The sequence below is a fragment of the Ruminococcoides bili genome (genome assembly GCF_040093295.1).
GTDB classification, from domain to species: Bacteria; Bacillota; Clostridia; order Oscillospirales; family Acutalibacteraceae; genus Ruminococcoides; species Ruminococcoides intestinale_A.
In genome coordinates, this window is the sequence record NZ_JBBNJY010000006.1 from 1 (window position 1) to 102,668 (window position 102,668).

General features: G+C 40.0%; 97 protein-coding genes, 1 tRNA gene and 1 pseudogene. 71 read left to right on the forward strand and 28 right to left on the reverse strand.

Annotated elements, in window-relative coordinates; all coding sequences use genetic code 11:
- Both AAAY30_RS03060 and AAAY30_RS03065 read left to right on the forward strand, forming a co-directional pair.
- Positions 1 to 223 (forward strand): hypothetical protein (locus AAAY30_RS03060; protein WP_499222343.1); only part of this gene is annotated, 223 nt, incomplete at its 5' end.
- Positions 224 to 279: 56 nt separating this feature from the next.
- Positions 280 to 1,035 carry a carboxymuconolactone decarboxylase family protein gene (locus AAAY30_RS03065; RefSeq protein ID WP_337565979.1) on the forward strand — a complete coding sequence of 252 codons (756 nt, stop codon included), beginning with the start codon at positions 280 to 282 and terminating at the stop codon, positions 1,033 to 1,035.
- 131 nt (positions 1,036 to 1,166) lie between these two features.
- Here AAAY30_RS03065 and AAAY30_RS03070 read toward each other — a convergent pair whose 3' ends face one another.
- Entirely contained in the window at positions 1,167 to 1,616 is a 450-nt protein-coding gene (locus AAAY30_RS03070) for a nucleoside deaminase (RefSeq protein ID WP_249376802.1), read from the reverse strand.
- Entirely contained in the window at positions 1,613 to 2,686 is a 1,074-nt protein-coding gene (locus AAAY30_RS03075) for a CPBP family intramembrane glutamic endopeptidase (RefSeq protein ID WP_499215623.1), read from the reverse strand. Before AAAY30_RS03075 ends, AAAY30_RS03070 begins: the two co-directional genes overlap by 4 nt.
- Positions 2,687 to 2,962: 276 nt before the next feature.
- Here AAAY30_RS03075 and infC point away from each other — a divergent pair, with 276 nt between their 5' ends.
- The 52 genes from infC to lysA all read left to right on the forward strand — a co-directional run bounded on the left by infC (position 2,963) and on the right by lysA (position 56,281).
- Positions 2,963 to 3,481 carry a translation initiation factor IF-3 gene (gene infC, locus AAAY30_RS03080; protein WP_295025939.1) on the forward strand — a complete coding sequence of 173 codons (519 nt, stop codon included), beginning with the start codon at positions 2,963 to 2,965 and terminating at the stop codon, positions 3,479 to 3,481.
- A 24-nt stretch (positions 3,482 to 3,505) separates the two neighbouring features.
- Positions 3,506 to 3,703, forward strand: a complete 198-nt coding sequence (gene rpmI / locus AAAY30_RS03085; RefSeq protein WP_022234890.1) for a 50S ribosomal protein L35 — start codon at positions 3,506 to 3,508, stop codon at positions 3,701 to 3,703.
- Positions 3,704 to 3,754: 51 nt separating this feature from the next.
- On the forward strand, positions 3,755 to 4,105 hold the full coding sequence (rplT, locus tag AAAY30_RS03090; protein ID WP_022234891.1) for a 50S ribosomal protein L20: 351 nt from the start codon (positions 3,755 to 3,757) through the stop codon (positions 4,103 to 4,105).
- Positions 4,106 to 4,165: 60 nt separating this feature from the next.
- A complete protein-coding gene (locus tag AAAY30_RS03095; protein WP_022234892.1) occupies positions 4,166 to 4,948 on the forward strand; it encodes a TrmH family RNA methyltransferase in 783 nt (260 codons plus the stop codon).
- The gene (dprA, locus tag AAAY30_RS03100) at positions 4,945 to 6,294 is read left to right on the forward strand and encodes a DNA-processing protein DprA (RefSeq protein WP_295025905.1); all 1,350 of its coding nucleotides are present in this window, start codon (positions 4,945 to 4,947) and stop codon (positions 6,292 to 6,294) included. Before AAAY30_RS03095 ends, dprA begins: the two co-directional genes overlap by 4 nt.
- A 13-nt stretch (positions 6,295 to 6,307) precedes the next feature.
- Positions 6,308 to 8,401, forward strand: a complete 2,094-nt coding sequence (gene topA, locus AAAY30_RS03105) for a type I DNA topoisomerase (protein WP_022234894.1) — start codon at positions 6,308 to 6,310, stop codon at positions 8,399 to 8,401.
- A 31-nt stretch (positions 8,402 to 8,432) separates the two neighbouring features.
- Complete coding sequence (gene trmFO, locus AAAY30_RS03110) at positions 8,433 to 9,761, forward strand: methylenetetrahydrofolate--tRNA-(uracil(54)-C(5))-methyltransferase (FADH(2)-oxidizing) TrmFO (protein ID WP_295025906.1); 1,329 nt, start codon at positions 8,433 to 8,435, stop codon at positions 9,759 to 9,761.
- 2 nt (positions 9,762 to 9,763) lie between these two features.
- Complete coding sequence (gene plsX, locus AAAY30_RS03115) at positions 9,764 to 10,759, forward strand: phosphate acyltransferase PlsX (RefSeq protein WP_022234896.1); 996 nt, start codon at positions 9,764 to 9,766, stop codon at positions 10,757 to 10,759.
- A 5-nt stretch (positions 10,760 to 10,764) separates the two neighbouring features.
- Complete coding sequence (rnc, locus tag AAAY30_RS03120; protein ID WP_186934809.1) at positions 10,765 to 11,442, forward strand: ribonuclease III; 678 nt, start codon at positions 10,765 to 10,767, stop codon at positions 11,440 to 11,442.
- Positions 11,443 to 11,452: 10 nt separating this feature from the next.
- The gene (locus tag AAAY30_RS03125) at positions 11,453 to 12,439 is read left to right on the forward strand and encodes an elongator complex protein 3 (RefSeq protein WP_499215624.1); all 987 of its coding nucleotides are present in this window, start codon (positions 11,453 to 11,455) and stop codon (positions 12,437 to 12,439) included.
- 3 nt (positions 12,440 to 12,442) lie between these two features.
- A complete protein-coding gene (gene smc / locus AAAY30_RS03130) occupies positions 12,443 to 16,018 on the forward strand; it encodes a chromosome segregation protein SMC (RefSeq protein ID WP_499215625.1) in 3,576 nt (1,191 codons plus the stop codon).
- 15 nt (positions 16,019 to 16,033) lie between these two features.
- Complete coding sequence (gene ftsY / locus AAAY30_RS03135) at positions 16,034 to 16,945, forward strand: signal recognition particle-docking protein FtsY (RefSeq protein WP_295053994.1); 912 nt, start codon at positions 16,034 to 16,036, stop codon at positions 16,943 to 16,945.
- Positions 16,946 to 16,955: 10 nt separating this feature from the next.
- Positions 16,956 to 17,549 (forward strand): RdgB/HAM1 family non-canonical purine NTP pyrophosphatase, encoded by a 594-nt coding sequence (gene rdgB, locus AAAY30_RS03140; protein WP_186934805.1) that lies wholly within the window; start codon positions 16,956 to 16,958, stop codon positions 17,547 to 17,549.
- Positions 17,550 to 17,579: 30 nt separating this feature from the next.
- The gene (gene yhbY / locus AAAY30_RS03145; protein WP_022234902.1) at positions 17,580 to 17,885 is read left to right on the forward strand and encodes a ribosome assembly RNA-binding protein YhbY; all 306 of its coding nucleotides are present in this window, start codon (positions 17,580 to 17,582) and stop codon (positions 17,883 to 17,885) included.
- Complete coding sequence (gene nadD, locus AAAY30_RS03150; RefSeq protein WP_295053988.1) at positions 17,882 to 18,487, forward strand: nicotinate (nicotinamide) nucleotide adenylyltransferase; 606 nt, start codon at positions 17,882 to 17,884, stop codon at positions 18,485 to 18,487. Before yhbY ends, nadD begins: the two co-directional genes overlap by 4 nt.
- A gap of 4 nt (positions 18,488 to 18,491) precedes the next feature.
- The gene (gene yqeK, locus AAAY30_RS03155; protein ID WP_186934803.1) at positions 18,492 to 19,076 is read left to right on the forward strand and encodes a bis(5'-nucleosyl)-tetraphosphatase (symmetrical) YqeK; all 585 of its coding nucleotides are present in this window, start codon (positions 18,492 to 18,494) and stop codon (positions 19,074 to 19,076) included.
- Positions 19,073 to 19,426, forward strand: coding sequence for a ribosome silencing factor (rsfS, locus tag AAAY30_RS03160; protein WP_022234905.1), 354 nt, complete (start codon positions 19,073 to 19,075; stop codon positions 19,424 to 19,426). The genes yqeK and rsfS overlap by 4 nt, the downstream gene beginning before the upstream one ends.
- Before the next feature lie 23 nt (positions 19,427 to 19,449).
- Positions 19,450 to 21,861 carry a leucine--tRNA ligase gene (gene leuS, locus AAAY30_RS03165; protein ID WP_486968137.1) on the forward strand — a complete coding sequence of 804 codons (2,412 nt, stop codon included), beginning with the start codon at positions 19,450 to 19,452 and terminating at the stop codon, positions 21,859 to 21,861.
- Positions 21,862 to 22,000: 139 nt separating this feature from the next.
- A complete protein-coding gene (rpsU, locus tag AAAY30_RS03170; protein ID WP_022234907.1) occupies positions 22,001 to 22,177 on the forward strand; it encodes a 30S ribosomal protein S21 in 177 nt (58 codons plus the stop codon).
- Between the two features lie 67 nt (positions 22,178 to 22,244).
- The gene (gene aroQ, locus AAAY30_RS03175) at positions 22,245 to 22,679 is read left to right on the forward strand and encodes a type II 3-dehydroquinate dehydratase (protein ID WP_252559723.1); all 435 of its coding nucleotides are present in this window, start codon (positions 22,245 to 22,247) and stop codon (positions 22,677 to 22,679) included.
- The gene (locus AAAY30_RS03180) at positions 22,679 to 23,758 is read left to right on the forward strand and encodes an aminopeptidase P family protein (RefSeq protein WP_296153365.1); all 1,080 of its coding nucleotides are present in this window, start codon (positions 22,679 to 22,681) and stop codon (positions 23,756 to 23,758) included. The genes aroQ and AAAY30_RS03180 overlap by 1 nt, the downstream gene beginning before the upstream one ends.
- A 100-nt stretch (positions 23,759 to 23,858) precedes the next feature.
- A complete protein-coding gene (gene efp, locus AAAY30_RS03185) occupies positions 23,859 to 24,416 on the forward strand; it encodes an elongation factor P (RefSeq protein WP_117704547.1) in 558 nt (185 codons plus the stop codon).
- Between the two features lie 21 nt (positions 24,417 to 24,437).
- On the forward strand, positions 24,438 to 24,911 hold the full coding sequence (locus AAAY30_RS03190) for a CD1247 N-terminal domain-containing protein (RefSeq protein WP_294657734.1): 474 nt from the start codon (positions 24,438 to 24,440) through the stop codon (positions 24,909 to 24,911).
- A 48-nt stretch (positions 24,912 to 24,959) separates the two neighbouring features.
- A complete protein-coding gene (yunB, locus tag AAAY30_RS03195; RefSeq protein WP_022234912.1) occupies positions 24,960 to 25,607 on the forward strand; it encodes a sporulation protein YunB in 648 nt (215 codons plus the stop codon).
- Positions 25,608 to 25,706: 99 nt separating this feature from the next.
- Positions 25,707 to 27,131, forward strand: a complete 1,425-nt coding sequence (gene miaB / locus AAAY30_RS03200) for a tRNA (N6-isopentenyl adenosine(37)-C2)-methylthiotransferase MiaB (RefSeq protein ID WP_022234913.1) — start codon at positions 25,707 to 25,709, stop codon at positions 27,129 to 27,131.
- A 15-nt stretch (positions 27,132 to 27,146) separates the two neighbouring features.
- Positions 27,147 to 27,554, forward strand: coding sequence for a YlbF/YmcA family competence regulator (locus AAAY30_RS03205; protein WP_022234914.1), 408 nt, complete (start codon positions 27,147 to 27,149; stop codon positions 27,552 to 27,554).
- Positions 27,555 to 27,583: 29 nt separating this feature from the next.
- Positions 27,584 to 30,166, forward strand: coding sequence for a DNA mismatch repair protein MutS (gene mutS / locus AAAY30_RS03210; protein WP_499215626.1), 2,583 nt, complete (start codon positions 27,584 to 27,586; stop codon positions 30,164 to 30,166).
- Positions 30,167 to 30,196: 30 nt separating this feature from the next.
- Entirely contained in the window at positions 30,197 to 32,308 is a 2,112-nt protein-coding gene (gene mutL, locus AAAY30_RS03215) for a DNA mismatch repair endonuclease MutL (protein ID WP_499215627.1), read from the forward strand.
- A gap of 4 nt (positions 32,309 to 32,312) precedes the next feature.
- Positions 32,313 to 33,254: a tRNA (adenosine(37)-N6)-dimethylallyltransferase MiaA gene (miaA, locus tag AAAY30_RS03220; protein WP_337781743.1), complete on the forward strand. Its 942-nt coding sequence runs from the start codon at positions 32,313 to 32,315 to the stop codon at positions 33,252 to 33,254.
- A 3-nt stretch (positions 33,255 to 33,257) separates the two neighbouring features.
- Positions 33,258 to 34,541 carry a biotin/lipoyl attachment domain-containing protein gene (locus tag AAAY30_RS03225; RefSeq protein ID WP_249376824.1) on the forward strand — a complete coding sequence of 428 codons (1,284 nt, stop codon included), beginning with the start codon at positions 33,258 to 33,260 and terminating at the stop codon, positions 34,539 to 34,541.
- The gene (locus AAAY30_RS03230) at positions 34,519 to 35,235 is read left to right on the forward strand and encodes a YggS family pyridoxal phosphate-dependent enzyme (RefSeq protein ID WP_186934792.1); all 717 of its coding nucleotides are present in this window, start codon (positions 34,519 to 34,521) and stop codon (positions 35,233 to 35,235) included. The genes AAAY30_RS03225 and AAAY30_RS03230 overlap by 23 nt, the downstream gene beginning before the upstream one ends.
- A 20-nt stretch (positions 35,236 to 35,255) precedes the next feature.
- Positions 35,256 to 35,723, forward strand: coding sequence for a cell division protein SepF (locus tag AAAY30_RS03235; protein WP_022234920.1), 468 nt, complete (start codon positions 35,256 to 35,258; stop codon positions 35,721 to 35,723).
- Positions 35,710 to 36,459 carry a YlmH family RNA-binding protein gene (locus tag AAAY30_RS03240; RefSeq protein WP_294657749.1) on the forward strand — a complete coding sequence of 250 codons (750 nt, stop codon included), beginning with the start codon at positions 35,710 to 35,712 and terminating at the stop codon, positions 36,457 to 36,459. Before AAAY30_RS03235 ends, AAAY30_RS03240 begins: the two co-directional genes overlap by 14 nt.
- A gap of 11 nt (positions 36,460 to 36,470) precedes the next feature.
- Entirely contained in the window at positions 36,471 to 37,190 is a 720-nt protein-coding gene (locus AAAY30_RS03245; RefSeq protein WP_301965148.1) for a DivIVA domain-containing protein, read from the forward strand.
- A gap of 56 nt (positions 37,191 to 37,246) precedes the next feature.
- The gene (ileS, locus tag AAAY30_RS03250) at positions 37,247 to 40,012 is read left to right on the forward strand and encodes an isoleucine--tRNA ligase (RefSeq protein ID WP_412122238.1); all 2,766 of its coding nucleotides are present in this window, start codon (positions 37,247 to 37,249) and stop codon (positions 40,010 to 40,012) included.
- Positions 40,013 to 40,081: 69 nt separating this feature from the next.
- On the forward strand, positions 40,082 to 40,558 hold the full coding sequence (lspA, locus tag AAAY30_RS03255; RefSeq protein ID WP_294666032.1) for a signal peptidase II: 477 nt from the start codon (positions 40,082 to 40,084) through the stop codon (positions 40,556 to 40,558).
- On the forward strand, positions 40,545 to 41,462 hold the full coding sequence (locus tag AAAY30_RS03260; protein ID WP_186934787.1) for an RluA family pseudouridine synthase: 918 nt from the start codon (positions 40,545 to 40,547) through the stop codon (positions 41,460 to 41,462). The genes lspA and AAAY30_RS03260 overlap by 14 nt, the downstream gene beginning before the upstream one ends.
- Before the next feature lie 176 nt (positions 41,463 to 41,638).
- Positions 41,639 to 41,986: a 50S ribosomal protein L19 gene (gene rplS / locus AAAY30_RS03265; RefSeq protein WP_022234926.1), complete on the forward strand. Its 348-nt coding sequence runs from the start codon at positions 41,639 to 41,641 to the stop codon at positions 41,984 to 41,986.
- A 69-nt stretch (positions 41,987 to 42,055) separates the two neighbouring features.
- Positions 42,056 to 42,757 carry a signal peptidase I gene (gene lepB, locus AAAY30_RS03270; RefSeq protein WP_195410238.1) on the forward strand — a complete coding sequence of 234 codons (702 nt, stop codon included), beginning with the start codon at positions 42,056 to 42,058 and terminating at the stop codon, positions 42,755 to 42,757.
- A 77-nt stretch (positions 42,758 to 42,834) separates the two neighbouring features.
- Positions 42,835 to 43,410: a signal peptidase I gene (gene lepB, locus AAAY30_RS03275; protein WP_337785868.1), complete on the forward strand. Its 576-nt coding sequence runs from the start codon at positions 42,835 to 42,837 to the stop codon at positions 43,408 to 43,410.
- A 33-nt stretch (positions 43,411 to 43,443) separates the two neighbouring features.
- Complete coding sequence (gene ylqF, locus AAAY30_RS03280) at positions 43,444 to 44,313, forward strand: ribosome biogenesis GTPase YlqF (protein WP_022234929.1); 870 nt, start codon at positions 43,444 to 43,446, stop codon at positions 44,311 to 44,313.
- Positions 44,314 to 44,324: 11 nt separating this feature from the next.
- Positions 44,325 to 44,924 carry a ribonuclease HII gene (gene rnhB / locus AAAY30_RS03285; protein WP_022234930.1) on the forward strand — a complete coding sequence of 200 codons (600 nt, stop codon included), beginning with the start codon at positions 44,325 to 44,327 and terminating at the stop codon, positions 44,922 to 44,924.
- A 2-nt stretch (positions 44,925 to 44,926) separates the two neighbouring features.
- Positions 44,927 to 45,316, forward strand: coding sequence for a YraN family protein (locus AAAY30_RS03290; protein ID WP_499215628.1), 390 nt, complete (start codon positions 44,927 to 44,929; stop codon positions 45,314 to 45,316).
- A complete protein-coding gene (locus tag AAAY30_RS03295) occupies positions 45,303 to 46,220 on the forward strand; it encodes a dipeptidase (protein WP_195410236.1) in 918 nt (305 codons plus the stop codon). Before AAAY30_RS03290 ends, AAAY30_RS03295 begins: the two co-directional genes overlap by 14 nt.
- A 55-nt stretch (positions 46,221 to 46,275) precedes the next feature.
- On the forward strand, positions 46,276 to 47,784 hold the full coding sequence (thrC, locus tag AAAY30_RS03300; protein WP_195410235.1) for a threonine synthase: 1,509 nt from the start codon (positions 46,276 to 46,278) through the stop codon (positions 47,782 to 47,784).
- Complete coding sequence (locus AAAY30_RS03305; RefSeq protein ID WP_022234934.1) at positions 47,784 to 48,473, forward strand: metallophosphoesterase; 690 nt, start codon at positions 47,784 to 47,786, stop codon at positions 48,471 to 48,473. Before thrC ends, AAAY30_RS03305 begins: the two co-directional genes overlap by 1 nt.
- A gap of 107 nt (positions 48,474 to 48,580) precedes the next feature.
- Entirely contained in the window at positions 48,581 to 49,858 is a 1,278-nt protein-coding gene (tig, locus tag AAAY30_RS03310) for a trigger factor (protein WP_186934779.1), read from the forward strand.
- 60 nt (positions 49,859 to 49,918) lie between these two features.
- Positions 49,919 to 50,500: an ATP-dependent Clp endopeptidase proteolytic subunit ClpP gene (gene clpP / locus AAAY30_RS03315; RefSeq protein WP_022234936.1), complete on the forward strand. Its 582-nt coding sequence runs from the start codon at positions 49,919 to 49,921 to the stop codon at positions 50,498 to 50,500.
- A gap of 15 nt (positions 50,501 to 50,515) precedes the next feature.
- Positions 50,516 to 51,844, forward strand: coding sequence for an ATP-dependent Clp protease ATP-binding subunit ClpX (gene clpX / locus AAAY30_RS03320; protein WP_186934778.1), 1,329 nt, complete (start codon positions 50,516 to 50,518; stop codon positions 51,842 to 51,844).
- Positions 51,845 to 51,941: 97 nt separating this feature from the next.
- Positions 51,942 to 54,344, forward strand: coding sequence for an endopeptidase La (lon, locus tag AAAY30_RS03325; protein ID WP_499215629.1), 2,403 nt, complete (start codon positions 51,942 to 51,944; stop codon positions 54,342 to 54,344).
- A gap of 11 nt (positions 54,345 to 54,355) precedes the next feature.
- Positions 54,356 to 54,946 (forward strand): ribosome biogenesis GTP-binding protein YihA/YsxC, encoded by a 591-nt coding sequence (gene yihA, locus AAAY30_RS03330; RefSeq protein WP_195410232.1) that lies wholly within the window; start codon positions 54,356 to 54,358, stop codon positions 54,944 to 54,946.
- Positions 54,947 to 54,982: 36 nt separating this feature from the next.
- Entirely contained in the window at positions 54,983 to 56,281 is a 1,299-nt protein-coding gene (gene lysA, locus AAAY30_RS03335) for a diaminopimelate decarboxylase (RefSeq protein ID WP_302196465.1), read from the forward strand.
- 191 nt (positions 56,282 to 56,472) lie between these two features.
- Here lysA and AAAY30_RS03340 read toward each other — a convergent pair whose 3' ends face one another.
- The gene (locus AAAY30_RS03340) at positions 56,473 to 56,682 is read right to left on the reverse strand and encodes a helix-turn-helix domain-containing protein (RefSeq protein WP_302484216.1); all 210 of its coding nucleotides are present in this window, start codon (positions 56,680 to 56,682) and stop codon (positions 56,473 to 56,475) included.
- A gap of 344 nt (positions 56,683 to 57,026) precedes the next feature.
- Between AAAY30_RS03340 and gdhA the strand changes: the two genes are divergently transcribed.
- Both gdhA and AAAY30_RS03350 read left to right on the forward strand, forming a co-directional pair.
- Positions 57,027 to 58,358 carry an NADP-specific glutamate dehydrogenase gene (gene gdhA / locus AAAY30_RS03345; RefSeq protein WP_252559744.1) on the forward strand — a complete coding sequence of 444 codons (1,332 nt, stop codon included), beginning with the start codon at positions 57,027 to 57,029 and terminating at the stop codon, positions 58,356 to 58,358.
- Between the two features lie 145 nt (positions 58,359 to 58,503).
- Positions 58,504 to 58,776 carry a hypothetical protein gene (locus AAAY30_RS03350; RefSeq protein WP_195410229.1) on the forward strand — a complete coding sequence of 91 codons (273 nt, stop codon included), beginning with the start codon at positions 58,504 to 58,506 and terminating at the stop codon, positions 58,774 to 58,776.
- A gap of 53 nt (positions 58,777 to 58,829) precedes the next feature.
- Here AAAY30_RS03350 and recQ read toward each other — a convergent pair whose 3' ends face one another.
- Complete coding sequence (gene recQ / locus AAAY30_RS03355; protein ID WP_337782080.1) at positions 58,830 to 60,641, reverse strand: DNA helicase RecQ; 1,812 nt, start codon at positions 60,639 to 60,641, stop codon at positions 58,830 to 58,832.
- A 112-nt stretch (positions 60,642 to 60,753) separates the two neighbouring features.
- Here recQ and AAAY30_RS03360 point away from each other — a divergent pair, with 112 nt between their 5' ends.
- From AAAY30_RS03360 to AAAY30_RS03370, 3 genes are read left to right on the forward strand one after another with little or no spacing between them, the layout of a single operon-like run.
- Positions 60,754 to 61,104 (forward strand): arsenate reductase family protein, encoded by a 351-nt coding sequence (locus tag AAAY30_RS03360; protein ID WP_366509310.1) that lies wholly within the window; start codon positions 60,754 to 60,756, stop codon positions 61,102 to 61,104.
- 9 nt (positions 61,105 to 61,113) lie between these two features.
- Positions 61,114 to 61,869, forward strand: coding sequence for an exodeoxyribonuclease III (locus AAAY30_RS03365; protein WP_499215630.1), 756 nt, complete (start codon positions 61,114 to 61,116; stop codon positions 61,867 to 61,869).
- A gap of 12 nt (positions 61,870 to 61,881) precedes the next feature.
- Complete coding sequence (locus AAAY30_RS03370; RefSeq protein ID WP_302484214.1) at positions 61,882 to 62,301, forward strand: bis(5'-nucleosyl)-tetraphosphatase; 420 nt, start codon at positions 61,882 to 61,884, stop codon at positions 62,299 to 62,301.
- A gap of 71 nt (positions 62,302 to 62,372) precedes the next feature.
- On the opposite strand, the gene AAAY30_RS03375 is transcribed toward AAAY30_RS03370, so the two are convergent.
- The 3 genes from AAAY30_RS03375 to AAAY30_RS03385 all read right to left on the reverse strand — a co-directional run bounded on the left by AAAY30_RS03375 (position 62,373) and on the right by AAAY30_RS03385 (position 65,288).
- Positions 62,373 to 62,744, reverse strand: coding sequence for a RidA family protein (locus AAAY30_RS03375; RefSeq protein ID WP_022234259.1), 372 nt, complete (start codon positions 62,742 to 62,744; stop codon positions 62,373 to 62,375).
- Between the two features lie 18 nt (positions 62,745 to 62,762).
- Complete coding sequence (ilvA, locus tag AAAY30_RS03380; protein WP_186934770.1) at positions 62,763 to 63,956, reverse strand: threonine ammonia-lyase; 1,194 nt, start codon at positions 63,954 to 63,956, stop codon at positions 62,763 to 62,765.
- A 186-nt stretch (positions 63,957 to 64,142) separates the two neighbouring features.
- Positions 64,143 to 65,288 (reverse strand): lysylphosphatidylglycerol synthase transmembrane domain-containing protein, encoded by a 1,146-nt coding sequence (locus AAAY30_RS03385; protein WP_301965133.1) that lies wholly within the window; start codon positions 65,286 to 65,288, stop codon positions 64,143 to 64,145.
- Between the two features lie 211 nt (positions 65,289 to 65,499).
- On the opposite strand from AAAY30_RS03385, the gene AAAY30_RS03390 reads away from it, so the two are divergent.
- Entirely contained in the window at positions 65,500 to 65,937 is a 438-nt protein-coding gene (locus AAAY30_RS03390; RefSeq protein ID WP_301965132.1) for a hypothetical protein, read from the forward strand.
- Positions 65,938 to 65,951: 14 nt separating this feature from the next.
- Complete coding sequence (locus tag AAAY30_RS03395; RefSeq protein ID WP_022234263.1) at positions 65,952 to 66,356, forward strand: CBS domain-containing protein; 405 nt, start codon at positions 65,952 to 65,954, stop codon at positions 66,354 to 66,356.
- Positions 66,357 to 66,544: 188 nt separating this feature from the next.
- Here the strand turns inward: AAAY30_RS03395 and AAAY30_RS03400 are convergent, their stop codons facing one another.
- The 3 genes from AAAY30_RS03400 to fabF are packed head-to-tail and all read right to left on the reverse strand — an operon-like array spanning position 66,545 to position 69,884.
- Positions 66,545 to 66,958 (reverse strand): acyl-CoA thioesterase, encoded by a 414-nt coding sequence (locus AAAY30_RS03400; protein ID WP_252559749.1) that lies wholly within the window; start codon positions 66,956 to 66,958, stop codon positions 66,545 to 66,547.
- An 11-nt stretch (positions 66,959 to 66,969) separates the two neighbouring features.
- A complete protein-coding gene (locus tag AAAY30_RS03405; RefSeq protein ID WP_301965131.1) occupies positions 66,970 to 68,631 on the reverse strand; it encodes a class I adenylate-forming enzyme family protein in 1,662 nt (553 codons plus the stop codon).
- Between the two features lie 26 nt (positions 68,632 to 68,657).
- The gene (fabF, locus tag AAAY30_RS03410) at positions 68,658 to 69,884 is read right to left on the reverse strand and encodes a beta-ketoacyl-ACP synthase II (RefSeq protein ID WP_499215631.1); all 1,227 of its coding nucleotides are present in this window, start codon (positions 69,882 to 69,884) and stop codon (positions 68,658 to 68,660) included.
- A gap of 195 nt (positions 69,885 to 70,079) precedes the next feature.
- On the opposite strand from fabF, the gene AAAY30_RS03415 reads away from it, so the two are divergent.
- Positions 70,080 to 70,988 carry a LysR family transcriptional regulator gene (locus AAAY30_RS03415; protein WP_186934763.1) on the forward strand — a complete coding sequence of 303 codons (909 nt, stop codon included), beginning with the start codon at positions 70,080 to 70,082 and terminating at the stop codon, positions 70,986 to 70,988.
- A gap of 168 nt (positions 70,989 to 71,156) precedes the next feature.
- Entirely contained in the window at positions 71,157 to 72,368 is a 1,212-nt protein-coding gene (locus tag AAAY30_RS03420) for an iron-containing alcohol dehydrogenase (RefSeq protein WP_418331421.1), read from the forward strand.
- 168 nt (positions 72,369 to 72,536) lie between these two features.
- Here the strand turns inward: AAAY30_RS03420 and feoB are convergent, their stop codons facing one another.
- Together feoB and AAAY30_RS03430 are read right to left on the reverse strand one after the other, a co-directional pair.
- The gene (feoB, locus tag AAAY30_RS03425) at positions 72,537 to 74,447 is read right to left on the reverse strand and encodes a ferrous iron transporter B (protein ID WP_337782082.1); all 1,911 of its coding nucleotides are present in this window, start codon (positions 74,445 to 74,447) and stop codon (positions 72,537 to 72,539) included.
- Between the two features lie 27 nt (positions 74,448 to 74,474).
- Positions 74,475 to 74,720, reverse strand: coding sequence for a FeoA family protein (locus tag AAAY30_RS03430; protein ID WP_249377373.1), 246 nt, complete (start codon positions 74,718 to 74,720; stop codon positions 74,475 to 74,477).
- A gap of 192 nt (positions 74,721 to 74,912) precedes the next feature.
- Here AAAY30_RS03430 and AAAY30_RS03435 point away from each other — a divergent pair, with 192 nt between their 5' ends.
- The 3 genes from AAAY30_RS03435 to AAAY30_RS03445 are packed head-to-tail and all read left to right on the forward strand — an operon-like array spanning position 74,913 to position 77,689.
- Positions 74,913 to 75,617: an N-acetylmuramoyl-L-alanine amidase gene (locus AAAY30_RS03435; protein WP_337782083.1), complete on the forward strand. Its 705-nt coding sequence runs from the start codon at positions 74,913 to 74,915 to the stop codon at positions 75,615 to 75,617.
- A gap of 12 nt (positions 75,618 to 75,629) precedes the next feature.
- Positions 75,630 to 76,994 carry a DNA repair protein RadA gene (gene radA, locus AAAY30_RS03440; RefSeq protein ID WP_337782084.1) on the forward strand — a complete coding sequence of 455 codons (1,365 nt, stop codon included), beginning with the start codon at positions 75,630 to 75,632 and terminating at the stop codon, positions 76,992 to 76,994.
- Positions 76,991 to 77,689 (forward strand): DUF6873 family GME fold protein, encoded by a 699-nt coding sequence (locus AAAY30_RS03445; RefSeq protein WP_337782085.1) that lies wholly within the window; start codon positions 76,991 to 76,993, stop codon positions 77,687 to 77,689. The genes radA and AAAY30_RS03445 overlap by 4 nt, the downstream gene beginning before the upstream one ends.
- Positions 77,690 to 77,825: 136 nt before the next feature.
- Here the strand turns inward: AAAY30_RS03445 and AAAY30_RS03450 are convergent, their stop codons facing one another.
- Positions 77,826 to 78,824: a tyrosine recombinase XerC gene (locus AAAY30_RS03450; RefSeq protein WP_499215632.1), complete on the reverse strand. Its 999-nt coding sequence runs from the start codon at positions 78,822 to 78,824 to the stop codon at positions 77,826 to 77,828.
- 558 nt (positions 78,825 to 79,382) lie between these two features.
- On the opposite strand from AAAY30_RS03450, the pseudogene AAAY30_RS03455 reads away from it, so the two are divergent.
- The 4 genes and pseudogenes from AAAY30_RS03455 to AAAY30_RS03470 form a co-directional block, all read left to right on the forward strand.
- Positions 79,383 to 80,425: pseudogene (locus AAAY30_RS03455) on the forward strand (ABC transporter ATP-binding protein); the annotation flags it as partial.
- A 374-nt stretch (positions 80,426 to 80,799) separates the two neighbouring features.
- Positions 80,800 to 81,591 (forward strand): ABC transporter permease, encoded by a 792-nt coding sequence (locus AAAY30_RS03460; protein WP_022234276.1) that lies wholly within the window; start codon positions 80,800 to 80,802, stop codon positions 81,589 to 81,591.
- Positions 81,591 to 82,385, forward strand: a complete 795-nt coding sequence (locus AAAY30_RS03465) for an ABC transporter permease (RefSeq protein WP_022234277.1) — start codon at positions 81,591 to 81,593, stop codon at positions 82,383 to 82,385. Before AAAY30_RS03460 ends, AAAY30_RS03465 begins: the two co-directional genes overlap by 1 nt.
- A 21-nt stretch (positions 82,386 to 82,406) precedes the next feature.
- Complete coding sequence (locus AAAY30_RS03470) at positions 82,407 to 83,480, forward strand: ABC transporter substrate-binding protein (protein WP_337781945.1); 1,074 nt, start codon at positions 82,407 to 82,409, stop codon at positions 83,478 to 83,480.
- A gap of 144 nt (positions 83,481 to 83,624) precedes the next feature.
- Here AAAY30_RS03470 and aguB read toward each other — a convergent pair whose 3' ends face one another.
- From aguB to AAAY30_RS03525, 11 genes are all read right to left on the reverse strand, one after another.
- On the reverse strand, positions 83,625 to 84,503 hold the full coding sequence (gene aguB / locus AAAY30_RS03475; RefSeq protein WP_337781946.1) for an N-carbamoylputrescine amidase: 879 nt from the start codon (positions 84,501 to 84,503) through the stop codon (positions 83,625 to 83,627).
- Positions 84,500 to 85,639, reverse strand: coding sequence for an agmatine deiminase (aguA, locus tag AAAY30_RS03480; protein WP_337781947.1), 1,140 nt, complete (start codon positions 85,637 to 85,639; stop codon positions 84,500 to 84,502). Before aguA ends, aguB begins: the two co-directional genes overlap by 4 nt.
- On the reverse strand, positions 85,640 to 86,767 hold the full coding sequence (gene nspC / locus AAAY30_RS03485; protein WP_195410204.1) for a carboxynorspermidine decarboxylase: 1,128 nt from the start codon (positions 86,765 to 86,767) through the stop codon (positions 85,640 to 85,642).
- Positions 86,768 to 86,771: 4 nt separating this feature from the next.
- On the reverse strand, positions 86,772 to 88,031 hold the full coding sequence (locus AAAY30_RS03490; protein WP_022234282.1) for a saccharopine dehydrogenase family protein: 1,260 nt from the start codon (positions 88,029 to 88,031) through the stop codon (positions 86,772 to 86,774).
- 24 nt (positions 88,032 to 88,055) lie between these two features.
- Complete coding sequence (speE, locus tag AAAY30_RS03495) at positions 88,056 to 88,910, reverse strand: polyamine aminopropyltransferase (RefSeq protein ID WP_022234283.1); 855 nt, start codon at positions 88,908 to 88,910, stop codon at positions 88,056 to 88,058.
- A gap of 57 nt (positions 88,911 to 88,967) precedes the next feature.
- Positions 88,968 to 90,416, reverse strand: a complete 1,449-nt coding sequence (locus tag AAAY30_RS03500) for an aminotransferase class I/II-fold pyridoxal phosphate-dependent enzyme (RefSeq protein WP_329961376.1) — start codon at positions 90,414 to 90,416, stop codon at positions 88,968 to 88,970.
- A 452-nt stretch (positions 90,417 to 90,868) separates the two neighbouring features.
- A complete protein-coding gene (locus AAAY30_RS03505) occupies positions 90,869 to 92,650 on the reverse strand; it encodes a bifunctional homocysteine S-methyltransferase/methylenetetrahydrofolate reductase (protein WP_499215633.1) in 1,782 nt (593 codons plus the stop codon).
- Positions 92,651 to 92,669: 19 nt separating this feature from the next.
- Positions 92,670 to 93,428 (reverse strand): HesA/MoeB/ThiF family protein, encoded by a 759-nt coding sequence (locus AAAY30_RS03510; RefSeq protein WP_022234286.1) that lies wholly within the window; start codon positions 93,426 to 93,428, stop codon positions 92,670 to 92,672.
- Between the two features lie 82 nt (positions 93,429 to 93,510).
- Entirely contained in the window at positions 93,511 to 95,265 is a 1,755-nt protein-coding gene (locus AAAY30_RS03515; RefSeq protein WP_337781950.1) for a 1-deoxy-D-xylulose-5-phosphate synthase, read from the reverse strand.
- 126 nt (positions 95,266 to 95,391) lie between these two features.
- The gene (locus tag AAAY30_RS03520) at positions 95,392 to 97,893 is read right to left on the reverse strand and encodes a heavy metal translocating P-type ATPase (protein ID WP_337781951.1); all 2,502 of its coding nucleotides are present in this window, start codon (positions 97,891 to 97,893) and stop codon (positions 95,392 to 95,394) included.
- Positions 97,894 to 97,902: 9 nt separating this feature from the next.
- Complete coding sequence (locus tag AAAY30_RS03525) at positions 97,903 to 98,205, reverse strand: metal-sensing transcriptional repressor (protein WP_022234289.1); 303 nt, start codon at positions 98,203 to 98,205, stop codon at positions 97,903 to 97,905.
- Positions 98,206 to 98,501: 296 nt separating this feature from the next.
- Here AAAY30_RS03525 and AAAY30_RS03530 point away from each other — a divergent pair.
- Positions 98,502 to 98,586: transfer RNA gene (locus tag AAAY30_RS03530), tRNA-Leu, on the forward strand.
- 391 nt (positions 98,587 to 98,977) lie between these two features.
- Here AAAY30_RS03530 and AAAY30_RS03535 read toward each other — a convergent pair.
- From AAAY30_RS03535 to AAAY30_RS03550, 4 genes are all read right to left on the reverse strand, one after another.
- The gene (locus AAAY30_RS03535; protein WP_337781952.1) at positions 98,978 to 99,460 is read right to left on the reverse strand and encodes a hypothetical protein; all 483 of its coding nucleotides are present in this window, start codon (positions 99,458 to 99,460) and stop codon (positions 98,978 to 98,980) included.
- Between the two features lie 236 nt (positions 99,461 to 99,696).
- Positions 99,697 to 100,080, reverse strand: coding sequence for a hypothetical protein (locus tag AAAY30_RS03540; RefSeq protein WP_117704938.1), 384 nt, complete (start codon positions 100,078 to 100,080; stop codon positions 99,697 to 99,699).
- A gap of 74 nt (positions 100,081 to 100,154) precedes the next feature.
- Positions 100,155 to 100,622, reverse strand: coding sequence for a hypothetical protein (locus AAAY30_RS03545; protein ID WP_022234295.1), 468 nt, complete (start codon positions 100,620 to 100,622; stop codon positions 100,155 to 100,157).
- Positions 100,623 to 100,635: 13 nt separating this feature from the next.
- Positions 100,636 to 102,668: RHS repeat domain-containing protein (locus tag AAAY30_RS03550; RefSeq protein WP_499215634.1), on the reverse strand; the 2,033-nt coding region annotated here is incomplete at its 5' end.

A 102,668-nucleotide genomic window follows, 5' to 3' on the forward strand; every position in this document is an offset into this window, starting at 1 on the left:
ATCGGAAGATTTTTATGGGCGCTGCCCAAACCCGCAATTTTTGAAAAAATTGAGTAAACTTTTTTGCTTTTGGGAGGATAATTTAGCGTTAGCAAAATTTCAATCTCCGACCGACACTCCGCTAAACCATAATTTTCCAATATTAAAAAACAGAACCAAAAATTTTTATTTTTTTCTTGACTTAAAGTCAGCTTTAAGTATTATAATACTGATAAAGAAGTGATAATTTTATATCACTGTAAAATAATACTTTTTATTTTAAACTTGGAGGTATTGATTATGGCTGTAAAACAAACCGCAGGCAGAGATTCGCTCGGAGAATTTGCACCTAAATTTGCAGAACTTAATGACGATGTACTTTTTGGTGAAGTATGGTCAAGAGAAGATAAACTTTCACTTCGTGACCGCTCACTCGTAACAGTAACCGCACTTATGGCACAGGGACTTACCGACTCATCCTTTAAATATCACCTTATGTCAGCAAAAAAGAACGGTATTACAAAAACGGAAATTGCTGAAATTCTCACACACGCCGCATTCTATGCCGGCTGGCCAAAGGCTTGGGCAGCATTCAGAATGGCTACCGAAGTATGGGCTGATGATGCGGAAGATTTGAGCGAAAAGGAAAAATATCAGCAGTCAATTCTTTTCCCGATTGGCGCACCTAATGACGCATTTGCAAAATATTTTATCGGTCAGAGCTATCTTGCACCGTTGTCTACAGCACAGGTCGGTATTTATAATGTAACTTTCGAGCCGAAGTGCCGTAATAATTGGCATATTCATAATGCTGAAAATGGCGGCGGACAGATACTTGTTTGCGTAGGCGGCAGAGGATATTATCAGGAATGGGGCAAAGAGGCTGTTGAGTTAAACCCGGGTGATGTAATAAATATTCCTACAGGCATTAAGCATTGGCACGGTGCGGCGCCCGACAGTTGGTTCTCACACCTTGCAGTAGAAGTTCCGGGTACAAATACATCAAACGAATGGCTTGAACCTGTAAGTGATGAAGATTATTCTAAATTAAAATAATTATTATTGAATTCTGGTTTAGCAAACTGCTTTATAAAGTAATTAAAACCGTTTTACTAAGAATCTAAAAAACCGATAAGCTGAAAATCGCTTATCGGTTTTGCTTTTGTTATTATATTTTCCAAATAAAATTATCTTAACCGCTTGAAAAAACTTTTGAGAAGTTCGGCGCACTCTTCCTGCATAATACCGCCTTTATAATTCGGTTTGAAATTATACGGCATTTCAAAAAGATTTGTTATAGTGCCGCAAGAACCGTTTTTGAAATCGTAAGCACCGAAATACACATTCGGAATATGAGCGTTTATAATTGCGCCTGCGCACATCGGACAAGGCTCAAGGGTTACATATATATCGCAGTTCCAAAGCCGCCAACCGCCGAGCACCTTGCAGGCATTGTTAATTGCGTCGGTTTCTGCGTGTAAAAGTGCGTTCTTTTCTTTTTCTCGTCTGTTCCTGCCTGTAGCAACTATTTCGCCATTATGCACAATCACCGCACCGACAGGCACTTCGTCATCCTGAAAAGCCTCTCTTGCAAGCTCAAGCGCCTTTTCCATATACTTTATATTAAATTCACTCATAGCGCTACAGAAGCAATGATAGTTTCAAGAATTAAGATAACAACTATTGTAGCTGTACCTGCACTTGTAAAGAAACATTTTATCTTTTCTTTAAGCGAGAGAGAAACAACATTCGAGGTATCGCTTATGCTAAGGAAATTTTTATCCTTTTTCATTATATAAAGGAAAGCCAAAACGCCAAACACAAGCATTGCGGTAAATATTGAATAGTATATTATATAGAAAGAACGGGTGGTAACAATGTTCTGACTTTGCAAAATATCCATAATTACCGAGTAGAAGTTATTTATAAAGTGAATAATTATTGACGGAATAATTGAGTTTGCCTTGCAGTCAATATAAGCAAAAATAAGTCCGAGTATAAACGCAAACGGAATCTGAATAATATTTCCGTGCATTGCGCCGAACATAACGGCAGATACAATTATTGCAAATGAATTTCCGTATTTTCTAAGCGAACCCATTAAAATACCTCGAAAAGCAAATTCCTCGGCAAATGCAGGGGTAACGGCTATGGCAACAACATATAAAATATTTTCAAATACAGACCTTGATGACATATCCATATTCAGACTGTATTCAATGCCGATTAACGAAAAGTTGGAACTTACAAGGTCGGCGGCAACATTTGAAACCATTGAAACGCCCATACCCATAAGTACGAGGGCGATAAGCATAACGGGTTTTACGGATTTAACCGACAGGCAGTCTGAAATATGCGTTTTGCTTAGTTTTAAATATATCAGTCCGGTGATTGTCGCCGAGGCGGCAGCTGCGAAAATCTGCATATAATAAAAAACAGGGCCGGAAGTCAATTTACTCATTATATACTGCGTTAAAGTTTCGGTATCAAAATTAGAAATATCCGTATTCAGAATCGTAGACACGGTTAATAAAAATGTTATACCGACTACAATGATATTCATTGATAAAAAATAGGTAAGAATATAAAAGCCCAATCCGCTTGATTTTTTTTGCAAAGTCTTTAAATCGTGCGCTTTTTTGATTTCCTGCGGACTTTGCATATGATTTTGATAATAAGGATAGGGCTGATAATTTGCGTATTGCATTTTCATCACTCCAATGGTATAATTTTAGCATAGTAACACATATATTTCAAGAAATATTTTCCGATAATGAAAAAATAATGAAAAATCCCTTGACTTTTCAGGTAATCGGTTATATAATGTGTAAGTACAATAAAGCAAAGCAGAAATGCTTTCACCTGTGGGGTGTCGTCTGCACGGGTCAATACCTTAAACATAATAGTTTATTTGTATTGCAATGCGGACGGTGTATTTCTGTCCGCATTATTTTTTGAAAAGGTACTTTGGAGGTGCTTAACCATCAGCAAGAAAGATATTCAGATTAACGAGGAAATCCGTGATAAAGAGCTTAGAGTAATCAGCTCGGACGGAAAGCAGCTCGGTATTATGTCATCAAAGGAAGCTCTCGCACTTGCAGAACAAAAAAATCTTGACCTTGTTAAGATTGCTCCGCAGAGCGTTCCGCCTGTATGTAAAATTATGGACTACGGCAAATACCGTTTTGAGCAGGCTAAAAGGGAAAAGGAAGCAAGAAAAAATCAGCATGTTGTTGATATTAAGGAAGTTAGACTCTCTTTAAACATTGATACACACGACTTCAACACCAAACTTAACAACGCTATTAAGTTTATTAAGCACGGCGATAAAGTTAAGGTATCTATCCGTTTTAGAGGAAGAGAAATGGGACATCCTGAAATCGGTCTTGAAACTATGAACCGCTTTGCTGAAGCTTGTGCAGAGTTTGCCTCGGTAGAAAAGCCTGCAAAGCTTGAAGGTCGCAATATGCTTATGTTTCTTGCACCAAAGTCCAATAAGTAATCACAGCTAAGGAGGATATTTATTATGCCTAAAATTAAAACTCACAGTGGTGCTAAAAAGCGTTTTAAACTTTCTAAGAACGGTAATGTAATCCGTGCACACGCAAACAAGAGCCACATTCTTAACAAGAAAACAACAAAGCGTAAGAGAGGTTTACGCCAGACTGCTGTTACAGATAAGACAAATGTAGCTCAGATCAAGCGTTTAATTCCTTATAAATAATTTATCGCTTGTACTGCTTTTTATTTAAATAATAATCGGAGGTAATATATAATGGCACGTGTAAAGGGTGCGATGATGACTCGCAAAAGAAGAAAAAAGGTATTAAAGCTTGCCAAGGGCTACTGGGGTTCTAAATCAAGACATTTCAAAATGGCTAAACAGGCTGTTATGAAGTCCGGCAACTATGCATATATCGGCCGTAAGCAGAGAAAGAGAGATTTCCGTCGTCTTTGGATTACTCGTATTTCTGCAGCTTGCAAGGCAAACGGCACAAACTATTCAACATTTATGAATGGTCTTAAAAAGGCCGGCATTACATTGAACCGTAAGATGCTTTCAGAGATTGCTATTGCTGATCCTAAGGCTTTTACAGCTCTTGTTGAGCAGGCTAAAAACGCTTAATTTAAACTGTAATTGCGTTTGGGTAACACCAAACGCAATTGGCATTTTAGGAGAAAAAAGATGCTGTTTGTTACAAGCAAAGACAATTCTAATGTAAAAAAAGCCGTAAAACTCAAGTCAAGCGCAAAAGAACGCCGCAAGAGCGGTCTTTTTTTAGCGGAGGGGCTAAGAATCTGTATGGACGCAGTTTTCAGCGGTGCGGAAATTCAGACATTATTTGTAACCGAAAAAGCTATGCAAAAGCACGGTGAGGACTTTGCTTTACTTGAAGAAAAAGCAAAGAATGTAATCTGTGTAAATGAAAACATTTTTGCCCTTATGAGTGATACTCAATCGCCACAGGGCTTTCTTTCGGTTATAAAAACACTTGACAAAACCAATGAGTTTGATACAATAAAGGGTGACAGTAAATATTTGGCGCTTGATAATGTGCAGGATCCAAGCAATCTCGGCACTGTTTTGCGCTCGGCAGAGGCATTTAATGTCAGCGGAGTTATACTTTCCTGTGACTGTTGCGATATTTACAATCCAAAGGTTGTAAGAGGCAGTATGGGCGCTGTGTTCAGAATACCTTTTATAATCAAAAGTTCAATTAAGGATTTCCTTAACGAAAATCCGCAGATTAATTCGTATGCTGCCGTTGTAAACAGCGACGCTGTCAGTCTTACGGATGTAAAATTTCAAACTCCGTGCGCAATCGTTGTAGGCAACGAGGGCAACGGAATAAAAGCAGAAACAGAAAAAGCTTGCCAAAACAAAATCACCATACATATGGAGGGCAAGGCTGAATCACTCAACGCATCTGTGGCTGCTGCAATACTGATGTGGGAAATGATGAAATGATTTCTGAAAATGCTCGTTACTGGATATGGATTTCAAAAGCACTCGGTTATAACAATATAAAGGTAAAGAGAATTTTTAAACTTTACAATGACATTGCCGAGTTTGTTCACGGCGGAGAAAAAGAGTGGAAACACTGCGGTATCTTTACGCCGAACGAAATGCGAAAACTTAACAACACTAAGGTTTCGGTTGCGGATGAGATATTAAGCAAATGCAACGAACTGAAATATTCGGTAATTGCGATTGACGACGAGCATTACCCGCAAAAATTAATTAATATTGATACTCCGCCTGCCGTTCTTTATGTAAACGGACAACTTCCGGAGCTTGACAACCGCCTAAGCGTTTCAATTGTTGGCACAAGGCGGGCAACAAGATACGGTACGGATAATTCATACAAATTTGCATATGCTCTTGCTAAGTACAGCGTTGTTATTATAAGCGGAGGTGCGCTCGGTGTTGACTGTGCGTCGCACCGAGGAGCACTTTCTGCAAACGGAATTACCGTATGCGTGCTTGGCTGCGGTATCAACTATAAATATCTTACCGAAAACGAGGGTATGAGAAATGCAATTGCGCAAAACGGTGCGGTTATATCCGAATATCCGCCCGATGAACCGCCGCTAAGATATAATTTTCCCGCTCGCAACAGAATCATATCCGCTCTTTCGGACGGTCTTGTTGTAATGGAGGCGGGAATAAAAAGCGGTTCGCTGATTACCGCAAGAATGGCAATCGACCAGGGCAAAGAAGTTTTTGCTCTGCTCGGAAACAACAGTCCGCAGAACGAGGGCTCGAATACTCTTATAAAAAACGGGCTTGCCTGCCCTGTAACTGATTTTATGGATGTTTTGAGCGAGTTTAACTCAAACAGAGGGTTATATGTTGAGGACGAAAAACTTGATTTTGATAATATAAGCTTTACCGACCTTGAGGCAGTGCCTGTAAAAGGCAAAAAGGCTGTAAAATCAAAAAACAGCACAAATAAAAAAGATAAGGCAAAGCCTGAAAAGATTAATGCAAATGTATCTTCCGATAAAACATTAAAGCCCGAAAAGGCTGTAAAAGAAACTAAAAATGTCGCAAGCAAAAGCAGCAGCGTTTCCGCTGGTGTTAATAATAAAGAAAACGCAGATGGGCGGAAAAGTATTTCAGATTTGAAAGCATTGGGTTTGTCCGATGCAGCCGTAACAGTTTACGGTACTATCGGCAACAAGCCTGTTCATATAGATAAAATAGTAAGCGAACTCGGTATCCCTGTATTTAAAGTGCTTACGGCCCTTACTCAACTTGAAATGAAAGGTTTGGTAACGGCAATGCAGGGCAGAATGTATGTATTAAAATAAACGGAGGCAGTAAATGTCAGATTTAGTAATTGTTGAGTCACCTGCTAAGGCTAAAACAATCAAAAAATACCTCGGCGGAAATTACGAAGTAATTGCGTCTATGGGACATGTAAGAGATTTGCCTAAAGCCAGACTCAGCGTTGATATAAAGAAAAAATTTGCACCAAAATACGAAATCATCAAAGGTAAAGAAAAACTTGTAGAAGAACTTAAAGAGCTCGCAGAAAAAAGCGACAAGATTTACCTCGCAACCGACCCTGATAGAGAGGGAGAGGCAATTTCTTGGCACCTTGCGTATATTCTCGGCTTGCCGCTTGATGACAACAACAGAGTTGAATTTAACGAGATTACCAAAAACGGCGTAACAAACGGTATGGCTCATCCACGTTCTATAAATATCGACCTTGTAAACGCTCAACAGGCAAGGCGTATTCTCGACAGACTTGTAGGTTATAAGTTAAGTCCTTTCATTTCTCAAAAAATCAGAAGAGGACTATCAGCCGGCAGAGTACAGTCTGTTGCGGTAAGAATTATTGTTGACAGAGAAGAAGAAATCAGAAAATTCAAGCCCGAAGAATATTGGACTATTGACGCTAAGTTTATTCCTAAGGGCAGCAGAAAGTCGTTTTCGGCTTCTCTTTATTCCGATGCCAACGGCAAGATAAAAATAGAAAATCAAGAACAGGCAGAAAAGATTGAACAGGATCTTGCAGATGCCGAATATATGATTACAAAAGTAAAGCACGGCACAAGAAGAAAAACCCCCGCACCGCCTTTCATCACATCAACATTGCAGCAGGAGGCGTCAAGAAAACTCGGCTTCCAGTCAAGAAGAACAATGAAAGTTGCCCAGGAGCTGTACGAAGGTGTTGACATTGAGGGAATGGGTGCAACGGGTCTTATCACATATATGAGAACCGACTCTTTAAGAATTTCAGATGTGGCAAAGGAAGAGGCGGCACAGTATATTTTAAACAGATTCGGTGAAAAATTCCTGCCGGCAAAACCGAGAGTATTTAAAACCAAGAGCAATGCACAGGACGGACACGAGGCTATAAGACCTTCAATGCCGAGCCTTTCACCGGAAGATGTAAAGGCAAGCCTTACATCTGACCAGTTTAAGCTGTACAATCTTATTTGGAACAGATTTATGGCGTCACAGATGTCTGATTGTATTCAGAAAACCACGCAGGCTGAAATTTCGGCTAAAGAATACATTTTCAAGGCATCGGGATACTATGTTGACTTTGAGGGCTTTACAACCTTGTATGTAGAAAGCAAAGATACGGAAGAAGAAAAATCCACACAGCTCCCACCGCTTGAAAAAGATATGCCTGTAAAGTGCAAGGAGCTTAAAAAGAATCAGCACTTCACACAGCCGCCCGCAAGATACACCGAGGCATCGTTAATTAAGGCGCTTGAGGAATACGGTATCGGCAGACCGTCAACTTATGCGGCAACAATTACAACAATTACAAGCCGTGAGTATGTAAAGCGTGAGGCAAAAACTTTGTATCCGACAGAGCTCGGCGAGGTTATGACAAACCTTTTAAAAGAGCGCTTTCCGAAGATTGTAAACTATAAATTCACCGCACAAATGGAAGAAAAGCTTGACGAGGTTGAGCACGGTCAGGAAGAATGGGTGGAATTGCTTGACGAATTCTACTCCGATTTTGATAAAACTCTCAAGAAAGCCAAAGAAGAGATGGAGGGTGTGAAACTCCAGCTTAAAGAAGATCAGACAGACATTATCTGCGACAAATGCGGCAGACAGATGGTTGTTAAGGTTGGCAGATACGGCAAATTTATTGCCTGCCCGGGTTACCCCGAATGTAAGAATGTTCTTAAGTTTGTTGAAAAGACAGGCGTTAAATGCCCTAAATGCAACGGAGATGTTATTGTTAAGCACACAAAGAAAAAGCGTGTGTTCTACGGCTGTTCAAATTATCCGGAATGTGATTTTGTAAGCTGGAACGAACCCGTAAACGAAAGATGTCCGCAGTGCGGCGGCATACTCTTTAAGAAAAAGGGTAAAAAGCCGAAACTTTATTGTGCAACAGAGGGCTGCGGATTTGAAAAAGAATTCGTTGAGAAAGACGGAGAATAATTAATACGACTGAAAAGGAAAGGTGAACTTTTTGGAAAAAGGTTATATCAATGTAATAGGTGCGGGTCTTGCAGGCTGTGAAGCCGCTAAACAGATCTCATCTCACGGAATAAAGGTTCACCTTTATGAAATGAAACCGAAGAAAAAAACGCCTGCTCATCATTCCGATTTATTCGGCGAACTTGTGTGTTCAAATTCATTAAAGGCAATGCGAACAGAAAGCGCCGCAGGACTTTTAAAGGAAGAAATGCGCAGACTTGATTCTTTTCTTATGAAATGCACAGACAAATGCCAAGTGCCTGCCGGCGGTGCTCTTGCGGTTGACAGAGATATTTTTTCAAGACTTGTAACCGACGGAATAAGAGCCGATGAAAACATAACCGTTTTTGAAGAGGAAATCACAGAAATTCCCGATGATGCAATTACAATTATTGCTACGGGTCCGCTTACTTCGGACGCTCTTGCCGAAAAAATAATAGAGCGATTCGGTACTTCGCTTTCTTTCTTTGATGCCGCCGCTCCGATTGTGAGTGCCGAAAGCATTGATATGGATTATGCTTTCTATGCATCAAGATACGATAAAGGCAGTGGCGACGATTATATAAATTGCCCGATGAATAAAGAAGAGTACGAAACTTTTTATCAGGCACTTGTAACCGCCGAAAGAGCACCTTTGCACAGCTTTGATGTAAACAATCCTAAAGTGTACGAGGGCTGTATGCCTGTTGAAGTTATGGCACAGCGTGGTGAAAACACCTTGCGATTCGGACCGATGAAACCTGTCGGTCTTGTAAATCCAAAAACGGGACACAGACCGTGGGCTGTACTGCAGTTAAGGAAAGAAAATTGCGGGGGCACAATGTATAACCTCGTAGGATTTCAGACAAATCTAAAATTTGGTGAACAGAAAAGGGTATTTTCACTGATTCCTGCATTGCACAAAGCGGAATTTTACCGCTACGGAGTAATGCACAGGAACACATTTATTAATTCACCTAAACTGCTCAATGCCGACTTTTCTTTGAGAGAAAATGAAAACTTGTTCTTTGCAGGTCAGCTTACAGGTGTTGAGGGCTATATGGAATCGGCGGCTTCGGGAATACTTGCTGGCATAAACGCAGTGCGAAGATTAAACAGTCAAGAACCTGTGATTTTACCGACTGACACAATGCTCGGCGCTCTTGCGGGCTATATATCCGACAAATATGTGGAGAAATTCCAGCCTATGGGCGCAAATTTCGGTGTACTTCCTGCTCTCGAAAATCGTCCCCGTGACAAGCAGGAGCGAGGAAAAGCATATTCGGACAGAGCGCTTAAAAGCCTTGAGGCTTATCTTACACATATGAATTTAGAGGTGTAAAAATGAAAATTATAGTAGATGCCTTCGGCGGAGATAACGCACCGCTTGAAATAATCAAGGGTTGTGCGGAGGCTGTTGCGGAATTTGACGATTTATCAATTATTCTCACAGGCGACGAGGGTAAAATTCTTAAGGTTGCACATGACAATAATATATCTCTTGACAGAATAGAAATTCATCACTGCACAGAAGTTATTACTATGGACGACCATGCCGATGCGGTTCTTAAATCAAAGAAAGACAGCTCAATGGCTGTAGGATTTAATTTGCTTAAAAACGGCGAGGGTGACGCTTTTGTCTCCGCAGGCAACAGCGGTGCTCTTTGTATGGGTGCAACTCTTGCGGTTAAGAGAATTAAAGGAATTAAACGACCTGCATTCTCTCCCGTTATGCCGTCCGCAAACGGTTTCTTTATGCTTGTTGACGGCGGTGCAAATGTAGACTGTCGCCCCGAAATGCTTGTTCAGTTTGCTGTTATGGGCTCAATTTATATGAACAGAGTTATGAAGATTGATAACCCAAGGGTAGGCCTTGCAAATGTCGGCACCGAAGATCACAAGGGAACAGAGCTTTATCAAACTACATATCAGCTTTTGAAAGAAAGCAACTTAAACTTTGTCGGCAATGTTGAGGGCAGAGATATTCCGCAGGGAATTTGCGATGTTGTGGTATGCGACGGCTTTACAGGCAATCTTATTTTAAAAACCTATGAGGGTGTTGCAATGGTTGTTATGAACGAGATCAAGAGCTTGTTTACAGGCAGTCTTAAAGGCAAACTTTCGGCTTCGCTCGTGCTCGGCGATATAAAAAAACTTAAGAAAAAACTTGACCACAACACATACGGCGGTGCGCCTGTTTTGGGTGCATCAAAACCTGTGTTCAAGGCGCACGGCAGTGCAAAAGCCGTCACCGTTAAAAACGCAATCAGACTTTCAAGAGATTATGTGCTTGCTGATGCGATCGGTGAAATTTCAAAGGTTATTAATTCGGAGGACTGATTTAAGTGCAGGAACTTGAAAATAAAATCGGCTATAAATTTAAAGATATAAGTTTGCTCGAAGAGGCACTCACACATTCTTCTTATGCAAACGAACACAAATCAAAACATATCAAATATAACGAAAGACTTGAATTCTTAGGTGATGCGGTTCTTTCAATTGTAGTTTCTGACTACATTTTCAAAAACTGCCCCGAGCTTCCGGAGGGCGAGCTTACAAAACTAAGAGCCTCGCTGGTATGTGAAAAGAGCCTTTTCGTATTTGCAAAACAACTCGGACTGGGTAAGTATCTTATTTTGAGCAAAGGCGAGCGCCACAACGGCGGCGCAGAACGCCCGTCAATACTTTCGGATGCATTTGAGGCGCTGATTGCGGCTATTTATATTGACGGCGGAATCGAGCCTGCCTCTAAGCATATTCTTAACTTTGTAATCCCTGCGATTAAGGCATCAAAGAAAAGACCCGTAAACGATTACAAAACCACTTTGCAGGAGATTATTCAGAAAAATCCCGGGGAATTGCTCGAATATGTACTCGTTGACGAATCGGGCCCCGACCACAACAAGCACTTTGTCGTAGAGGTTCACCTTAACAGCAATGTTATAGGCAAAGGCGGCGGAAAAAGCAAAAAAGAGGCTGAACAGCAGGCGGCAAGAGAAGCACTGGAGTTGATGGGTTATTAAACATTCTAATGTGGCGCTTTTTATACCGCACAACGGATGCCCTCACAAATGCACTTTCTGTAATCAAAGAAACATTGTGGGGCAAGCGTATCAGCCAAATGCCGATGATGTGACAAATGCCGTAAAAATCGCCGTAGATTCTTTAAAAGAAAATACCAAAGAGGCTGAGATTGCATTTTTCGGCGGTAGTTTTACAGCAATTGACAGAGAATATATGCTCGAACTTTTAGATGCGACCAAGCCGTTTATCAACAGCTTTAAAGGTATTCGGTTATCTACCCGTCCCGACTGCATTGACGATGAAATTGTAAGTCTTTTGAAAAGCTATAAAGTAACTTCAATTGAACTCGGCGCTCAATCTATGGATGATGAAGTGCTTAAACTCAATGAAAGAGGACATACGGCGGATGATGTAAGAAATGCCTGCCGCATTATAAAAAATTACGACATATCACTCGGACTGCAGATGATGACGGGACTGTACGGTTCTGATTTTTATAAAGACATTTATACTGCCGATGAATTTATAAAGCTCAGACCGGATACTGTAAGGATATATCCGACTGTTATTATGCAGGATACCGAACTTGCAAATCTTTATAACAGTAAAAAGTTTATTCCTTACACACTTGAGCAATCGGTTGAACTTTGCTCAAAGCTCATTTTAAAATTTAAAAGCGAAAACATCCGTATTATAAGGCTCGGACTTCATTATTCCGAAAGTCTTGAAAATAACAGCCTCGGCAATAATTATCACCCTGCATTTAAAGAACTTTGCGAAAACAAAATCTTTTTTGATAAAATAACTAAACTGATTAAAAATTATCCCGACAAAGAGGTTGACTTTTTTGAGGCATATGTAAATCCTCATTCGGTTTCAAAACTTGCGGGACAGAATAAATCAAACATAATCAGACTTAACAATATGGGTTACAAGCTGAAAATCAAGACAGACCAAAGTCTTGAAGAATACGAAATCTACATAAAACAGAGGTAATAAATGCGATTAAAATCACTTGAAATTCAAGGCTTTAAAACCTTTCCTGATAAAACTAAATTATCTTTTGAGCAGGGCATTACCGCTGTTGTAGGTCCGAACGGCTCAGGCAAAAGCAACATCAGTGACGCTATCCGTTGGGTGCTCGGCGAACAATCTCCAAAGAGTTTGCGCTGTTCAAAGATGGAAGATGTTGTTTTTAACGGAACCGACAAAAGAAAAAAACTCGGCTATGCCGAAGTTTCGCTTAACATAGAAAACAAAGACAGAGTGCTGGCATACGACGGCGACGAAATTTCAATTACTCGCCGTTATTATCGAAGTGGTGAGAGCGAATATCTCATTAACAAAGCACAGGTAAGACTAAAAGACATTAACGAGCTTTTTATGGATACAGGTCTTGGCCGTGACGGTTACTCTATGATAGGACAGGGTAAAATCGACAGCATTGTATCTTCAAAAGGCGAGGACAGACGAGAAATTTTTGAAGAGGCGGCAGGTATTTCACGCTATCGCTACAGAAAAACAGATGCGGAGCGAAAACTGAAAAGCACGGAGGAAAACCTTTTAAGACTGCGTGACATCGTGACAGAACTCGAAGAGCGTGTCGGTCCTCTTAAAAGGCAATCGGAAAAAGCACAGGAATTTTTAAAATACTCCGAAGAAAAGCGTGGACTTGAAATAGCGCTTTGGTTGCTTACCCTTGACAAAAGTCAGGCGGCGCTTAAAACACAGGACGAAAAAATCGCCATTGCTCACGCACAATATGATGATGCCGAAAAAATGCTCGAGCAGATTCAAAAAGAGTCGGAAGAAATATATCTGAAAAACGGACAGATTGCCGTAAAATCCGACGAAGTAAGACATCTTATTTCAGAACTTGATGCACTCATTTCCGATATGCGTTCACAGCTTTCGGTTTCAAAGAACGATATTCTTCATAACGAAGAAAACATAAAGCGTGTTGAAAACGAAATCCAAAACGCACAGCAAAATTCACAGCTTATTTCTACTCAAATTGCGGAAAAGAACGAGAAAATCGCTGAACTTGACACAAAAATAATTGAAAAGCAGAAAGAATATACCGCACTTTCCGAAAAGCTGAATGTTATCAACCTTGATACGGGCAAGAGCGGCGACAAACTGCAACAGCTTACTTCCGAACTTTCTACGCTTACAACGAAGTCTGCCGATGCAAGGGTAATTGATATGACGGCGGAGAGCTCGATTTCCGACCTTGAAGAAAGAATCGAAAGCCTTACAACCGCAAACAAAGACGGAATTGCAAGAGTACACGAGCTTGAAGAAATTTCCGAAGAATACACAACAAATCTTACAAATCTGCGGGAAGAAATTACATCAATTACAAATTCAATTCAGGGACTTGAACTTAAATTGCAGTCAAAAGCACACAAGCGTGACAGCTACAAGGCTGAAAGCGACAGACTTTTGCTTGACAGCAAGGAACATATAAGAAAAATCAACTTCCTTGAAAATCTCGAACGCAACCTCGAAGGCTTTTCAAAAAGCGTTAAAGTTGTGGTAAACGCATCTAAAAGCGGAAGATTAAAAGGTGTGTGCGGCCCTGTTTCCCGAGTAATTTCCGTACCGCAAAAGTACGGCGTTGCAATTGAAACCGCACTCGGAGCGGCAATGCAAAACATTGTTACGGAAACCGAAAGCGATGCTAAATCGGCTATTGCTTATCTTAAATCATCGGACGGCGGACGAGCAACTTTTCTGCCTCTTAATACAATCAAGGCAAGAGAACTTAGAGAAAACGGACTTGAAGCAAACTATGGCTTTATCGGTGTTGCAAGCGACCTTTGCAGCTGCGATAACAAATTCAAAAATATTTTATCATCTTTGCTCGGCAAAATTGTAATTGCAGACAATCTTAATTCCGCAGTCGAGATTGCCAAAAAATATTCGTACCGTTTTAAAATCGTTACACTTGACGGACAGGTTGTAAATGCGGGCGGTTCGCTCACAGGCGGTTCGCTCAACAGAAATACAGGTTTGCTAAGCCGTGCAAGTGAAATTAAAGATTTGAAAGAACAGACAAAAGCCATTGAAGAAAAGTCTGCGCAGGCACAGAGATTGTGCAGTGAGGCGGCGCAGGATTATGCCGCCGTTGAGGCTGAATTACTCGGTACAAGAGCAGACCTTTCAAACAAGAAACAAAGCCTTGCAAGAATGGAGGCAGAAAGCAAAGCGTGTGAAAACGAGCTTTCAAACTCAAAACTTGCTTTAAAGAATTTTGATAAACAGATTGAAGAATATACAAATAAAATAAATGTTCTTACTGAAGATAGAAAAATTGCAGGTGACCAGCTTGCACAGCTTAACCGCAGAATTTCCGAGGCAGAAGAAAAGGTAAACAGCATTACGGGCAGTCGTGCCAAAATGATTGAGGAGCGAGAAGAAATTGCATCTCAATTACAGAATGTGCGACTTGAAATTGTAACCGCTCAAAAGGATATTGACGCACTCAATTCCGAAATCCTTTTTGCGGAAAATTCATCAAATAACTTTGGAGAAAAACAGAGAGAACTCAATGCACAAATTGAGGACTATAAAAGCAAAAATGCTTTGATTCAGAAAAACATCGACGAACTTGAGGCTCAAATAAAAGACAAGTCAGAGAGAATTGCAGAGCACAACGCAAGGATTTCAAGTATTAATTGTAAAAAAGATACTTACGAAATGAGAAGTGTTGAATTAAGAACGCTTGAGCGTGACAAAACCTCCGAAAGAGAAGTGTCGGGCAGAGAGCTTTCAAGACTTGAGGAAAGAAAAATCAACTTGCAAAATCAGTACGATAATATAATTTCCAAGCTTTGGGAAGAATATGAGTTGACCAAGCGTGAAGCGGAAGAACAGGCGATAGAAATTCCCGATTCAAATGCGGCTCAAAAACGACTTAACGAGCTAAAGCAAAAAATTAAAAATCTCGGAAATGTAAATGTATCCGCAATTGAAGAATACAAAGAGGTTTCCGAACGCTTTGAATTTATGAGCACACAGGTAAACGATGTGGAAAAGTCAAAACGAGAAATTGAGCGACTTATCACCGACCTTACCAAACAGATGAAAGAAGTGTTTGTAGAGAGTTTTGAAGAAATCAATAAAAACTTCACTTTCACATTCAAAGAACTGTTCGGCGGCGGTACCGCATCGCTTTCGCTTTCAGAGCCGGAGGATATTCTCAACAGCGGCATCGACATTATTGTACATCCGCCCGGAAAAATCGTTGTTCATCTTGACGCACTGTCGGGCGGTGAAAAAGCACTTGTAGCCATAGCGCTTTACTTTGCAATTATGAAAGTCAGACCCGCACCTTTCTGCGTTATGGACGAAATTGAGGCGGCGCTTGATGATGTAAATGTTGACCGCTTTGCAAACTATATGAGAAATTTAACCCATACAACGCAGTTTATCTGTATTACTCACAGACGAGGCACAATGGAAGAAGCAGATGTACTGTACGGTGTTACTATGCAGGACGAGGGTGTATCCAAACTGCTTGAACTGCGTTCTACCGAGATTGCCGAAAAACTCGGCATTAAGGCTAACTAATGAAGGGATGATTTTATGGGCTTTTTTAATAAAATTAAAGAAGGTTTAAAAAAGACAAGAGATGCGGTTATCGGTCAGATTGACTCAATGCTCAAATCTTTTACCAAGATTGACGATGAACTTTTTGAAGAACTCGAAGAGTTGCTTGTAATGGGCGATGTAGGCGTACCGACTGCCGAAAAAATATGTGAAGAGCTTAAAAAGAGAGTTAAAAAAGAGGGTATTAAAAATCCTAATGAAATTCACAGACTTCTTGAAGAAACGGTTTCCGATATGTTGAGAGGCGGAGAAGAACTCGACCTTTCAACTACACCGTCTATTATCCTTGTCATAGGTGTAAACGGTGTAGGTAAAACAACCACAATCGGAAAACTTGCAAATCACCTTACAAAACAGGGCAAAAAAGTTATCCTTGCCGCAGGCGATACATTCAGAGCCGCAGCTATCGAGCAGCTTGAAATTTGGGCAGACAGAAGTCACTGTGAAATAATAAAGCAGAACGAGGGCAGCGACCCTGCCGCTGTAATTTATGACGCCATTTCAGCCGCTAAGGCAAGACACGCAGATGTTATTATCTGCGATACGGCGGGCAGACTTCACAATAAAAAACCCCTTATGGACGAGCTTGCAAAAATCAACAGAATTATAGACAGAGAACTGCCGGACGCATCGAAAGAAAAGTTACTTGTACTTGATGCAACCACAGGACAGAATGCCGTTAATCAGGCTGAGCAGTTCAGCCTTGCAACAGGCATTACGGGTATTGTTCTTACAAAACTTGACGGTACAGCCAAGGGCGGCGTTGTACTTGCAATCAAAGAGGGACTCGGTATTCCTGTTAAATACATCGGCGTAGGTGAGCAGATAGACGATTTACAGCCGTTTGATGCAGAGGACTTTGCAAAGGCTCTCTTTGCGCAGAATTAAGAGGTGCGGTATGAAATTTATCATTGCAACCAATAACGCAAAAAAATTAAAAGAACTTGAAAGAATTTTAAAGCCCCTCGGCATAGATGCGGTTTCCGCAAAAGAGGCAGGTGTAAACCTCGGCGAAGTTGAAGAAACAGGTACAACCTTTGCCGAAAACGCTTTTATAAAAGCAAATGCCGCATTTAAAGCAACGGGTATGCCTGCCATTGCAGATGATTCAGGGTTATCGGTTGACGCACTTGACGGCAGACCGGGTGTGTATTCCGCAAGATACTGCGGAGAAAATGCCACTGACGAAGAAAAGTACACTAAATTGTTAGAAGAAATGCAGGGTGTACCCGATGAAAAGAGAACAGCGCATTTTACATCAGCAATCTGCTGTATTTTATCCGACAAAGAAAAAATTGAAGTTGACGGCATATGCAACGGTACAATTTCTCATACTCCGAACGGCAACGGCGGTTTTGGATATGACCCGATTTTTGACTGCAACGGAAAAAGCTTTGCCGAACTTACAGCCGAAGAAAAAGACAAAATCAGCCACAGAGGAATTGCTTTACGCAAGTTACAGGCTGAACTGAAAAACAGATTTGACAAATAATTTATATAAATTTCAGAAAGGAGCAGTTAAATGCTCACAAGTAAACAGCGTGCATACCTTCGTGGTCTTGCAAATCCTATTGAAACTATCCTAATGATCGGTAAGGGTGAAATCACAGATAACATTGTAAAGCAGGCAGACGACGCACTCAAGGCAAGAGAGCTTATAAAGGGCAAAGTGCTTGAGAACAGCGGTTATTCTTCAAGAGAAGCTGCCGAACTTATCGCCGAAAAATGCGGTGCGGAAGTTGTACAGGTTATCGGTTCAAAATTTGTTCTATATAAAAAGAATGAGGACGAACCTAAAATTGTTCTCCCTAAGAACAGAAGAAAATGAGCAGAATAGGAATACTCGGCGGTACTTTTAACCCAATACACAACGGTCATATTCAAATGGCGAAGTACAGCCACGATGCCGCAAAACTCGATAAGGTTATTCTTATGCCTACTTTTGTGCCGCCGCATAAAGAAAGCGCAAACCTTGTTTCGTGCGAGCACAGATTTAATATGTGCCGCCTTGCAAGTGCCGAACTTCCGTATGTGGAAGTATCCGATTTTGAAATAAAATTAGAGGGCAAAAGTTACACTTACCGTACATTGCAGCTTTTAAAAAGTCAAAACGAAAACGATGATTTTTATTTTATCGTCGGCGCAGATATGTTTTTATCTATGCAAAATTGGAAAAATCCTGAAATAATTTTCAGGCTTGCTACCGTAATCGCCATTCCGAGAGATGACGACAGCGTATCCGAACTTAAAGAACATTACGATAATGTTCTCAAAAAAATGGGTGCAAAGGCGATTATACTTAATCACTCGGTTTTAACGGTTTCGTCAACCTATGTGCGTAACAACATCGACAACGGCGCGGCATTGGAAAATCTGATTGACAGCAGGGTTTTTAATTATATTAAGGAAAATAATTTATACAGGGTGTGATTTTATGAATTCAGACGAATATAAGAAACTTATAAAATCAAGAATGAGCGATTACCGCTATACGCACAGCGTAAATGTTTCTAAAGAGGCTGTAAGACTTGCCAAAAAATACGGTGCGGATACCGAAAAAGCAGCCGTTGCAGGCATACTGCACGACATTACCAAAGAAACACCTAAAGAAGAACAGTTGCAAATTATGACAGATGGTGGTATAATTTTAGATAATGTGCAGGAAAAATCGACAAAGCTGTGGCACGGTATAAGCGGAAGTGTGTATATTCGTGATATTCTTAAAATTACAGACGAAGATATTTTAAACGCAGTAAGATACCACACCACAGGCAGAGCAGGTATGTCTTTGCTTGAAAAGATAATTTTTATAGCGGATTTTACTTCTGCCGAAAGAGATTATAACGGCATAAAAACAATGCGCAAAAAGGCAGGCAAATCTCTTGAAAACGCAATGCTGTACGGATTGCAGTTCACTTTAAAAGACTTGTCTAAAAGGGCAATGATAATTCACCCCGACGCCCTTGCCTGTTACAACGAAATTGTAATAAATAATTCAACGAAAGGAACAGCCAAATGAATTCTTACGAGCAATCAATTCTGACAGCTAAGGCTATAAGCAGCAAAAAAGGTCTTAACATCAAGTTAATCGAAATTGGCGATATTTCTTCGCTTGCAGACTATATGGTAATTGCGACAGGTACAAGCTCAACCCATGTAAAAGCTATTGCGGACGAGGTTGAGTATCAGCTTGACGAGGCAGGCATTTCTGTAAGTCATATCGAGGGCTACCGTTCAAATTCATGGATATTGCTTGACTATGTCGATGTTATCGTTCATATTTTTTCAGACGAGGCAAGAGAGTTTTACGACCTTGAAAGACTCTGGCAGGACGGTAAGGAAATTGACATTTCCGATATTGTTGACTAATAAATCTTGAGGAGGACTCAATTTTGAAATATAATCATAAGCCCATTGAGGGCAAATGGCAAAAAATTTGGGAAGATAAGGGCGTTTTCCACGCAGAGGACAACTCTGAAAAAGAAAAATTCTATGCTCTTATTGAGTTTCCTTATCCGTCGGGACAGGGACTTCATGTAGGTCATCCAAGACCTTATACGGCACTTGACACCGTAGCAAGAAAGCGCAGACTTCAGGGCTACAATGTACTTTATCCGATCGGCTGGGACGCATTCGGTCTTCCTACCGAAAACTACGCAATCAAAAACCATATTCATCCCGAAATCGTTACAAAGCAAAATATTGCCCGCTTTAAAAAGCAGATTCAATCACTCGGTATCTCTTTTGACTGGAGCCGTGAGATTAACACAACCGACCCTGACTATTACAAGTGGACACAGTGGATTTTCATTCAGCTTTTCAAGCATGGTCTTGCATACAAAAAGGAAATGAATGTAAACTGGTGTACTTCGTGTAAGTGCGTTCTTGCAAACGAAGAGGTTGTAAACGGCGTTTGCGAGCGCTGCGGCAGTGAGGTTGTTCATAAAGTAAAGTCACAGTGGATGCTTAAGATTACAGCTTACGCAGACAGACTTATCAATGACCTTGACCTTGTAAATTATCCTGAACGAGTTAAGGCACAGCAGAAAAACTGGATTGGCAGAAGTACGGGCGCAGAGGTTGATTTCAAGACAACCACAGGCGACACGCTTACAATTTACACCACAAGAGCAGATACTCTTTACGGTGCAACATATATGGTAATTTCTCCGGAACACCCTCTCATTGAAAAGTGGGCAGACAAGCTATCTAATATTGACGCTATCCGTGAATATCAGGCAGCTGCGGCAAGAAAGTCCGACTTTGAAAGAACAGAGGTTGCCAAGGACAAAACAGGTGTTCTTGTTGAGGGCGTTAAAGCTATTAACCCTGTAAACAACAAGGAAATTCCTATCTTTATTTCCGACTATGTACTTGTATCTTACGGTACGGGCGCTATTATGGCTGTTCCTGCTCACGATACCCGTGACTGGGAATTTGCAAAGAAATTCGACCTTCCTATCATTGAGGTTGTTAAGGGCGGCAATGTGCAGGAAGAGGCTTATACAGACTGTGCAACAGGTATTATGGTTAATTCGGGTATGCTTGACGGTCTTACTGTTGACGAGGCTAAGAAAAAGATTATCTCTTGGCTTGAGTCGGAGGGTAAAGGTCACTCAAAGGTAAACTATAAACTCCGTGACTGGGTATTCTCCCGTCAGCGTTATTGGGGCGAGCCTATTCCGATTGTTCACTGCGACAAGTGTGGATATGTTCCGATTGACGAAAGTGAACTCCCGCTCAAACTTCCGATGGTAGAGTCTTATGAGCCTACAGACAACGGCGAATCACCTCTTGCTAAGATGACAGACTGGCTTGAAACAACTTGCCCGTGTTGCGGCGGCAAGGCAATGCGTGAAACCGATACAATGCCACAGTGGGCAGGTTCGTCATGGTATTTCTTAAGATATATGGACCCGCACAATGACAAAGCACTTGCGTCAAAAGAGGCTATCAAGTATTGGTCACCTGTTGACTGGTACAACGGCGGTATGGAGCACACTACACTCCACTTGCTTTACAGCCGTTTCTGGCATAAATTTCTCTACGACATCGGCGTTGTAAATACTCCCGAGCCATACGCAAAGAGAACATCACACGGTATGATTCTCGGCGAAAACGGCGAGAAGATGAGTAAGTCAAGAGGCAATGTAGTAAATCCTGACGAAATCGTAGACGAATACGGTGCAGATACACTCCGTCTATACGAAATGTTTATCGGCGACTTTGAAAAGGCCGCTCCTTGGAGCCAGTCAAGCATCAGAGGTTGCCGCAGATTTATTGAGCGTTATTACAACCTCCAGACAATTCTTAACAATGCAGACGGCATCCGTCCGGAACTTGAATCATCATTCCACAAGGCTATCAAAAAAGTCGGCGATGACATTGAGAACATTAAGTTCAACACCGCAATCGCAACACTTATGGCACTTATCAATGATATTACTGCTACAGGCGCAATCACTAAGGAAGAACTTAGAATCTTCACAATTCTCCTTAACCCGTTTGCACCGCATGTTACAGAAGAAGTATTTGAAATGTGCAAACTCGGCGACGGTATAGTAGCAGAGCAGAAATGGCCTGAGTACGATGAGGCTAAGTGCAAAGACGAAACAATAGAAATCGTTGTACAGGTAAACGGTAAAATTAAGACAAAGCTTAACATTCCTGTTGAGTCAGAAAAGAACGCAGTTCTTGATATGGCAAAGGCAGACGCAAATGTGGCTAAAGCTATAGAGAATATGAATATCATCAAAGAAATTTATGTTCCTAATAAGCTTGTAAACCTTGTAGTTAAGCCATAATTTTTATTTTATTTATAAATTTACTTAATTTTCCCTAAATTTCTACATTTCTATTGACAATAAGAATTGTTTATTGTATAATATCAAATGCAACATATGCAAATTACCCATGCCAAATGGCAGATGGGAGGGAAGATAGATGGCAGAAATCAGACTTAAGGATAACGAATCTCTTGAGAGTGCTTTAAGAAGATTCAAAAAGCAGTGTGCAAGAGCTGGCGTTATTGCTGAGGTGCGCAAGAGAGAAGCTTATGAAAAGCCTTCTGTAAAGCGTAAAAAGAAGTCCGAAGCAGCTCGTAAGAGAAAATTCAGGTAATCAAAATAAGCGGACAGTAAAAACTGTCCGCTTTTTGTCATTTTATCAGGAAATTTGGTGAATAAAGATGAAAAAAATTCTTGTTATTTTAGGGCCTAACCTTAATATGGTAGGAGTAAGAGAAAAAGGCATTTACGGAGAGGAAACCGCTCAAAGCATTTCCGAGCAGATTAAGGCATTTGCAAATGAGCAGGGCTTTTCTGTTGAGATTTATCAGTCAAATCACGAGGGTGACCTTATTGATAAAATTCATGCCGCAAGAGAAAACTTTGACGGTGCGGTAATAAATGCGGGCGCTCTTACACATTATAGCTATGCATTAAGAGATGCTATTGCTTGTGTAAAGATTCCGTTTGTCGAGGTGCATATGTCAAATATCCACGCAAGGGAAGAATTCAGACACACATCTGTAATTGCACCTGTATGCGCAGGTCAGATTGCAGGCTTTGGCAAAAACAGCTACTTCCTTGCAATTACAGCTTTAAAGGACTTGATGAAGTAATGAACAGCTTGAGAACAGAAAAGTTAAGAGCTTTTATAAAATCCCCTGACACCGCAGTTTTAATAAAAAATGAAATCAATGTCGGATATTTCAGCGGCTTTCATCACAGCGAGGGTGTATTTTTACTGACAAGCGACAAAGCATATTTGCTTGTGGATTTCAGATACTTTGAGGCGGCACAGAAATTCGCAGTCGGCTGTGAAGTAATCTGCTTTAAAAAGCTGATTGCGGATATAAGCGAAATTCTTAAAAAAGAATGTGTCACAAAAATTGTTGCAGAGGCAGATACATTTACCGTTGCGGAAAATGATTTGTACAAAGAGCATTTTGCCGAAAAGGGAATTGAATTTTACTGTGACAGTGCGCTTGATAAGGCTGTTTCAAACATCAGAATTATTAAAGATAAATCGGAGTTTGACAAAATTTTAAAGGCTCAACAGATTGCCGAAAAGGCATATAATGAAGTTTTAAATTACATCAAACCCGGCGTCAGCGAGCGAAAAATCGCAGTTGAATTTGAATATCTGATGAAGCAGTACGGTGCGGAAAGAGTTTCTTTTGATTTAATAACAATCACAGGCAGTAAAACTTCGTTGCCACACGGCGTACCGAGTGACGATGTTGTTAAATCGGGAGATTTGTTTACTATGGATTTCGGGGCTGTATATGACGGCTATCACTCCGACACGACAAGAACCGTTGCGGTTAATTTTGCTACAGATGAGCAAAGAGAGATTTACAATATTGTATTAAAGGCTCAACTTGCCGTGTTAGATGAAGTAAAGGCAGGCAAAACTTGCTCTGAAATTGATAAAATTGCAAGAGATATTATAACAGAGGCAGGCTACGGAGAGTGTTTCGGTCATTCAACGGGTCACGGCGTAGGACTTGAAATTCACGAGCTGCCAAATGTTTCTCCGAGGGGAGAAATAATCCTTGAAGAGGGTATGGTAATTACCGACGAACCCGGAATTTACCTGCCAAAGAAGTTCGGCGTAAGAATTGAAGATATGCTTTATGTCACCGAAAAAGGATATAATAACTTTGTATCTTTGCCAAAAGAACTAATAATTCTTTAAAATGCTTGCAATTTGTTTATTTTTTATGTATAATAGCATATGACACATAATGGCAAGGATTATTTTGCTGTAATTATGTATATTTTAGGAGGTATTACTTATGATATCAGCAGGTGATTTCAGAAACGGCGTTACATTTGAAATGGATGGTCAGGTTGTATCAATCATCGAATTCCAGCATGTAAAGCCAGGTAAGGGTGCCGCTTTCGTAAGAACAAAAATCAGAAATGTTATTACAGGTGCGGTTGTTGAAAAGACTTTTAACCCTAACGATAAATATCCTACTGCATTTATTGACAGAAAGGATATGGAGTACAGCTATTCAGACGGTGATCTTTATTACTTTATGGATACAGAAACATGGGAGCAGATCCCGATTAACAAGAGCGTTCTCGGCGACAACTTCAAGTTCGTTAAAGAGAATATGGTTTGTAAGGTTCTTTCTTACAAGGGCAGCGTATTCGGTGTAGAGCCGCCTAACTTTGTAGAGCTTAAGGTTACAAAGACCGATCCCGGCTTTAAGGGTGATACAGCTACCAACGCTACAAAGCCTGCTACTCTTGAAACAGGTGCTGAGATTAAGGTTCCTCTCTTTATTGACGAGGGCGAAACAATCCAGATCGATACAAGAACCGGTGAGTATATGGGCAGAGCTTAATCGCTTTGCGGAGGAATTATTATGAATTTAACAGAAAAAATTGCTTATATTCGTGGACTTTGCGAAGGTTTAAACCTTGATGAATCAAAACCGGAAGTTAAGGTTATGAACGCAATTATCGATCTTCTTGACGATATGTCATATTCTGTAACAGATATGGAAGACCTCTATGATGAGCTTTCGGCTCAGGTTGATGAGATTGACCAGGATCTTGCAGAGGCTGAAACTGAGCTTTACGGCGAAGATGATGACTTTGACTATGATGACGATGAAGATGACGAAGAAAACGAAGACGATGTTTTTTATGAAGTGACTTGCGATTCATGCGGTCAAAAGCTTAATGTATCCGAGGATGTTCTCCTTGAGGGCGAAATTGAGTGCCCTAACTGCGGTGAGCTTCTTGAGTTTGACTTCTCTGACATCTTTGACGGCGAAGAGTGTGACCCGGCTGACTGCGAGGGTTGCGGCAGCAATTGTAATTCTTCGGAAGAATAATATTAACAAAATTTACACCTCTCGTATAGAATATCGAGGGGTGTTTTTTTGCTTTTTTACAAGAGAAAGAAGATAAAATTTAAAAGGCTTAAATGTGTTCTTTTGTCGATAGTTTTAGTGTTCGTTTTAATTATAGTTTTCTGTGAACAACAGCTTGCGGAATTTAAATGCGAATACATCAGAATACAGGCGGAAATTATCTCCGTAAACTCTGTTTGCGAGGCTGTAAACAGCAGTATAAGAAGTTTTAATTATAACTATGACGATTTAGCAAAAATACAATATTCCAAAGACGGCAAAGTACAGGCAATAACAACCGATTCGTTTAAAATCAATGAGCTTAAGGCGGATATAATGCTAAGCGTACAGCAGGAAATTGCAAAAATATACGATGTAGATATCGACATACCGCTCGGTTCTTTCACTGATATTACCGTGCTTTCAAACTACGGGCCGATGGTAAATGTATCGTTTAACCTTACGGGGAGTTTTTCCTCTGAAATCGTAAGCACCTTTGAATCGGCGGGAATTAATCAGACAATTCACCATATCCGTCTTATTCTTACATCAAAAATTATGACAACATCTCTTGACTACTCGGGCAATATGACATTTTCCACCGATTTTGAAATAGCACAAAACATAATCGTCGGCACCACTCCCGAATACAACGGCAATTGGTACAAATCTGTATAATACTTGTATAAATATTAAAAACTTAAGAAAAATATTGAAAATTGCCGTAATTTGTGATACAATATTTTAGTTAATAAAATGGATTAGGAGTGCATTGTTTTGCCTGAAAACACAATACTTGGTAATGTTACCTCTGATGTTATTTCAGACCAACAGTTTGAATATATGAGATTGATTTCTCAGATTATGCAGGATAGAAAGCGTGGCGATAAGCCTGTGGCTTATATACGCACCTACGGCTGTCAGCAGAATGTTGCTGACAGTGAGAGAATTAAAGGTATGCTTGAAATAGCGGGCTTTGAATTTTCCGAAACCGTGGACGACGCCGATTTTATTCTTTTTAATACCTGCGCAATCAGAGAACACGCCGAGGACAGAGTTTTTGGAAATGTCGGTGCGTTAAAGTCTTTAAAGAGAAAACATCCGCAGATTGTCATTGCTTTGTGCGGCTGTATGATGGAGCAGGAGCATATCGCAAACAAGATGTATAAGAGCTTTCCGTTTGTAAGTCTTGTTTTCGGTACTCATTCTCTGCACCGTTTTCCACAGCTTTTGTATCATACACTTGCAGACGGCAAGCGTGTATATGAGCGTGACAATGATGACAAAAAGGTTTACGAGGGAATACCTGTCAAGCGTGACGGCACTTTCAAGGGCTGGCTTTCAATTATGTACGGCTGCAACAATTTCTGCACATACTGCATTGTGCCTTATGTAAGAGGCAGAGAACGCAGTCGTGAAAAGTCGCTTATCCTTGATGAAGCAAGGCAGATGATTTCAGCAGGCTACAAAGATATTACTTTGCTTGGTCAGAATGTAAACTCTTACGGCAAAACTCTTGCCGATAAGCCTACTTTCGCTCAGCTTTTGCACGAAATTGATTCTATTGACGGCGACTATTGGCTTAGATTTATGACATCGCATCCAAAGGATTGTTCAAAAGAACTTATTGATACAATTGCTAACGGCACACATATCAGTAAACATCTGCATTTGCCTTTCCAGAGCGGTTCGGACAGAATTTTAAAAGCGATGAACAGGCATTATGACAGAAAAAAATACCTTGATATTGTAAATTATGCCAAAGAAAAAATTGACGGAGTATCGCTCACAAGCGATATTATAGTAGGTTTCCCGGGTGAAACCTATGAGGATTTCAAAGAAACACTTTCACTTATTCGTGAAGTGGAATTTACATCTTTGTTCACTTTCATTTATTCACCGAGAGTGGGCACACCTGCCGCTAAGATGGATGACCCGATTTCCGCAGAGGAAAAATCAAAATGGTTCAGAGAACTGCTTGATGTTCAGGAAGAAATCGCAGCAAAAAGATGTGCGTCTATGGTTAATAACACCGAAAAGGTACTTATTGAATCGGAAACAGGCAAAAACGGTGAATTAAACGGCAGAACAAGTGGCAATATAATAGTGGAGCTTAAAGGCGATAAGAGCCTTATAGGCACATTTCAGAATGTTAAGATTACACAGGCGAGAAATTGGATACTCAAAGGCGAACTTGTGTAAGGAAAGGATAAAATTATGGATATTATTGAAAAGGCAAGAGAGCTTGGCAAACTTATTCAGCAGGAAGAGTCGTATATTGCTCTTCAAAAAGCACAGGCAGACGCTGACGCAGATATGGATCTTCAGAACCTTATCGGCGATTTTAATATGAAGAGAATGTCTATCAACAACGAGGCATCTAAAAAAGATAAAGACAGCGACAAGCTCGCACTCCTTAACAGCCAGATGAGAGAGGACTACTCTAAGATTATGTCAAACAAGAATATGATTGCTTACAACGAGGCAAAAGACGCTTTTGATATGGTTGCAAACAGAGTTCTTGCCATTGTTCAGCAGTCGGCAGAGGGCGCAGACCCTGAAACAGCCGATTACTCGACATCATCATGCTCCGGAAGCTGCAGCACTTGCGGCGGTTGCGGCTGATAGATTTTCCTTGAAAGGGTGTGAAAACATTGGCAGAGTTATCTCCTATGATGAAACAGTATTTTAAAATTAAAGAGCAGAATAAAGACAGTATTCTTTTCTTCCGTCTGGGAGATTTCTACGAGATGTTTTACGATGACGCCAAAATTGCGTCAAAGGAGCTTGAGCTTACACTCACAGGCAGAGATTGCGGCCAGGCTGAACGGGCACCGATGTGCGGTGTACCCTTTCATAGCTGTGAGGGATATATTGCAAGACTTGTCGCCAAAGGCTACAAGGTTGCAATCTGTGAACAGACCGAAGACCCTGCCACGGCAAAAGGACTTGTAAAGCGTGATATTATAAGAGTTATCACACCCGGTACTGTAATGGAGTCGAGTATGCTTGACGAGGGCAGAAACAACTACATTTGCTGTATGTTTTCTGACAGCAAAAAAATCGGACTCTGCTTTTGCGATATTTCAACAGGCGAGCTTTACGCAACCGAAATATCGGGCAGTGATTCGGTAAATTCTCTTACAAGTCAGCTTGCAAGCTATAATCCGAGAGAAATTTTAATAGGCGGAGATATTGTTAAAATCAAGTCTTTGCCTGCATTTATAAAATCGAAACTTTCAGCCGGAGTTGAAATGCTCCGGGATGAGAGTTTTGACAATAAACTTTGCACCGATACGGTAAATATGCAGTTTAGGGAAGAAATGCAGTGTATTGCCGATTCGCAGGTGCTTATAAACGCTATCGGCGCACTTATAAATTATTTGAAAGAAACCCAGAAAAACGGACTTGAACGCATAAATAAAATTGAGCTTTACAGCGACAAGCAGTATATGAACCTTGATTACAACACACAGCGTAATCTTGAGCTTACCGCAACAATGCTCAATAAAGAAAAGCGAGGTTCGCTTTTGTGGGTGCTTGACAAAACCAAAACCGCAATGGGAAAGCGACTTATTCGTTCGTGGCTTGAGCATCCTCTGCTCAATGTATCGGCTATCAACAATCGACAGTCGGCGGTTGAAGAACTTGTAAACAACAATATGCTAAGGCTTGATATTATGGACGCATTGAGCGGTATTTTTGATATTGAGCGACTTATGACAAGAATTGTTTACGGCTCGGCAAACGGCAGGGAGCTCCGTTCGCTTGCGGCAGCTCTGCAAAAATTACCGCAGCTTTCGGAATTGATTGCTGACTGCAGTGCCAAATATCTTAAAAAGGTATATAAAGAAATTGACCTGCTTGAAGATATTTATAATCTGATAGATTCCGCCATAGTCGAAGAACCGCCATTCTCTGTGCGTGAGGGCGGAATGATTAAAAAAGGATACAACCCCGACCTTGATATTTTGCTTACCGATATGAACGATTCTAAAGGCATACTTGCAAGAATTGAAGCGGAGCAAAGGGAAAAGACAGGTATTCCGAAATTAAGGGTCGGCTACAATAAAGTGTTCGGTTACTATATTGAGGTAACCAATTCATACAAAGACCTTGTACCCGAAACCTACATAAGAAAGCAGACTTTAACAAATTGCGAACGCTATATCACACAGGATTTAAAGGATATTGAGGGCAGAATTTTAGGCGCAAAAGACCGTTCTGTTGCTATGGAATATACCTTGTTTGACGAAGTAAGAAAAACGGTTGCAAATAACCTTGAGAGAATACAGAGAACGGCTAAGGCAATTGCAGTGCTTGATGTGCTTGTTTCTCTCGCAAATGTTGCGGCAGACAATAGGTATGTGCGACCTGATGTGAACCTTTCAACCGTTATCAGATTAAAAGACAGCCGACATCCTGTTGTAGAGGCTCTGCTTAATGACACTCCGTTTGTTCCTAATGATGTTTACCTTGACAGTGCAGGCGAGAGAGTGGCAATAATTACAGGCCCAAATATGGCAGGTAAATCTACCTATATGCGACAGGTTGCACTCATTGTTCTTATGGCGCAAATGGGCAGTTTTGTGCCTGCGTCAAGCGCAACAATCGGTGTAGTTGACAGTATTTTCACAAGAGTAGGCGCTTCCGATGACCTTGCTTCGGGTCAATCAACTTTTATGGTTGAGATGAGCGAAGTAGCCAACATTGTTAAATCAGCAACTTCAAAGAGTTTGTTAATTCTTGATGAAATCGGCAGAGGCACATCAACCTTTGACGGTATGAGCATTGCAAGAGCAGTGCTCGAATACTGTGCCGACCGCAAAAAACTCGGTGCAAAAACATTGTTCGCCACTCACTATCACGAACTTACGGTAATGCAGGATTTGCTTGACGGTGTAAAAAACTACAGCATTGCCGTTAAAAAGCGTGGTGACGATATTACATTTTTACGCAGAATTATACCGGGCGGCGCAGATGACAGCTTCGGTATTGAAGTTGCAAAACTTGCGGGTCTTCCAAACTCAATTATTAATCGTGCGAAAGAGATTTTAAAAGAGCTTGAGTCAGGCTCAAATGCGCCGACGGTAATTAAAGAGAAAAGTGAAGATATGCAGATGTCGCTTATATCAAATGATAATGCCGTTGTAGAGCGACTTTCGGAAGTTGATTTAAATACCTTAACTCCTATAGAAGCTATTAATCTGCTTTACGAACTCAAAGGTATGATATAATGGTATAAAGACATAAAGGCAGGTGAGAAAATGGGTGTAATTAATGTACTTGACAAACATATAGCGGAACTTATTGCGGCAGGCGAAGTAGTTGAAAGACCGTCGTCCGTTATAAAAGAACTTGTAGAAAATTCCATTGACGCAGGTGCGAAGAACATAACCGTAGAAATCAAAAACGGCGGTACAACCTTTATGCGTGTTGCCGACGACGGATGCGGAATTTACAGAGATGACATTAAAAAAGCGTTTCTGCGCCATGCAACAAGTAAGGTGAAAACAGCAAATGACCTTGATACGATTTCTACCCTCGGTTTCAGAGGAGAGGCGCTTGCATCTATCAGCGCAGTTTCGAGGTTACAGGTTATTACCAAGAACGAGAATGAAGAAATCGGCAGCTGCTATGAGATAGAGGGCGGAGATGAAATCTCGCTTGAGGAAGCGGGTTGCCCAACAGGCACAACCTTTGTAATCAGAGATTTGTTCTACAACATTCCCGCACGCTCAAAGTTCCTTAAAAAAGATGTTGCGGAGGGCAATGCGGTTTCTGCTCTTATGGATAAAATCGTACTCTCGCACCCCGAAGTTGCCTTTACTTTTATCAGGGACGGCAAGCAGGTTTTGCGCACTTTCGGCGACGGCAAACTTTTGTCGGCAATCTATTCCGTATTCGGCAAAGACTTTGCAAAGGGACTTATTCCCGTAGATTACACACTCGATTCCGTTACCGTAAAGGGTTATATTTCAAAGCCGATTAATTCAAGACCGAACCGAAATATGCAGAACTTCTTTATAAACGGAAGATTTGTAAAAACACGAACAGGTATGGCGGCACTTGAAGAGGCTTACAAAGGTTCGATAATGGTCGGTAAATTTCCGTCCGCTGTATTACAGCTTACCGTACCGTATGAAATTATAGATGTCAATGTTCATCCTGCAAAAATCGAAGTCCGTTTTATAAACGAAAGACCTGTTTTTGATGCAATTTACCATGCGGTAAAAACAGCCTTACAGCAAGGCGATGAAAGAAAACAGGTTCATTTTAAAGAAAACACCGCTTTTAATGAAATTAAAAAGGTAAATCCGTTTAACAATGCGCAGGCAGTTTTTGCAAAAGCCGAAAATACACCTGCGGAAAAGCCCATAAAACCGATTGAACGGATTGAGCCTGTATTAAAAAATTCCGAACCTAAACCGTACAATCCGTTTGACGAACTTGATTTAAAAGACGAAAAACCAAAGTCTGTATCTATTGACAACTTAAAAATGTCCGATTCGTCAAACCCGTTTGATATTTATTCAAAGCAGGCAATTAAAAGAATTTCAGAACTTGAAAACAAGAAAGCTGAATTTTCCAAGCAAAAACTTGAAAAAGCCGAGCAGTTAATTTTAAAAGCAACTCAACAGGAAGAAAGTTTAACGAAACAAGAAATCACTGTTGACGATTTAACTGCCGAAAGCACGGAAACTCCTATAGAAACAGAAGTTTCAAAAGAAGAAGTTAAGCCTTTAAAAGAAATTTCTGAAAATAAAACAGATAATAACGATGCACTTACCGAACTGCCAAAGGAGCAGACAAAACTCAGATTTTTGGGTGAGGCATTTAATACATATATAATCGTTGAAAAGAACGATAACGAAGTTTTAATAATCGACAAACATGCGGCGCACGAAAGAATAATTTATGAAAAGTTGAAAGCGGATTCGGGTTCAGCAAATGTTCAATATCTGCTCACACCGATTACAGTTACGCTTGATAAAATCGACTATGATGCGGCTGTAAGCAATCTTGATATGTTTGCAAAGTGTTCATTTGATGTAGAGGACTTCGGCAACGGCACACTGCTTGTGCGTTCTGCTCCGCAGTACCTTGCTGCAACCGAAATTGCCGACTGCATAACAGAAATGAGCGGATACATTGCAAGCGGAAAGAAAGATATTTACACCGAAAAAATGGATTGGTTCTATCACAATGTTTCGTGTCGTTCCGCAATAAAAGCAGGCAATAAAAGTACAGTTCAGGAGCTGATGGATATTGCCTGGACTTTAGAAAAAAATCCGCAGATAAAGTATTGCCCGCATGGCAGACCGATCTGCATAGTTATGACAAAGTACGAAATTGAAAAACAATTTGGCAGGTTGTGATTTTTTGAATTATCCTATCAAACTTATTTCTGTTGTAGGCCCTACGGCATCAGGCAAAACGGCGCTTGCGGTTGAGCTTGCAAAGAAATATAACGGAGAGATTATTTCCGCCGATTCAATGCAGATATACAAAGGAATGAACATAGCTACCGCTAAGCCCGATGAACAGGAAAAGCAGGGCATACCGCATTGGTTAACAGACTTTCTTCCAAGCGACAAAACTTATTCCGTTGCCGATTTTGTAAGTGAAGCAGCTTCTTGTATAGAAGATATTGTGTCACGGGGGAAAATGCCGATTATAGCAGGCGGAACGGGACTTTATGTTGACTCGCTTTTAAACGGTATTTCTTTTGAAAAGCAGGAAAGGAACGAAGAAATTTCTAACGAGCTTTTAGCTCTTTACGAGCAAAACGGAGTTGATTATCTGCTTGATATGCTTGCTGAATTTGACAGTGAATCAGCAGAAAATCTCAAAGAACAGCGCAATGTAAAGCGAATTATAAGAGCGATTGAGTTCTATAAAACCTCCGGCATAACAATCAGCGAGCACAACAGAAATTCAAAACTGAAAGGCTCACCGTACAATCCGATAAAAATCGGTCTTAAATTTGAGGACAGGCAAAAACTTTACGACAGAATCAATCTAAGAGTTGACATAATGCTTGAAAAAGGTCTTGTCGACGAAGCAAAGCAGGTGCTCTCAAACGATTTAAGCTCCACTTCAAAAATGGCAATAGGATATAAAGAGCTTATTCCGTATTTTTCGGGTGAACGCTCACTTGACGAATGTACGGAAATTTTAAAAAGAGAAACAAGACGATACGCCAAGCGTCAACTTACTTGGTTTAATCGTGATAAAGATATAAATTGGATATTGGTTGATAAATTCAACGGATTTGAAGATATTTTAAAATATGCCGAAACAATAATTGACAAAGGACTGTGATATATGGACAAGCTGTTGTTCAGAAGAATTTTGGTTGCAGGTCTTACCGCACTTGCAATTATTTATGTTGTTTACCTCTTACTGAGTGCTAATTTCAATGTAGTTCCTACCGAAAACGCAGAGCAGGTAACGGTAACAGACAAAATTTATTCAAACGGTTACATTATTCGTGATGAAACCTACGTCAAAAACACTTCGGGCGGAGTTGTTTCTTACAATGTAGATGACGGCGACGAGGTTAAAAAGGGCGGCAGTGTAGCAAGCGTTTTTTCTTCGGAAGAAGACGCAGTTGCCCGCACAAAAGCCGCATCTCTCGAAGACAGTATGAAGGCGCTTACAAAACTTGAGCAGACAAGACGCTCAAATACAGAGGGAATTGAAACCGTAAACAATGACATCACAACAAATATCGAAACATTTTTGTATAACATAAATAATGCAAACATCGGCAAACTTGATTCAAATATCAATTCAATAATCAATTCTGTAAATCACTACCAGTCATTTACAGGAAAGACCTCAAGTTTTAAACCCGAAATTGCATCTTTGCAGTCACAAATAAATGAACTCAAAAAATCATCGGGTGACAGCATTGCGGACATTAAAGCTCCGAAAGCGGGTTATTTTGTTGCTAACTGCGACGGCTATGAAAACTGCTTTGATTATTCTAAAATCGGTAATCTCACACTTGACAATCTTAAAAATATGAAAAAATCAAGTGTGCCTGATAATACAATCGGCAAGGTTATCAGCAGTCTTAACTGGTACATTGCTTGCGAAATTACCGCTGACGAGGCAACAGACCTTACATTGTGGGGTGACGATGTTACGGTGGATTTTTCCGACGCATCATCAAATACGGTACCTGCCTCGATTTATAAAATTGTTCAGTACAATAACTCAGATAAAGCACTTGTGATTTTACAGTGTACATATATGGACACTACACTTTCCGAAATCCGTCAGGAGCCTGTGGAAATCGGTATGGGAAGTTACTCGGGACTTCGTGTCAGCAAGAAAGCAATTCACGATGACTATGTAGAAAAGACCACATACGACGATAAAGGCAATGAACATAAAGAAAGCAAAAAGGTTCAGGGTGTTTATGTTCTTTACGGCAGTGAAGTGCAATTTAAAGAAATTTCTATCGTTTATGCGGGTAACGATTACGTTTTATGCGATTCGTCACCTACAGACGGTACATTGTTCAGCGGCGAAACCATTTCGCTGTATGATCAGATTATAACGGAAGGGGACGATTTGTATGACGGAAAGGTCATTAAGTGATGTAGAATACAACTACAAACTTATTAACGAAAGAATTGCCGAGGCAGCTGAAAAATCGGGCAGAAAAAGAGAAGACATTACTTTTCTTGCGGCAACAAAAACAGTTGACGCCGATGTAATCAATTATGCAATCTCTTTGGGACTTGACCACATCGGTGAAAACAAGGTTCAGGAATTGCTTTCAAAATACGAAAAGTATGACCTTGCACACGCATCCCTGCAGTTTATAGGTCATTTACAGACAAACAAGGTGCGTCAGATTGTTGACAAAGTAGATTTGATACAGTCGGTTGATTCTTTAAAGCTTGCGTCGGAAATTTCCAAACAGTCTTTAAAAATCGGCAAAAAAACAGACGTTCTTGTTGAAGTAAATATAGGCAGAGAAGAAAATAAATCGGGTGTTGTTCCCGAACAGCTTGATGAATTGTTGTGTCAGATAGCTGATTTGGAGGGAATTTCGGTCAAAGGACTTATGTCTATACCGCCAATTTGTGATAATACACATAAAATTTCAAAATATTTTGATAATATGCGTAATATCTTTATTGACATATCGTCAAAAAAATTAGATAATATAAGTATGACTATACTGTCAATGGGTATGTCTGCTGATTATTATGAGGCAATACTCGAAGGTGCGACTATGGTAAGAGTAGGTTCGTCACTTTTCGGTGCCAGAGATTACAGTAAATAATTCAAGGAGGAAATAATATAATGGCAGGTTTTGTGGATAAATTCAAGCGTATGTGGGATGCTCCGGATGACGAGTATCAGCAGGAGTATGACGAGTACGGTTATGCCGACGAAAACGAGGAAGAAGAGGTTGAGGAACAGCAGCCTGTAAGAGAGAGAGCAGCAGCTCCTACTTCAAAAAATAAAGTTGTTAATATTAACGCTAAGGCTAAGATTCAGGTCGGTATTTATAAGCCTGAAAGATTTGGCGAGGAAACACGCACAATCGCTGACGACCTTATCAAATCACACACAGTTGTGCTTAACCTTGAGGACACCAACAAGGATATGGCAAGAAGAATTCTTGACTTCTTAAGCGGTGTTGCTTATGCAAACGACGGTAAGATTAAGAAGGTTGCTTCAAATACATACATTATCATTCCTAATAATGTAGACCTTACCGGCGACGATTTACTTGACGAATTAGAAAACAGCGGTGTTTACTTCTGATAACGATGAGCTTTTCTGCTCCAAAATCGAGGATATGACTTCGCTTTGCTTTACCCGTCAAAAACCTGTTTTCTCACAGTTTTTAACCGAGAGTCAGCAGGCACTTGCACAAAAGGTATTGCAGAGTATATACTTTGAAAATTATGTATTCTTCGGCGGCAGTGAGAGCAGTGAAAGAAAGGTGCTCGGGGTGTTTTACGATGAACCCGAGCGGTCAGCCTTTCCTGTTTCTGCAATAGAATTCAAATACCGACCTTGCGATAAACTTACACACAGAGATTTTCTCGGCACGCTTATGTCGCTCGGCATTGAGCGTGACACGGTAGGAGATATTCTGGTAGATAACGGAAGAACCGTTGTATTTGTAAAAAGCGAGCTTAAAGATTACATCGAATCGCAGATTTTTAAAGTAGGCGGAGCAGGAGTAAAAATTGTCCAACCAAATCTTAATTCTCTTCCGCAAGGAAGAGGCACAGAGGAAATGAGTCTTACGGTTTCATCTCTCCGATACGACAACATTGTCGCCGCAGTGAGCGGACTTTCGAGGGATAAAACGGCAAAACTGATTTTATCGGGAGAAACAACTCTTAACTTTGCGGTAACTCAAAATGTAAGCTGTACGGTTAAAGAGGGAGATACCTTTACAATACGGGGTAAAGGGAAATTTAAGTTAGATAAAATTTTGGGTGTAACCAAAAAAGGGCGCCATAAAATTTCAGTAATACATTTCAGATAGGAGTGCTTTAAATGATTACTATTGATGAAATTAAGAATGTTAGTTTCAGAAAAGCCGGCCGCCAGGGCTATATGGCAGAAGATGTTGATGCATTTATTGATGAAGTCATTGTAGCTTTTGAACAGTTAAAGAAAGAGAAAACTAACCTTGTACATAAAATTGATGTTCTCGCAACAAGAGTAGAACAGTATCGTGCAGATGAAGAAACAGTCAGAAACGCTCTTCTCGCATCACAGAAAGTATCTGACGCTTGCATCAGAGAGGCTAAAGAAAAGGCTTCTAAGATTGTAAGAGAGGCTGAAACAAAGGCACAGCAGCTTTTGGTTGATACAAACAGAATGACTGCAACAGAGAAGGAAAACTACCTTCTTCTTCAGTCAGACGCTGTAAAACTTAAGGGTGAGCTTATTGAGCTTTACAAAAAGCACATTCAGATGATTAACGACCTTCCTACAACTGCCGAATTAGAGGCAGCTAAGCAGGAACTCAACGAAAAGTATCCGACAGCACCTGTTATAGAGGAAAAGCCGCAGGAAACAGTACAGCCTGCTAAGCCGGCTGCAGTTGAAGTAAAAAAGGCTGATGCCGAAACCGCTGCCGTTTCTGACAAAACTGTAGACGAAATTCTTTCTTCGACAAACGCTGCTGCAAACGAAAAAAATACAGAAAAAAAAGCACCAAAGTTCGGTCACTTAAAGTTTGGCGACAACTATGATGTTTCTGCCGAATAATTTTATAATCGGAAATTAATCGGAAATCGAAATTTAAATTATGGAGAGTGTAACCAATGTCTCAGGATTATAATTCTACACTTAATCTTCCAAAAACCGACTTTCCTATGAGAGCTGGTCTTCCTAAGAGCGAGCCTGTAACTCTTAAGGCATGGGAAGATAATAAGGTATATGAAAAGCTTATGGAGGTAAACGAGGGCAAACCGTTATTTGTACTCCACGACGGTCCTCCATATGCAAACGGCGATATTCACCTCGGCCACGCATTAAACAAAATCTTAAAGGACTTTATCGTTCGCTATAAAAATATGGCAGGCTTTAAAGCTCCTTATGTTCCGGGTTGGGATACTCACGGTCTTCCGACAGAGCTTAAAGCAAGAAAAAAAGCAGGTATCGGTAACTCTGCGGAAATTTCTATCGTTGAGCTCCGTAAAATGTGCGAAGAATTTGTTACAGGATACATTAACGATCAGCGTACACAGTTCAAAAGACTCGGTGTAATCGGTGAGTGGGACAACCCTTATATCACACTTAAGCACGAATTTGAGGCAGAGCAGATCAGAGTGTTTGCAAAAATGGCTACAAAGGGTTATATTTACAAGGGATTAAAGCCTGTTTATTGGTGCCCTGAATGTAAAACAGCTCTTGCCGAGGCTGAAATTGAGTATGCGGAAGATCCGTGCCATTCAATTTATGTAAAATTTACAGTAACAGATGACAAGGGTGTGTTCTCAAATCTCGGTCTTGACCCGTCAAAAGTTAAGTTCGTAATTTGGACAACAACAACTTGGACATTGCCTGCGAATGTAGCTATCTGCGTTGGCCCGAGATATGAGTATTCAATCATCAAAACAGGTGACGAATACCTTGTTATGGCTACAGAGCTTTATAAATCAGCTTTTGAGGCTGCCGAAATTACAGATTACGAAGTAGTTGCCACAGTTAAAGGCAGCGACCTTGAGTATATCAAGACAGCACATCCGTTCCTTGACAGAGAGTCACTTGTTATTGTCGGTGATCATGTAACACTCGAAAGCGGTACAGGCTGCGTTCACACAGCTCCCGGTCACGGTGTTGACGACTTTAATGTTTGCCAGAATTATCCTGAAATTCCTACTATCTGCCCTGTTGACTCAAACGGCGTACTTACCGAAGAGGCAGGTCAGTTTGCGGGTCTTACAACTGATGAGGCAAACAAAAAGATTGCCGTTTATCTTGATGAAAACGGTTACCTCTTTGCATTAAAGAAGATTATTCACCAGTATCCGCACTGTTGGAGATGTAAAACTCCTATCCTTTTCAGAGCTACCGACCAGTGGTTCTGTTCTGTTGAGGACTTCAAAGATAAAGCTTGCGAGGCAATCGACAGCGTTAAGTGGATTCCTGCTTGGGGTCATGACAGAATTACAAATATGGTTAAGGAAAGAAAAGACTGGTGTATTTCCCGTCAGAGAAAATGGGGCGTACCTATTCCGATTTTCTTCTGTAAAGAATGCGGCGAGGCTCATATAGACAATGACGCAATGATGGCTGTTGCCGATTTGTTTGAAAAAGAGGGCTCAAACGCATGGTACAGCCATACAGCTGCAGAAATTTTACCTGAGGGCACAAAGTGTAAAAAGTGCGGCTGCACAGAGTTTGAAAAAGAAAAGGATATTATGGATGTTTGGTTTGACAGCGGTTCTTCACACGCAGCCATTGTAAGCAAGCGTGATAACCTCCGGTTCCCTGCTGACCTTTACCTTGAGGGTAACGACCAGTACAGAGGTTGGTTCCAGTCATCACTCCTTACATCAGTTGCTACAGAGGGTGTAGCTCCGTATAAGGCAGTTCTTACTCACGGTATGATTCTTGACGAAGAGAAGAGAAAGATGAGTAAGTCACTCGGCAACGGTATCAGTCCACAGGATGTTACCGAAAAATACGGTGCTGATGTGTTAAGACTTTGGGTTTCATCAACCGACTATCAGTCAGATGTTCATATTTCTAACGAAATTTTAAAGCAGATTTCAGAGTCATACAGAAAAATCAGAAATACTGCCCGTTATATTCTCGGTAATGTTTATGACTTTAACCCTGATACAGATTCTGTTCCTGTAAATGAGCTTATGCCTATGGATAAGTGGGCAATCGTAAAACTTAACGAGCTTATTGCAAAGGTTAAGCAGGCTTATGATAACTACGAATTCCACCAGGTATATCATTCAATCAGAAACTTCTGCGTAATTGATATGTCTAACTTCTATCTTGATGTACTCAAGGACAGATTATATACAGAAAAAAGCGACAGCAAGTCAAGAAAGGCTGCACAGACTGCAATCTATATCATTCTTAACGCTATGACAAGAATGATCAGCCCGATTCTTGCATATACATCTGATGAAATTTGGAAATATATGCCTCATTCATCAAATGAGAATGCCGAAAATGTTATTTTCAATGAGATGCCAAATCAGGTTGAAATCGAAACCGATGCCGACTTTATGTCATTCTGGGACGAAATTCATCAGCTTCGTGACGATGTAAAGAAGTCACTTGAAGTTCTTATTAAAGATAAAACTATCAAGAGCTCACTTGAGGCTAAGGTTACTCTTAAGGCAAGCGGCGAAAAGCTTGAATTCCTTAAGAAAGCAGAACCCGAACTTGCGGCTGCATTCATCGTATCTGCCGTAGAAATCGCAGAAAATGACGGTGAGCTTGAGATTGCCGTTGATAAAGCAATAGGCGAAAAGTGCGAGCGTTGTTGGATTATCAGCGAAACTGTAGGTACAGACAGCGAACATCCGCATCTTTGCAAGCGTTGCTGCAGCATTTTAAAATAATCAATTAAATTTAATACTAAATCGGTGTAACAGTATTGCTGCACCGATTTAGCTTTATGGGGGAATTTTATGCCTTATATAGCCGTTGCGGTCGGAATAGTTTTGGCAATAGCAGACCAAATTATAAAGTTCTTTGTCAGCACAAATCTCAAAGAAACAGGAAGTGTGTCTGTTATTGACAATCTGCTTTCTTTTACCTATGTGGAAAACAACGGTGTGGCTTTCGGCAGTTTTGCAGGCAACAGATGGATTTTTGTAGTGCTTACAACTGCACTTATTGCCGCAATCTTAATTTATATGTTTAAAAAGAAACCAAAGAGCAAACTTTTTTATGCCTCTGTTGCGCTTGTTGTCGGCGGCGGAATAGGCAATCTTATAGACAGAATTTTTTACGGCTATGTTATTGACTACATCAGTCTTTCATTCTTTCCGCCCGTATGCAATTTTGCGGATTACTGCATAACGGTCGGTACGGTCTTGCTTATGGTTTATGTACTCTTTTTTTCAGAAGTCGGTAAAAAGGAATTGAAAAATGACAAAACTTGAATTTGTTGCCGAAAACGGCAACATAAGAATAGACAAATACATTGCCGACAATGAACCGTCACTCACAAGAACTGCGGCTGCCAAACTTATTGAGCAGGGCAAAGTTTTTGTAAATGAAAATTCTGTCGGTAAAAACTATAAGCTCAAAGGCGGCGACAGAATTACTCTCGAAATTCCCGATCCCGTACCTTATGAGGCAAAACCCGAGAACATTCCTTTGGAAATTATTTACGAGGATAACGATTTGCTTGTTGTAAACAAGCCGAAAGGAATGGTCGTTCATCCGGCGGCAGGCAATTATGACGGCACACTTGTAAACGCATTGCTTTATCATTGCGGAGATTCGTTATCAGGCATAAACGGTGTTATGCGTCCCGGAATTGTCCACAGAATAGATAAAGATACAAGCGGACTTCTGATAGTTGCAAAAAATGATTTTGCACATTTTTCGCTTGCCGAGCAGATTAAGGAACATTCTTTTACAAGGGAATACGAGGCAATTGTTTACGGCAATTTAAAAGACGATGAGGGCACGGTGAATGCTCCGATAGGAAGAAGTCAGTATGACCGTAAAAAAATGTGCGTTACCGAAAAAAACAGCAAACACGCTGTCACACATTACCGTGTGATTGCAAGATACAAGGGCTACACTCATATAAAATGTATTCTTGAAACGGGACGAACACATCAGATAAGAGTGCATATGGCGTACATCGGTCACCCTGTATCGGGAGATTTGGTTTACGGAGTTAAAAACGAAAAAGTTGATTTTACAGGTCAGTGCCTGCACGCAAGAAAAATCGGCTTTGTTCATCCAAGGAGCGGCGAATACCTTGAATTTACATCGCAGCTGCCCGAATATTTCAGAAATTATCTTGAAAAGCTCGATAAAATAACAAAATAATTTGCGATAAACGGAAAAAAGTCTTGCAATTTATTTTCTTTTGTGGTAATATATATAAGCATTTGAAACCGTCATACCTATGACGAGGTTCAGATGGCGGTAAAACCGTTATTTTGAAGCAGACATTCCTCTGCACTAAAAAGGTACGAATGTCAGAAAAAACAGGAGGAATTATAATGGACGCATTAAAAGCTATTGCTGCCGGTTCAGTTAAGGAAACCACACCAAAGTTTAATGTTGGTGACACAGTTAAGGTTTCTGTAAACATCCGTGAGGGCGAAAGAGAAAGAATTCAGATGTTTGAGGGCACAGTTATTGCTAAAAAGGGCAGTGGCGTTGCTGAAACATTTACTGTAAGACGCGTTGCTTACGGCGTAGGTGTTGAGAGAGTGTTCCCGCTCCATTCACCGAACGTTAAGGACGTGCAGGTAATTCGTTATGGTAAAGTTCGCAGAAGCAAGCTCTACTATCTCCGTGACAGAGTTGGTAAGGCTGCTAAGGTTAAAGAGCAGATCCGTAAGTAATTTCAAATGTAAGGAAAGGGACTTTTACAGTCCCTTTTTTACTTTACTTATTGTTAGCAGGTGGATAAATTGAGCGAAAATAAAACAAATACTAACGAAACAGAAAACAATGTTGTAGAAAACACAACAGCCGAAACACAGAATCAGAATATCGAGGTCGAGGACAGCGGAGATTACATTGCTTTCAGCAATCCCGAAAAAGACAAGCAGAAGAGCAACAAATTTGTTGCGGCAAAGGCAGACGGCGGCGCATCAAACTTTTACGATTGGGTAAAATCAATTGTATTTGCGCTTGTAATAGTTATTTTCTGTCTTAACTTCTTTTTCAGGTTGGTTGATGTAAAAGGTACATCAATGGTAGAAACCCTGCAAAACGGTGATAAATTGATTGTAACCAACTTTAATTACACTCCAAAGCCGAATGACATCATAGTAATTTCTCACGGTAAGGAGTACGCCGAACCGATTGTAAAGCGTGTTATTGCTACCGCAGGTCAGACTCTTAAGCTTGATTATGAAAACGACAGAATCCTTGTTGACGGTGTTGTAATTGACGAACCGTATCTTGATGTGTCAACATTCTGTAATGTTGAGGCAGATTACGAAATCCCCGAGGTTATTCCGGACGGTATGATTTTTGTAATGGGCGACAACAGAGGAGTTTCTATGGACAGCCGTGACTCAAGAATCGGTCTTATCAGCGTAGACAATGTTATAGGAAAAGCTCAATTTGTAGTTTATCCGTTTTCAGACTTTAAATATCTTTACTAAAAATTTTATTTGACCTATTGATAAAAGCTTATTTCTGTTTTATAATTGAAATAAGCTTTTATTTTTTTGGAGGATATATGAAATCTGAAAACAAAACCTCGAAAACAAAAATACAGATAAACAAAGAAAAATTACCTAACTGTATATTTGATATTTTCAAAACGGTTATTTTCCTTTTTGCAATTATAAGCGTTGTATTTACATTTTTTATAAAAGATGTCACAATCGACGGCGAATCTATGAAAGACACGCTTTTTGACGGCGACAGGGCGATACTTACAAACTTTCTTTACTCACCGCAGGTGGGAGATATTGTGGCTGTTGACGCAGACCAGCAAATCGGAAAAATCATTATAAAACGAGTTATCGCAACCGAAGGACAGACAATAAAAATTGACTATGACAATAATAAAGTTATAGTTGACGGAATTGTACTTGACGAAGAATATGTTGCCTCCGATACAATAAGACCGACTGTCGGTTGGAATATTCCCGACACCATACCCGAAGGCTATGTGTTCGTAATGGGTGATAACCGTTCCGTATCACTCGACAGCAGAAGCGGCAGTATTCAGCTTATTCCAAAATCGATGATACTCGGCAAGGCACAATTTGTGATTTATCCGTTTGACCATTTCAAATATCTTTACTGATTTATAAACAACTATAAGGATTGATAAAATAAAATGAGCGAAATGCAAAATATACAGTGGTTTCCGGGTCATATGACCAAAACCAAAAGACAGATTCAGGCAAGTTTAAAACTTGTAGACGCAGTGGCAGAAATTCTTGACGCAAGAATACCCTTAAGCAGTAAAAATCCGGATTTACAAAAGCTTATTCAGAACAAACCAAAGGTTGTGCTTTTGAATAAATGCGATATGGCTAATCAGACCGCAACAAGCAGATGGATAGACTACTATGCATCACAGGGAATTACAGCGATTGCGGTTGACTGCAAAAGCGGTAAGGGACTTAATAAATTTGCCCCTGCTGTAAACAATGTGCTATCCGAACGCAGAGAAAGACTTAAGGCAAAGGGTATGGTAAACCCGATGCTTAGAATTATGATTGTAGGTATCCCGAATGTCGGTAAATCTTCATTCATTAACAGAGTAGCAAAGCAGAATCGAGCAAAGGTAGAGGACAGACCGGGTGTTACAAGAGGCAATCAGTGGTATTCAATCGCTAAAAATATAGAAATGCTCGATACTCCGGGTGTACTTTGGCCTAAATTTGACGATAAGATTGTCGGCGAAAGACTTGCTTTTACAGGTGCTGTAAAAGACCAAATTCTCGATACGGAGCTTCTCGCCGTAAGACTTCTTGACTTTTTGCGCAGCTTGAAACCCGCTGATTTTATTGCAAGATTTAAACTTGAGGATATTGACCTTGACGCAATCGATTCATACGAATTGCTTAATGTAATCGGCAAAAAAAGAGGTATGCTCATTTCAGGAGGAGAAATAGATACAGAGAGAGCCGCAATTATGCTTCTTGATGAATTCAGAAGCGGAAAACTCGGCAGAATCACTCTTGAAATGCCCGAAAGATAAAAGGTGAAACAATGGATTGGCTTGAATTTGAAAAAGAGGCGCTTGCAAAAGGTTATAAATCGGTTTGCGGAGTTGATGAGGCAGGCAGAGGCCCTCTCGCAGGTCCCGTCTGCGCCGCCGCCGTTATATTGCCCGAGGGCGTAATTATTGACGGTGTAAACGACTCAAAAAAATTAAGCGAGAAAAAGCGTGAGTCCTTGTTTGATGTTATAAGAGAACAGGCGCTGTCATACTCAATAGCTTACGCTACGGTTGACGAAATCGAAGAAATCAATATACTGAATGCAACAATGCTTGCGATGCGCAGAGCAATTGACGGTCTTGACATAAAGGCAGACTACGCAATGATTGACGGAAATAAAATTCCGCCGATTGACATTGACGCCGAGTGCATTGTAAAAGGTGATGCAAAATCTATGTCGATTGCTTGTGCATCTATCCTTGCAAAAGTGTCAAGGGACAGACTTTTATATAAGTATGCCGAAGAATATCCCATGTACGGTTTTGATAAACACAAAGGATACGGAACCAAGGTACACAGAGAGGCTATTCTTAAATACGGTCCGTGCCCGTACCACCGCAAAAGTTTTCTTAAAAAGCTGTATAAATAATTATGAAGTTATTTACGACAAAACAGAAAGGCGACATCGGCGAAAAATTTACCGAGCGTTACCTAAAGAAAAACGGTTATAAAATTCTTGAACGCAATTACAGACAAAAATGCGGTGAGATTGATATAATTGCTCAAAAAGGCGAATATATTATATTTACGGAAGTAAAAACAAGGGCGGCAAATTTTATTGCCCGTCCGTATGAGGCTGTTGACCGCAGGAAAATTTCAAGAATAAGAAAAACCGCCGCAATGTATATTGCCGAAAAACAGCTTGACGCTTATTTCCGCTTTGATGTCAGCGAAGTATTTACCGATCCTGAAAGCGGCAAAGTAATTGACATCAACTATATTGAAAATGCTTTTGAAGGAGCTTCTTATGAAAGTATTTGATTTACATTGTGATACACTTTACAAAGCCGTGACTATGAGCCACGGCTTTTCCTGTTCCGACTATGAAGTTCAGACAGATGTGGATTTTGAAAAATATTTGCAGTGCTTTGCGGTATGGATTCCCGATGATTTAAGCATAAAACAGGGCAGAGCACTGTTTGAAAAAGCCAAAATTACACTTCCGAAAGAATGTAAAATCAACAATATAAATCTTGTTGATTCTTTTAAAGAAATTAATAATTCAACAAAAAACAAACTTGCAATGTTTACACTTGAAAACTGCAAAATAATCGACAATGATATTTCATATATAAAATACCTTGCCGACAGCAACATAAAAACAGCAACCCTTACTTGGAACGATACAAACTGTATCGGCGACGGCGCAATGGCAGAGCACCCGACAGGCATAACGGAGTTTGGCAAAAAAGCGGTATGTGAACTTGAAAATCAAGGGATTGTCATTGATGTATCACACGCAAGCGATAAACTTTTTTATGATGTATGTGAAATTGCTGCAAAGCCGTTTATAGCCACCCATTCAAACGCAAGAGCGGTTACTGCGCACAAAAGAAATCTTACAGACGAACAGGCAAAAATCATATTTAAAAACGGCGGAATTATAGGACTTAATTTTCATAATGCGTTTCTCAATAACGAACCCGAAAAAGCCTGCATTGATGATATTCTAAAGCACACAGAGCATTTTTTGTCGCTCGGCGGAGAAGATTATGTATGCCTCGGAAGTGATTTTGACGGCGGAATCTTGCCGTATGACATCAGAAATAACAGAAATCTATATGAAATTTATAATCTTTTTCTGCAAAAAAACTATCAAGAAGCCATAATTGATAAAATTTTTTATGAAAATGCAGTTAATTTCTTTGAAAACTTTGACATTTGATAAATTATGTAGTAAAATGTACTTTGTGTAAAGCAACTCTGAAAGGAAGATTTATATGTTGTATAACAGTACTCAAAATGCAGCCGAAGTTGTATCGGCCGCTCAGGCAATTGCCCAGGGTATTTCTAAGGATGGCGGACTTTTTGTGCCACAGGAATTTCCTAAATATTCCGCAGAAACATTTAATGAGCTTTTAAAGCTTGATTACAAGGGCAGAGCAAAAAAAGTTTTCGCTGATTTTCTTTCTGATTTTACAGAAGAAGAAATCAACGATTGTGTTGAAAATGCCTACACAAAAGAGAAGTTCGGCAGTGACAATCCTGCTCCCTTGGCTTACGCAAAGCTCAACGGCAAGGAACTTAATATTCTTGAACTTTGGCACGGTCCGACTTGTGCTTTTAAGGATATGGCACTCCAGATTCTTCCTCATTTTCTTACAAAATCACTTAAAAAGACATACGACGGCAAAGATGCAGTAATTCTTGTTGCCACATCGGGCGACACAGGTAAGGCTGCTCTTGAAGGCTTTAAAGATGTTGACCATACAAAAATTATCGTTTTCTATCCTGTTGACGGTGTAAGTCCAATGCAGAAGCACCAGATGAACACACAGGAAGGAAACAATGTTACCGTTTGCGCTATCAAGGGCAACTTTGATGATGCACAGACAGGTGTAAAGAAAATCTTTACTACTCCTGAAATTTCCGCAAAGCTTGAGGCTAACAATATGCTTTTCAGCTCTGCAAACTCAATTAACTGGGGCAGACTTCTTCCACAGATTGTTTACTATATTTCTGCTTACTGCGACCTCGTAAATGCAGGCAAAATCGCTATGGGTGACAAGATTAATGTTGTAGTTCCGACAGGTAACTTCGGCAATATTCTTGCATCATACTACGCAAGCATTATGGGACTTCCAATCAACAAGTTCATCTGTGCGTCAAACTCAAACAATGTTCTTTCTGACTTCATTAAGACAGGTGTTTATGACAAAAACAGACATTTCTATACAACAATTTCACCTTCAATGGACATTCTCGTATCAAGCAACCTCGAAAGACTTCTTTATAAGCTTTCGGGCAACAATGCCGATACTACAAAAGAGCTTATGACTGCTCTCAAGACTGTAGGCAAGTACGAGGTTTCCGACGAAATCAAGGCTGGAATCAAGTCAAAATTCTTCGGCGGTTTCTGCGATGATGAGCAGACAAAGGCTACAATCAAAGCTTTGTTTGATACAGATAACTACCTTTGCGATACTCATACAGCAGTTGCTGTTAATGTATATGAGCAGTATGTTGAGCAGACAGGCGACACAACTCCGTCTGTTATCGCATCGACAGCAAGCCCATACAAGTTCTCTAAGGCTGTTCTTGAGGCTGTTTCAGACGGCACAGACCTTCCTGAAAATGAATTTGATATGGTAGAAAAGCTATTCGAGGTTTCAAATGCTCCTGTGCCTGCACCTCTTGCAGCACTTAAGGACAAAAAGGCTCGTTTCTCAGATGTTACAGAGGTTAATTCTATGCCTCAGTATGTTCTTGATGCACTTAACATCAAATAATGAGTTTATTTGCGATAGCTGACCTTCATTTGTCACTCGGCGAAGATAAGCCGATGGATATTTTTGCGGGCTGGGACAACTATGTCGAAAGGCTTACAAAAAATTGGAATACACTTGTTACCGATGATGATACGGTTATGATTGCGGGTGATATTTCCTGGGCAATGAAGCTTGAACAAACATATACCGATTTTAAATATATTAATGATTTGCCCGGCAAGAAAATTTTTCTCAAGGGCAATCACGATTATTGGTGGGGAACCAAAAGTAAAATTGAAAAGTTCCTCGACAATAACAAACTTAATTCGATAAATATCCTTTTTAACAACACTTATGTTTGCGACAATAAAGCAATTTGCGGTACAAGAGGATGGTTTCTCGAAAATGAGTCTGACGCTGATGTAAAGGTACTTAACCGTGAAGTAGGCAGACTTGAAATGTCGATTTCAGAGGCGGAAAAAACAGGGCTTGAGCCTGTGGTTTTTCTGCACTATCCGCCTGTCTACTGCAACACCGAATGCAGCGAAATTATGAATGTATTATTAAAACACAATATAAAAAGATGCTATTACGGACACATTCACGGCAAATCAAATATGCGGTATGCCGTTGAGGGTGATTATAAAGGTATAAATTTTAAGCTGATCTCTTGCGACCGACTCGCATTTATGCCGATTTTGGTACGATAATAAGCATAAATTTGCTTTTGAGTATTGGCAAAACTGAATTTTTGTGTTATAATGAACTGATACTGATTATATTTGTATAAAAAATCAAATTTGGAGGATTTCAAAAAATGGCATTAAAAGAAAGTAAAAAACTTGAGCAGGCTAATTCATACGAGTTAGTTGTTACAGTTGACGGAGAAACTTTTGAAAAAGCACTTAACACAGTTTACAAGAAGGAAGTTAAGAAAATTAACATTCCCGGTTTTAGAAAGGGCAAAGCTCCACGCCACATTATTGAGAAAATGTACGGCAAAGAAGTATTCTATGATGACGCTATGCAGGATTGCTATCCTGAGGCTCTTTACAACGCAGCAGAAGAGGCAGGCGTAAAGATTGTTGCTGTTGAATCTATCGAAGTTACAGAGGTTGAGAACGGCTTTACTTTCAAGGCAAATATCGTTGTTGAGCCTGATATGGAAATCAACAACTACCTTGGCTTTGAAGTAACAAAGAAGTCAACAGAAGTTACAGACGAGCTTATTGACGAAGAAATCGAGAAGGTTCGTGACCGTAACTCAAGAATGGTAACAGTTGAGGACAGACCTGTTGCTAACGGCGACATCGCAGTTATCGACTTTGAAGGCTTTGTTGACGGCGTTGCATTTGACGGCGGTAAGGCTGAAAACTACAACCTTACAATCGGTTCAGGCAACTTTATCCCGGGCTTTGAGGAGCAGATTATCGGTCACAGCACTGATGAAGAGTTCTCTATCAATGTTAAGTTCCCTGAAGAGTATCAGGCTGAAGAGCTCGCAGGTAAGGACGCAGAGTTCAAGATTAAGCTTCACGAGATTAAGGCTAAGGAACTCCCTGAAGTTGACGATGAGTTTGTAAAGGATGTTTCAGAAAAAGAAACTGTAGCAGAATACAGAGATGAGCTTAAAGAAACAATCGCTGCCCGTCTTGAGGATGAAGCTGAAAAGGATAAGGACAATCAGATTGCCGAAAAACTTATCGAACTTCTTGAGGGCGAAATCCCACAGGCTATGTATGACAACCAGGTAAACGAAATGGTTAGAGATTTCGAGATGAGAATCCGTTCACAGGGTATTGATATGAACACATACCTCCAGTATATGGGTATTGACCTTGACGGCTTAAAGAAGATGTATGCCGACGAGGCTAAAAAGAGAGTTCAGTTACGACTTGCTCTTGAAACAATCGCTAAGAAAGAGAATATTGAAGTAACAGACGCTGACCTTGACGAGGCTTACAACAAGATGGCAGAAGCTTACAAGGTTGATGTTGAAACAGTTAAGGGTGCAGTTCCTGCCGAAACACTTACACTTGATGTTAAGGCTGAAAAGGCTCTTAATATGGTAAAGGACAGTGTAGTTATTAAATAATTTGAATAATTAACCTGTTTTTGTTAATTACTATTTACTATAATGAAAGGTTTTGATCAAATGGCATTAGTACCATATGTACTTGAACAGACAAGCCGTGGCGAACGCTCATACGACATCTATTCAAGACTTCTTAATGACAGAATCGTTATGCTCACAGAAGAAGTGAACAGTGCAAGTGCAAGTGTAGTAGTAGCACAGCTACTCTACCTTGAGAGCCAAGATCCTACAAAGGATATTTGCCTTTATATCAACAGCCCCGGCGGCAGTGTTACAGATGGATTTGCAATATTTGATACAATGAATTACATCAAATGTGATGTTTCCACTATCTGTATGGGTATGGCAGCAAGTATGGGTGCATTCCTCCTTGCAGCCGGTGCTAAGGGCAAGCGTCTTGCTCTTCCTAACAGCGACATTATGATTCACCAACCGTCAGGCGGTGCACAAGGTCAGGCTACAGATATGGAAATTCATACAAGACACATTCTTGATATGAAACAGCGTCTTAATCAGATTCTTGCTGATAATACAGGACAGCCGATTGATGTAATCGCAAGAGATACTAACAGAGATAACTTTATGACTGCTCAGCAGGCTCTTGAATACGGTCTTATCGATAAGGTTATTGAAAAAAGATAAGGTGAGGAAATCTTAATGGCAAACAAAAACAACGAAAAAGAAATATACTGCTCTTTTTGCGGAAAGCCACAGGAATTGGTTGGCCGTCTGATTGCAGGCAACGGCGTGTATATTTGCGACCAGTGCGTTGATTTATGTATGAATATTCTTGAGCAGACAGAAGAACTCGAGAACACAGCGGTTGACGCAGAGCTTGCTAAAAAAGATGATACCGTTTCTATTCCAAAGCTCCTTAAGCCTAAGGAAATCAAGGAAATTCTTGATGAATATGTAATCGGTCAGGATGCCGCAAAAGTTACGCTCAGCGTTGCTGTTTATAACCACTACAAGAGAGTGTTTTCAAACGAAACCGATGTTGATTTTTCAAAAAGTAATGTTCTTTTGCTCGGCCCGACAGGCGTAGGTAAAACTTTGCTTGCTCAAACTCTTGCAAAAGCACTTGATGTTCCGTTTGCCATTGCAGATGCCACCACACTTACGGAGGCTGGCTATGTCGGCGAAGATGTAGAGAACATCTTATTAAAGCTTATTCAGGCTGCTGATTTCGACATTGAAAAAGCAGAGCGAGGCATTATTTACATTGATGAAATAGACAAAATTGCCCGTAAATCGGAAAATCCGTCTATCACCCGTGATGTAAGCGGTGAAGGTGTTCAGCAGGCATTGCTCAAAATTATTGAGGGTACTGTTTCCAATGTGCCTCCGCAGGGCGGCAGAAAACATCCGCAACAGGAATTTTTACAGATAAACACAAAGAATATTCTGTTTATCTGCGGCGGTGCTTTTGACGGTCTTGAAAAGATTGTTACAAAGCGCAAAGGCTCTTCCGTAATCGGCTTCGAGTCATTTATTCAGGATAAAAAAGAGCTTGACGAAACCTATTGGATGAAAGATGTTACTGCACACGATCTTGTTAAGTACGGCATAATTCCGGAGCTTATCGGCAGACTTCCCGTTATTACGGCTCTAAGCGGTCTTGATACCGACGCTCTTGTGCAAATCCTTACAGTTCCTAAAAATTCAATTGTTCAGCAGTATAAAAAACTCTTTGAGCTTGACAATGTTGAACTTGTATTTGAAGATGAGGCTTTAAAGGCAGTTGCCAAAAAAGCGCAGGAACAGAGAACAGGTGCAAGAGGACTAAGAGGAATTATGGAGGGAATACTTACAAACCTGATGTTTGAAATTCCGTCCGATCCGACTATTGAAAGGGTAACAATCACAGAAAAGGTTGTAACCGAGGGCAGCGAACCCGAACTTCTCAGAAACGAAGACAAGGCGGCTGTTTCAATAAACTTAAAACAAGATGCAAAGAAGCGTCAAAAACGAAGCACAGCTTCTTAAAGTATTGTAAATAATTAAAGCTGTATTGCCGAAAAAACAATACAGCTTTTTTTGATTAGATTTAATTGTGAAATAAATTGTGATGGGAGGATAGAAAATGGACGATAGAAACGATAATTTAATACTTTTGCCCGTTCTGCCGCTCAGAGGACTTGTTGTTTTTCCGAAAGCGCTCATTCATTTTGATGTGGGAAGAAAGAAGAGCATCAGTGCTATAAATGCCGCTATGAAAAACGATCAGCTTATTTTTCTTGTTACACAGAAAGACGCTGCCGAAAACGACCCGGATATTACAAAATGCTACACAACAGGCGTAGTTGCAAAAATTGTTCAGGTAATCAAACAGCCCGACAACTCAACAAGAGTTGTTATTGAGGGCAAATTCAGAGCCGGAATTGTAACTCCTGTATTCGATAAAAATTGTCTTATGGCCGAAGTTGAGCCGTATCCGGATAAAAAGTTTAAGCACACCTCCGAACAACTCGGTTTGATGCGTGCTGTCAGATTGGAATTTGAAAACTATGTCAAGGTAGCTCCTCGAGTTCCGAATGATATTATATTTAAAGTTGCCTCTTGTAAGTCTTGCGGCGAGCTTGCAGACTACATAGCTGACAACATTGTGCTTGATTATCAGGCAAAGCAGACCATTCTTGAAGAACTTGACCAAACCGAGCGACTGGATATGTTGCTTGACATTCTTATAAATGAAACTTATATCCTTTCAATTGAAAAAGATATTGTTCAAAAAGCAAGAGACAGAATTGAAGAAAATCAGCGTGATTATTTTCTAAGAGAGCAGAAAAAGATTATTGAAGAAGAACTCGGCGAGGACGATAATCCGTCCGCAGAGGCAGAGGCTTACGCCGAAAGAATTTATGCTTTGGAACTTTCCGAAGAAGCTGAAAATATCCTCATCAAAGAGTGCAAAAAACTTATGCGTATGCCTTACGGAAGTCAGGAGGCGTCTGTAATCAGGACTTATCTTGACACAGTGCTTGACCTTCCGTGGAACACAGCTACCAAAGATAAAATTTCCGTTACCAAGTTAAGAAAAGAACTTGATAAATCTCACTTCGGACTTGCTAAAATCAAGGAAAGAATCATTGAGCAGCTTGCCGTTACAAAATTGAGAGGCTCGCAGGACGGTCAGATTATCTGTTTTGCAGGCCCTCCGGGTGTCGGCAAAACCTCGATTGCACAGTCAATTGCAAAGGCTATCGGCAGAAAGAGCCAAAGAATTGCCCTCGGCGGCGTGCGTGACGAGGCTGAAATCAGAGGTCACAGAAGAACCTATATCGGTTCAATTCCTGGCAGAATCATGACTGCAATTCAGAATGCCGGTTCAAACAATCCTGTGCTTATTCTTGACGAAATCGACAAACTTGCCAGCGATTATAAAGGTGACCCTACATCCGCTTTGCTTGAAGTCCTCGATTCGGAACAGAACAACAAGTTTGTTGACCATTATATTGATATTCCTTTTGATTTGTCTAATGTAATGTTCATTACAACAGCCAATGATGTATCACAAATTCCCGCACCGCTGCGTGACAGAATGGAAATCATTGAGCTTGACAGCTATACAAGAGAAGAAAAATTTAATATTGCTAAAAAGCATCTTGTTCCAAAGCAGCTTGAAAAGTGCGGATTTACCGCTAAAGAGGTTAAATTTACTCAATCGGCGCTGTATTTCCTAATTGATTTTTATACAAGAGAGGCGGGTGTTCGTACTCTTGAAAGATTAATCGGAAATGTGCTCCGTAAATGCGCAGTTAAAAAACTTGAAGACGAACAGGAAACTTTTAAAATTACAGACAAAGAAATTCTTGAAATGCTCGGACACAAGAAATTTACAACCGATAAATTGCCGTCGAAGGACGAAATCGGCACTGTAAACGGACTTGCTTGGACAAGCGTCGGCGGTGAACTTTTACCGATTGAAGTTGCGGTTATGGATGGCACGGGCAAACTTGAGCTTACGGGTTCTCTCGGTGATGTTATGCAGGAGTCGGCAAAGGCTGCCGTTACTTGCATAAGAAGTCACGCAAATTCACTCGGAATTAATCCGCAGTTCTATAAAAATAAAGATATTCACATTCACGCTCCCGAGGGTGCTGTACCAAAGGACGGTCCTTCGGCGGGTATTACAATGGCAACCGCCATTTATTCAGCTTTAACAGGAAAGCCCGTAAAGCGTGATGTTGCAATGACAGGTGAAATTACCCTACGAGGCAATGTAATGCCGATAGGCGGCTTAAAAGAAAAGAGTATGGCTGCATATAAATCGGGCATTAAAACCGTTATCATTCCAAAGGAAAATGAAGCAGACCTTGAGGAAATAGACCCTGTTGTAAAGGAAAAAGTAAGTTTTATTCCTGTTACAAGTTTCTCGCAGGTAGTCCCGATTGCAATAGTCGATGTACCTGTAATTTCAGAAAAGCAATGGAACGCAGTTCCCGATAATACGGTAACTACCAAATCGGAAAACATCAGACAGTAGGGGTGAGGTAAATGAATTTTAACGAAGTACAATTTGAATTTGCCGCCGGCACAAAAGAACAGCTGCCAAAATCTGATATGCCCGAAATTGTTTTTTCAGGACATTCAAATGTCGGAAAGTCCTCTCTTATAAACAAACTTGTGCAGAGAAAAGCACTTGCCAGAGTAAGCGCACAGCCGGGTAAAACCGCTACTATAAATTTCTATAAATTAAAGGAATTTCGTATGGTTGACTTGCCCGGATATGGCTATGCTAAGGTTTCTAAAAACGAAAAGAAACGCTGGGCAGAGCTTGTAGAGGGCTATTTTGCACAGGAAAGAAATATAAAATTGATTATCCAAATTCTCGATATGCGCCATCCTCCTACAGATGACGACCTTGAGATGGTGGACTTTCTTTACAGAAGTAATTACCCATTTGCTGTAGTGCTTACAAAGCGTGACAAGCTGAACAAAACAAACCAGAAACTACAGCTTGAATACTATCAGGATATTTTCAGCACAATCGAAGATTTACCTATGATAGAGTTTTCGGCACAGGACGGATATGGCAAAGAGGAAATAAAGGCTCTTATAGAGTCACATATTTTGCAGACCGAATAAAAGGCTGCGCAAGTAAATATCAGGAGGTATGAGAGAATGTTTGTAAATGATTGCTTAAACATTAACGAAAAAGGACATCTTACAATCGGCGGTTGCGACACAGTTGAGCTTGCAAAGGAGTACGGCACTCCGCTTTATGTACTTGACGAAAACACAATCAGAACAACCTGCCGTTCATATGTTGAGTCTTTCAAAAAGTTCTACAACGGCAACGGTATGCCGCTTTATGCCAGCAAGGCGCTTAGCTGTAAGGAGCTTTGCAGAATTGCAAACGAAGAGCATCTCGGACTTGATGTAGTATCGGGCGGCGAGATTTATACAGCACAGCAGGCAGGTTTTCCTATGGAGAAAACCCATTTTCACGGCAACAATAAAACAGCCGCTGAAATTGAATTTGCACTTAACGCAGGCGTCGGCACATTTGTAGTCGACAACCTTTACGAGCTTGAGCTTTTAAACGAAATTGCAAGCAAACTCGGTAAAAAGGCAAAGATTTCATTCAGAATCAAGCCTGGTGTTGACGCTCACACACATAACTTTATCAGAACAGGTCAGATTGACTCAAAGTTCGGCTTTGCACTTGAAACAGGCGAGGCTTTTGAGGCTGTTAAAAAGGCACTTGAATATGAAAATGTAAACCTTGCAGAACTTCACTGCCACATCGGTTCACAGATTTTTGATATTGACCCATTCGTTACAGCTGCAGAAATTATGATGGACTTCATCGGCAAAATTAAGGACGAGCTTGGTGTTACAATCAGCAACTTAAACCTTGGCGGCGGCTTTGGCATTATGTATGTAAACAGCGACGAGCCTGTTCCTTATGAGAATTATATGGAAAAAGTATCTGTTGCCGTAAAAGCAAAGGCTGCGGAACACAATGTGCCTGTACCTTACATCTTTATTGAGCCGGGCCGTTCAATCGTCGGTGAGGCAGGTATTACGCTTTACACCGTCGGCGGTATCAAAGAAATCCCTGACATCAGAACCTATGTATCTGTCGACGGCGGTATGACCGACAACATCAGATATGCGCTTTATCAGTCTGATTACACAGTAGTAAACGCAAGCCACGCAGACAAAGAGGCTACACAGACCGTTACAGTAGCCGGCAAATGTTGTGAGAGCGGCGACCTTGTACAGGAACACACACAGGTAGCTCCTGTTACAGTGGGCGATACACTTGCTGTTCTTTCAACAGGTGCATATAACTACTCAATGGCATCTAACTACAACAGAATCCCTCGTCCTGCCATTGTTATGGTAAACAACGGCAAGTCAAGAGTTATTGTTAAGAGAGAAAGCTACGAAGATATCGTAAGAAACGATATTTGATAAAAAATTAAAGGTCACTTTTGAGAAATCGGAAGTGACCTGTTTTATTGTGCAACGAACCGTCGACAATAGTCGGCGGTAATTTTTTGCCTTAAAAGGGGATAGGTTATTCCTTGAAATTTTAAAATAAAATTATCATTTTAAAATCCGAACAATGAGTTAATTCTTAATCTATAAAATTTACATAACCGTTATTTATTGAATTTATCAAGACCGAGAATGTAATCACTTGACACTCTGTAAATCATACAAAGTGAAATCAAATGCTTTATAGGCAACTCACGCTTTCCGCTTTCATATTTGCTGTACTGTTCCTGCCTTGTATGCAGCAGAAAAGCAATCTCCGCTTGAGTATATCCGTTTGCGATTCTCAGTTCCTTTAGCTTTTTAGTGTAGTCCATAAAATCACCGCATTTCAAAATATTACTATTTGTATTATATCATTGTTTATGTGCGTTTGCAACTAAAGCAAATGTTAAAAATTCAACCGATGAACTATACAAAACGGTAAGTTGATGTTAAAAACTTATTTCAAAGCAACTCGAGCACAAGCAACTTTCATAACTTAGGTAAAATATTTTTATTTTCGACAAAATAATAGCTAAATATTAACAAGTTTATAAACTTTATTTAAAAAACTTGCAAAACAGTTAAAAAAGTAGTATTATAAATATGTCGAAAGCCACAAACAATATTTAATTGTGGTAATGATAAATTGTTTTGAATTAATAAGGAGGAACATACAATGTCGTATGTAAGTGAACAGCTCGAAAAGCTTAAAGCAAAAAATCCAAATGAACCTGAGTTTATTCAGGCAGCTACAGAAGTTTTAACATCACTTGAGCCTGTATTTGAGGCTAATCCTAAGTATCAGGAGAACGCAATTCTCGAAAGAATCACAGAGCCTGAGCGTGTTATTATGTTTAGAGTTCCTTGGGTTGACGATAACGGCAAGGTACAGGTAAACCGTGGTTTCCGTGTACAGTTCAACAGCGCTATCGGACCTTACAAGGGCGGTTTAAGATTACATCCGTCTGTAAACCTCGGTGTAATTAAGTTCCTCGGTTTTGAGCAGATTTTCAAGAACTCATTAACAGGTCTTCCTATCGGCGGCGGTAAGGGCGGCTCTGACTTTGACCCTAAGGGCAAGAGCGACAACGAAGTTATGGCTTTCTGCCAGAGCTTTATGACAGAGCTTTGCAAGCACATCGGTGCTGACACAGACGTTCCTGCAGGCGACATCGGTACAGGCGCTCGTGAGATTGGTTATATGTTCGGTCAGTATAAGAGAATCAGAAATGTATATGAGGGCGTTCTTACAGGTAAGGGTCTCAACTGGGGCGGTTCTTTAGCAAGAACAGAGGCTACAGGTTACGGTCTTCTTTACTTCACAGAGGAAATGCTCAAGTGCAACGGTAAAGACATCAACGGTGCTACAGTTTGTATTTCTGGTGCAGGTAATGTTGCTATTTACGCTACACAGAAAGCTACAGAGCTTGGTGCTAAGGTAGTTACACTTTCTGATTCAACAGGTTGGGTTTACGATGCAGAGGGTATCGACCTTGACGCTGTTAAGGAAATCAAGGAAGTTAAGAGAGGCAGACTTTCAGAGTACAAGAACTACCGTCCAAATGCAGAGTACCATGAGGGTAAATTCGATTGGTCAGTTAAGTGTGATGTTGCTCTTCCATGTGCTACACAGAACGAGCTTAACGCTGACGATGCTAAGAGACTTATCGCTAACGGTTGCTATGCAGTAGCAGAGGGCGCTAATATGCCTACAACTCTTGAGGCTACAAAGCTCATCCAGGAGGCAGGTTTACTCTTCGCTCCGGGTAAGGCAGCTAACGCAGGCGGTGTTGCTACTTCTGCTCTTGAGATGTCACAGAACTCACAGCGCCTTTCATGGACATTTGAGGAAGTTGACGCTAAGCTCAAGAACATTATGGTTAATATTTTCCACAACATTGACAATGCTGCTAAGAAGTACGGCTATGAGGGCAACTATGTAGTAGGTGCTAACATCGCAGGCTTTGAGAAGGTTGCAGATTCAATGATTGCTCAGGGTGTTTGCTAATTAAATCCTTTAATAAATTCAAAATCCTGTCTGATTTTTCAGGCAGGATTTTTTATATGTTTATTTCGCTTTTATTGTAAGGTTCTTTATTTCATATGCTAATAATTCTGTTTTTACTGTGCAAAATACTTTTGAGGTGATTTTTATGGCTAAAAAAGGAATGCACAGAGCAGATAACATTTACGATAAAAATAAAAACAGAGCAGAGATTGTACCCGAATTGCAGGGCGGGGCTAAACTTAGCAACGAAAAAGCCAATCCGATTATTGCAGGCACACAGCCTCCGTCACAAAAGGTGTATCACAGTAAACCGCACAGCGAAAGACCTATTTCAAATTTTTATTCTTATATAGACAACGACTTAGCAAGAGATAATCTTGAAAACGATATTCCAAGCGCAGATTTGCAGGATTTGTAATCAGAAACGGCATACCATTTCAATGTTAAATTATAGAAATGGTATGCCGTATTTTAAAACTTTTCTTCCTTATATTCCTTAATAATCTGGATAAATTCTTTTGCGTATTTTTCCTGCTTTTTAATACCGACACCGGATATTCTTAAGAAATCATTTTCGTTTGTCGGAAGTTTTGCGCACATATCACGCAAAGATGCGTCGCTGAATATAACATACGGAGGAACGCTGGCTTTATCCGCAAGATATTTTCTGCGCTCCTTAAGTTTGTCAAACAACACCTTATCGACCTCTGTATGCTGAATTTCTCTGTGCAGCTCCTCTTTAACGGCGAGGCGCATTGTAAGGCTTTTTTGCCCTTTCAAAATCGGATATGATTTTTGCGTTACCTTTAAAACAGGGTATTTGTCCTCGGTTTGAGTTATATACTCTTCGTCAATAAGCCTTGTTATAAGCTCGTTTATAACCGTTCTGCGCTTCTCACTCATTATGCCATATGTAGACTGATTATTTAACCTGTATTTGTAAATATTCTCGCTTTTTGAGCCTGCAAGCACGGCGGATATTGTAGAAGTGCCGAACTGCTGCCCTGTTCGTATAATGCAAGAAATAATCTTCTGCGAATCTACCGTTACATCAGTAAGCTTGTATTCTTTAAGGCAAGCCGAGCAGTTTTTGCACTCGTTTGTGTGATACTCACCGAAGTAGTTTAGAATATAATTTCTAAGGCAGGTGGTAGATGTACAGTAACCTACCATTTTATTAAGTTTATAGTAATCGTTTTTCTTGATTTTTTCACGCTGTTCATCGGTCAGTTCATCATTTTCGTCATTATTTTCAATAAAAAATTTTTGTGTATGAACATCACCGGGGCTGTACAGCAAAACGCAATCGGAGTTTTCGCCGTCACGACCTGCTCTGCCTGCCTCCTGATAGTAGTTTTCAAGATTTTTCGGCATATTATAATGCACCACAAAGCGCACATCGGGCTTATCAATTCCCATTCCGAAAGCATTGGTTGCAACAATCAGATTGCATCTGTCATTAATGAAATCGTCCTGATTTTTGCTTCGTATTTCATTGCTCAATCCTGCGTGATAAATAAGCGAATCATAGCCGTTTTCATTGAGAAAATCGCTGACTTTTTCTACATTTTTACGGGTAGCACAGTAAATTATTCCGCTCTGTTTTTTGTGTTCGCTCACTATGGCGAGTAATTCTTTTTGCTTGTTTTGCGGACGCTTTACGGCGAAGAACAAATTTTTTCTGTCAAAACCCGTTGTTATTTCAAAAGGATTTTTAAGACCGAGCAGATTTAGAATATCCTTTTTTACAGCGTCGGTTGCCGTTGCCGTAAATGCGGAAACGACCGGTCTGTCATCAAGTTTAGAAATAAAATCGGATATTTTCAAATAGCTTGTGCGAAAGTCGTGACCCCATTGCGACACACAGTGTGCCTCATCAACCGCAATCAGAGAAATTTTTATACTGTTGCAAAGATTAAGAAAAGCGGGCGCTTCAAGCCTTTCGGGCGCAACATAAATCAGTTTGTATTCGCCTCGCATAGCGTTATAAATTGCTTTCGACTGTTGGGCGGGAGTAAGCGTGCTGTTGATGTATGCCGCTCTGATTCCGTTTTGATTAAGCGAAGTAACCTGGTCTTTCATCAGCGAAATAAGCGGAGAAATCACAATTGCAATTCCGTCCGACATAAGTGCCGGAATCTGATAGCAAATCGACTTTCCGCCGCCCGTAGGCATAATACAAAGCGCATCTCTGCCGCTCGAAATATTATCTATTATATTTTCCTGACCGTCACGAAACGAATCGTGGCCGAAGTATTGTTTTAAAAGTTCAAACTTATCCATAATAAATATTATATATAAAATCAAAATTATTTTCAAGCAAAGAGCCGAAAATGTTGATTATTAGCCGAAAATATTTTATACTATAGTTGTATTTTTTATTTGGAGTGATATTATGTTATTTTTAGAATATCCGAAATGTTCGACCTGCAAAAAGGCTAAGAATTTCTTAGACAGCAAAGGTGCCGATTACGAGGACAGACACATTGTTGAAAATAATCCGACAGTCGAGGAATTAAAGCAATGGCACGAAATGAGCGGACTTGACATTAAAAAGTTTTTCAACACAAGCGGTATGCTTTATAAGTCAATGAATTTAAAGGACAAGCTGCCGCAAATGTCGCTTGAAGAAAAATATCAACTGCTTGCAACCGACGGAATGTTAGTAAAACGCCCCATTCTCATTAACGGTGATAAGGTACTTACAGGATTTAAAGAGGCAGAATGGGAAGAAATAATAGGATAAGGAGCAATTATGAAGAAATTTATATCTTGGAATGTAAACGGACTGAGAGCCTGCGTAACAAAGGGCTTTCTTGACTTTTTTAATGAAGTAAATGCAGATGTATTTTGCTTGCAGGAAACTAAGTTGCAGGCAGGACAGATCGACTTGCAGCTTGACGGCTATCATATGTATTGGAACTACGCCGAAAAAAAGGGGTACTCGGGCACTGCGCTTTTCACAAAAGAAGAGCCGATAAGCGTAACCTACGGACTTGGAATTGAAGAACACGATAAAGAGGGCAGAGTGATAACCGCCGAATTTGAGGACTATTACTTTGTGACCTGCTATACGCCAAATTCCAAAAACGAGTTATTAAGACTTGATTACAGAATGGTTTGGGAGGACGCTTTCAGAGAATATCTGAAAAATCTTGAAAAAGCAAAACCCGTAATCGTATGCGGCGACCTCAATGTTGCGCATAATGAAATTGACCTTAAAAATCCTAAGACAAATCGCAAAAACGCAGGCTTTACAGATGAGGAAAGAGGTAAAATGACTGCGCTTTTAGACAGCGGATTTACCGATACTTTCCGCTATTTTTATCCCGACAGAGAGGGAATATACTCGTGGTGGTCATACAGATTTAAAGCGAGAGAAAAGAATGCAGGCTGGCGTATTGACTATTTTCTCACATCAAAAGCCCTTGATTCAAGACTTGTCAGCGCCGATATTCACACAGAAGTTTTCGGCAGCGACCATTGCCCTGTTGAACTTGTGATTGAATAAATTAATCAGCCTATGAAATACGAAAAATCTTGCGGAACTGTTGTATTTACAAAAGAAAACAACGAATATAAATTTTTAATTGTGAAGCAGCTTCAAGGCTTTCATGGATTTCCAAAAGGGCATATGGAAGCAGATGAAACTGAAGAACAAACCGCCTTACGAGAAATATTTGAAGAAGTCGGTGTAAAAGCAAATCTTATTGATGGCTTTAGGGTAGTCGACGAGCATATAATTCCGAACAAAGTCGATACAGTAAAGCAAATAGTTTATTTTCTTGCTGAATATAAAAATCAGAATGTAAAATTTCAAAAGTCAGAATTATCAGCCGTTAAACTTTTAGCGTTTGATGAGGCTTACAATACTTTTGAATATGAAAGCTCAAAAAGAATACTGTCTGCGGCTTATGATCATTTATCTAAAGCAGTTTACTAAGCAAAAAACCTGCACTCTATAATTAAAGTGCAGGTTTTTGTTTTGAAAAAATCAACAGATTTTATACAGAATTAAACTTCGGCGATTACTTCAACTTCAACGAGAACATCCTTTGGGAGCTGTTTTACAGCTACGCAGGAACGGGCAGGCTTTTCTGTGAAATACTTGCCATATACAGCGTTGAATGCGGCAAAATCGTTCATATCCTTTAAGAAACAAACTGTCTTTACAGCCTTTTCAAGTGAACTGCCGGAAGCCTCGAGAACATTCTTAAGGTTTGTGCAAACCTGTTCTGTCTGTGCCTCAATTGTTGCAGCCTCAACATTGCCGCTTGCAGGATTAATAGCAATCTGACCTGATGTAAATACAAGACCGTTTACTACAACTGCCTGTGAATATGGGCCGATAGCATCGGGAGCATTTTTTGTATAGATTTTTTCCATAATAAATTCCTCCATATATTATACAAGCTTAAAGCCTGCGTTAATAAGTGCGTCTGTAATTTCTTTTACATGGTCAAAGTTTCTTGTTTCAAGTACAATTCTTAGGTAACAGCCGTTAATATCAGTACCCTCGCTTGCACGCTCGTGGTGGATAGAAATAACATTTCCGCCCTTGTCAGCGATAATATCGGCTACCTGCTTGAGCTGACCCGGTTTATCCTGAAGTTCAATGCAAAGTGTCTGTGATCTGCCCGATCTTAAAAGACCACGCTTAATTACTCTTGAAAGGATAGTAACATCAATGTTGCCGCCCGAAATTACGCAAACAACTTTTTTGCCCTTTACAGGAAGTTTGTTGAACATTACAGCTGCGAGAGGTGCAGCGCCTGCGCCCTCGGCAATCATCTTCTGTGATTCAATAAGTTTTAAAATAGCAGATGAAATTTCATCATCGGTTACGGTTACAATGTCATCGACATACTTCTGAACATACTTAAATGTGTGCTCACCCGGTTCTTTAACCTGAATACCGTCAGCAACAGTTGATACCTTGTCAAGATGAACAGGCTTACCTTGTTTGATTGACTCGTACATTGACGGAGCACCCTCTGCCTGAACACCGTAAACCTTGATGTTAGGGTTAAGGCTCTTGATTGCGCAAGCAACACCCGAGATAAGTCCACCGCCGCCGATAGCACAAACTACAGCGTCTGCGTCAGGCAATTCTTCAAGAATTTCAATACCGATTGTACCCTGACCTGCAATTACATTTTCATCGTCAAACGGATGAATAAAAGTATAGTTATGTTCGTCACGAAGCTCACAAGCCTTATTGTAGGCATCGTCATACACACCCGGTACCATACAAACCTCTGCGCCGTAGCCCTTTGTAGCCTCAACCTTAGAGATCGGAGCGCCGTCAGGCAAGCAGATAAGTGATTTAATACCGTATTTTGTTGCGGCAAGCGCAACACCTTGAGCGTGATTACCTGCCGAGCAAGCAATAACACCACGCTTCTTTTCTTCTTCTGTGAGCTGAGAAATCTTATATCCCGAGCCTCTTACCTTAAACGAACCTGTAATCTGCAAATTCTCAGGCTTAAGGTAAACTTCGCAATCATCGCTGATAGCGGTTGCCTTAACAAGCGGGGTAGGGATAACTACATCTTTAAGTACATAAGATGCGTGATAGATTTTATCAAGTGTAACCATATAAATCTCCTCTTTCACTCTTATTACTTTATAATTATAAATCAGAATTGAACCAAAAACAAGTTTTTTTGCAATATTCTTCAAAAAATATTGCATATTTCTGCCGCAATTATTTATTTGATTTACATAAAAGAAAGTTCGGCACATTATCATTGCTTTTTAATGTGCCGAACAGTAAAATTATGCTTATTCTGTTTTTATTTCTTCAAGTTCGTTTTCGTCGGAAAATTCATTTTCCTTAATGGCGTCATCAATTCTTTTGCCCTTTGTAAGGTAAGAGAACGGAGCGGAAATTAATATTGCGCCGTAATATGTAATAAATCTCCACAACAGGATTGCAGGCTTAATTTTGTTTGCAAGTCCAACAACAAAGAACGGGCCAAAGTACATTGTAAACGCAAGCTCTGCGCCGCCGGATGCGCCCGGCAGAGGCACAAGGTTTGAAGTAAAGAGCACAAACGACTGAATACAAATTGTATCAAGAAAATTAAGCGGAACCTGACCTTGCTCAACGGCAATGCTGTGCATATCAAAAGAAAGATATACAAAATACGGAACAGAGAGGATAGCAATTACTTGCAGTGCAACGAGAGCATAAAGCAACATCATACGCTTTTTATTTTCATAAAGCAGTTTGTTGCCTGTATGGAAAAGCTCAACCTGCTCTTTAAGCGATTTCACTTTTTTATCCGGATTTTTGATAAATTTGAATTTATGTAAAATTTTATCTATAAACTTAATAATTTTACCTGTAATTTTCGGACTGAACGATACAACCAAAAACAAAACGGTAACAACTGTTTGGGTCAAAAAGCCGAGTACGATAAACAGGGTAGACCATATATTGGTAAAAGCCGCTTTAAAATAATCAAACTTTATTATAATGGCAAGTACGCTGAATACTCCCGTAACAATCTGATAATAAACAAATTTTTGCGTCATACACGCCGAGCCGAACCCGACTCCGACTTTCATTTTTGAAAGAAGATACAACTGCATAGGTTGTCCGCCTGTGTTGGACGGAGTGACAGCACCGAAAAAAACACCGACCAGCGCAACTTTGAGAGCGTCAATAAATCTGAAATCGGGATATTGTATTCTAATAAGTATCTGCGTTACAATACTGTCTATAACTATATTCATATCAAATGCGACTATGCCTGCAATTATCCATCCCCATATAAAACCGTCGGGTGAAGAAAGCAAGTCAATCATTCCGTTTTCGGAAACGCAGAAAAAGACTATAAGATAAAAGGTAATGCCAAGAACTATTATATTAAAAATAAGCTTTCCGCTTATTCTAAAGCGTTTTCGCTTTTTCTCGGTGTTCAAAAAATCTCCTCCAAAATTTTCTATTCACAAAAATGTGTACTTTAATATAATACAATCTTTTTTCTGAAAAATCAATTTACAATTCTGTCACTTATGCACTTTTGTTGTAAAAAATATATATTTTGCGATAATTTGTAGAATAAAGCACTTGAGAATTATCAAAAACTGTGATAGAATTAATAAAAACAAACAATATATTTAGGATGATTTAATGCAATTTTTTAATTTTTACGGAATACCCGTTATTGCGGCTTTATTTATAATTTGGGTGATTTTCAGATGTATTGACAAAAAGTACAAGCCGCCGAAAGACACGGTAAACAGAGGATTAAAAGCATTTGAACAAATCGGCGGTTTTGCGGTAATCTTCTGTATGGTATGCGGATTCGGAATACAGGGTAAAGGATTTTTGTCGGAAACAATGCGCAACTTTTGGATTGTTTCAATGGTATTTTTAATTTTACTGCACATTGTAAGTTGTATAATGTTTTATCGCAGCAGAAACCACACACTGCATATGATGACGGCAATTTTTCCGAGTATAATTTTTATTCTTACAGGCTTGCTTGAGCAAGACCCGCCGCTTTTATTGTTTGCAATTATATTTGCAATAGGCAAAATATATATGACCGCCAAATCTGAAAGTTAATTCGGTGAAATAAAATGAACATTGTAATGCTATTAAAACCAAAAGAAACAGTGGCTTATATTTATGAAGACAGCACCATAAGACAGGCACTTGAAAAAATGAAAGCGCACAGCTACACCGCAGTACCTGTTATTGACGAATACGGCAAGTATGTCGGCACAGTCAGTGAGGGCGACTTTTTATGGTACATAGTCGAAAAGCAAACGCAGGGTATGAAATCGCAGGAAAAGTATTTTGTGCGTGACCTTATCCGCACCGACTTCAACCCGTCTGTAAAAATAAGCGTTGATATGAAAGAGCTTTACGAGAGAGCCTTGAATCAGAACTTTATCCCTGTCACAGATGATTCGGGAGTATTCATAGGCATTGTAACCCGTAAAGATTTAATCAGCCACTTTGTTGACAAAAGTAAATTATAAAGTCAAATCCAACTTAAAATCCATACTGAACAACAAACCCTCTGTAAGTTTTTACTTACAGAGGGTTGCTTATTTTATCGGTTCTGTTTTATGTCGGTACTTTAATGAATTGTGTTTTGGCAAATTTTTATAATTACTTGACAAAGCATTACGCTAAGCAACAATTCAACAAACCTTTAATAAAGAACTTATATTAAATTTTGCAATGTTTCGTACAAGTTTGCGTCAGCTTTTTTAATAGGCATAGGTTTGTTTGAGCGGTTTACACAGCAATGTGATGTTTTGCCTACTGTTGCGAGAATGTCGGTATCAGCAAATCTGATTTCGTATTCAAATTCCATTTTTGCTGCCGACATCTTAGTAAGTTTTGTTGTGATGTAAACCTTATCGTCAAATTTCAACGGCACAATGTACTTTGCGTATGCGTCAACAACGGCAATAGAAACACCTTTATCCTCAAGTGCTCTTACATCGCAGCCGATTTGCTCCATAAAGTCACATCGTGCTTCCTCAAAGAACCTGATATAATTTGAATGATGGACTATGCTCATCATATCGGTTTCATAGTAATTGATTCTTCTTGAATATGGTTTTATCTGCAAAAAATCACCCTTTATTTTTTAATAAGCAAACCGTTTTTCAAATCTTCTTTAGCCTGCTGTCTTATTTTGAAGTGCTGCTTTTTACCTGTCGCCGTGTGTGGCAATTCTGTCACAAAGCGGTAATATCTCGGAGCCTGATATTTTGAAATGTCAGGGGAATTTGCGCAAAATTCAAAAAGCTCCTTGGCAGTAAGGCTTTCGTCCTCGGGAATAACATAGGCTGCAACGCTTTCGCCACGAACACTGTCAGGCACACCGGTTACTATACATTCCGAAACTTTAGGGTGCTTATTGATAGCCTCTTCGATTCTTGCAGGGTAGATATTTTCGCCCTTGCTGATAATCATATCATCTTTTCTGCCCGAAATTGTGATAAATTGATTTTCGTCCCAAGTGCCTACATCGCCTGTGTACATCCAGCCGTCGGCAAATTTATCCTTTGAGGCTTTTTCGTTGCCTACATAGCAATAGGTTGTCTTACCGGGGCACTTAATAATTATTTCGCCCTCTGTCTTGCCGTCACAAGGAACAGTATCATCGGGATTTGCTTTTCCCTCATCGTAAACATTTACGATTCTTACCTCATCATCGGTACATGAACGACCTGCAGAACCTGCCATTTCAGGTAAATCATACGGGCGTAAAAATGTATTCCAAAATGTTTCTGTTGTGCCGTAGCCGTTAAAAATATTAGGTGTAAGCACATTCTGAAAACGAATACAAGCCTCTTTTTCAAGCGGACTGCCCATAGTTATTATACCCTTTAAAGAAGAAATATTCTTAGGGTGCTTTTCCTGTCGGCTTGCAAGCAGAGTGAGAATTGACGGTACACCTGTTATAAAAGTAATCTTATTGCTCTCTACATATTCAAGGCAGGTCTTAGGGTTAAAATTACGCATAATTACAATACATCCGCCTACATACAAAGTAGGGGTAGGACCGCCCGAATGTAAACCGCCACGGTGGAACCACGGCGTCATATTCATTGTAATGTCGGTAGGGTTGAGCGGGAAATGCATAATTACATCGTGTGCCGAAAGCACTTCGTTTACATTGTTGAGCGGAACACCCTTTGGTGTGCCTGTTGTGCCCGAAGTCTGCAAACGAACAACCTCATCATATATATGCGGCTCAAAATCTACAGGCGGATTTTCTTCGGAGGCATTTTTTATATAGTCCTCAAAAAGAATATGTCCCTGCGGAAGCTCGATTTCTTTACCGGAGTTGTTTACGGCGATAATTACCTTTGGAGTATGAGAAGTGATTTCAAGAGCCTTTACAACTGTATCAAGGATTTCTGTGTCATACACATATACAGTAGGTTTGTTGTGACCGATGATTTCCGCCGTTTCGCCCGGAGAAAGATTAAAGTTTGCGGGATTACCGATAGCTCCGAGTTTTTGCGGTGATATATATCCAAGCAAAAATTGTGTAGAGTTAAAAAGCTGCATAAATACAACATCGCCCTTTTTAACACCGTCTGCTTTCATGGCATTTGCAAACTTATTTGCAGCTGTGTTTAATTCTGTATATGTCCACTTTATGTTACGGGCAGGGTCAATAACAGCTGTTCTATTGCCAAAACGGCGAACATTTCTCATAAAGCCGTTAAGCCATGTAAATTCGCTTTCAAATGTTTTTACAAACATATCTGAATCATAAGTTAACTGCATAAATTTCTCCTTTATATCATTAGGGATTATCCCTTGTATCTGCCTACAATAATGCTTGAATTCTGTCCGCCGAAGCCAAATGCGTTCGACATAGCATAATCTATTTCGGCTTTCTTTGCTGTGTTAGCGACAAAGTCTATTCCGCTGCACTCTGGGTCAACTTCATTTAAGTTGATTGTCGGCGGAATTACTCCTGTTTCAATAGCCTTTACACAGGTAATAACTTCTGTAATGCCGCCTGCGCCCATCATATGGCCTGTAGCGCCCTTAGTTGAACTTACATACGGAAGTTTGTCACTGAACACACTTTTGATTGATGCGGTTTCTACAGTATCGCCCTTATTGGTAGCTGTGCCGTGAGCATTTACATAACCTATCTGTGATGCGTCGATATTTGCCTGTGCAATAGCCTGTTTCATACAAGCAATAGCGCCTCTTCCTTCCGGATGCGGAGCTGTTACATGGTAAGCATCATCTGTGTTGCCGCAGCCGAGAACTTCGCCGTAAATCTTTGCGCCTCTTGCAAGTGCGTGCTCCTCGGTTTCGAGAACAAGCGCACCGCCGCCCTCTCCGATTACAAAACCGTCACGGGTAACATCAAAAGGTCTGCTTGCGGTAGCGGGGGAGTCGTTTCTGCGTGAAAGTGCCTTTGCGTTTGCAAGCGAATAAATTACAAGCGGACAGAGAACCGACTCCGCACCGACAGCGAGCATTACATCGGCTTTGCCTGTCTGTATACACATACAAGCTGTGTTGATTGCATCGCCGCCCGATGAACAAGCTGTGCTTACGGTAAGGCTTGGACCTTGAATATTGTGGTCGATTGCGATATTTGCAGCGGCAATGTTGCCGAGAATTTTAGGAATAAATCTCGGTCCTACCTTTTTATGTGCAGCGCCCGAAAGTGCGTCTTGAGTGAACGCAATTGTAGCAATGCCGTTCATAGCTGTACCCATTACAATACCTGTGCGTTCAGGTTCAATTTCAAGGTTGCTCTGCTTTAAAGCCTCCTCTGCAGCAATATATGCATACTGCATAAACGGATCCGTTTTTCTGATTAAGTCTTTCGGCATATAATCCGATGGGTTAAAATTCTTTACTTCGCCCGCAATCTGAACCGCAAGTTCAGATGCGTCAAAACTTTTGATTGTGTCTATACCCGACACGCCTGCTGTGATATTTTTCCAGTAAGTATCTACACCTATGCCGATAGGTGTAACTGCGCCCATACCTGTAATAACTATTTTTTTCATAACTGCTCCTTGCCGCATAATTATTTATAGTATTTGATTATTATTTGATTTTTGCATACTATTATGCTATACTCAAATTATAGCAGAAAGGAAAGAATTGGTCAACTAAAGTTTTAATGTAATTATTTATCGATTTCGACTTATTTATTCACTTCCTGCATAACAAGATACAATTAGCGAAAGGAAACTTTATTTATGGACATAAATCAGTTAAAGTGCTTTATCTCTGTGGCACGCACTCTGAATTTTTCTGAGGCGGCAAGGCGTAATTATGTTTCGCAGTCAACAGTAAGCCGATATATAATAGACCTTGAAAAAGAATTTGGGGTACAGCTTTTTATACGCTCGCACCGTGATGTTCTCCTTACAAACGAGGGCAAGACTTTGTTGCCGTACGCAATAGAAATTGTAGAAACCTTGAACAAAGCCACATCTATAATAAAGCAGATGCATGACGGAGGAAAGGGAAGAATTACGGTTGCGTGCGACCAAACCTCTTTTTCGTTTCCGACAAAATGCATAAAAGAATTTCGCAAGCGTTATCCCGATATTACGGTTGATGTAAAAGAACTTGACGGTTCGGAAAACGGCAATGTACTCGGCGGCGATTATGACTTTTGCTTTATGCCGAGGGATATGCTGCCCGAAAGCTCATCTGTCGAGTCTATAGTAACCCACAGCGAACAGCTTTATGTAATTGCGGACAAAACAAATACTGCGGCAAAGCAGAAAAATATTTCTATGGCTGACCTTGCAAACGAAAAACTTGTACTTCTTTCTGAAAATGTTTCTCCCATACTGTATATGGAGGTTATGGATTTATACCGCACTTTCCATATTTCACCCAAAATCACAAATACATTTGACGATGTAAAAAGTATGTATATGGCAGTGGCGGCGGGTATGGGAATTTCTATTGTTCCGAGTTCACTGCTGAATTTTTCATCGGACAAAAGCTGTTCAAGCATACCGCTAAGCGATGCTGACACAAGCATTTCTTATGTTATGGCGTGGAGTAAATCCGCTACCAATCCCGTTGCAAAGCATTTTCTTGAGCTCGTAAAAGAGTATGCAAACGATGTTGATAACATTTACGGGTTATAATGTGACTGTTCTGTGATTATATATAATAATATTTGTGATGTAATAAAAACTTTTCTATATTTTCACATAAATTTTACTTAAAAACCCTTTACTTTGGAAATAAAAGGTGTTATAATATCCTTAGTCAATGAAAAAGTGACTAATATTTCCTATTAGGGGGTCATAATAATGTACAGATTCACATTACCAAGAGATCTTTATCACGGAAAAGATGCTCTTTCAAGTTTAAAAACACTCGAAGGCAAAAAAGCAATTGTAGTAGTAGGCGGCGGCTCAATGAAGCGTAACGGTTTCCTTGACAAGGCTGTTGATTATTTAAAAGAAGCAGGAATGGAAGTTAAACTCTTTGAGGGTGTTGAGCCTGACCCATCTGTTGATACAGTTATGAAGGGCGCAGCCGTTATGAGAGAGTTTGAGCCTGACTGGATTGTAGCAATGGGCGGCGGCTCACCGATTGATGCGGCAAAGGCTATGTGGGCATTCTATGAGTATCCTGAAATCACATTTGAGGATCTTATCACACCGTTCAGCTTCCCTAAATTAAGACAGAAAGCAAAATTCTGTGCTATTCCGTCAACTTCCGGTACAGCTACAGAGGTTACGGCTTTCTCTGTAATTACCGACTACGACAAGGGTATCAAGTATCCGCTTGCCGACTTCAATATTACTCCTGATGTAGCTATTGTTGATCCGTCACTTGCTGAAACTATGCCTAAAAAGCTTACAGCACATACAGGTATGGATGCTATGACACACGCAATTGAGGCATATGTATCTACTCTTAACTGTGATTATACAGATGCTCTTGCACTTCACGCAATTAAGATGATTCACAACGACCTTAAAAAGTCATATGAAGGCGATATGGACGCTCGTGATGCTATGCACAATGCACAGTGCCTTGCAGGTATGGCATTCTCAAACGCTCTTCTCGGTATTGTTCACTCAATGGCTCATAAGACAGGTGCTGCATTCTCGGGCGGTCACATTATTCACGGCTGTGCAAATGCTATGTACCTTCCTAAGGTAATTAAATATAATTCCAAAGATGCTACAGCAGCCGAGCGTTATGCACAGATTGCTAAATTCATCGACCTTAAGGGCGAAACAACAGAAGAACTCGTTGACGCACTTATCGCAGAGCTTCGCTCAATGAACGATCAGCTCGACATTCCGCAGGCTATTAAGAACTACGGTCCGGGCGGTGTTAAGGCTGATGTAAGCATTATCGACGAAAAAGAGTTTATGGATAAGCTCCCCGAAACAGCTAAGAATGCTATCGCAGACGCTTGCACAGGCTCTAACCCTCGTCAGCCAAGTCAGGAAGAAATGGAAAAACTCCTTAAGGCTTGCTACTATGACCTTGAAATTGATTTCTGATTAATTTCCGATTAATTAAGCAATAAATTTTTTCATTATAATCTCCTTTTCTTTATACTTAATCTATGAATTCTAATTATAATATTGTTTTCATTTGATAACCTCAAAGCCTGCCCTTGCATAATGTAAGGGCAGGCTTTCTGTTTGGATTTTTTAAATTAAGTTGATTTACATAATATGAGAAATCAGATAGCAAAGAGCTATGCCAATCATTGTCGGCATAACTATCGAAAACATCGTCCAGCCCATACTACCAGTTTCTTTTTTGATTGTAAGGCAGGTTGTGGAGCAAGGGAAGTGGAAGATGCACATTACTATTGTACAGATTGCCGTTGTAAGCGTCCAGCCATTTTGCGTAAGCAATGCAAAAAGTTCCTCATAACTTGCAAAATCAGTCAGCGTACCCGTGGAAAGGTACGACATAATTATTATCGGTATTACAGTTTCATTAGCGGGAAAGCCGAGTACAAAAGCCATTATAATTACACCGTCAAGACCTATGGCTCTGCCGAACGGGTCAAAAAAATCCGTACAATACGAAAGCAGTGAACTGTCTGCAATATAGATATTTGCAAGCAGCCATATCAGCGCTCCTGCCGGAATTGCTACTATAACCGCTCTGCCAAGTACAAACAAGGTACGGTCTAAAAACGAGCTGACTATAGTTTTTAGAATTCTCGGCTTGCGGTACGGCGGAAGTTCAAGCGCAAAAGCCGAACGCTCGCCGCTTAACAGCGTTACAGACAATATTTTAGACACAAACATTGTCATCATAACCGCAAAAAATATCAGTAAAACAAGGATTAACGCTATGCTTATTGAACTTGCAAATACGCAGGCACTGCCCGAAAAGAATATTGTAATCAGCGCAATAAGCATCGGAAATCTTCCGTTGCAGGGCATAAAATTATTTGTAACTGTCGCAATCAGTCTTTCTTTAGGTGATTCTATTATGCGACAGCCCGTAACTCCGCAGGCATTACAGCCGATTCCCATTGCCATAGTCAGACCTTGCTTGCCGTGCGCACCGCATTTTGAAAAGAATTTGTCAAGATTAAACGCTATCCTCGGTAAATAACCAAAGTCCTCTATCAGCGCAAACAGTGGGAAAAATATCGCCATTGGCGGCAGCATTACCGCAACCACCCAACTGAGTGTCGTGTATATTCCGTTTATAAAAAAGCCTTTTATAAAATCCGGTGCATTAAAAAAATCAAATACATATACCAAACCGACTTTTATATATTCAAACAGTTCGCTCAAAAGACGGCTCGGATAATTTGCGCCGACCGCAGTTATCCAGAAAAGCAAACCGAGCAAAAGTATCATAATAGGTATTCCCGTAATTTTAGAAGTAAGTATTTTATCAAGCTTTTTGGTTTTTTCGCTTATGTTTTCACCGCATTTTTTTATACAGCGACTGCATATTTCCTTTGACCGAGCGGCAAGAAATTCAGTGTTTTCTTTGTGCTTTTCCTTATTAAAAATATCTATTCCGTCATACAGCCTTGTAACACGAAAGCATTTTGTTTTTTCGGTGCAGACATCGTAAATTTTCTCTCGGATTTTTTCAATATCGCTTTTCTTTGTCGCATTGGTGCTTATAACAGGTATGCCGAGATTAAGCGACAGCTCATCTTCATCAATAACAAAACCGTTTTTACAACATTCGTCGCTAAGATTGAGGCACAGCACCGCTTTTTTCGTTACCGAAAGAACCTGTAGGGTAAACGAAAGATTCCGTTCAAGCACGCTTGAATCAATTACAATAACCGTGCAGTCAATGTCATCTCTGACAAGAAACTGCCGTGAAACTTCTTCTTCGGGTGAAAAAGAAATCATAGAATATGTGCCGGGTAAATCGACAACGGAAAAACTTTTGTCTTTGATTTTTGTGCACCCTTTGGCATACTCAACGGTTTTGCCCGTCCAATTGCCCGTGTGCTGTTTCATACCTGTAAGAGCATTGAAAATCGTGCTTTTTCCGACATTAGGATTGCCGGCAAGTACCACATTGTAGTCTGTATTGTCGCACATTTTTCCGTTTGCCTCTGTTTTACGGCTGTTTCTTGTCAGCAAATAAAAACCTCCCAACTTTTTAATTATTTATGCGTAATCCCGATTTAGGCGTACCGTAATTTTACTGCAATCGCTTTCTCTAAGCGCAATTACCGTTCCTTTTGACAAATACGCTGTCGGGTCGCCAAACGGACTTTTCATTATCGGCACAATTTTCTCACCCTCTGTTATGCCCATATCAAAAATTCTGTTTTTTATGCCGTTGCCGCACTCGATACTGTCTATATAAACCTCGCAATTCAGCGGAATTTTGTCAAGAGTTGTTTTTTCCATTAACTTCACCTGAATTTTCTGTACATTGCATATAGGTGTGCGCCGTACTTACATTTTGATTACTAACAGAGTATTCAGACAAAACTATATAGTTACAATTTTAGTTTTGCCTTTAAAATTTACATTGCCTATGTTATAATTGTTATAAGCAATGCACTCCGCACATAAAAATAAAACGGGGTGTTCGGCTTTATGAAATTTAAGAAAATCTTGTATTTTACAATATGTTTTATTCTTATAATTGCTTTTGTTTTCCTGATTACAACGGCTTATTTTCGTCTTAATGTACTGACGAGTGAAAGTAATGTCAGCGAAAACACGCATACTGTAATAATCGACGCAGGTCACGGCGGTGAGGACGGCGGCGCTGTAAATGATAACAATGTGGTGGAAAAAGACCTTAATCTGCAAATATCTGTAAAACTTTCGGATATGCTTACACTGTTCGGCTATAAAACAGAGCAAATCAGAACAGAGGATAAATCCGTATATACGCAAGGCGAAAATGTGCGACAGCGCAAAGTTTCCGATATGAAAAACCGTCTTTCTGTATTTAATTCAAATCCCGAAAATGTGGTAATCAGTATTCATCAGAATAAGTTTACCGAGAGCAAATACAGCGGAACGCAAGTTTTTTATTCACCTAACAATCCGCAGAGCGCCGATCTTGCGGAGAGTATCAGACAATCTGTAAAAACTATGCTCCAGCCTGACAATGAAAGGGAATGTAAGAAAGCGGATAAAAGCATTTATCTTTTAAAAAATGCGACTGTGCCCGCCGTAATTTGTGAATGCGGATTTATCTCTAACGAAAGCGAATGTGCAAAATTGCAGGACGATACCTATCAACAAAAAATGGCTTATGCGATAGCTGTCGGACTGATGAATGTTTATTAAAGGAAGTTTAATATGGCAAAAATTAAAAGTGTATATATATGCTCGCAGTGCGGCTACGAGTCACCGAAATGGTACGGAAAATGTCCGACCTGCGGCGAATGGAACACAATGGAAGAAGAAATCAAAGAAAGCGTGAAAGCTACGCCTGCCGTAAAAAGAAATGTAGCTTCTGCGGTTTCTTCTCCTTATTCAATTACGGAAATCACCACCGAAAACGAGCACCGCTACGATACGGGCTGCGGCGAACTTAACCGTGTGCTCGGCGGCGGCATTGTAAAGGGCAGTCTTATTTTGCTCGGAGGTGACCCCGGTATCGGCAAATCAACCGTGTTACTGCAAATCTGTCAATATCTCGGCAACTCAATGAAAGTGCTTTATGTGTCGGGCGAAGAATCGCAAAGACAGCTTAAGTTAAGGGCAAACCGACTCGGTGTAAATTCTCCGAATCTTTTTGTAATGACCGAAACCGATGTAGAAGTAGTGTGCGAACAAATCCGTGCTGAAAAGCCCGATATAGTAATGATCGACTCAATTCAGACAATGAATCTTACAGAATTAAGCTCCTCACCGGGCAGTGTAACGCAGGTCAGAGAATCGACAAACTGCCTTATGCGCACGGCAAAGTCGCTTGATATTCCAATGTTTGTGGTAGGTCATGTAAACAAAGAGGGGTCAATTGCGGGTCCGAAAGTGCTTGAGCACATCGTTGATACCGTACTGCACTTTGAAGGTGACAAGCAGATGTCATGCAGAATTTTAAGAGCAGTCAAAAACAGATACGGTTCTACAAACGAAATCGGCGTGTTTGAAATGACCGACACGGGACTTGTGGAAGTGCCCAATCCGTCTGTAATGTTGCTGTCGGGCAGACCGAAAGGCGTATCGGGTACTTGCGTAACCTGTACAATTGAGGGGTCTCGTCCTATTCTTGCGGAAGTTCAGGGACTTGCAACGCAAAGCGGCTACGGCAACGCTCGAAGAATGGCAACAGGCTTTGACTACAACCGACTTTCGCTTTTGCTTGCCGTGCTTGAAAAAAGAGCGGGATATTATTTTTCAAACAATGACGCTTATATAAACATTGTCGGCGGTCTTAGAATTGACGAACCTGCCATTGACCTTGCGGTCGCAATGGCGCTTATCAGCAGTCTCAAAGATGTTCCGATTGACGAGAATGTTGTAGTGTTCGGCGAAATCGGTCTTGCCGGCGAAATCAGGGCGGTTTCTCAAGCTCAATTAAGAGTAAACGAGGCTGTAAGGCTTGGATTTACAAAAATCATTCTTCCGTATCACAATCTGAAAGCCGTAAAATGTGACGGTGCAGAGCTTATCGGAGTGAAAAATATAAGACAGGCCTTTGAGGCAGTCAGCATATGAGCGCCTTTGTAATGTCCGACGAATACCCGAAACTTTGCAAAGCAATTGAAAATTTTGGGTACGATATTATACCGTCGGATAAAATTTTACAATTTAATACGCCCGAGCAGCGGCACATTGATATGCAAATGCTAAAAATCAACAACGATATTTTTCTGCTTAAAGAATGTAATAATTTAAAAAGACTTCGTGAAAACAAAGATTATAATATAATTCTTTGCAAGAACAATATTGACGGCAAATATCCGCATTGCGTGGCACTTAATTGCCTGTATATCAGCGGAAAATTATACGGCAGGGAAGAGGCTATAGATGTTTCAGTCAAAAATTACTGCAAGGAAAACGGCATTGAGATAGTCGATGTAAAACAAGGTTACACACGCTGTTCAACTGCGGTTATCGGTAAAAACAGTGCCATAACCGCCGACAGCACAATCTATAATGCGCTTACCAAAAACGGAATTGATGTTCTGAAAATCGACAGCGGAAGCATAAGACTTGACGGATACGATTACGGATTTATCGGCGGTGCGTGTACAATGATTGATGACGGTACTGTAGCGTTTTTCGGTGATATAAAAACTCACCCGAACTTCCGAAAAATCGAAAGATTTTGTATAATTCATAATGTGAAAATAATTAATTTAGCAGAAAAAAAACCGCTTACAGATGTAGGCGGCGCAGTAAAGATATGACAAACCCCGGCTTTGGAAAAATCAAAGTCGGGGCTGTTTTTTTATTAGTGCCTTTATCAAAAGTTGGGGTAATTTATGGTTTAGATTAAATAATTTTAAAATTTAGGTCAACATTATAACTCGTAATAAATTTTTATTATTTTTCATCAGATTTTTTATTGGATTTTTGCTTTACCTTAGACAAAGGATTTTTCTCGGCGGCATTTTTCATCTGCTCGGAACTTAAGTGGGTGTAAATCTCGGTTGTGCCGAGGTTTTCGTGACCGAGCACATCTTTTAGCACTCGTATGTCAACTCCGCCGTACTGATACATCAGTGTTGCCGCAGTATGCCTTAGCTTATGACAGGAGTAGCCCTGTGCATTCAGACCGATTTTTTCAAGATATTTATACACCATAGCCTGTATGGTTTTTACGCTCATTCTGCGGTGATTTCGGCTGATAAACAGCGCATATTTATCCTTAACGCCGTCAATGGGCCGCACCCGCATATAATTTTGGATTGCGGAAACGCAGGCGGAATTAAGGTAAATAATTCGTTCTTTGTTGCCCTTGCCGACAACACGCATAGTGTCATCCTGATGAATGTCCGTGTAATTCAAAGACGCCATTTCAGACACACGCAAGCCGCAATTTAAAAACAGCGTGAGAATACAGTAATCACGCTCCTTATAATCACCGTCGACTGCATTCAGCAATTCAAGACTTTGCTCAAGCGTAAGATACTTTGGCAAAGATTTTTTCTTTTTTGGAACTTCAAGCTGTTCAACAGGATTGCTGTCGAGCACGCATTTTTTTGTTGCGAGATAGTTAAAATAACCCTTAAGGCTCGAACATTTACGGGCACGGGTAACATTTTGATTTTTGCGCTCACGCTGAATATAATTCATAAATTCATATGCGTCGTTCAATGTGACGGTTTTCACAAGTTCAAGGTCAACATCAGAAATCGAAATGTTTTCAAATTCAGAATCATTCGGAACAAGTCCACGCTGTAATTTTATAAATCTGAAAAATGTACGCAAATCTATGTAGTACTCATCAACGGTTTTCTGTGATTTTCCTTTGACCGTCTGCATATAAAACAAGTAATCCTTGATTATCTGCGGCGCTTCATCTATGAAAGAAATACTCATTTAAATGCTTCACCTTTCCCCTCAATTATACAAAACATTGATTTTGTATAATTAACTATATTTTTATACAAGGGTAGAAAACCTGTAATTTGATTACAGATTGCAGGTCTTCTACCCACTTTACTTACACATTATTATATCATATGACATATAAAAAGCAAAGCGTTTTCTCAATTGCATTTTACATATCTTCTGCGTTGTAAATAGATGTGACCATCTGTACTTTTTCTCCCGGTACCGTCAGTTCCGGATATCTGCAAATTGCCTTCTTCTTACACTTGACAAACTATATCCGTATTTTCTGCTTATCTTTTTTATTGGTTCACATCATTTTAACACACACAATAAAAGCGGTATTTGCAAAAATATAATAATTGACTTTTACTGCAAAAAAGACTATAATTTACTGGTATGCTTTTGTCTTTACAATATTGCTACAGTAAATTGTAGGGGCGGACAGTGTTCGCTTGGTCAAAGCTTTTGCCAATTGTCACTCTCCGTCCTTTAGTTATGCAATAAATACAGCATATTAGATTTTTTATGAACAGGGGTGCGTGAATGGAGCAGTCAGAAAAAAATACCATTATATCTTTAAGGGATATATTCGTCCGATTTGACGGAGAGGTAATATTAAACCATATAAATCTTGACTTTAAAGACAAGGAATTTATTACTATTCTCGGGCCGAGCGGCTGCGGAAAAACCACTACCCTAAGAATTATCGGCGGTTTTGTCGAACCTGAAAGCGGAGATGTTCTCTTTGACGGTAAAAGAATCAACGGCACACCGCCAAACAAAAGAAATGTTAATACGGTCTTTCAAAAATATTCGCTTTTCCCACATCTTAATGTGTTTGACAATGTCGCTTTCGGTTTAAAACTGAAAAAACTACCGAAAAACGAAATTAAAGAGCGTGTTTCAAAAATGCTTGCGGTTGTTGACCTTAAAGGATATGAAAAGCGAGCTATCACAAAACTTTCGGGCGGTCAGCAGCAGCGTGTTGCCATTGCAAGGGCTTTGGTGTGCGACCCGGAAGTTATTTTGCTTGACGAACCGCTCGGTGCGCTTGACCTTAAGCTAAGAAAGAGTATGCAGATTGAATTAAAAGAAATTCAGCAAAACTCTCAAAAAACTTTTATATATGTAACACACGATCAGGAAGAGGCTCTTACAATGAGCGATACCGTTATTGTAATGAACAACGGTGTTGTTGAGCAGGTTGGCTCACCTGAAGATATTTACAACGAACCCGTAAATGCGTTTGTTGCGGATTTTATCGGCGAGGCAAATATTCTTAACGGCACAATGCTCGGCGACTGCCGTGTAGAAATTCTCGGCAAACAACTTGAATGTGTTGACAAGGGCTTTGGCGAAAACACACCTGTCGATGTTGTAATCCGTCCCGAGGATATTGAAATTACAACTCCCGAAAAAGGTCAGCTTGCAGGCACTGTAGTAAAATCGACATTTAAGGGCGTTCACTACAAATGAGTGTAATGTGCGGCAAGTGCGAAATCCTTATACATTCCACGTCTTCCGCAGAAATCGGCAGTCAGATCGGTATGCAGGTAATTCCGTTTAATATTCAGATTATGAATAAACTCCTGCCGTTCTATAATAATGAAATCGAAGTAACGGTTTCTTCCGCAAACGAAGACGAAAATACATTCAGCTTTGAGTTTGAAGACGAAACCATTGAAGTGCCAAATCATTATTTTAAGGAAGGCACAAAGTTAAAAATCATTCTTCCGCCGGACGCACTTTCACTTGCGGGTGACGGCAACGGTGACCTTACAGATTTATATATTGAATCTGTTATTTATAAGGGTGAACATAATGAGATTATCCTTGAGTCGGACACACGAAAATGGCTTATGCTAAGCGACACTGACGAACAGGTTGCCACTTATGTACCGCTCTCGTTTGATTTTGATAAAGCGAAATTTGAAGTTTTATCCGATAAGGAGGGTTAAAGATGAAATCACGCAAGCCCTCTATTCCCTATATAATTTGGATGGCGGTATTTACAATGATACCGATGATAATGGTCGGTATTACAGCTTTTACAGGCAAGAACGGCGGATTTTCGTTGGAGGCTTTTGAAAAGGCTTTCTTTTATAAAGAAGTATTTTTAAGGTCGCTTTGGATTGCATTAATATCAACCGCAATCTGTTTGCTTATTGCTTATCCGCTTGCTTATATGCTTACAAAAATGAAACCGTCAACGCAGAATTTTGTAAATATGCTTTTGATGATTCCTATGTGGATGAACTTTTTGCTTAGAATATACGCATGGGTTACGATTTTACAGTCAAACGGTCCGCTCGATACAATTTTATCATTCTTCGGAATACACGGTACATACCTCGGAAATTCGGGTGCGGTTGTGCTCGGTATGGTTTATGAGTATCTTCCGTTTATGATTCTTCCGATTTACACTGTTATGAGTAAAATTGACAAGGGTCTTATTGAGGCGGCTCAAGACCTCGGTTCAAACGGATTTCATGTTTTCAGCAAAGTTGTGCTTCCGCTTAGTATACCCGGTGTTATTTCGGGTATAACACTTGTTTTTGTTCCGTCGGCAAGTACATTCCTTGTAGCGCAGTACCTCGGCGGCACAAACGATATTATGATCGGTGACATTATAGACAAGGTGTTCTGGACAGACCAAAGTACGGGTTCGGCGATTTCGCTGATACTGATGGTATTCATCCTTGTGTTCCTTGTGCTTATGAATTTCTTTGGAGATGAGGAGGCGATTGCATAATGAAAAACAAGCATATTGCCTCAAAGATATATACAACACTTGTGATGTTGTTTTTATATCTTCCGATTTTTGTACTCATTATATTTTCGTTCAACGAGGGTAAAACTACTGTATGGAAAGGCTTTTCGTTCAAATGGTATGAAGAACTTTTCAGAGATGATAAAATTATAAACGCTCTCGGCAATTCGCTTATAATTGCCGTACTCGCATCAATTTTCGCAACCGTACTCGGCACTGCCGCAGCTATAGGAATAAGCAATTTCAAAGGTAAAAAAAGACTGCTTATACAAAGTGCGTCTAACATTCCGATTATCAGCCCTGACATTGTAATGGGCGTATCGCTTATGCTTTTATTTACATTTTTAGGTGTTTTATTTAACTTTGAAATGGGTTTTGTTACCGTGCTTATTGCTCATATATGTTTTTGCGTTCCTTTTGTAGTGCTTAATGTTATGCCGAGAATACACAAGATGGACCAAAGTATTTATGATGCGGCGCTCGACCTCGGTTGTAATCAATGGCAGGCTTTTTACAAGGTGGTAATTCACGAGCTTATGCCGGGTATTTTCTCCGGACTTTTAATGAGCTTTACTTACTCTCTTGATGATTTTATAATCACATATTTTACAAGAGGAGCAAAGTTTCAAAACTTATCAATTGAGATTTACTCAATGACACACAGAAGAATATCGCCGAAAATCAATGCGCTTTCCGCACTTTTGTTTTTAGCGGTACTTATCGTTATGATACTTATAAATATTCGTGACAAACACGAGGAAAAGGTGAAAAAATAAACTGAATAAGGGAGATTGAAAATGAAAAAATTTGGCTGTGTTGTTCTTTCTTTACTCATCGGTACAGCGGCTTGCAGTGCAATGGCAGGCTGCGGCAAAAGCTATGACGGTGAAGTTAATGTATATAACTGGGGCGAATACATTGCAAACGGTGAGGACGGTACGCTTGATGTAATTGACGAATTTGAAAAAGAGTACAACATCAAGGTAAACTACACCACTTACGAAACCAACGAAGAACTTTACAATATGCTTAAAAACAGCAATGTAAGTTATGATGTTATTATTCCGTCAGATTATATGATAAGCAAGCTCATAAGCGAAAATATGCTGCAGGAACTTGATTACAGCAACATTCCTAACAAAGATAACCTTATGGAACGCTTTAAAAATCTTTCCTGCGACCCTGAGGGTAAATACACTGTTTGCTACACCTGGGGCATTACTTCAATGGTTTATGACAAAACAAAAGTGGCAACAAAACCAACTTCATGGGAAGCACTTTGGGATAAATCGTTAAGCGGCGACATTCTTATGTTTAACAACAGCCGTGACGCTATGGCAATCGCAATGCAGCTTTGCGGTATTAATCCCGCCAATTGTACCAAAGAGGATGTTGACAAGGCGGCGGCAAAGCTTTCCGAACAAAAGCCTTTGCTTAAGAAATATGTAATGGATCAGGTTTTCACAGAAATGGAAAACAGTCAGTCGGCAATCGCACCGTACTACGCAGGCGATATCGTTATGATGATGGAAAATAACGAAGATTTGGACTATGCAATGCCCGAAAACGGCTCTAACCTTTTCTATGACGCAATGTGTATTCCTACTTGCAGTAAAAACAAAGAGAATGCCGAAAAATTCATTAACTTTATGCAGTCACCTGAAATTGCGGCAGCTAACTTTGAATATCTCTACTACGCAACACCTAATCAGAAAGCATATGACGAGTATCTTGACGAGGATATAAAGAATAACGAACTTATCTTCCCGAGTGACGAATATCTTGATAAATGTTATGTATTTACAAATGTACCCGACGATGTTTACAGCTATATGCAGGAACAGTTCGTAAAAATTCAGGCGGATAAATAATCAAAATCAAAGCAAACAGAGCAGACTTAAAATTACAGTCTGCTCTGTTTTTATGTTTTTATGATTTTGTTATGTATCAGAAATTAAATCAGCATTTTACTTTTTAATATTCTGTCGCATATCAAGCACATATTTTTCTCCTAATCACTTTTCGGTTATTACCTTATAGCAATCTGGGCGTCTGTCACGGAATATTCCCCAGCCGAGTCTGTTTTGAAAAATCTCGTCAAGGTCAAACTCTGCTGTAAGCACGGTTTCTTCATCTCTTGACGCAGATTTAATAATCTCTCCCGTTTCGTTTGTAATGAAAGATGAGCCGTAAAAAACAAGTGAGGAGGTCTGATTGCCGTTTTCGTCACAAGGGATTACATCTTCCCTGCCTATGCGGTTTGCCGCAATTACGGGAATTACATTTGCCGCAGAATGTCCCTGCATACATCTTCTCCAATGCGGCATACTGTCGCACTCAAGTATAGGTTCTGAACCGATAGCGGTCGGATAGAAAATCAATTCGGCGCCATTTAATGCGAGGGCTCTTGCGGTTTCAGGGAACCATTGATCCCAGCAAATGCCTACACCGATTGTACCGAACTTAGTTTTAAAAGTTTTGAACCCCGTATCACCAGGAATAAAGTAAAATTTTTCCTGATAATAATGGTCGTCGGGAATGTGAGTCTTACGGTATAAACCCAGAATTTCGCCGTCCGCATCAATTACCGCAGCACTGTTAAAAAGGCGGTTTTCGTCACGCTCATAAAAGCTGACAGGAATAACAATTTCAAGTTCTTTCGCAAGTTTTGCAAAATGTTTTACAGCATCGTTTTCAAGGGTAGGCTTAGCAAAATTGTAGTAGTCATATCGTCTTTCCTGACAAAAATACTGTCTTTCAAACAGTTCGGGGAGTAAAACAATATTTGCGCCGTCTTTTTTTGCCTGTCGCACAAATTTTTCGGCATTTGCTATATTCTCCCAAACATCGGTTGTACATTTCATCTGAACCGCCGATACCTTAACTTTTCTCATATTTTACCTCCCTTATCGGTAAACGGAATTTGTTGTGTAATGCAGTGAATATTGCCTCCGCCGACAATAATATCTCTTGCATAAATCGGAATAATTTTTCTGTCTTTGCAAACTCTTTCAAGAATTTCTGCGGCAACTCTGTCGCTTTCGGCATTTTCACCGCCGAATTGAGGCAAAATCACAGCGCCGTTGCAAAAATAAAAATTAACATACGATGCCGCAAGCCTTTCTCCTACTTCTCTTGTGTCCTCTCCGTCCTCGAATATATATCCTTTTATATCATTTTCGGTAACTGTCACGGGAATTTTCGGAACAGGCAGTTTATGGACCTTAATCTTTCTTCCTTTATTGTCGGTTGAATTTTCAAGAATATCAAGGCACGCTTTTGATATTGCGTATTGCGGGTCGTTTTCATCATCACACCACGCAAGTACAACCTCTGTCGGAGCGACAAATGCGCATATGTTATCTATATGACCGTTGGTTTCGTCATTATAAATACCCTTGGGTAGCCAGATTGTTTTATTTATACCGAGGTATTTATTTAGCTTTTCTTCAATCTCGGCTTTTGTCAGCTTCGGATTTCTGCCTTTGCTTAACAGACATTCTTCTGTTGTAATGAGCGTGCCCTCTCCGTCAGTATGAATTGAGCCGCCCTCAAGCACAAACGGATGTGCGTCATACAACGGAACACCAAGCGTTTTGCAAAGTTTATACGGAATTTTATCGTCATTCTCCCAATTTGCATACAGACCGTCATATTCGCCGCCCCATGCGTTGAATTGCCAGTCGATGGCACGAATTTCGCCGTTATTGTTTACAACAAAAGTCGGGGCGGTATCCCTTGCCCATGCATCATCGGAATTTATATTCAAAACTTCCGCATTTTTAACACCTTCAAGGCAAGCCTTTGCGTGAGCAAATTTTTTGTCGCTTGCAAGCACAAATACCTTTTCAAACTCCGCAATTTTTCCTATAATTTCCGCAAAAACCTTTTCGGCAAATTTTGCCTCATAGCACCAACTTCCGGGTCTTTCGGGCCAAATCATAACGGTGGCGGAATGTTTTGAAAATTCAGCAGGCATACAAAAGCCATCGTCAGTCGGAAATTTGTTTTTTATATACTCAAAGCTCATTTATGAAAGCCTCTCTTTAAAATCGTTGTACGAAAATTCTTTTATAACCTCGCAGTTATCTTCATTATGCATAAGCACAATTGACGGCAGCGGCATACCGTTAAAGGTATTGTTCTTTACCATTGAGTAAATCGCCATATCCTCAAAAATCAGTCTGTCACCGATTTTAACTTCACTGTCAAAGCTGTAATCGCCGATTACATCGCCTGCAAGGCAGGTACAAGATGACAAACGATAAGTAAACGCTTTTTCATTAGGCTTACCGCTGTTTTTGAGCGGTGGCCTGTACGGCATTTCAAGAACATCAGGCATATGACAGGCGGCAGATGCGTCAAGAATCAGAATATCAAGTCCGTTGTGAACAATGTCCATAACCTCTGTAATAAGATAGCCTGCATTCAGTGCCGCTGCCTCACCTGGTTCAAGATAAACTTCAACATCGTATTTATTTTGAACATACTTTATAAGGTCAACAAGCGCCTTTGTATCGTAATCATCTCGTGTAATATGATGTCCGCCGCCAAAGTTGAGCCATTTTGCGTTATAAAAATACTTGCCGAACTTTTCTTCAACTGCCTTAAAAGTAGACACCAAATCATCTGAATTTTGCTCGCACAATGTGTGAAAGTGAAAGCCCTCAACTCCGTCAAGCAAATCTTCTCTGAAATTTGCCTTTGTAACCCCAAGCCTTGAACCGTAAGCGCACGGGTCATAGATTTCGTGTCCCTCTTGTGTGGAAAATTCGGGGTTAAGTCGTATGCCTACGCTTACATCTGCATTTTGCCATTTATCCCTGTATTTTTCAAGTTGAGAAAATGAGTTAAAAACAATATGACCGCAGATTTTTAAAATCTCTTCAAAATCATTCTCCTTAAAAGCAGGTGCGAAAATGTGCGTTTCTTTGCCGAAACATTCGTGACCGAGTTTAGCCTCATAAAGCCCGCTTGCGGTTGTGCCCGACAGGTATTTGCTCATAAGCGGATACACGCAAAATGCCGAAAAAGCCTTTTGAGCAAGCAGAATTTTACAGCCTGTTCTGTCTTGAACGCTTTTTAATATTTCAAGGTTTTTTATCAGCTTTTGCTCATCTATAACATAGCAAGGTGTTTTTAATTCTGTAAATTTCATCGGCTTACTCAACTGTTACGGGATTTTCGTCAACAACCCAAGGAAGACCGAATTTATTAAGTGCCTCCATATACGGATCGGGGTCAAACTCCTCAACATTATAAACACCAGGCTTTTTCCACTGACCGCTAAGAACAAGTGAAGCACCGATCATAGCCGGCACACCTGTTGTGTATGATACAGCTTGCGAGCCGACCTCTTTATAGCACTCCTGATGGTCGCACATATTGTAGATGTAAATTGTCTTTTCTTTGCCGTCCTTAACGCCTGTAAAGATACAGCCGATATTTGTCTTGCCCTTAGTGCGTGGACCGAGAGATGCAGGGTCAGGCAAAAGAGCCTTTAAGAACTGAATCGGTACAATTTCTCTGCCCTCATACATAACAGGCTCGGTAGAAAGCATACCGACATTCTCAAGGCACTGCATATGTGTAAGGTAGCTCTGTCCGAATGTCATAAAGAAGCGAATACGCTTTACATTCGGAATATTCTTTGCGAGTGACTCGATTTCCTCGTGGTGAAGCAGGTACATATCCTTTTCGCCCACACCGTCAAAGTTATACACTCTCTTAATCTCCATAGGTTTGGTTTCAATCCACTTGCCGTCTTCCCAATACGAGCCGTTTGCGGATACCTCACGAAGATTGATTTCAGGGTTAAAGTTTGTTGCAAACGGATAGCCGTGGTCGCCGCCGTTGCAGTCGAGAATATCTATATAATGGATTTCATCAAAATAATGCTTGAGCGCATATGCTGTAAATACGCTTGTAACACCCGGGTCAAAGCCTGTACCCAAAAGTGCTGTGATACCTGCTTTTTCAAACTTTTCTTTATATGCCCACTGCCACGAATAATCAAAGTAAGCGGTAAAGCCAAGGTCTTTGCAGCGTTTTTCGTAAACAGCTTTCCATTCGGGGTCTGTTGTGTCCTCCGGTTCATAGTTTGCCGTATCAATGTAGTCTGTTTTGGTTTCAAGGCAGGCGTCCATAATTGTTAAATCCTGATACGGAAGTGCGAGGTTTAGTACCGCATCGGGCTTGTATGAATTAATAAGAGCCACAAGCTCGTCCTTACTGTCGGCATTTACCTGTGCGGTTGTAATAACCGTTTTTGTTGTGTTTTCAAGTTTTGCTTTTATAGCGTCACACTTTGATTTTGTCCTGCTTGCAATGCAAATTTCTGTAAAAACATCGCTGTTCTGACAACACTTGTGAATTGCAACACCTGCAACACCGCCACAACCGATAATTAAAAGTCTGCTCATTTTGTTTTCCTCCAATATATAAAATTATTTTTCTTCTTCTGCAAGTAAATCTTCAACATATTTCGGCAGCATAAATGCACCTCGATGAAGATTGGTCGTATAGTACCAAGTTTTTATGCCACGCTTGTTCCATCTTTTAGCGTCAAGGTCTTTGAGCGGATGATACTTTTTAGATGCAAAGCCAAACAGCCAATAACCTGCGGCACAGGTAGGAATATGCGCCTGATACACACGGCTTATCGGAAATGAGTTGTACACTCTCTTGTGCATAGCCTTACAAGCACCCTCGTCCTCATCATAGAACGGACTGCCGTGCTGATATACCATAATTCCGTCATCTTTAAGTGCCTTGTAGCAGCTGCCGTAAAACTCTTTTGTAAAAAGTCCCTCGGTGTGTCCGAACGGGTCTGTAGCGTCATTTATAATTAAATCATATTCGTTATGACTTGTTCTTAAAAACCTTAAACCGTCCTGATAATATATATTTACTCTTTTATCTTCAAGACCCTTTGAGTTGTCGGGGAAATATTCCTTGCACACCTCAACAAACATCTCGTCAGGCTCAACAACATCTATAACTTCAATCTCTTCATAATGTGAAAGCTCTCTGGCAACACCGCCGTCGCCGCCGCCGATTACAAGCACCTTTTTTACATTCGGATGAACCGCCATAGGCACATGAACAATCATCTCGTCGTAGGTGAACTCGTCTTTCTCACTGAAAATCACATTACCGTCTGAAGTAAGAAATCTGCCAAACTCCACAGAATCAAAAACATCGATTCGCTGAAAATCGCTCTGACCGCTGAATAGCTGTTTTTCAACTCTTATAGAAAGCTCAACATTATCGGTATGTCTTTCAGAAAACCAAAATTCCATATAAACACTCCTTTGGTTTGTTTTTTACAAAACGCATTATTAGTAACCTTAAAAACTTTATTTCAATACATTAAGTTTTTCAATATACGGGTCTTCCGTACCCTGCATTGAGCAGCCTTTTTCTTTTGCATAATTAATATACTCTATAATTTCATCTGTAATCATTTCGCCCGGTGAAAGAATCGGTATTCCGGGCGGATAGCACATAACAAATTCACTGCAAATTCTTCCTGCCGTCTGTTCAATCGGCAGCATTTCTTTGTCTGCATAAAACGCATCTCTCGGTGTTGCCGATACAATAGGCGGAATGTACTCCATACTAAGCATTTTTGCATTGTCCTTTGAATAAAGCCTTTTAATATCGGCAAGCGCACCTACAAGTCTTTCAATGTCCTGTATTCTGTCGCCGATTGAAATATAGGCAAGTATGTTGCCTATATCGCCGAATTCTATCTGAATATCGTATTCGTCACGCAGTAAGTCGTAAACTTCAATTCCGGCAAGCCCTATATCTCTTGTGTAAACTGAAAGTTTGGTTACATCGTAATCAAACACGCTGCTGCCGTTGTTAAGCTCTCTGCCGTAAGCGTAGTAACCGCCGATTTCGTTTATCTCATTTCGGGCATATTCAGCCATTTTCATTACTTTACCGAACGACTCTTTTCCTCTCAAGGCAAGGTTCCTTCTTGAAATATCAAGACTTGACATAAGCAGATAGCTTGCGCTTGTGGTCTGCGTAAGATTAATTATCTGCGCCACATACTCCCAGCGTACATTTTTGTTTGTAAGCAGCAATGAGCTTTGCGTAAGACTTCCGCCGGATTTATGCATAGACACCGCCGCAATATCTGCACCTGCCGCCATGGCCGATACAGGCAAATCTTCACCGAAATAGAAATGTGTGCCGTGAGCCTCGTCTGCAAGCACTTTCATACCATGAGCATGTGCAAGTTTTACAATTGCTTTTAAATCGGACGCAATACCGTAGTAGGTCGGATTATTTACAAGAATAGCAACGGCATCGGGATTTTCTTTGATTGCGTTCTCAACTTGAGAAAGTTCCATACCGAGCGCTATTCCGATTTTTTTGTCAACATCGGGATTTACATATGCAGGCACCGCACCGCAGAGCACAAGAGCATTAATAACACTTTTGTGCACATTTCTCGGCAAAATAATTTTATCGCCTGCTTTGCATACAGACCAAATCATACTCTGCACTGCGGAAGTTGTACCTCCGACCATAAAAAATGCATGACCTGCGCCGAATGCATCCGCCGCAAGCTGTTCCGCCTCCAAAATTACCGATACGGGGTGACAGAGATTATCAAGCGGCTTCATTGAATTTACATCAAGACCTACGCATTTTTCGCCGAGCAACTCAACGAGTTCGTGATTTCCTCTTCCCCTTTTATGTCCCGGCACATCAAAGGGCACTACCCTTTGTTTGCGAAATTTTTGCAGAGCCTCATACAGGGGGGCTTTCTTTTGTGTGTTTATATCCATTTACATTACCCTTTCGGCTTATCAAAAATAATGCAACAAAAAACAGGCGGCACGATGCACCACCTGTTTGATTAACGGATATATGATTTATTTTCTGTAGCTTATGCTGACAGTTAATAGAAGAATTCCGTTTTCAGAGCTAATGTAGCAAATATACCGTTCTGCTCTTATTGACCGTTTCACAAGTGATGTGCTGTTGCACTGATGATAAGTAATCGACTTATAAAATTTGAGCTTTTAACTCAATCAATAATGTGGCTTGCGCCACGCTCGGCAGCTGACCCGCCTGTCCGTATGGGCTTAACTTACATATGCAAGTGGTCATATATTTGCATGAAAACAGAAATCTTTTTCACGCTAAATTAAGTAAGATATACTCTTACAACAAATTTATAATAAACCAAAACTAATATTTTGTCAAGAAATTTATAGGGTTTTACATAAATTTTATCTTAGACTTCCTGTATAATTCTTTTGAGCAAATATGTTCGGTTAAACGGGAAAGAAAAATAATAACCGTCCGCAAAATCTCTTGTAGCTGCAATCATTTCTTTTGCAAGTTCAACACCTACATTTTCGCCGTCTTCACGGCCGGCGTTTTCGGGATAACGATCAATAACTTCATCCGTAACATTAACTCCCGAAATTTCGTTTTTCATAAAAAGAGCATTTTTTCGGCTGACCAACGGCATAATTCCGCACAAAATTCTTGCGCCCGTTTCTTCTTTTACTCTGCGCAAACGCTCGGCATCTTCTGCTGTAAATACAGGTTGAGTAAGGAAAAATTCTGCGCCTGCCTCCATTTTCTTTTGCACACGCTTAATTTCCGATTCTATTCTTCGTCTGCTCTGATTTATAGCGCCGCCGTAAGTGAGCGGACTGTCTTTTAATGCCTCGCTGTTCATTTCATCGGCAATGCGCATAAGACCCACGGAGTCGAAATTAAACACAGACTTTACTACTTGTCTTGCCATAACGGGGATAGGGTCGCCTGTTATGATAAGAAAATTATTAATGTCGTTTATACTTGCGCCAAGGAAAGTTGAGCGCATGGCAATGGCGTTTTTATCTCGGCAACAGATATGCGGCATTACATCAAAGCCTGTTTCATTTTTAACCTTTTGAGCCATAAGCACAGAGTCGATTCTTGTTCTGCCCGAAGGAGAATCGGGAAATGTAAGTACATCTACTCCAAGACCTTTGAGCATATGTGCTGCCTCAAGCAGTTTTTTATCATCTGCGCCGAAAGGCGGAGCAAGTTCTACCGCAATAAGTTTTTTATCTTTAATTGTACCGTCGGCATTTCTGAAAAAGCTCTTTTTTATAACAGGCTTTTCGTTTTCGTTGTTTGCGAAAGTTTCATCCGATTTTACGGTAGGTGTAAGGTCAACGGTTTTTGCAACTTCTCTTATGTAATCAGGTGTTGTACCACAGCAACCGCCTATAATATCCGCTCCGAGCAAAGCCATATCATTTACCTTAGACGCAAAATATATCGGATTATCAGCATATTTTACACGGTTGCGCACAAGTAAAGGATAACCGGCATTTGGCATAGCCGTGGCAAAACAATTGTTGTTAAGATTAATTCTTGACAATATCTGCTGCATATGGGCAGGGCCTACACCGCAGTTAAGACCTACGGCGTCAACGCATTTTGAAAATGCAGTTTCACTAACAAGCCTTTCCGCACTTTCGCCCGCCTCACTGTAACCGTACTGATTCACGCAGAACTGCACAATTATAAACGGATTACATTCCTCTTTAATTCTCTTTATTGCAGGCATAATATGTTCGGACTGTGTAAAGGTTTCAAAACATAAAATATCTGCGCCCTCATCTATAAAAGTTTTCGCAATCTGATAGTATTCTTCTTCCACAGCCTCAAAATCAGGCTGAAAAACTGCGGGAACAGGACCGATATTGCCTGCGATAAATATTTCTTTTCCGCTCTGCTCAACCGCTTCTTTTGCAATTTTGTAAGCCGCTTTTATATTTTCCTTAACCTGTTCGATTGAGCAGTCAAGAGAGTATGTGTTGCTCGCAAAAGTGTTGGTTCTGATAAGTTTTGCACCGCTGTTTATATACTCGGTATGAATTTCCGATATTCTCTGCGAAGCGGTAATATTTGCATATTCGGGAATATCGACCGTTTTATATTTTTGGGAATAGTATGTGCCGAAAGAGCCGTCTGCAATCAGCTTGCTCTTTTTAAGGTATTCTCTGATATTCATAATTTCTCCTATATTTTTATTATGCCTGCTTTGCGCAAGCCTTGCAATTCGGGTTTTGTTTCGGGAGTTTTATTTTGCGGAAAGACGCATTTAAAGCATTGTAAATAAGCATATAACCGCATAAAAGTTCACCCTTTGAGAGTAAAAACTTTATTGCTTCCATTGCCTGCAAACTGCCTGTTACTCCGCAAGCCGCACTTATAACTCCTACCTCCTTTGGAAGAGGTACATCGCCCGCTTTCGGTTCTTCTTCAAAAACACATCGGTAGCACGGGGATTTGTGTGGAATATATGTCATAAGCTGACCTTCAAAACCGACAACGCCTGCATGACAAAACGGCTTTTCCGCCTTTACACAGTAATCGTTAATCAAAAACTTACTGCCGAAATTATCGGTGCAATCAAGCACAAAATCATAATCAGAGATAAGCTCGGCTATATTTTCACTGTTCACATATGTTTTGTAGGTTTTGACATTAACATCGGGATTCAACTTATTTATTTTTTCCTTAGCCGATTCAACTTTTGCTTTGCCTATATCGGCACAGTTATGTATAACCTGTCTTTGCAGATTAGACACATCAACTTCGTCGGCGTCTGCAATGCCAATTGTGCCTACTCCTGCGCTTGCAAGATACATAAGCGCAGGTGAGCCAAGACCGCCCGCACCGATTACAAGTACGCTTGAAGAAAGCAACTTTTTCTGTCCGCTCTCTCCTATCTCTTTCATTACAAGCTGTCTTGAATAGCGTTTGTTTTGTTCGTAGGTTAAATTCATAAAAACTCCTAAAATAAAAATCAGGGCAGAAAAACTCTGCCCTAATATTTTAATACTATTTGATTGTAATTGTCAACTTAAATCAGATAAAATCTTTAATATCCTCGCAAATCTGCTCTTTGGTGAGATGATTTTCGGCAAGAACTTCATTATAGTCATATCTGTCGAGAAACTCTTTCTTTAAGCCGTAGTTAAATACTTTGACATCCGATTTACCGTAAAATCTTGCAATTTTTTCGCCGAAACCGCCGTTAAGAATACCGTCCTCAAGTGTAATTACAACATCGTGAGTTTTTGCAAGTTCTGCAAGCAAGACTTCGTCCGTACCTGTAATGTAAACAGGATTTACAACGGTAGCGTCAATACCGTACTGCTTTTTAATTTCATCGGCAACACTTTCACCGAGCTGATAGAATGTGCCGAGTCCGAGAATTGCAACCTTGCCGCCTTCTTTTGTGACGCTGTATTTGTTAAGGTTGTCAAAGTCAATCGGTTTGTAATTCGGATTTGAAACAACTCCGTTGCCCGGTACTCTGATTGCAACAGGGTACTTTCTCTGCGACATACTCCATTCAACCATAGCAAGATATTCTTCCTTGCAAGTAGGTGCAAGATATACAAGGTTAGGAATATTTGAAAGCATTGCAATATCGTAGATACCGAGGTGAGTTACATCGTTCATACCGAATACTGTCGCAGCAAAAACAATAATTGTAACAGGGTTTGAATTAATACATAAATCCTGTGAAATCTGGTCATATGTTCTCTGTATAAATGAACTGTAAACACCGTAAACAGGTTTAGCGCCGTTTTTTGCCATACCCGAAGCAAGAGCAACTGCGTGCTCCTCGGCAATGCCTACATCAATAAACTGCTTGCCTGCAATGTCACGCTTGTCCTTTGTAAAGCCTGCAACTGTAGGTGTGCCCGAAGTAATAACGGCAACGCTCTTATCGTTCTTCATCTTTTCAAGAAGATAATTTACCGTAATATCGTCATAGCTTTCGCCGTCAAATTCAAATTTAGATCTGCCTGTTTCAATGTCAAACGGCATACACCAGTGCCAATTCTCTTTGTCCTTTTCGGCAGGAGCATAACCCTTACCCTTTTGTGTGCAAATATGAACGACTACAGGGTGGTCAATGTCTTTTACGCTTTCAAAAGCTGAAATAAGCTGTTCAATATCGTTGCCGTCCTTGACAAATACATAGTCAAGTCCCATTGCCTTAAAGAGGTTACATTCGGCTTTACCGTCCGTATCTCTTAAAAGTTTGAGATTTTTATAAAGTCCGCCGTGATTTTCGGCGATAGACATATCGTTATCGTTTACAACAATAATAAAGTTGCCGTCAAACTCGCCTGCATAATCAAGACCCTCAAGAGCCTCACCGCCGCTTAACGAACCGTCGCCGATTACGGCAATTACATTTTCCTTGCCGCCGTTTAAATCTCTTGCCTTTGCAAGACCCGACGCAAGGCTGACAGAAGTTGAGGTGTGACCGATATTAAAAAAATCGTGCTCGCTTTCCTCGGGATTTGCATAGCCTGAAACATCGTCATACTTATCTTCAAAAATGAATGCGTCTTTTCTGCCTGTAAGAATTTTGTGGCAGTAACTCTGATGCGATACATCAAAGACAAACTTGTCAACAGGTGAATTAAACACATAATGCAATGCTATAATAGCCTCCGCCATACCGAGGTTAGGGCCGAAGTGTCCGCCGTGGATACTTAGCTTTTTAATGAGGACTGTACGCATTTCCTGTGCAAGCTGTTTCATTTCTTCCGTATTGAGTGCTTTTACATCTTGAGGTGAATTAATTTTTTCAATATACATAATAACATCTCCTGTAAATTTTATAAAGATATTATAACTGTTAAAGCTGACTTTAAGTCAATAGTTTTTTTAAATTTTTTGCAAAAAATTTGCAGATGCCGTTTAAATCGACATCTGCAAATAAAATTATGAAATTGAAATTACATTGTATCCCTGGTCTTCGACAGTTTTCTTGAGTACATCGTTTGAAACTTCTGCGGTAAGTGTTACAACAGCTGTGCCTTTTTCGTGGCTTACTTCTGCCTGACTTACCTGTGCAAGTCCCTCAAGACTTTGTTTTACTCTGCCCTCGCAGTGTGAACACATCATACCGTCAATTTTCATTGTCTTTGTCATAGCATTATCATCCTTTTTTGATTTATATTTTATTTTTCTGTCTTTCTTTGGATTTGTAATGTCAAAGAAATTCAGCCTTAGAGCATTGGTTACAACGCAGAAACTCGACAGGCTCATTGCCGCTGCACCGAACATCGGATTAAGCTGCCAGCCGAGCAACGGAATCCAAACGCCTGCCGCAAGCGGAATACCGATAACATTATAGATAAATGCCCAGAAAAGATTTTCGTGGATATTTCTTAATGTTTTGCGGCTAAGTCTTACCGCTGCGGGAACATCCGTAAGTTTGCTCTTCATAAAAACAACATCGGCGGCATCAATTGCAATGTCCGTACCCGAACCGATTGCCATACCTATATCCGCTCTTGTAAGCGCAGGTGCGTCGTTTATACCGTCGCCGACCATAAGAACCTTGCCCTGCTTTTTGAGTTCGGCAACAACTTTTTCTTTACCGTCAGGCATAACGCCTGCAATAACTTCGTCAACACCTGCAAGTTTTCCTACAGCCTTAGCTGTTCTCTCATTGTCGCCCGTGAGCATTACAACCTTAATGCCCATATTTTGTAATTGTTTAATAGCCTTCGGACTTTCCTCTTTTATTACATCGGCAACGGCTATTATTCCCAAAAGCTTGTTATCGAGCATAAAGAACAGCGGTGTTTTGCCCTCTTCGGAAAGTTTGTCGGCTTTGCTTAATATATCGTTTGAAATACCGATAATTGAAGAAATATATTTCTTACTGCCGCCGATAATCCTTTTACCGTTGTATTCGGCAGACAATCCGTTACCCGATTCAGTCTTAAAATCTGTAACTTCATACGGATTTAAAGAAAGTTCCTCCGCTTTTACGATTATCGCTTTTGCAAGCGGATGTTCGCTTTTGACTTCAATTGAATATGCATATTTTAAAAGTTCATTTTCTGTGATTTCAAACGGAATAATATCAGTAACCTTTGGTTCGCCCTTAGTGATTGTACCTGTCTTGTCAAGTACGGCAATTTGAGTTTTGCCTGCCTCTTCAAGAGATGCTGCGGTTTTAAAAAGAATACCTTTTCTTGCGCCCATACCGTTGCCTACCATAATTGCAACAGGTGTGGCAAGTCCCAATGCGCAAGGACAGCTGATTACAAGAACAGATATACCCCTTGCAAGCGCATAGCCGACAGTTTGACCGCACAAAAGCCATACGGCAATAGTAACAACAGCAATAACAATTACAACAGGCACGAACACACCCGATACCTTATCGGCAATCTTAGCGACAGGCGCTTTTGTAGCCGCAGCATCGCTAACCATTTTTATGATTTGCGATAAAGCCGTATCTTCGCCGACAGCCGTAGCACTGCACTTGATAAATCCCGATTTATTAATCGTACCTGCCGACACGCTGTCACCGACAACTTTATCGACAGGAATACTCTCTCCTGTAAGAGCCGACTCGTCAACAGCTGTACTGCCGTCTGTGATTTCAGCGTCAACGGGAATACTCTCACCCGGACGAACAACGAATACATCGCCTTTTTTCACCTTATCAACAGTTACTTCGGTTTCTTTGCCGTCAATCAACAAGGTTGCTTTTTTAGGTGCAAGGTTCAAAAGTGCCTTGAGCGCATTTGTCGTCTTACCTTTTGAGTGAGCCTCAAGCATTTTGCCCACCGTAATCAGCGTAAGAATCATTGCCGCCGATTCAAAATAGAACTCGTGCATATAACTCATAACAAGTTCAGCATTGCCTTTTACCTGTGCATCGGTCATAGCAAAAAGTGCATATACACTGTACACAAACGATGCACCCGAGCCGAGGGCAACAAGCGTGTCCATATTAGGTGAACGGTGAATCAGGCCTTTAAATCCGCTTATAAAAAATTTCCGGTTTATAACCATTATTATAACGCAGAGCAAAAGCTGAGCAAGTCCCATTGCGATATGATTGTCCGCAAAAAACGCAGGCAACGGCCAACCCCACATCATATGCCCCATTGAAATATACATCAATACGACAAGAAAGCCGACAGAGGCAATCAGTCTGTGCATAAGTACAGGCGTGTCTTTATCTTTCAATTGATCGGTTTCGGCAGACTGTTTTTTCTCTGCGCCTGCCACACTCGCACCGTAACCCGCCTTTTCAACGGCTGCGATTATGCTCTCGTCACTTGCACTGCCCTCTACTCCCATAGAATTTGTAAGCAGGCTTACCGAGCAGGACTGTACGCCCTCAACCTTTGAAACCGCTTTTTCAACACGGGAACTGCAAGCAGCACAACTCATTCCCGTAACATTAAATTTTTTCATCAAAAGCACCTACCTCATAAGCTTTTGCAAGGTTGCGACAAGGTCGTCAATTGTTTCGTCTTTACCGTTGCGAATATCCTCCGCCACACAGGTTTTGATATGATTTGCAAGCAGCTCTTTATTAAATGAATTGAGCGCCGCATTAACGGCAGAAACCTGAACCAGAATATCGGTGCAATAGGCATTTTTCTCAAGCATACCTTTAATACCCCTTATCTGCCCCTCTATGCGGTTAAGACGATTGATGAGAGCCTTGTACTCTTTCTCGCTTCTTTGCTTTGTTTTATTACTGTGACAATTTTCACATGCCATAAAATCAGTCCTTTATACTTTCATACCCCATAAGGGTATATTTATTATATACCCCCGTATGGTATATTGTCAATACTAAGATATTGATTCCAAAAATTTTATAGATATACTTATAGCAAAAAGCATTATATTCACCTTAAAACCTGTCACATACTTTTTCGTACGCAATTCGTGCAAAATGAAATTTAAAATTCTCTTGATTTTTAAAAATAAATCTGTTATAATAATCTCATTGCGGATTAAGCGATTAGCTCCGCCTCGGTTTGCTATGCCGTGTAAAAATTAAGAGCACCTATGCGGGTGTGGTGGAATTGGCAGACACGCAAGATTTAGGTTCTTGTGCTTACCGGTGTGCAGGTTCAAGTCCTGTCACCCGCACCAAACAACAAAGGGTATCAATACAAAACAGTATTGATACCCTTTGTTCTTATATCCAGCAAATGAACATCTTGTCTTTAATTATGTATAGTTTTGCAATTAATAACAAAACAGTCAGTCAAAGCAAAAACTTTAACTGACTGTTTGTGTTAAAACTACTTAAAAAGATAGAATACAAAATATGATAAAATAAATACAGCTAATGCAATTATTTTTTTATTTCTATCATTTCTAAACATTGCTATTTGTTCGTTCCCATTTAAGAAATTTACCTTTTTAAGTTTGCATATTCTTTTTACTGATTGGAGTATAGAGCCAACACCTAAATAAATTCCTAAAGCATAAGCTAAATTTTTAAAAAAAATAATTCGCAAATTGCAATAGTAAGTTGCGATTAATTAAAAACTATAGTTTGATTATTTATTTCTAAAGAATAATTCTTTGTGTAACTATTTATAGTACCATAAATTAAATATGATTTATATACCTTAGAAGACTGCTTAGAATTAATAACTCCAATAGGAATAAATTTAATATCTGAGTCCGAAGTATCTTTTATAGTTTGAATATCTTCACCGAAATAATATGTGCCACATAAATAATAGTCAGAGGAGTTATTAATATGAGTTATGCTTAAGTTAACATATCTATCATCATATTGGCTTTCTGTTGAATAATCAAATACAGTAGTAATTTTATATGAATTATTGTCTGTCCCCAAATATGTGTTGGTATAATTGTTCTTGCTTTTTTCTAAAATAACCATACAAGATTTTTCATCATAAACAATATCAGCTATTCTTTCGCTTGATGGATATAAATAGTTAATAACCTGTTGAGGAGATTGAAAATCTATAAATAGGTTTTCAATCGGCAAGAATTCCAATACTGTGCAAAAGCATAATGCTGAAACAATGATTAGGAAATACATTCTTTTCTTTTTGGGCTTGCAAATCCTTGCTATGAAAATGAAAACTATTATAGTGATTATTATTCTAATTATACTATACATATAATATACCTTTCTGATATTTTTATGTTGCAGGAACAGTTTGAGTTGAGTATGATGGATCGTAACCGTATAAAATCGCTGCAATTAATAAAGCATTAACACTAAAAATAGTAATATGTTACTGCATCGGTTGAAGAATTTGCCTTGTAGCTTACTGCATAAAGCTGACCGTTTGCATCATAACAATAGTCGAATACTTTTTCTCCCCTTGTTTCGTGCATAAGGTGACCGTTGAGGTATTCATATGTGTATTCAACTCCATTTACGGTTTTACTTGTTATTACGCCGTTGCTGTCATACTTATAGCTGATACTGTCATTGCCGCTTTGTAGGGTTGTAAGCTTTCTGCCGTTGAGCCAAGTCATTTCCATACCGTCACGATATGAAAGCGGATTGCCTATTTCATCATAGGTTATTGTTTCTCCGTTGTAGCGTGTAAGCTTGTCGCCCCAGTTAAAAATATTATGTATCCTTTCAAAAAACACTTCACATTAATTTAAAGGAAATATTCTTAAATCTTTAAGACAATTTTTTGTTTTAGCGAAAACAATTAATTTTTCTATGCTCTAATTTCACATTTATTGCAATAAGCTTTTTGTAATATATTTTCTGTTGTATTAAAATTAGATCTAATAAAAATTAACATCACCAAATTACCAAAACAAAACATTAATATAGGAAGTAATATGGTTGAAGGATTATACAATAAAAAAATAATAAAAAACAATATACACAAGCAACTATATATTATCTGAAAAAACAATGTTACTGGTGATGGTTTTAGTTTTGCATAAACGATAGTTCCTTCATTATTACTTTTAAAACAGCCCACAACTTTTGTTCTTATCGGTTCTCTTGGACCAGATAGATTAAGTGTAATATCAAAACTATCATCTGATATTCTGCCAATAAAGTCGCATTTGTACTTACTTGCTTTGCTATAAGGAAAAGTCAGTTGTTTCAATTTTTCTTTGGAATTATCTAAAGAAAGATTTGTATTAATTGTTATACTCTTATCATAAATCATAGCATTATACTCCTTAATAATATGACGGAGAACTACAAAAACCCGGACCTTTTCCTATTGGTCTTCCACAAGCACGACAATACTTCTGAGAGTTTTTATTATGTATCTTATTATTGTTTGTATTATTTTTATTCATATTCTTTTTTATATTCTTGTTAGTCGTTTTGGGAGTATTCGAGGTACTTGTATATATTGTATTAGTTGTCGGTGTATATGTATGGAAATCAGCACCTAAGCCGCCACCTGGATTTATAACAATACCCGCAAAACCATATTCACTAAAAACTAAATCAACACCTAAAAAACCGCCAAAACCAGCAGAACCACCAAAATAGAAATAGCGTCTCTCAGATAATTCATCAACACTATTTGCATCCCAATAAAAGCCAATCGGCATTGATGCACTCAAATCAGCAACACCAAAATATGGATTTTCTTTTAAATTGGTTCCGGCGTATGAAAATTGCAAAGCAGTATCTCCATTTCCGTCGAAAGCTGCACAAATAGATGCATTCACTCCCCAAAAAAGTGTACAATCTCCAGAAAAGCCAACTGTAGTAACAAAACAACCACCTGTGTCAATATAGATTCCCGGGTTATTCTGACAATACGCATTCATATTAGTATCAAGAATGTTATCGCCTGACTGGAAATAGCCGTCTGCATTCACAAATCTGTGGGTAACAGGGTCGTAGTAACGGCTCATAAGGTAGTATAAGCCTGATTCAGAGTCATAGTAATAACTGCGATAGCGGAATGGATTGAGGTTAGCAATATGGTTAGGGTCTGTAATTTCTTGATTGCTCGCATTTGATACTGTGAGCACATTACCCCAGACATCGTATTCATACTTAGCTACAACATTACCGTTACCGTCATAGATTGAAGTAATATCACCTCTCCAGTTGTGAGCGAAGTAATATGTTACTGCATTGGTTGATGAATTTGCCTTGTAGCTTACTGCGTAGAGCTGACCGTTTGCGTCGTAGCAGTAATCAAAGGTTTTTGTACCTCTTGTTTCGTGCATAAGCTGACCGCCGAGATACTCATATGTATATTCAACGCCGTTTACAGTCTTGCTTGTTCTTACGCCATTACTGTCATACTTATAGCTGATACTATCGTTGCCGTATTGTAAAGTAGTGAGCTTTCTGCCGTTGAGCCAAGTCATTTCCATACCGTCACGATATGAAAGCGGATTGCCTATTTCATCATAGGTTATAGTTTCTCCGTTGTAGCTTGTAAGTTTATCGCCCCAATTTGAATCATTGTACTCATAATTCACGGTAACCGCACCGCCGTAAGGTATGCCGTTTGCATTTATTTTTCTTGTTACTTCCGAAAGTATGTTGCCCGCTTCATCATACTCATAATAATGATTCTTTAAATTAATACAGTCCGTTGATGATTCCAATTGATTAAAATCATCATAATCGTATATATACAGCAATTTATAACTATTGTTTACTTTTTGGAATATATGAGTTATATTGCCATTTGTATCATAATCATATTTGTAAGTATCTTTACTAATGGTTTCTTCCTTAATTTTTGTTGTGGTAAAATTTTCTCCACGCTCACTGTCATAGTAGGTGTAGCTCATATCAAGCGGAGTTTTTAATGCAACAGATGATTTTGTCTGTCTGTTTAGTCCGTCATATGTATATGTTACCTTACTTGAAACATCAGAAGAATATTCTGTAAGCAAATTGTCTTTGCCGTAAGTAAAGCTGTGGACTATGGAACTGTCGCCGTTTTTGCTTGCGAGTTTTGTTACATTGTTATTTAAATCGTAATCATACTCATAAGCCGAAACAAACTTATTTTCAGCGTCGGTTTTTGAAATATCTGTTTTTACCTGTCGCACAAGTCTGCCTGTTGTATCATAATCATAGTCATACTGTCGATTATTTACAAAGTCTTTATGGCGCATAACCGTACCCGTTTTATCGCTTAAAAAGCTGAATGCAAGTTTGCCGTTATAGAAAAGTTCCTTAACATTGCCGTATTTATCGTAATTGTAATTTACGGTCTGACCGTTTCCGT

What these genes read in the sequence shown, in the direction of transcription:
- AAAY30_RS03460 (WP_022234276.1), top strand. Translation starts at nt 80,800, where the DNA reads ATGAAATCACGCAAGCCCTCTATTCCCTATATAATTTGGATGGCGGTA.
- nadD (WP_295053988.1), top strand. Translation starts at nt 17,882, where the DNA reads ATGAGCAGAATAGGAATACTCGGCGGTACTTTTAACCCAATACACAAC.
- AAAY30_RS03340 (WP_302484216.1), bottom strand. Translation starts at nt 56,682, where the DNA reads ATGGACTACACTAAAAAGCTAAAGGAACTGAGAATCGCAAACGGATAT.
- AAAY30_RS03305 (WP_022234934.1), top strand. Translation starts at nt 47,784, where the DNA reads ATGAGTTTATTTGCGATAGCTGACCTTCATTTGTCACTCGGCGAAGAT.
- AAAY30_RS03295 (WP_195410236.1), top strand. Translation starts at nt 45,303, where the DNA reads ATGAAAGTATTTGATTTACATTGTGATACACTTTACAAAGCCGTGACT.
- AAAY30_RS03205 (WP_022234914.1), top strand. Translation starts at nt 27,147, where the DNA reads ATGGATATTATTGAAAAGGCAAGAGAGCTTGGCAAACTTATTCAGCAG.
- ilvA (WP_186934770.1), bottom strand. Translation starts at nt 63,956, where the DNA reads ATGGTTACACTTGATAAAATCTATCACGCATCTTATGTACTTAAAGAT.
- lspA (WP_294666032.1), top strand. Translation starts at nt 40,082, where the DNA reads ATGCCTTATATAGCCGTTGCGGTCGGAATAGTTTTGGCAATAGCAGAC.
- clpX (WP_186934778.1), top strand. Translation starts at nt 50,516, where the DNA reads ATGGCAAACAAAAACAACGAAAAAGAAATATACTGCTCTTTTTGCGGA.
- rplS (WP_022234926.1), top strand. Translation starts at nt 41,639, where the DNA reads ATGGACGCATTAAAAGCTATTGCTGCCGGTTCAGTTAAGGAAACCACA.
- dprA (WP_295025905.1), top strand. Translation starts at nt 4,945, where the DNA reads ATGATTTCTGAAAATGCTCGTTACTGGATATGGATTTCAAAAGCACTC.
- AAAY30_RS03350 (WP_195410229.1), top strand. Translation starts at nt 58,504, where the DNA reads ATGGCTAAAAAAGGAATGCACAGAGCAGATAACATTTACGATAAAAAT.
- AAAY30_RS03075 (WP_499215623.1), bottom strand. Translation starts at nt 2,686, where the DNA reads ATGCAATACGCAAATTATCAGCCCTATCCTTATTATCAAAATCATATG.
- lysA (WP_302196465.1), top strand. Translation starts at nt 54,983, where the DNA reads ATGTTTGTAAATGATTGCTTAAACATTAACGAAAAAGGACATCTTACA.
- thrC (WP_195410235.1), top strand. Translation starts at nt 46,276, where the DNA reads ATGTTGTATAACAGTACTCAAAATGCAGCCGAAGTTGTATCGGCCGCT.
- AAAY30_RS03070 (WP_249376802.1), bottom strand. Translation starts at nt 1,616, where the DNA reads ATGAGTGAATTTAATATAAAGTATATGGAAAAGGCGCTTGAGCTTGCA.
- fabF (WP_499215631.1), bottom strand. Translation starts at nt 69,884, where the DNA reads ATGAAAAAAATAGTTATTACAGGTATGGGCGCAGTTACACCTATCGGC.
- AAAY30_RS03415 (WP_186934763.1), top strand. Translation starts at nt 70,080, where the DNA reads ATGGACATAAATCAGTTAAAGTGCTTTATCTCTGTGGCACGCACTCTG.
- AAAY30_RS03395 (WP_022234263.1), top strand. Translation starts at nt 65,952, where the DNA reads ATGAACATTGTAATGCTATTAAAACCAAAAGAAACAGTGGCTTATATT.
- AAAY30_RS03375 (WP_022234259.1), bottom strand. Translation starts at nt 62,744, where the DNA reads ATGGAAAAAATCTATACAAAAAATGCTCCCGATGCTATCGGCCCATAT.
- AAAY30_RS03520 (WP_337781951.1), bottom strand. Translation starts at nt 97,893, where the DNA reads ATGAAAAAATTTAATGTTACGGGAATGAGTTGTGCTGCTTGCAGTTCC.
- AAAY30_RS03445 (WP_337782085.1), top strand. Translation starts at nt 76,991, where the DNA reads ATGAGCGCCTTTGTAATGTCCGACGAATACCCGAAACTTTGCAAAGCA.
- ylqF (WP_022234929.1), top strand. Translation starts at nt 43,444, where the DNA reads ATGAGCGAAATGCAAAATATACAGTGGTTTCCGGGTCATATGACCAAA.
- ileS (WP_412122238.1), top strand. Translation starts at nt 37,247, where the DNA reads ATGTCTCAGGATTATAATTCTACACTTAATCTTCCAAAAACCGACTTT.
- AAAY30_RS03490 (WP_022234282.1), bottom strand. Translation starts at nt 88,031, where the DNA reads ATGAGCAGACTTTTAATTATCGGTTGTGGCGGTGTTGCAGGTGTTGCA.
- AAAY30_RS03245 (WP_301965148.1), top strand. Translation starts at nt 36,471, where the DNA reads ATGATTACTATTGATGAAATTAAGAATGTTAGTTTCAGAAAAGCCGGC.
- AAAY30_RS03360 (WP_366509310.1), top strand. Translation starts at nt 60,754, where the DNA reads ATGTTATTTTTAGAATATCCGAAATGTTCGACCTGCAAAAAGGCTAAG.
- AAAY30_RS03430 (WP_249377373.1), bottom strand. Translation starts at nt 74,720, where the DNA reads ATGGAAAAAACAACTCTTGACAAAATTCCGCTGAATTGCGAGGTTTAT.
- aguA (WP_337781947.1), bottom strand. Translation starts at nt 85,639, where the DNA reads ATGAGCTTTGAGTATATAAAAAACAAATTTCCGACTGACGATGGCTTT.
- ftsY (WP_295053994.1), top strand. Translation starts at nt 16,034, where the DNA reads ATGGGCTTTTTTAATAAAATTAAAGAAGGTTTAAAAAAGACAAGAGAT.
- lepB (WP_337785868.1), top strand. Translation starts at nt 42,835, where the DNA reads ATGAAATCTGAAAACAAAACCTCGAAAACAAAAATACAGATAAACAAA.
- rplT (WP_022234891.1), top strand. Translation starts at nt 3,755, where the DNA reads ATGGCACGTGTAAAGGGTGCGATGATGACTCGCAAAAGAAGAAAAAAG.
- AAAY30_RS03365 (WP_499215630.1), top strand. Translation starts at nt 61,114, where the DNA reads ATGAAGAAATTTATATCTTGGAATGTAAACGGACTGAGAGCCTGCGTA.
- AAAY30_RS03450 (WP_499215632.1), bottom strand. Translation starts at nt 78,824, where the DNA reads ATGAGTATTTCTTTCATAGATGAAGCGCCGCAGATAATCAAGGATTAC.
- AAAY30_RS03290 (WP_499215628.1), top strand. Translation starts at nt 44,927, where the DNA reads ATGAAGTTATTTACGACAAAACAGAAAGGCGACATCGGCGAAAAATTT.
- speE (WP_022234283.1), bottom strand. Translation starts at nt 88,910, where the DNA reads ATGGAATTTTGGTTTTCTGAAAGACATACCGATAATGTTGAGCTTTCT.
- AAAY30_RS03260 (WP_186934787.1), top strand. Translation starts at nt 40,545, where the DNA reads ATGACAAAACTTGAATTTGTTGCCGAAAACGGCAACATAAGAATAGAC.
- AAAY30_RS03065 (WP_337565979.1), top strand. Translation starts at nt 280, where the DNA reads ATGGCTGTAAAACAAACCGCAGGCAGAGATTCGCTCGGAGAATTTGCA.
- smc (WP_499215625.1), top strand. Translation starts at nt 12,443, where the DNA reads ATGCGATTAAAATCACTTGAAATTCAAGGCTTTAAAACCTTTCCTGAT.
- AAAY30_RS03470 (WP_337781945.1), top strand. Translation starts at nt 82,407, where the DNA reads ATGAAAAAATTTGGCTGTGTTGTTCTTTCTTTACTCATCGGTACAGCG.
- mutL (WP_499215627.1), top strand. Translation starts at nt 30,197, where the DNA reads ATGGGTGTAATTAATGTACTTGACAAACATATAGCGGAACTTATTGCG.
- efp (WP_117704547.1), top strand. Translation starts at nt 23,859, where the DNA reads ATGATATCAGCAGGTGATTTCAGAAACGGCGTTACATTTGAAATGGAT.
- AAAY30_RS03225 (WP_249376824.1), top strand. Translation starts at nt 33,258, where the DNA reads ATGGACAAGCTGTTGTTCAGAAGAATTTTGGTTGCAGGTCTTACCGCA.
- AAAY30_RS03510 (WP_022234286.1), bottom strand. Translation starts at nt 93,428, where the DNA reads ATGAATTTAACCTACGAACAAAACAAACGCTATTCAAGACAGCTTGTA.
- rpmI (WP_022234890.1), top strand. Translation starts at nt 3,506, where the DNA reads ATGCCTAAAATTAAAACTCACAGTGGTGCTAAAAAGCGTTTTAAACTT.
- radA (WP_337782084.1), top strand. Translation starts at nt 75,630, where the DNA reads ATGGCAAAAATTAAAAGTGTATATATATGCTCGCAGTGCGGCTACGAG.
- AAAY30_RS03190 (WP_294657734.1), top strand. Translation starts at nt 24,438, where the DNA reads ATGAATTTAACAGAAAAAATTGCTTATATTCGTGGACTTTGCGAAGGT.
- AAAY30_RS03465 (WP_022234277.1), top strand. Translation starts at nt 81,591, where the DNA reads ATGAAAAACAAGCATATTGCCTCAAAGATATATACAACACTTGTGATG.
- yhbY (WP_022234902.1), top strand. Translation starts at nt 17,580, where the DNA reads ATGCTCACAAGTAAACAGCGTGCATACCTTCGTGGTCTTGCAAATCCT.
- rdgB (WP_186934805.1), top strand. Translation starts at nt 16,956, where the DNA reads ATGAAATTTATCATTGCAACCAATAACGCAAAAAAATTAAAAGAACTT.
- lon (WP_499215629.1), top strand. Translation starts at nt 51,942, where the DNA reads ATGGACGATAGAAACGATAATTTAATACTTTTGCCCGTTCTGCCGCTC.
- rpsU (WP_022234907.1), top strand. Translation starts at nt 22,001, where the DNA reads ATGGCAGAAATCAGACTTAAGGATAACGAATCTCTTGAGAGTGCTTTA.
- AAAY30_RS03405 (WP_301965131.1), bottom strand. Translation starts at nt 68,631, where the DNA reads ATGCAGTTAACTTATGATTCAGATATGTTTGTAAAAACATTTGAAAGC.
- AAAY30_RS03515 (WP_337781950.1), bottom strand. Translation starts at nt 95,265, where the DNA reads ATGTATATTGAAAAAATTAATTCACCTCAAGATGTAAAAGCACTCAAT.
- yihA (WP_195410232.1), top strand. Translation starts at nt 54,356, where the DNA reads ATGAATTTTAACGAAGTACAATTTGAATTTGCCGCCGGCACAAAAGAA.
- nspC (WP_195410204.1), bottom strand. Translation starts at nt 86,767, where the DNA reads ATGAAATTTACAGAATTAAAAACACCTTGCTATGTTATAGATGAGCAA.
- AAAY30_RS03370 (WP_302484214.1), top strand. Translation starts at nt 61,882, where the DNA reads ATGAAATACGAAAAATCTTGCGGAACTGTTGTATTTACAAAAGAAAAC.
- AAAY30_RS03500 (WP_329961376.1), bottom strand. Translation starts at nt 90,416, where the DNA reads ATGGATATAAACACACAAAAGAAAGCCCCCCTGTATGAGGCTCTGCAA.
- recQ (WP_337782080.1), bottom strand. Translation starts at nt 60,641, where the DNA reads ATGGATAAGTTTGAACTTTTAAAACAATACTTCGGCCACGATTCGTTT.
- AAAY30_RS03095 (WP_022234892.1), top strand. Translation starts at nt 4,166, where the DNA reads ATGCTGTTTGTTACAAGCAAAGACAATTCTAATGTAAAAAAAGCCGTA.
- rnhB (WP_022234930.1), top strand. Translation starts at nt 44,325, where the DNA reads ATGGATTGGCTTGAATTTGAAAAAGAGGCGCTTGCAAAAGGTTATAAA.
- AAAY30_RS03180 (WP_296153365.1), top strand. Translation starts at nt 22,679, where the DNA reads ATGAACAGCTTGAGAACAGAAAAGTTAAGAGCTTTTATAAAATCCCCT.
- gdhA (WP_252559744.1), top strand. Translation starts at nt 57,027, where the DNA reads ATGTCGTATGTAAGTGAACAGCTCGAAAAGCTTAAAGCAAAAAATCCA.
- aguB (WP_337781946.1), bottom strand. Translation starts at nt 84,503, where the DNA reads ATGAGAAAAGTTAAGGTATCGGCGGTTCAGATGAAATGTACAACCGAT.
- clpP (WP_022234936.1), top strand. Translation starts at nt 49,919, where the DNA reads ATGGCATTAGTACCATATGTACTTGAACAGACAAGCCGTGGCGAACGC.
- AAAY30_RS03525 (WP_022234289.1), bottom strand. Translation starts at nt 98,205, where the DNA reads ATGGCATGTGAAAATTGTCACAGTAATAAAACAAAGCAAAGAAGCGAG.
- AAAY30_RS03505 (WP_499215633.1), bottom strand. Translation starts at nt 92,650, where the DNA reads ATGAATATCAGAGAATACCTTAAAAAGAGCAAGCTGATTGCAGACGGC.
- yqeK (WP_186934803.1), top strand. Translation starts at nt 18,492, where the DNA reads ATGAATTCAGACGAATATAAGAAACTTATAAAATCAAGAATGAGCGAT.
- AAAY30_RS03545 (WP_022234295.1), bottom strand. Translation starts at nt 100,622, where the DNA reads ATGATTTATGATAAGAGTATAACAATTAATACAAATCTTTCTTTAGAT.
- topA (WP_022234894.1), top strand. Translation starts at nt 6,308, where the DNA reads ATGTCAGATTTAGTAATTGTTGAGTCACCTGCTAAGGCTAAAACAATC.
- AAAY30_RS03435 (WP_337782083.1), top strand. Translation starts at nt 74,913, where the DNA reads ATGAAATTTAAGAAAATCTTGTATTTTACAATATGTTTTATTCTTATA.
- plsX (WP_022234896.1), top strand. Translation starts at nt 9,764, where the DNA reads ATGAAAATTATAGTAGATGCCTTCGGCGGAGATAACGCACCGCTTGAA.
- tig (WP_186934779.1), top strand. Translation starts at nt 48,581, where the DNA reads ATGGCATTAAAAGAAAGTAAAAAACTTGAGCAGGCTAATTCATACGAG.
- rsfS (WP_022234905.1), top strand. Translation starts at nt 19,073, where the DNA reads ATGAATTCTTACGAGCAATCAATTCTGACAGCTAAGGCTATAAGCAGC.
- AAAY30_RS03390 (WP_301965132.1), top strand. Translation starts at nt 65,500, where the DNA reads ATGCAATTTTTTAATTTTTACGGAATACCCGTTATTGCGGCTTTATTT.
- AAAY30_RS03235 (WP_022234920.1), top strand. Translation starts at nt 35,256, where the DNA reads ATGGCAGGTTTTGTGGATAAATTCAAGCGTATGTGGGATGCTCCGGAT.
- AAAY30_RS03420 (WP_418331421.1), top strand. Translation starts at nt 71,157, where the DNA reads ATGTACAGATTCACATTACCAAGAGATCTTTATCACGGAAAAGATGCT.
- aroQ (WP_252559723.1), top strand. Translation starts at nt 22,245, where the DNA reads ATGAAAAAAATTCTTGTTATTTTAGGGCCTAACCTTAATATGGTAGGA.
- AAAY30_RS03230 (WP_186934792.1), top strand. Translation starts at nt 34,519, where the DNA reads ATGACGGAAAGGTCATTAAGTGATGTAGAATACAACTACAAACTTATT.